Source organism: Falsiroseomonas sp. E2-1-a4 (assembly GCF_051433165.1).
Classification (GTDB): domain Bacteria; phylum Pseudomonadota; class Alphaproteobacteria; order Acetobacterales; family Acetobacteraceae; genus Falsiroseomonas.
In genome coordinates this window covers 1-108,534 of sequence record NZ_JBHMFS010000001.1, presented here as the reverse complement: position 1 = coordinate 108,534, position 108,534 = coordinate 1, and the positions used below count along the sequence as shown (strand labels likewise).

General features: G+C 69.8%; 112 protein-coding genes and 1 tRNA gene (1 of these 113 only partly in view). 83 read left to right on the top strand and 30 right to left on the bottom strand.

Annotation, left to right across the window (positions count from 1 at the left end):
- From sppA to ACFHNC_RS00520, 10 genes are all read left to right on the top strand, one after another.
- Window positions 1-152: the 3' end of a signal peptide peptidase SppA gene (gene sppA, locus ACFHNC_RS00565; protein ID WP_437167250.1), read on the top strand. The gene continues 775 nt to the left of window position 1, outside the view; the window shows 152 of its 927 coding nt (coding positions 776-927); the start codon falls outside the window, past its left edge; it ends in the stop codon at window positions 150-152.
- Between the two features lie 73 nt (window positions 153-225).
- On the top strand, window positions 226-561 hold the full coding sequence (gene ihfB / locus ACFHNC_RS00560; protein WP_437167249.1) for an integration host factor subunit beta: 336 nt from the start codon (window positions 226-228) through the stop codon (window positions 559-561).
- 170 nt (window positions 562-731) lie between these two features.
- Window positions 732-1,064, top strand: coding sequence for a lipopolysaccharide assembly protein LapA domain-containing protein (locus tag ACFHNC_RS00555; protein WP_437167248.1), 333 nt, complete (start codon window positions 732-734; stop codon window positions 1,062-1,064).
- 2 nt (window positions 1,065-1,066) lie between these two features.
- Window positions 1,067-1,762 (top strand): orotidine-5'-phosphate decarboxylase, encoded by a 696-nt coding sequence (gene pyrF / locus ACFHNC_RS00550; RefSeq protein ID WP_437167247.1) that lies wholly within the window; start codon window positions 1,067-1,069, stop codon window positions 1,760-1,762.
- Window positions 1,762-2,397 (top strand): phosphoribosylanthranilate isomerase, encoded by a 636-nt coding sequence (locus ACFHNC_RS00545; RefSeq protein WP_437167246.1) that lies wholly within the window; start codon window positions 1,762-1,764, stop codon window positions 2,395-2,397. Before pyrF ends, ACFHNC_RS00545 begins: the two co-directional genes overlap by 1 nt.
- 113 nt (window positions 2,398-2,510) lie before the next feature.
- Window positions 2,511-2,996 (top strand): N-acetyltransferase family protein, encoded by a 486-nt coding sequence (locus tag ACFHNC_RS00540; protein WP_437167245.1) that lies wholly within the window; start codon window positions 2,511-2,513, stop codon window positions 2,994-2,996.
- 71 nt (window positions 2,997-3,067) lie between these two features.
- Window positions 3,068-4,309: a tryptophan synthase subunit beta gene (trpB, locus tag ACFHNC_RS00535; RefSeq protein WP_437167244.1), complete on the top strand. Its 1,242-nt coding sequence runs from the start codon at window positions 3,068-3,070 to the stop codon at window positions 4,307-4,309.
- 1 nt (window position 4,310) lies between these two features.
- Window positions 4,311-5,129, top strand: coding sequence for a tryptophan synthase subunit alpha (gene trpA / locus ACFHNC_RS00530; protein WP_437167243.1), 819 nt, complete (start codon window positions 4,311-4,313; stop codon window positions 5,127-5,129).
- A gap of 19 nt (window positions 5,130-5,148) precedes the next feature.
- A complete protein-coding gene (gene gtdA / locus ACFHNC_RS00525) occupies window positions 5,149-6,201 on the top strand; it encodes a gentisate 1,2-dioxygenase (RefSeq protein WP_437167242.1) in 1,053 nt (350 codons plus the stop codon).
- Between the two features lie 58 nt (window positions 6,202-6,259).
- The gene (locus ACFHNC_RS00520; protein ID WP_437167241.1) at window positions 6,260-6,592 is read left to right on the top strand and encodes a hypothetical protein; all 333 of its coding nucleotides are present in this window, start codon (window positions 6,260-6,262) and stop codon (window positions 6,590-6,592) included.
- 18 nt (window positions 6,593-6,610) lie between these two features.
- Here ACFHNC_RS00520 and ACFHNC_RS00515 read toward each other — a convergent pair whose 3' ends face one another.
- The 5 genes from ACFHNC_RS00515 to hslV all read right to left on the bottom strand — a co-directional run bounded on the left by ACFHNC_RS00515 (window position 6,611) and on the right by hslV (window position 10,018).
- Complete coding sequence (locus ACFHNC_RS00515; protein WP_437167240.1) at window positions 6,611-7,432, bottom strand: EcsC family protein; 822 nt, start codon at window positions 7,430-7,432, stop codon at window positions 6,611-6,613.
- Window positions 7,433-7,450: 18 nt separating this feature from the next.
- Entirely contained in the window at window positions 7,451-7,843 is a 393-nt protein-coding gene (locus ACFHNC_RS00510) for a type II toxin-antitoxin system death-on-curing family toxin (RefSeq protein ID WP_437167239.1), read from the bottom strand.
- Window positions 7,840-8,064 (bottom strand): AbrB/MazE/SpoVT family DNA-binding domain-containing protein, encoded by a 225-nt coding sequence (locus ACFHNC_RS00505; RefSeq protein WP_437167238.1) that lies wholly within the window; start codon window positions 8,062-8,064, stop codon window positions 7,840-7,842. The genes ACFHNC_RS00510 and ACFHNC_RS00505 overlap by 4 nt, the downstream gene beginning before the upstream one ends.
- A gap of 62 nt (window positions 8,065-8,126) precedes the next feature.
- Window positions 8,127-9,443 carry an ATP-dependent protease ATPase subunit HslU gene (gene hslU / locus ACFHNC_RS00500; protein ID WP_437167237.1) on the bottom strand — a complete coding sequence of 439 codons (1,317 nt, stop codon included), beginning with the start codon at window positions 9,441-9,443 and terminating at the stop codon, window positions 8,127-8,129.
- Window positions 9,440-10,018 carry an ATP-dependent protease subunit HslV gene (gene hslV / locus ACFHNC_RS00495; RefSeq protein WP_437167236.1) on the bottom strand — a complete coding sequence of 193 codons (579 nt, stop codon included), beginning with the start codon at window positions 10,016-10,018 and terminating at the stop codon, window positions 9,440-9,442. Before hslV ends, hslU begins: the two co-directional genes overlap by 4 nt.
- A 113-nt stretch (window positions 10,019-10,131) precedes the next feature.
- On the opposite strand from hslV, the gene hisB reads away from it, so the two are divergent.
- From hisB to ACFHNC_RS00455, 8 genes are all read left to right on the top strand, one after another.
- Window positions 10,132-10,728: an imidazoleglycerol-phosphate dehydratase HisB gene (gene hisB / locus ACFHNC_RS00490; RefSeq protein WP_437167235.1), complete on the top strand. Its 597-nt coding sequence runs from the start codon at window positions 10,132-10,134 to the stop codon at window positions 10,726-10,728.
- Between the two features lies 1 nt (window position 10,729).
- A complete protein-coding gene (locus tag ACFHNC_RS00485; protein WP_437167234.1) occupies window positions 10,730-11,128 on the top strand; it encodes a DUF2628 domain-containing protein in 399 nt (132 codons plus the stop codon).
- The gene (gene hisH / locus ACFHNC_RS00480) at window positions 11,125-11,790 is read left to right on the top strand and encodes an imidazole glycerol phosphate synthase subunit HisH (protein WP_437167233.1); all 666 of its coding nucleotides are present in this window, start codon (window positions 11,125-11,127) and stop codon (window positions 11,788-11,790) included. The genes ACFHNC_RS00485 and hisH overlap by 4 nt, the downstream gene beginning before the upstream one ends.
- The gene (locus ACFHNC_RS00475; RefSeq protein ID WP_437167232.1) at window positions 11,787-12,368 is read left to right on the top strand and encodes an N-acetyltransferase family protein; all 582 of its coding nucleotides are present in this window, start codon (window positions 11,787-11,789) and stop codon (window positions 12,366-12,368) included. Before hisH ends, ACFHNC_RS00475 begins: the two co-directional genes overlap by 4 nt.
- 11 nt (window positions 12,369-12,379) lie before the next feature.
- Window positions 12,380-13,105, top strand: coding sequence for a 1-(5-phosphoribosyl)-5-[(5-phosphoribosylamino)methylideneamino]imidazole-4-carboxamide isomerase (hisA, locus tag ACFHNC_RS00470; protein WP_437167231.1), 726 nt, complete (start codon window positions 12,380-12,382; stop codon window positions 13,103-13,105).
- Window positions 13,106-13,108: 3 nt separating this feature from the next.
- Window positions 13,109-13,330: a hypothetical protein gene (locus ACFHNC_RS00465; protein WP_437167230.1), complete on the top strand. Its 222-nt coding sequence runs from the start codon at window positions 13,109-13,111 to the stop codon at window positions 13,328-13,330.
- Window positions 13,331-13,443: 113 nt separating this feature from the next.
- Window positions 13,444-14,214: an imidazole glycerol phosphate synthase subunit HisF gene (gene hisF, locus ACFHNC_RS00460; protein WP_437167229.1), complete on the top strand. Its 771-nt coding sequence runs from the start codon at window positions 13,444-13,446 to the stop codon at window positions 14,212-14,214.
- On the top strand, window positions 14,214-14,927 hold the full coding sequence (locus tag ACFHNC_RS00455; protein WP_437167228.1) for a phosphoribosyl-ATP diphosphatase: 714 nt from the start codon (window positions 14,214-14,216) through the stop codon (window positions 14,925-14,927). The genes hisF and ACFHNC_RS00455 overlap by 1 nt, the downstream gene beginning before the upstream one ends.
- 4 nt (window positions 14,928-14,931) lie before the next feature.
- On the opposite strand, the gene ACFHNC_RS00450 is transcribed toward ACFHNC_RS00455, so the two are convergent.
- The gene (locus ACFHNC_RS00450; RefSeq protein WP_437167227.1) at window positions 14,932-15,435 is read right to left on the bottom strand and encodes a hypothetical protein; all 504 of its coding nucleotides are present in this window, start codon (window positions 15,433-15,435) and stop codon (window positions 14,932-14,934) included.
- Between the two features lie 141 nt (window positions 15,436-15,576).
- Here ACFHNC_RS00450 and ACFHNC_RS00445 point away from each other — a divergent pair, with 141 nt between their 5' ends.
- Entirely contained in the window at window positions 15,577-15,957 is a 381-nt protein-coding gene (locus tag ACFHNC_RS00445; RefSeq protein ID WP_437167226.1) for a histidine triad nucleotide-binding protein, read from the top strand.
- 3 nt (window positions 15,958-15,960) lie between these two features.
- Entirely contained in the window at window positions 15,961-16,797 is an 837-nt protein-coding gene (locus tag ACFHNC_RS00440; RefSeq protein ID WP_437167225.1) for a SirB1 family protein, read from the top strand.
- Window positions 16,798-16,803: 6 nt separating this feature from the next.
- Here the strand turns inward: ACFHNC_RS00440 and ACFHNC_RS00435 are convergent, their stop codons facing one another.
- The 3 genes from ACFHNC_RS00435 to ACFHNC_RS00425 form a co-directional block, all read right to left on the bottom strand.
- A complete protein-coding gene (locus ACFHNC_RS00435) occupies window positions 16,804-17,193 on the bottom strand; it encodes a hypothetical protein (protein WP_437167224.1) in 390 nt (129 codons plus the stop codon).
- A gap of 174 nt (window positions 17,194-17,367) precedes the next feature.
- Window positions 17,368-18,852: a UdgX family uracil-DNA binding protein gene (locus tag ACFHNC_RS00430; RefSeq protein WP_437167223.1), complete on the bottom strand. Its 1,485-nt coding sequence runs from the start codon at window positions 18,850-18,852 to the stop codon at window positions 17,368-17,370.
- Complete coding sequence (locus ACFHNC_RS00425) at window positions 18,852-20,102, bottom strand: putative DNA modification/repair radical SAM protein (protein WP_437167222.1); 1,251 nt, start codon at window positions 20,100-20,102, stop codon at window positions 18,852-18,854. The genes ACFHNC_RS00430 and ACFHNC_RS00425 overlap by 1 nt, the downstream gene beginning before the upstream one ends.
- A gap of 151 nt (window positions 20,103-20,253) precedes the next feature.
- Here ACFHNC_RS00425 and ACFHNC_RS00420 point away from each other — a divergent pair, with 151 nt between their 5' ends.
- Window positions 20,254-20,469 carry a hypothetical protein gene (locus ACFHNC_RS00420; protein WP_437167221.1) on the top strand — a complete coding sequence of 72 codons (216 nt, stop codon included), beginning with the start codon at window positions 20,254-20,256 and terminating at the stop codon, window positions 20,467-20,469.
- On the opposite strand, the gene ACFHNC_RS00415 is transcribed toward ACFHNC_RS00420, so the two are convergent.
- The 3 genes from ACFHNC_RS00415 to ACFHNC_RS00405 form a co-directional block, all read right to left on the bottom strand.
- Complete coding sequence (locus tag ACFHNC_RS00415) at window positions 20,454-20,834, bottom strand: hypothetical protein (protein ID WP_437167220.1); 381 nt, start codon at window positions 20,832-20,834, stop codon at window positions 20,454-20,456. The two genes, ACFHNC_RS00420 and ACFHNC_RS00415, sit on opposite strands and share 16 nt — an antisense overlap.
- Before the next feature lie 3 nt (window positions 20,835-20,837).
- Window positions 20,838-21,626: a hypothetical protein gene (locus ACFHNC_RS00410; RefSeq protein ID WP_437167219.1), complete on the bottom strand. Its 789-nt coding sequence runs from the start codon at window positions 21,624-21,626 to the stop codon at window positions 20,838-20,840.
- A gap of 89 nt (window positions 21,627-21,715) precedes the next feature.
- The gene (locus ACFHNC_RS00405; protein ID WP_437167218.1) at window positions 21,716-22,018 is read right to left on the bottom strand and encodes a hypothetical protein; all 303 of its coding nucleotides are present in this window, start codon (window positions 22,016-22,018) and stop codon (window positions 21,716-21,718) included.
- Between the two features lie 161 nt (window positions 22,019-22,179).
- Here ACFHNC_RS00405 and ACFHNC_RS00400 point away from each other — a divergent pair, with 161 nt between their 5' ends.
- The 6 genes from ACFHNC_RS00400 (at window position 22,180) to ACFHNC_RS00375 (ending at window position 30,850) form a co-directional block, all read left to right on the top strand.
- Window positions 22,180-22,803: a LolA family protein gene (locus ACFHNC_RS00400; RefSeq protein WP_437167217.1), complete on the top strand. Its 624-nt coding sequence runs from the start codon at window positions 22,180-22,182 to the stop codon at window positions 22,801-22,803.
- A gap of 366 nt (window positions 22,804-23,169) precedes the next feature.
- Window positions 23,170-25,407: a polyribonucleotide nucleotidyltransferase gene (pnp, locus tag ACFHNC_RS00395; RefSeq protein WP_437167216.1), complete on the top strand. Its 2,238-nt coding sequence runs from the start codon at window positions 23,170-23,172 to the stop codon at window positions 25,405-25,407.
- Window positions 25,408-25,548: 141 nt separating this feature from the next.
- On the top strand, window positions 25,549-26,949 hold the full coding sequence (locus tag ACFHNC_RS00390; RefSeq protein WP_437167215.1) for an NAD(P)H-dependent flavin oxidoreductase: 1,401 nt from the start codon (window positions 25,549-25,551) through the stop codon (window positions 26,947-26,949).
- Window positions 26,950-27,039: 90 nt separating this feature from the next.
- Window positions 27,040-28,905 carry a hypothetical protein gene (locus ACFHNC_RS00385; RefSeq protein ID WP_437167214.1) on the top strand — a complete coding sequence of 622 codons (1,866 nt, stop codon included), beginning with the start codon at window positions 27,040-27,042 and terminating at the stop codon, window positions 28,903-28,905.
- Window positions 28,902-29,717, top strand: coding sequence for a DUF2272 domain-containing protein (locus ACFHNC_RS00380; protein ID WP_437167213.1), 816 nt, complete (start codon window positions 28,902-28,904; stop codon window positions 29,715-29,717). Before ACFHNC_RS00385 ends, ACFHNC_RS00380 begins: the two co-directional genes overlap by 4 nt.
- Before the next feature lie 17 nt (window positions 29,718-29,734).
- Window positions 29,735-30,850 (top strand): NADH:flavin oxidoreductase/NADH oxidase, encoded by a 1,116-nt coding sequence (locus ACFHNC_RS00375; protein ID WP_437167212.1) that lies wholly within the window; start codon window positions 29,735-29,737, stop codon window positions 30,848-30,850.
- A 60-nt stretch (window positions 30,851-30,910) separates the two neighbouring features.
- Here the strand turns inward: ACFHNC_RS00375 and ACFHNC_RS00370 are convergent, their stop codons facing one another.
- Window positions 30,911-32,059, bottom strand: coding sequence for a mandelate racemase/muconate lactonizing enzyme family protein (locus ACFHNC_RS00370; RefSeq protein WP_437167211.1), 1,149 nt, complete (start codon window positions 32,057-32,059; stop codon window positions 30,911-30,913).
- On the opposite strand from ACFHNC_RS00370, the gene ACFHNC_RS00365 reads away from it, so the two are divergent.
- Complete coding sequence (locus tag ACFHNC_RS00365; RefSeq protein WP_437167210.1) at window positions 32,043-32,168, top strand: hypothetical protein; 126 nt, start codon at window positions 32,043-32,045, stop codon at window positions 32,166-32,168. The genes ACFHNC_RS00370 and ACFHNC_RS00365 overlap by 17 nt on opposite strands.
- A gap of 15 nt (window positions 32,169-32,183) precedes the next feature.
- Here ACFHNC_RS00365 and ACFHNC_RS00360 read toward each other — a convergent pair whose 3' ends face one another.
- Window positions 32,184-32,891, bottom strand: a complete 708-nt coding sequence (locus ACFHNC_RS00360) for a ribonuclease activity regulator RraA (protein ID WP_437167209.1) — start codon at window positions 32,889-32,891, stop codon at window positions 32,184-32,186.
- Window positions 32,892-33,414: 523 nt separating this feature from the next.
- On the opposite strand from ACFHNC_RS00360, the gene ACFHNC_RS00355 reads away from it, so the two are divergent.
- From ACFHNC_RS00355 to ACFHNC_RS00335, 5 genes are all read left to right on the top strand, one after another.
- Window positions 33,415-36,855 (top strand): maltotransferase domain-containing protein, encoded by a 3,441-nt coding sequence (locus tag ACFHNC_RS00355; protein ID WP_437167208.1) that lies wholly within the window; start codon window positions 33,415-33,417, stop codon window positions 36,853-36,855.
- Entirely contained in the window at window positions 36,852-40,232 is a 3,381-nt protein-coding gene (gene treS, locus ACFHNC_RS00350) for a maltose alpha-D-glucosyltransferase (RefSeq protein ID WP_437167207.1), read from the top strand. Before ACFHNC_RS00355 ends, treS begins: the two co-directional genes overlap by 4 nt.
- Window positions 40,222-42,381 (top strand): 1,4-alpha-glucan branching protein GlgB, encoded by a 2,160-nt coding sequence (gene glgB / locus ACFHNC_RS00345; RefSeq protein ID WP_437167206.1) that lies wholly within the window; start codon window positions 40,222-40,224, stop codon window positions 42,379-42,381. The genes treS and glgB overlap by 11 nt, the downstream gene beginning before the upstream one ends.
- Before the next feature lie 5 nt (window positions 42,382-42,386).
- Complete coding sequence (glgX, locus tag ACFHNC_RS00340; RefSeq protein ID WP_437167205.1) at window positions 42,387-44,486, top strand: glycogen debranching protein GlgX; 2,100 nt, start codon at window positions 42,387-42,389, stop codon at window positions 44,484-44,486.
- Between the two features lie 73 nt (window positions 44,487-44,559).
- The gene (locus ACFHNC_RS00335; RefSeq protein WP_437167204.1) at window positions 44,560-44,823 is read left to right on the top strand and encodes a hypothetical protein; all 264 of its coding nucleotides are present in this window, start codon (window positions 44,560-44,562) and stop codon (window positions 44,821-44,823) included.
- Between the two features lie 2 nt (window positions 44,824-44,825).
- Here ACFHNC_RS00335 and ACFHNC_RS00330 read toward each other — a convergent pair whose 3' ends face one another.
- Window positions 44,826-45,734, bottom strand: a complete 909-nt coding sequence (locus tag ACFHNC_RS00330) for an ornithine cyclodeaminase family protein (RefSeq protein WP_437167203.1) — start codon at window positions 45,732-45,734, stop codon at window positions 44,826-44,828.
- A 253-nt stretch (window positions 45,735-45,987) separates the two neighbouring features.
- On the opposite strand from ACFHNC_RS00330, the gene ACFHNC_RS00325 reads away from it, so the two are divergent.
- The 6 genes from ACFHNC_RS00325 to ACFHNC_RS00300 all read left to right on the top strand — a co-directional run bounded on the left by ACFHNC_RS00325 (window position 45,988) and on the right by ACFHNC_RS00300 (window position 52,815).
- On the top strand, window positions 45,988-47,019 hold the full coding sequence (locus tag ACFHNC_RS00325) for an amino acid ABC transporter substrate-binding protein (RefSeq protein WP_437167202.1): 1,032 nt from the start codon (window positions 45,988-45,990) through the stop codon (window positions 47,017-47,019).
- Window positions 47,020-47,267: 248 nt separating this feature from the next.
- Window positions 47,268-48,473, top strand: coding sequence for an amino acid ABC transporter permease (locus ACFHNC_RS00320; RefSeq protein ID WP_437167201.1), 1,206 nt, complete (start codon window positions 47,268-47,270; stop codon window positions 48,471-48,473).
- A gap of 2 nt (window positions 48,474-48,475) precedes the next feature.
- Window positions 48,476-49,618, top strand: coding sequence for an amino acid ABC transporter permease (locus ACFHNC_RS00315; protein WP_437167200.1), 1,143 nt, complete (start codon window positions 48,476-48,478; stop codon window positions 49,616-49,618).
- 23 nt (window positions 49,619-49,641) lie between these two features.
- Window positions 49,642-50,436, top strand: a complete 795-nt coding sequence (locus tag ACFHNC_RS00310) for an amino acid ABC transporter ATP-binding protein (protein WP_437167199.1) — start codon at window positions 49,642-49,644, stop codon at window positions 50,434-50,436.
- Window positions 50,437-50,482: 46 nt separating this feature from the next.
- Window positions 50,483-52,387 carry a potassium transporter Kup gene (locus ACFHNC_RS00305; RefSeq protein WP_437167198.1) on the top strand — a complete coding sequence of 635 codons (1,905 nt, stop codon included), beginning with the start codon at window positions 50,483-50,485 and terminating at the stop codon, window positions 52,385-52,387.
- 83 nt (window positions 52,388-52,470) lie between these two features.
- The gene (locus tag ACFHNC_RS00300) at window positions 52,471-52,815 is read left to right on the top strand and encodes a hypothetical protein (RefSeq protein WP_437167197.1); all 345 of its coding nucleotides are present in this window, start codon (window positions 52,471-52,473) and stop codon (window positions 52,813-52,815) included.
- 55 nt (window positions 52,816-52,870) lie between these two features.
- Here ACFHNC_RS00300 and ACFHNC_RS00295 read toward each other — a convergent pair.
- Window positions 52,871-52,946: transfer RNA gene (locus tag ACFHNC_RS00295), tRNA-Ala, on the bottom strand.
- Between the two features lie 141 nt (window positions 52,947-53,087).
- On the opposite strand from ACFHNC_RS00295, the gene ACFHNC_RS00290 reads away from it, so the two are divergent.
- Together ACFHNC_RS00290 and ACFHNC_RS00285 are read left to right on the top strand one after the other, a co-directional pair.
- Window positions 53,088-53,819 carry a CoA transferase subunit A gene (locus ACFHNC_RS00290; RefSeq protein ID WP_437167196.1) on the top strand — a complete coding sequence of 244 codons (732 nt, stop codon included), beginning with the start codon at window positions 53,088-53,090 and terminating at the stop codon, window positions 53,817-53,819.
- A gap of 156 nt (window positions 53,820-53,975) precedes the next feature.
- Window positions 53,976-54,626 carry a CoA transferase subunit B gene (locus tag ACFHNC_RS00285; RefSeq protein WP_437167195.1) on the top strand — a complete coding sequence of 217 codons (651 nt, stop codon included), beginning with the start codon at window positions 53,976-53,978 and terminating at the stop codon, window positions 54,624-54,626.
- Window positions 54,627-54,662: 36 nt separating this feature from the next.
- On the opposite strand, the gene ACFHNC_RS00280 is transcribed toward ACFHNC_RS00285, so the two are convergent.
- Together ACFHNC_RS00280 and ACFHNC_RS00275 are read right to left on the bottom strand one after the other, a co-directional pair.
- Complete coding sequence (locus ACFHNC_RS00280; RefSeq protein WP_437167194.1) at window positions 54,663-55,169, bottom strand: hypothetical protein; 507 nt, start codon at window positions 55,167-55,169, stop codon at window positions 54,663-54,665.
- 114 nt (window positions 55,170-55,283) lie between these two features.
- Entirely contained in the window at window positions 55,284-55,709 is a 426-nt protein-coding gene (locus ACFHNC_RS00275) for a DUF1489 family protein (protein WP_437167193.1), read from the bottom strand.
- 127 nt (window positions 55,710-55,836) lie between these two features.
- Here ACFHNC_RS00275 and ACFHNC_RS00270 point away from each other — a divergent pair, with 127 nt between their 5' ends.
- From ACFHNC_RS00270 to ACFHNC_RS00260, 3 genes are all read left to right on the top strand, one after another.
- Entirely contained in the window at window positions 55,837-56,829 is a 993-nt protein-coding gene (locus ACFHNC_RS00270; protein WP_437167192.1) for a TAXI family TRAP transporter solute-binding subunit, read from the top strand.
- A 145-nt stretch (window positions 56,830-56,974) separates the two neighbouring features.
- A complete protein-coding gene (locus tag ACFHNC_RS00265; RefSeq protein ID WP_437167191.1) occupies window positions 56,975-59,293 on the top strand; it encodes a methyl-accepting chemotaxis protein in 2,319 nt (772 codons plus the stop codon).
- A 78-nt stretch (window positions 59,294-59,371) separates the two neighbouring features.
- On the top strand, window positions 59,372-60,394 hold the full coding sequence (locus tag ACFHNC_RS00260) for an aspartate-semialdehyde dehydrogenase (protein ID WP_437167190.1): 1,023 nt from the start codon (window positions 59,372-59,374) through the stop codon (window positions 60,392-60,394).
- Between the two features lie 259 nt (window positions 60,395-60,653).
- Here the strand turns inward: ACFHNC_RS00260 and ACFHNC_RS00255 are convergent, their stop codons facing one another.
- Together ACFHNC_RS00255 and ACFHNC_RS00250 are read right to left on the bottom strand one after the other, a co-directional pair.
- Entirely contained in the window at window positions 60,654-61,250 is a 597-nt protein-coding gene (locus ACFHNC_RS00255) for a YajG family lipoprotein (RefSeq protein WP_437167189.1), read from the bottom strand.
- 252 nt (window positions 61,251-61,502) lie between these two features.
- Window positions 61,503-61,679, bottom strand: a complete 177-nt coding sequence (locus tag ACFHNC_RS00250; RefSeq protein ID WP_437167188.1) for a hypothetical protein — start codon at window positions 61,677-61,679, stop codon at window positions 61,503-61,505.
- A 157-nt stretch (window positions 61,680-61,836) separates the two neighbouring features.
- On the opposite strand from ACFHNC_RS00250, the gene sdhC reads away from it, so the two are divergent.
- From sdhC to ACFHNC_RS00215, 7 genes are all read left to right on the top strand, one after another.
- Window positions 61,837-62,280 (top strand): succinate dehydrogenase, cytochrome b556 subunit, encoded by a 444-nt coding sequence (gene sdhC / locus ACFHNC_RS00245; protein WP_437167187.1) that lies wholly within the window; start codon window positions 61,837-61,839, stop codon window positions 62,278-62,280.
- Between the two features lie 11 nt (window positions 62,281-62,291).
- Window positions 62,292-62,684: a succinate dehydrogenase, hydrophobic membrane anchor protein gene (gene sdhD, locus ACFHNC_RS00240; protein ID WP_437167186.1), complete on the top strand. Its 393-nt coding sequence runs from the start codon at window positions 62,292-62,294 to the stop codon at window positions 62,682-62,684.
- Window positions 62,685-62,755: 71 nt separating this feature from the next.
- Entirely contained in the window at window positions 62,756-64,573 is a 1,818-nt protein-coding gene (gene sdhA / locus ACFHNC_RS00235; RefSeq protein ID WP_437167185.1) for a succinate dehydrogenase flavoprotein subunit, read from the top strand.
- Between the two features lie 17 nt (window positions 64,574-64,590).
- On the top strand, window positions 64,591-65,373 hold the full coding sequence (locus ACFHNC_RS00230) for a succinate dehydrogenase iron-sulfur subunit (RefSeq protein ID WP_437167184.1): 783 nt from the start codon (window positions 64,591-64,593) through the stop codon (window positions 65,371-65,373).
- A 149-nt stretch (window positions 65,374-65,522) separates the two neighbouring features.
- Complete coding sequence (locus ACFHNC_RS00225; RefSeq protein ID WP_437167183.1) at window positions 65,523-65,942, top strand: DUF4149 domain-containing protein; 420 nt, start codon at window positions 65,523-65,525, stop codon at window positions 65,940-65,942.
- 108 nt (window positions 65,943-66,050) lie between these two features.
- On the top strand, window positions 66,051-67,139 hold the full coding sequence (locus ACFHNC_RS00220) for a TRAP transporter substrate-binding protein (protein WP_437167182.1): 1,089 nt from the start codon (window positions 66,051-66,053) through the stop codon (window positions 67,137-67,139).
- 94 nt (window positions 67,140-67,233) lie between these two features.
- Window positions 67,234-68,037 (top strand): undecaprenyl-diphosphate phosphatase, encoded by an 804-nt coding sequence (locus tag ACFHNC_RS00215; RefSeq protein ID WP_437167181.1) that lies wholly within the window; start codon window positions 67,234-67,236, stop codon window positions 68,035-68,037.
- Between the two features lie 287 nt (window positions 68,038-68,324).
- On the opposite strand, the gene ACFHNC_RS00210 is transcribed toward ACFHNC_RS00215, so the two are convergent.
- A complete protein-coding gene (locus ACFHNC_RS00210; RefSeq protein WP_437167180.1) occupies window positions 68,325-68,999 on the bottom strand; it encodes a hypothetical protein in 675 nt (224 codons plus the stop codon).
- Here ACFHNC_RS00210 and ACFHNC_RS00205 point away from each other — a divergent pair.
- Genes ACFHNC_RS00205 through ACFHNC_RS00195 form a run of 3 tightly spaced genes read left to right on the top strand, consistent with a single transcriptional unit; the run spans window position 68,998 to window position 71,059 of the window.
- Window positions 68,998-69,825 carry an aldo/keto reductase gene (locus tag ACFHNC_RS00205; RefSeq protein ID WP_437167179.1) on the top strand — a complete coding sequence of 276 codons (828 nt, stop codon included), beginning with the start codon at window positions 68,998-69,000 and terminating at the stop codon, window positions 69,823-69,825. The two genes, ACFHNC_RS00210 and ACFHNC_RS00205, sit on opposite strands and share 2 nt — an antisense overlap.
- A gap of 60 nt (window positions 69,826-69,885) precedes the next feature.
- Entirely contained in the window at window positions 69,886-70,377 is a 492-nt protein-coding gene (locus tag ACFHNC_RS00200; RefSeq protein WP_437167178.1) for an antitoxin Xre/MbcA/ParS toxin-binding domain-containing protein, read from the top strand.
- 10 nt (window positions 70,378-70,387) lie between these two features.
- Window positions 70,388-71,059: an RES family NAD+ phosphorylase gene (locus ACFHNC_RS00195; RefSeq protein ID WP_437167177.1), complete on the top strand. Its 672-nt coding sequence runs from the start codon at window positions 70,388-70,390 to the stop codon at window positions 71,057-71,059.
- Here ACFHNC_RS00195 and ACFHNC_RS00190 read toward each other — a convergent pair.
- From ACFHNC_RS00190 to ACFHNC_RS00180, 3 genes are read right to left on the bottom strand one after another with little or no spacing between them, the layout of a single operon-like run.
- A complete protein-coding gene (locus ACFHNC_RS00190) occupies window positions 71,040-71,495 on the bottom strand; it encodes an SAM-dependent methyltransferase (protein ID WP_437167176.1) in 456 nt (151 codons plus the stop codon). The two genes, ACFHNC_RS00195 and ACFHNC_RS00190, sit on opposite strands and share 20 nt — an antisense overlap.
- Complete coding sequence (locus ACFHNC_RS00185) at window positions 71,492-72,907, bottom strand: TRAP transporter large permease (RefSeq protein WP_437167175.1); 1,416 nt, start codon at window positions 72,905-72,907, stop codon at window positions 71,492-71,494. Before ACFHNC_RS00185 ends, ACFHNC_RS00190 begins: the two co-directional genes overlap by 4 nt.
- Before the next feature lie 45 nt (window positions 72,908-72,952).
- Entirely contained in the window at window positions 72,953-73,513 is a 561-nt protein-coding gene (locus tag ACFHNC_RS00180; RefSeq protein ID WP_437167174.1) for a TRAP transporter small permease subunit, read from the bottom strand.
- Between the two features lie 242 nt (window positions 73,514-73,755).
- On the opposite strand from ACFHNC_RS00180, the gene ACFHNC_RS00175 reads away from it, so the two are divergent.
- The 7 genes from ACFHNC_RS00175 (at window position 73,756) to ACFHNC_RS00145 (ending at window position 81,567) form a co-directional block, all read left to right on the top strand.
- Window positions 73,756-75,762 (top strand): proton-conducting transporter transmembrane domain-containing protein, encoded by a 2,007-nt coding sequence (locus tag ACFHNC_RS00175; protein ID WP_437167173.1) that lies wholly within the window; start codon window positions 73,756-73,758, stop codon window positions 75,760-75,762.
- A gap of 1 nt (window position 75,763) precedes the next feature.
- Window positions 75,764-76,723 (top strand): respiratory chain complex I subunit 1 family protein, encoded by a 960-nt coding sequence (locus ACFHNC_RS00170; RefSeq protein WP_437167172.1) that lies wholly within the window; start codon window positions 75,764-75,766, stop codon window positions 76,721-76,723.
- A 166-nt stretch (window positions 76,724-76,889) separates the two neighbouring features.
- Entirely contained in the window at window positions 76,890-77,561 is a 672-nt protein-coding gene (locus ACFHNC_RS00165; protein WP_437167171.1) for a hydrogenase-4 component E, read from the top strand.
- Window positions 77,558-79,006, top strand: coding sequence for a proton-conducting transporter transmembrane domain-containing protein (locus tag ACFHNC_RS00160; protein ID WP_437167170.1), 1,449 nt, complete (start codon window positions 77,558-77,560; stop codon window positions 79,004-79,006). The genes ACFHNC_RS00165 and ACFHNC_RS00160 overlap by 4 nt, the downstream gene beginning before the upstream one ends.
- Window positions 79,003-80,511: a hydrogenase expression protein HypE gene (locus ACFHNC_RS00155; protein WP_437167169.1), complete on the top strand. Its 1,509-nt coding sequence runs from the start codon at window positions 79,003-79,005 to the stop codon at window positions 80,509-80,511. The genes ACFHNC_RS00160 and ACFHNC_RS00155 overlap by 4 nt, the downstream gene beginning before the upstream one ends.
- Window positions 80,512-80,803: 292 nt before the next feature.
- On the top strand, window positions 80,804-81,034 hold the full coding sequence (locus ACFHNC_RS00150; protein ID WP_168049058.1) for a hypothetical protein: 231 nt from the start codon (window positions 80,804-80,806) through the stop codon (window positions 81,032-81,034).
- Complete coding sequence (locus ACFHNC_RS00145; RefSeq protein WP_437167168.1) at window positions 81,031-81,567, top strand: NADH-quinone oxidoreductase subunit B family protein; 537 nt, start codon at window positions 81,031-81,033, stop codon at window positions 81,565-81,567. The genes ACFHNC_RS00150 and ACFHNC_RS00145 overlap by 4 nt, the downstream gene beginning before the upstream one ends.
- Before the next feature lies 1 nt (window position 81,568).
- Here ACFHNC_RS00145 and ACFHNC_RS00140 read toward each other — a convergent pair whose 3' ends face one another.
- On the bottom strand, window positions 81,569-82,504 hold the full coding sequence (locus ACFHNC_RS00140) for a serine/threonine dehydratase (protein WP_437167167.1): 936 nt from the start codon (window positions 82,502-82,504) through the stop codon (window positions 81,569-81,571).
- Between the two features lie 121 nt (window positions 82,505-82,625).
- Here ACFHNC_RS00140 and ACFHNC_RS00135 point away from each other — a divergent pair, with 121 nt between their 5' ends.
- From ACFHNC_RS00135 to ACFHNC_RS00110, 6 genes are all read left to right on the top strand, one after another.
- On the top strand, window positions 82,626-83,090 hold the full coding sequence (locus ACFHNC_RS00135; protein WP_437167166.1) for an HPr kinase/phosphorylase: 465 nt from the start codon (window positions 82,626-82,628) through the stop codon (window positions 83,088-83,090).
- Window positions 83,087-84,013 carry an RNase adapter RapZ gene (rapZ, locus tag ACFHNC_RS00130; protein WP_437167165.1) on the top strand — a complete coding sequence of 309 codons (927 nt, stop codon included), beginning with the start codon at window positions 83,087-83,089 and terminating at the stop codon, window positions 84,011-84,013. Before ACFHNC_RS00135 ends, rapZ begins: the two co-directional genes overlap by 4 nt.
- A complete protein-coding gene (locus tag ACFHNC_RS00125) occupies window positions 84,010-84,471 on the top strand; it encodes a PTS sugar transporter subunit IIA (protein WP_437167164.1) in 462 nt (153 codons plus the stop codon). The genes rapZ and ACFHNC_RS00125 overlap by 4 nt, the downstream gene beginning before the upstream one ends.
- 104 nt (window positions 84,472-84,575) lie before the next feature.
- Window positions 84,576-84,839 (top strand): HPr family phosphocarrier protein, encoded by a 264-nt coding sequence (locus ACFHNC_RS00120; RefSeq protein ID WP_437167680.1) that lies wholly within the window; start codon window positions 84,576-84,578, stop codon window positions 84,837-84,839.
- Between the two features lie 15 nt (window positions 84,840-84,854).
- Window positions 84,855-86,687: a phosphoenolpyruvate--protein phosphotransferase gene (gene ptsP / locus ACFHNC_RS00115; protein WP_437167163.1), complete on the top strand. Its 1,833-nt coding sequence runs from the start codon at window positions 84,855-84,857 to the stop codon at window positions 86,685-86,687.
- 124 nt (window positions 86,688-86,811) lie between these two features.
- Window positions 86,812-87,015 (top strand): hypothetical protein, encoded by a 204-nt coding sequence (locus ACFHNC_RS00110; protein ID WP_437167162.1) that lies wholly within the window; start codon window positions 86,812-86,814, stop codon window positions 87,013-87,015.
- Window positions 87,016-87,018: 3 nt separating this feature from the next.
- Here ACFHNC_RS00110 and ACFHNC_RS00105 read toward each other — a convergent pair whose 3' ends face one another.
- Window positions 87,019-87,624, bottom strand: a complete 606-nt coding sequence (locus ACFHNC_RS00105) for a DUF938 domain-containing protein (protein WP_437167161.1) — start codon at window positions 87,622-87,624, stop codon at window positions 87,019-87,021.
- Between the two features lie 143 nt (window positions 87,625-87,767).
- Between ACFHNC_RS00105 and ACFHNC_RS00100 the strand changes: the two genes are divergently transcribed.
- The 3 genes from ACFHNC_RS00100 to ACFHNC_RS00090 are packed head-to-tail and all read left to right on the top strand — an operon-like array spanning window position 87,768 to window position 90,884.
- Window positions 87,768-88,994 (top strand): PQQ-dependent sugar dehydrogenase, encoded by a 1,227-nt coding sequence (locus ACFHNC_RS00100; RefSeq protein WP_437167160.1) that lies wholly within the window; start codon window positions 87,768-87,770, stop codon window positions 88,992-88,994.
- Window positions 88,991-89,611 (top strand): c-type cytochrome, encoded by a 621-nt coding sequence (locus ACFHNC_RS00095; RefSeq protein WP_437167159.1) that lies wholly within the window; start codon window positions 88,991-88,993, stop codon window positions 89,609-89,611. Before ACFHNC_RS00100 ends, ACFHNC_RS00095 begins: the two co-directional genes overlap by 4 nt.
- A gap of 31 nt (window positions 89,612-89,642) precedes the next feature.
- Window positions 89,643-90,884, top strand: a complete 1,242-nt coding sequence (locus tag ACFHNC_RS00090) for an MgtC/SapB family protein (RefSeq protein WP_437167158.1) — start codon at window positions 89,643-89,645, stop codon at window positions 90,882-90,884.
- Here the strand turns inward: ACFHNC_RS00090 and ACFHNC_RS00085 are convergent.
- Window positions 90,881-92,434 carry a bifunctional metallophosphatase/5'-nucleotidase gene (locus tag ACFHNC_RS00085; RefSeq protein WP_437167157.1) on the bottom strand — a complete coding sequence of 518 codons (1,554 nt, stop codon included), beginning with the start codon at window positions 92,432-92,434 and terminating at the stop codon, window positions 90,881-90,883. The genes ACFHNC_RS00090 and ACFHNC_RS00085 overlap by 4 nt on opposite strands.
- A gap of 399 nt (window positions 92,435-92,833) precedes the next feature.
- Here ACFHNC_RS00085 and ACFHNC_RS00080 point away from each other — a divergent pair, with 399 nt between their 5' ends.
- From ACFHNC_RS00080 to ACFHNC_RS00060, 5 genes are all read left to right on the top strand, one after another.
- A complete protein-coding gene (locus tag ACFHNC_RS00080) occupies window positions 92,834-93,715 on the top strand; it encodes a sulfite exporter TauE/SafE family protein (RefSeq protein ID WP_437167156.1) in 882 nt (293 codons plus the stop codon).
- Window positions 93,712-94,479, top strand: coding sequence for a TIGR02186 family protein (locus tag ACFHNC_RS00075; RefSeq protein WP_437167155.1), 768 nt, complete (start codon window positions 93,712-93,714; stop codon window positions 94,477-94,479). The genes ACFHNC_RS00080 and ACFHNC_RS00075 overlap by 4 nt, the downstream gene beginning before the upstream one ends.
- A gap of 38 nt (window positions 94,480-94,517) precedes the next feature.
- The gene (locus tag ACFHNC_RS00070) at window positions 94,518-95,012 is read left to right on the top strand and encodes a universal stress protein (RefSeq protein ID WP_437167154.1); all 495 of its coding nucleotides are present in this window, start codon (window positions 94,518-94,520) and stop codon (window positions 95,010-95,012) included.
- A gap of 362 nt (window positions 95,013-95,374) precedes the next feature.
- On the top strand, window positions 95,375-95,941 hold the full coding sequence (locus ACFHNC_RS00065; RefSeq protein WP_437167153.1) for a NifU family protein: 567 nt from the start codon (window positions 95,375-95,377) through the stop codon (window positions 95,939-95,941).
- A 119-nt stretch (window positions 95,942-96,060) separates the two neighbouring features.
- Window positions 96,061-96,657: a malonic semialdehyde reductase gene (locus ACFHNC_RS00060; protein ID WP_437167152.1), complete on the top strand. Its 597-nt coding sequence runs from the start codon at window positions 96,061-96,063 to the stop codon at window positions 96,655-96,657.
- Between the two features lie 39 nt (window positions 96,658-96,696).
- Here ACFHNC_RS00060 and ACFHNC_RS00055 read toward each other — a convergent pair whose 3' ends face one another.
- Window positions 96,697-97,416, bottom strand: coding sequence for a response regulator transcription factor (locus ACFHNC_RS00055; protein WP_437167151.1), 720 nt, complete (start codon window positions 97,414-97,416; stop codon window positions 96,697-96,699).
- A gap of 306 nt (window positions 97,417-97,722) precedes the next feature.
- On the opposite strand from ACFHNC_RS00055, the gene ribA reads away from it, so the two are divergent.
- The 4 genes from ribA to ACFHNC_RS00035 all read left to right on the top strand — a co-directional run bounded on the left by ribA (window position 97,723) and on the right by ACFHNC_RS00035 (window position 100,571).
- Window positions 97,723-98,928 carry a GTP cyclohydrolase II RibA gene (ribA, locus tag ACFHNC_RS00050; RefSeq protein WP_437167150.1) on the top strand — a complete coding sequence of 402 codons (1,206 nt, stop codon included), beginning with the start codon at window positions 97,723-97,725 and terminating at the stop codon, window positions 98,926-98,928.
- 65 nt (window positions 98,929-98,993) lie between these two features.
- Window positions 98,994-99,332, top strand: coding sequence for a hypothetical protein (locus ACFHNC_RS00045; protein ID WP_437167149.1), 339 nt, complete (start codon window positions 98,994-98,996; stop codon window positions 99,330-99,332).
- Window positions 99,333-99,367: 35 nt separating this feature from the next.
- Window positions 99,368-99,883, top strand: a complete 516-nt coding sequence (locus tag ACFHNC_RS00040) for a L,D-transpeptidase family protein (protein WP_437167148.1) — start codon at window positions 99,368-99,370, stop codon at window positions 99,881-99,883.
- A gap of 64 nt (window positions 99,884-99,947) precedes the next feature.
- Window positions 99,948-100,571 carry a hypothetical protein gene (locus ACFHNC_RS00035; RefSeq protein WP_437167147.1) on the top strand — a complete coding sequence of 208 codons (624 nt, stop codon included), beginning with the start codon at window positions 99,948-99,950 and terminating at the stop codon, window positions 100,569-100,571.
- A 6-nt stretch (window positions 100,572-100,577) separates the two neighbouring features.
- Here the strand turns inward: ACFHNC_RS00035 and murJ are convergent, their stop codons facing one another.
- The gene (gene murJ / locus ACFHNC_RS00030; protein WP_437167146.1) at window positions 100,578-102,113 is read right to left on the bottom strand and encodes a murein biosynthesis integral membrane protein MurJ; all 1,536 of its coding nucleotides are present in this window, start codon (window positions 102,111-102,113) and stop codon (window positions 100,578-100,580) included.
- Between the two features lie 106 nt (window positions 102,114-102,219).
- On the opposite strand from murJ, the gene ACFHNC_RS00025 reads away from it, so the two are divergent.
- The 3 genes from ACFHNC_RS00025 (at window position 102,220) to ACFHNC_RS00015 (ending at window position 104,752) form a co-directional block, all read left to right on the top strand.
- Complete coding sequence (locus tag ACFHNC_RS00025; protein ID WP_437167145.1) at window positions 102,220-102,570, top strand: hypothetical protein; 351 nt, start codon at window positions 102,220-102,222, stop codon at window positions 102,568-102,570.
- Window positions 102,570-104,030 carry a methyl-accepting chemotaxis protein gene (locus ACFHNC_RS00020; RefSeq protein ID WP_437167144.1) on the top strand — a complete coding sequence of 487 codons (1,461 nt, stop codon included), beginning with the start codon at window positions 102,570-102,572 and terminating at the stop codon, window positions 104,028-104,030. Before ACFHNC_RS00025 ends, ACFHNC_RS00020 begins: the two co-directional genes overlap by 1 nt.
- A 152-nt stretch (window positions 104,031-104,182) precedes the next feature.
- The gene (locus tag ACFHNC_RS00015) at window positions 104,183-104,752 is read left to right on the top strand and encodes a nucleotide exchange factor GrpE (protein WP_437167143.1); all 570 of its coding nucleotides are present in this window, start codon (window positions 104,183-104,185) and stop codon (window positions 104,750-104,752) included.
- Between the two features lie 234 nt (window positions 104,753-104,986).
- Here the strand turns inward: ACFHNC_RS00015 and ACFHNC_RS00010 are convergent, their stop codons facing one another.
- Window positions 104,987-106,267 (bottom strand): DUF3422 family protein, encoded by a 1,281-nt coding sequence (locus ACFHNC_RS00010; RefSeq protein WP_437167679.1) that lies wholly within the window; start codon window positions 106,265-106,267, stop codon window positions 104,987-104,989.
- 243 nt (window positions 106,268-106,510) lie between these two features.
- On the opposite strand from ACFHNC_RS00010, the gene dnaK reads away from it, so the two are divergent.
- A complete protein-coding gene (gene dnaK, locus ACFHNC_RS00005; RefSeq protein WP_437167142.1) occupies window positions 106,511-108,436 on the top strand; it encodes a molecular chaperone DnaK in 1,926 nt (641 codons plus the stop codon).
- The last annotated feature ends 98 nt before the right edge of the window (window positions 108,437-108,534 follow it).

Here is a 108,534-nt window from a genome sequence, read left to right as displayed (position 1 = left end):
CTGTGCCGGAGACGCTGCCGGTGCGCGACATCGAAATTCGTGGCCTCGCGGAACGGACCTTTGGCGCCGCTGTAGGGTTCTTCACGAAAAGCATTGCGGATGAATGGGTTGGCGTTGACCGCGTGCGCGCGCTTTGGCAGCCTTCGCTCTAGAACCAGAACTTCCGGGCAGGCGCGATTCGGATGTGGACCGCAGCGCCCAGGGGGTGGGGGCGCCGAGGACAAGATGACCAGGTCGGAACTGATCGCGCAGCTCGCTGCGGCCAACCCGCATCTGCGGCAGCCGGATGTGGAGGTGATCGTCACCACCATCTTCGATGAAATCATCGGCGCCCTGGCGCGCGGGGACCGGGTGGAACTGCGCGGCTTCGGCGCCTTCTCCACCAAGCGCCGCGACCCACGCACCGGCCGCAACCCACGCACCGGCACGGCCGTGGCGGTGGATGGCAAGGCGGTGCCCTATTTCAAGCCGGGCAAGGAATTGCGGGAACGCGTCAATGGCGGCCCGTTGCAGGACCCGCCACGCCGGCCGCGCGCCACGGCGGCAGCGGCGAAAGCCTGATAGTCACGGCCGAGGCCGCGAATGCGGCCTGCCTGCGGTCAGGCGAGCCAAGGGCCCGGAGGGGCCGCCCGGCGCTTGAGGGCGTGATACAAGCGGGCGTGCGCCGCGAGGCGCTTCCGTTACCGTCTCGCGGCGGGTAGGACAGGATGCGACGATCGGAGAGGCTTCCCATGCGCTGGCTGTTGTTCCTGCCGCTGCTCATCCTCCTCGCGCTGTTCGCGCTGTCCAACATGCAGGAGGTGCAGCTGCGGCTGTGGCCCCTGGACCTGGCCTGGGCGGCGCCGCTCGGCGTGGCGGTGCTGGTGCTGTCCGGCTTCGGCTTCGTGCTCGGCGCCATCATCGCCTGGGCCGCCGCCCTGCCCGCCCGCCGCCGCGCGCGGGAGGTGACGCAGGCGGCCAAGCTGCTGGAGGCGGAACTTGCCGCGTTGAAGGCGCGCGAACTCCAGGCGCGGCATGAAGGCGCGCCGGCGCGGATGCAGATCACGCTGCCGGCTTCCCGCTGACCATGCGTCGCTGTGGGCTGTGCGTGGCGCTGGATGCGCCGGATCTCGCCATGGCCGAAGCCTGGGCCGGCGCCGTGGCGCCGCATGCCGGGCTGCTGAAGGTGGGGCTGGAATTGTTCTCGTCGGAGGGTGGCGCGGCGGTGCGGCGGATTGCGGCGCATCGGCCGGTCTTCCTCGATGTGAAGCTGCACGACATTCCCAACACGGTGGCCGGTGCCATTCGGTCCCTGGCGCCGCTTGGCCCGGCCTGGATCACGGTGCATGCGGCCGGCGGGGCGGCGATGGTGGCAGCGGCGCGCAAGGCGGCGGAGGATGCGGGCGGGGCGGCGCGGCCGCGCATCCTGGCCGTGACGGTGCTGACCAGCCTGGATGCCGCGGCGCTGTCCGCCACCGGGGTCGCGGGCGGCCCGGTGCAGCAGGTGCTGCGGCTGGCGCGGCTGGCCATGGCGGCGGGCGCCGATGGGCTGGTCTGCTCGCCGCGGGAAGTGCGGCCGATCCGCGATGCGTTGGGCGAATTGCCGGTTCTGGTGGTGCCTGGCGTGCGCCCCGCCGGCAGCGCGGCGGATGACCAGGCCCGCACCGCCACGCCGGAACAGGTGGCGCGGGATGGCGCGGACTGGATCGTGGTCGGCCGTCCGATCACCCAGGCGGCTGATCCCGCCGCGGCGGCGCAGGCCATCGCGCAGGCGCTGGGCTGATGCAGGTCAAGATCTGCGGCATCAGCGATGCGGCGGGGCTGGAAGCGGCGCGTGCCGCTGGGGCGGAGATGTGCGGGCTGGTGTTCTTCCCGCCCTCTCCCCGCGCGCTGACACCGGCGCAGGCGGCCGCGGTTTCGGCCGCGGTGCCGGGCGGGCCGCAGCGGGTCGGGCTGTTCGTGGACCCAACGGATGCGCTGCTGGAGAGCGTGCTGGCGGCGCTGCACCTCGACATGATCCAGCTTCACGGCGAGGAAACCTCGGCGCGCTGTGCCGAAATCCGCGGAAAATTCGGGCGGCCGGTGATGAAGGCGCTGGGCATCGCCAATGCCGCGGATCTGGATGCGGTGGCGGCCTATGCGCCTGCGGTGGATTATTTCCTGCTGGATGCCAAGGCGCCGCCCGGCGCGGCGCTGCCCGGCGGCAATGCGGCGCCCTTCGACTGGACGCTGACCGCCGGCCGGATCATCCCGCGACCCTGGCTGCTGGCGGGTGGGCTGACGCCCGGCAATGTGGCGCAGGCCGTCGCGGCCAGCGGCGCGCCGGGGGTTGATGTCTCCTCCGGCGTCGAGGCCTCGCGCGGGGTGAAGGACCCGGCGCGCATCGCGGCTTTTGTGGCTGCCGCGAAGGCGGCGTGATCCGGCCCACCGCCGGAGGCGGCAAAATCAGACCCGCCGCCGGAGGCGGCAAAATCAGACCCGCCGCCGGAGGCGGCAAAATCAGAGCCGCCACCCTGGCCGATGCACCCGCCATGGGCGACATGCACGCGCAATCCTGGACCGAGACCTATCCCGGCCTGGTGCCCGATGCCCTGCTGGCCGAGATGACGGACCCCACCCGCCGCCGCGCCGCCTGGGCGCGCAACCTGGCGGCACCTCGGCTGCAAGACGGCACGCTGGTGGCGGAGGAAGCGGGCGCGATTCTTGGTTTCGTCTCGGTCTGCCCGGCGCGGGATGCGGCGCTGGGCGCCTCCGGCGAGGTTTCCGGCCTGTATCTGCTGCGCGCGGCGCAGGGGCGCGGGCTGGGGCGGGCGCTGCTGGCGGCGGGCGCGCGGGTGCTGCTGGCGGCGGGGCATGGCTCCGGCGCGGCCTGGGCGCTGGATGCGAATGCACGCGCGCGTGGCTTCTACGCCGCCACCGGCGCCGTGCCGGGCACCAGCCAGGTTGGCTGGCATGGCGAGATCGCGGTGGCCGAGACAGCCTGGGTCTGGTCAGACCTGCGCCGCGTGACCAGTTGAGGCGACTGCGCTAGACCCTGTCGGCCCTTCCCCGCCGGGCCAAGACCATGCCAATTCCAGGACATCGCCCCGTGAACCAGCAGCCGCCCCCCAATTCCTTCCGCCAGGGCCCCGACGCCCGCGGCCGCTTCGGCACCTTCGGCGGCCGCTTCGTCGCCGAGACGCTGATGCCGCTGATCCTGGAAGTCGAGGCCGCCTATGAGGCCAGCAAGACGGACAAGGTCTTCCAGGATGAATGGCGCCGGCTGCTGAAGGATTACGTGGGCCGCCCCAGCCCGCTGTGGTTCGCCGAACGCTTCACCACGCATCTGCGGAAGAACGCCGCACCTGGCATGGGCGCCAAGGTCTATTTCAAGCGGGATGAGCTGAACCACACCGGCGCGCACAAGATCAACGCCGTGCTCGGCCAGATCCTGCTGGCGAAAAAGATGGGCAAGACCCGCATCATCGCGGAGACCGGCGCTGGCCAGCATGGCGTGGCGACGGCCACCGCCTGCGCGCTGATGGACCTGCCCTGCGTGGTCTATATGGGCGCGACCGATGTGGAGCGGCAGCAGCCCAACGTGTTCCGCATGAAGCTGCTGGGTGCGGAGGTGGTGCCCGTGACCTCCGGCGCCGCGACGCTGAAGGATGCGATGAACGAAGGCCTGCGGGACTGGGTCGCGAATGTCAGCGACACCTATTACTGCATCGGCACCGTGGCCGGCCCGCACCCTTACCCCGCCATGGTGCGCGACTTCCAATCCGTGATCGGCATCGAAGCGAAGGCCCAGATGGCGGAGGCCGAGGGGCGGCTGCCGGATGTGCTGGTGGCCGCGGTCGGCGGTGGCTCCAACGCCATGGGGCTGTTCTACCCGTTCCTGGACGATGCCGCTGTGGCGATGGTCGGCGTGGAAGCGGCCGGGCGGGGCCTCGATTCCGGTGAACATGCCGCGGCGCTGTCGCGCGGCCGCCCGGGCGTGCTGCATGGCAACCGGACCTACCTGCTGCAGGATGGCGACGGCCAGATCACGGAGGCGCATTCGATCTCCGCCGGCCTCGATTATCCGGGCGTCGGGCCGGAGCATTCCTGGCTGCATGAGCTCGGCCGCGTGCAGTATTCCGGCGTGACGGATGATGAGGCGCTGGAAGCCTTCCAGCTCTGCTCGCGGCTGGAAGGCATCATCCCAGCGCTGGAGCCGGCGCATGCGCTCGCCGAGGTGATGAAGATGGCGCCGAAAATGCCGGCGGACAAAATCATCCTGATGAATCTGTGCGGCCGTGGTGACAAGGACATCTTCACCGTCGCCAAGCACCTGGGCGAGAACATCTGACATGTCGCGGATTGCTACCAAGTTTGCGGCGCTGAAGGCGCAAGGCCGCGGCGCGCTCATCCCGTTCCTGGAGGCGTTCGATCCGGACCGCGAGACCGCCATGGCGATCCTGCGCGGCATGCCCGCGGCCGGCGCCGACCTGATCGAGATCGGCGTGCCCTTCACCGACCCGATGGCGGATGGCCCGACCGTGCAGAAGGCCGGCCAGCGCGGGCTGAAGGCCGGCGCGACGCTGGCCGGCACGCTCGGCATGGTGGCGGATTTTCGCGAGTCGGATGCGGAGACGCCGGTCATCCTGATGGGCTATTTCAACCCGATCCTGTCCTACGGCATCGCCAAGTTCTGCGTCGATGCAGCCAAGGCCGGCGTCGATGGGCTGATCGTGGTGGACGTGCCGCCCGAGGAGGCGGATGAGATTGCGCCGGATGCCACCGCCAATGGCCTCGACCTGATCCGGCTGGTGGCGCCGACCACCGGGGAGGACCGGCTGCCGAAGGTGCTCTCCGCCACCACCGGCTTCGTCTACTACGTGGCGATCACCGGCATCACCGGCACGCGCAGCGCCAGCGCGGATGACCTGGCCGCCGCCATTCCGCGCATCCGCAAATACACCGACCTGCCGATCGCCATCGGCTTCGGCGTGCGGTCTCCTCAGCAGGCGGGCGAGGCGTCCCGCATTGCCGATGGCGCGGTGGTGGCTTCCGCCCTGATCGAGGGCCTGGTCGCCAGCCTTGATGCCGAGGGCCGCGCCACGGCCGCGACGGTGCCGGCGGTGCTGGACCGGGTGCGGGAATTGGCGGAGGCTGTTCGCAAGGGGTAGCACCCCCGGGGGAAAGGCGATGGATGGCAACAACGACCCGAAGGCCCTGTTGCAGTCGCTCTATGCCGAAATGGCGCCGCAGCACCTGTTCCCGCTCTGGGAAGTGCTGCACGCGCTGGTGACGCCGACGCCCATCTCCCCCGTCCAGCCGCATCTCTGGCACTACGATACGGCGCGCGCCCATCTGCTGCGCGCCGGCGACCTGATCACCGCGGAACAGGCCGAACGCCGCGTGCTGATCCTAGAAAATCCCGGCTTGCCCGGCACCTCCTCCGTCACCACCAGCCTCTATGCCGGGTTGCAGTTGATCCTGCCCGGAGAGGTCGCGCCCTGCCATCGCCACACGCAATGCGCGCTGCGCTTCGTGATGGAGGGCGATGGCGCCTTTACCGCGCTGGATGGCGAAAAGGCGGTGATGCGGCCCTTCGACCTGGTGCTGACGCCGAACTGGCAATGGCATGACCACGGCAATGCCAGCGCCGCGCCGATGATCTGGCTGGATGGGCTGGATATCCCCACCGTGCGCCACTTTGCCGCGAGCTTCGCGGAGCGCCTGCCAGATGGCGCCATGGCCCATCCGGAGACCGCGCCGCCCGGCGACACCGCCGCGCGCTATGGCCGTAATCTTCGCCCCTATGGCAGCACGCTCGGCGCAAGGCGGCCGAAGGCGCTGCCGCTGTTCCACTACCCCTACACCGAATGGCGCGACAGCCTGGCCGCCATGACCCGCGCCGGGGAGCCGGACCCGCATCTGGGCCATGCGCTGGAATTCGTGAACCCGGCCGATGGCGGCCCCGTCATGCCCACCATCGCCGCCCATGTCCGCCTGCTGCCCGCCGGCTTCACCGCCCGCCCCCGCCACGCGACGGATGCGATGGTGCTGGTGGTGGTGGAAGGCACGGGCATTGCGACCGTCGCCGGCCGAAACTTCCCCCTGGCGCCGCGCGACCTGCTGGTGGTGCCGTCCTGGGCCGCGCTGACCCTGGCCGCCGAGACCGAGTTGGTGCTGTTCGGCTACTCCGACGCCGCCGCGCAGCAGAAGCTGGGCCTGTGGCGGGAGGCGCGGCTGTAGGACTGCAACCGCGCGCAACGGGGAGCGTTACGACGGCTCACAGAGGGGAGCCATTTTCATGCAAAACCACGGCAGCGGTCAGAAGCCCACCAACGACCACGAGCGCGGCGTGATGGACAGCTTCCCGGCCAGCGATGCGCTCTCCGACACCGCGACGCAGGGTCCGCGCGCCGTGCCGGCCGGAGGGGATCATCCCTCGAAGCATGTTCCCGATGCGGTGACCGTGTCGCGGCACTTCAAGGACCATGAATCCGCCAAGCTGGCGCTGGAGGAGCTGGTCCGCAGCGTGCCACTGGATCGCAGCGCGACGGAGCTGACCGGTGCCGAGCTGCGCCTCAGCGTGCCGCGCGACGATGCGCAGCGTATCGAGGCCATGCTGCAAGCGGTCTGACGGCACGCCGGTCCGGCATCAGGCCATGAAGCGGGCGTCGCGCTGCGTCGCCAGTTCCTGATAGGCGGCCCTTACCGCCACCGGGCCGTGCAGGCGTTCCAGCCGGCGGACGGTGAAATGGCCCTCCGCGATACCGCGGAAATGCTCCAGGAAGGCGAGGTTCACCGCCGCGCCCGCCGCCGCGCCGATCACCGGCGCGGCCTGGGCCGAGAGCTTGAGCGCCACCGGCCCGCCGAAGCGCGCCGCGATGCTGCCGAGGAAGCCCGGCAGCATGACACCGGCCAGGCCCTTGCCCACCGCGCCCTTCAACGCCTCCGCCAGCGCCAGGCGCACGGCGAAATAGCCGGATTCGGCCGCATCATCCTGCTTGTCCCGGCCGCCGAGGGCGAAGACCTTCAGGCATTCGGCTGCGATCAGCGGATCCCCCAGCGTTTCCCCATTCGCTTCGGCCACCGCGGCGATCTGGCGCAGCAGCAGGGTGGTGGAAACCGGCAGTTCCACCAGCGTGCCGGGCAGCCCGAAGGCACCGCCCGCCGCGCCGGCGGCCGCCGCCAGGCCGCGATGGAACCAGGCGGCCGGCAGCGGCGTGGGGTTGGCCGAGGGCTGCGCCCGCAACGCCGCCTGCATGGCGCTGGCCAGGGCGCGCTTCACCGCGCCATCCAGCAACACCTGTGCACTGCTCGGCAGCCGGTTCTTCAGCGCCTCGATCGGCATGCCGATGGTGGCGGCGAAGCGGGCGGCGAGTGAGACATCCTCAAGCTGCGCCACGGCGCGCGCCAGTTCGGCGCGGGCTTCGCCGGGCAGGATGTCGGGGGGCGGGGGAGCGAGGGTGATGGACATGGAAACGGATATGGGGTGTCAGGGGCGCAGTTCGGTATGGGCGCGCAGCCAGATTGCGAAATCGCCCTCGGACATGTCATCGGCCGCGAGGTCCAGCACCGCCACCGTGACCATCGGCGGCGGGGCGACAAGATCAAGCCCATTCGCCATGAGGAACACACCCGCCGCTGCCAGCGCTGCGCGCTTGTTGCCATCCATGAAAGGGTGGTTGCGCACGATGCCATGGGCATAGGCGGCGGCGAGCACGCACAGGTCGTACTCGCCGTCATAGGCGAAGCGGTTGACGGGGCGGGCGAGGGCGCTGTCCAGCAGCCCCTCATCGCGCAGCCCTTCGGCCCCGCCGAATTGTCGCAGCCCTTCCCTGTGCAGGTAGAGCAGCGCCGGCTTGTCCAGCCAGCGCGGCTCCGTCACTTGGCCAGCGCCGCGAAGGTCTCGCGATACTTCCGCATCAGCTCGCGGCCGAGTTCGAGCTGCGCCTCGGTCTCCTGCGGCATCGTGGTCAGCAGCAGGCCGTCGCCACTTTCCACCACCTGAACGGTGTCGCCCTCGGCCAGGTTCATCCGCGCCAGGATATCCTTCGGCAGGACCAGACCGACAGAATTGCCAACGGCGCGCAGCTTCAGGGTGGCCATGTCATATCCTCCGTGGATACGGTGGTTATAACAGAACACCCACCGCGTGTCCACGTCCGTGGCTACAGGATGAACCTCGACAGATCCGCATTCCCCGCCAGCGGCGCCACGCGGGTCCGCACGAGGTCCGCATCCACCGAAATGCTCTCCCCACCCCGATCCGAGGCGGTGAAGGAGATTTCGTCCAGCAGCCGCTCCATCACCGTCGCCAGCCGCCGCGCCCCGATATTCTCGACCGTCGCGTTGATCTCGGCGGCCAGATCGGCAATCGCATCCGTCGCGCCCTCGGTGATGTCGAGCGTCACGCCCTCCGTCCCCAGCAGCGCGATGTACTGCTTCACCAGCGAGTGCTCCGGCTCCGTCAGGATGCGGCGGAAATCGTCCCGGGTCAGGGCCGAAAGCTCGACGCGGATCGGCAGGCGGCCCTGCAATTCGGGCAGCAGGTCGCTGGGCTTCGCCTGATGGAAGGCGCCGGAGGTGATGAACAGGATGTGGTCCGTCTTCACCGGGCCATGCTTGGTGGTGACGGTGGTGCCCTCGATCAGCGGCAGCAGGTCCCGCTGCACGCCTTCACGGGACACATCGCCGCCGCGCACGCCGCCCTCGCCGGTGCGGGCACAGACCTTGTCGATCTCGTCGATGAAGACGATGCCGTTGTTCTCGGCGTTGGAGATCGCCTCGCGGTTCAGCGCCTCCTGGTCCAGCAGCTTGTCGGCCTCGTCCTTCACCAGATGCTGGCGCGCCTCGGCCACCTGCATCTTGCGCGGCTTGGTGCGGCCGCCGAACATCTTGCCAAGCATCTCCTGCATGTTGCCCATCTGCGGCGGCATGCCGGGCATGTCCATCATGCCGATGGGCGCGGCCTGCTCGGCCACCTGCACCTCGATTTCCCGCGTCTCCAGGGCGCCTTCGCGCAGCATGCGGCGGAATTTCTGGCGGGTTTCGCCGGCGGCGCCCTCACCCACCAGCGCCGTCACCAGCCGTTCCTCCGCATTCAGCTCCGCCTTGGCCTGAACGGCCTTGCGGGACTGGTCGCGGGTCTGGGTGATCGAAACCTCGATCAGATCGCGGATGATGCTTTCGACGTCGCGGCCGACATAGCCGACCTCGGTGAACTTCGTGGCCTCCACCTTCAGGAAGGGGGCGTTGGCGAGGCGGGCCAGGCGGCGGGCGATTTCGGTCTTGCCGCAGCCGGTCGGGCCGATCATCAGGATGTTCTTCGGCACTACTTCTTCCCGCAGCCCCGGCGGAAGTTGTTGCCGCCGCCAACGATTGCGGAGTGCGATGGCCACGGCGCGCTTGGCGTCGTTCTGGCCGACGATGTGGCGGTCCAGCTCGCTGACGATTTCGCGGGGGGACAGGTTGACCGTTTCCGTCACGATTCAATCATTTCAAGAACGATGTTGCCATTGGTGTAGACGCAGATGCCGGCCGCGATGGCCATGGACCGCCGCGCGATCTCCTCGGCGGACAGCCCATCCACCGGCAGCAGCGCGCGCGCCGAGGCCAGCGCGTAATTGCCGCCGGAGCCGATGCCGATGATGGCGTCCTCCGGCTCCAGCACATCGCCCTGGCCGGTCAGCAGCAGGCTGCGCTTGCCGTCCGCCACCGCCAGCAGCGCCTCCAGCCGCCGCAGGTAGCGGTCGGTGCGCCAATCCTTGGCGAGCTCGACGCAGGCGCGCTCGAGCTGGTCCGGGAAGCGTTCCAGCTTGGCTTCCAGGCGCTCCAGCAGCGTGAAGGCATCCGCCGTGGCGCCGGCGAAACCGGCCAGGACCTTGCCCTGGGCGATGCGGCGGACCTTGCGGGCATTGCCCTTGACCACGGTCTGGCCGAGCGAGACCTGGCCATCGCCGGCCATGGCGACTCGTCCGTCCTTGCGGACGCAGAGAATGGTGGTGCCGTGCCAGCCCAGCGGGTCGTGGGCGGCGGAAGGTGGTGCGTGTGTCGCGTGCATCACGCCCAGATGGCGCGGGCCGGGGCTTGCGGCAAGCGGGGGCGGCAAGCGGGGGCGGATCGACGCCGCTTGAACCGTGGACCCCGCACGCCCTATCGGCTAGTGCAGCGCCCATGACGCGCCAAGCCACAATCGCCCGCGCCACCTCGGAAACCGATATCCGCCTGACGCTGGACCTGGATGGCCGCGGCAGCGCCGATGTCGCGACCGGGGTCGGCTTCTTCGACCACATGCTGACCGCCCTCGCGCGCCATGCGCTTATGGACCTGGCGGTGGCGGCCAAGGGCGATCTGCATATCGACGACCACCATACGGTGGAGGATGTGGGCATCGTGCTCGGCCAGGCGCTGCGCCAGGCCTTGGGCGACAAGCGCGGCATCCGCCGCTTCGGTCAATGTCTGCTGCCGATGGACGAAGCGCTGGCCGAAGCCGCGATCGATATTTCGGGCCGCCCCTTCCTGGCCTGGGACGTCGCGTTCCAGCGCCCCAAGATCGGCACCTTCGACACCGAACTGGTCGAAGAATTTTTTCGTGCATTTGCCTTTAATGCCGGCATTACCCTGCATGTGACGTTGAAAGCCGGCAGCAACGCGCACCATGTCGCAGAGGCCTGTTTCAAGGCCGTGGCACGCGCGCTGCGGATGGCGGTGGAGATGGACCCTCGCACCGCTGGGGAGATTCCCTCCACCAAGGGTTCGCTGGAGGGCTGAGATGAAGCTCTACACCGTCCATGCCGAAGCCCCCCCGCCCCCGGGCCCGGAGGGCTGGCCTGAGCCCAAGGCGCGCCCGCCAGTCCTGGTGCGGGAGGGTTTTTCGTTCTGGGCCGCCGTGCTCGGCCCCTTCTGGTTCGCCTGGAATCGCCTGTGGTGGGAAGCCCTCGGCTTCCTGGTGCTGACGGTTGCCGCCGGCCTGCTGCTGCCCGAAGCGCTGGCCTCCATCGCCGTGCCCGCCTTGCATGTGCTGGCCGGCTTCGAGGCGCGGGACCGGCTGCGCGCGCGCCTGGCCCGCCGCGGCCAGCCCATGGCCGGCGTGGTGGCGGCGCCCGATATGGAGATTGCCTGGTTCCGCCTGATGCAGCAGCGGCCGGATCTGGTGCGGACGGCACCATGAGGATCGCGATCATCGACCCCGGCTCGGGCAACCTTGCCTCGGTTCTGCGGGCGCTGGAGCGGGTTGTGGCCGAATCCGGCCGGCCGGCGCAGGTCGCCGTCACAACGGAGGCCGCGGAGGTCCGTGCGGCGGATCGCATCGTGCTGCCCGGCCAGGGCGCCTTCGCCGCCTGCCGGCGGGGCCTGGATGCGCTGCCGGGCATGGTGGATGCGTTGCAGGATTCGGTGCTCGGCGCGAAAAAGCCCTTCCTCGGCATCTGCGTCGGCATGCAGCTGATGGCGGAGCGCGGGCTGGAACACGGCACCACGCCCGGCCTCGGCTGGATTGCCGGGGAGATTGCCCCGATGGACCCGCGCGGGCCGGATGGTTCGGCGCTGCCATTGCCGCAGATGGGCTGGAATGGGCTGGACCTGGCGCAGCCTTCGCATCCGCTGCTGGCCGGCGTCAGCCCCGGCGCCCACGCCTATTTCGTGCATTCCTACGCGCTGTCGGGCGGCGATCCGGCGCAGCTTTTGGCCAGCACCGGCTATGGCGGCCCCGTTGCGGCCATCGTCGGGCGGGACAATCTGGCCGGCACGCAATTCCATGTGGAAAAAAGCAGCCTGGTCGGCCTGCGCATCCTGGCCAACTTCCTGAGCTGGACGCCGGAGGTTGCCGCATGAGCACGCTGCGCGCCGGCAAGCACGAGATGGCGGTGGAGGTGGCAACCGCGCTGACCCCGCATGACCTGGCCGATCTGTGCGAGGCGACGAACGCCGCGATCATCGAGGGTGGTGGCTTCGGCTGGGTCAGCAGCCAGGACCGCGCCGCGCTGGCGCGGCATTTCCGCGGCGTGCTGCTGGTGCCGGACCGCACCCTGTTCATCGCGCGCCTCGACGGCAACGTGGTCGGCAGCGCGCAGCTTGTCCGCCCGCCGCGCAACAACGAGGCGCAGGCCTTCGCCGCCCAGCTCACCCACGCCTACATTGCCCCCTATGCGCGCGGCTTCGGCCTGGCGCGCATGCTGGTGGACCGGGTGGAGGAACAGGCCGCCGCCACCGGGCTGCGCGTGCTGAACCTGGACGTGCGGGAGACGCAGGAAAGCGCCATCGCGCTGTTCGAGGCGCTCGGCTACACGCGCTGGGGCACCCACCCTGCCTATGCCCGTGTGGAAGGCCGCACCGTCGCCGGGCATTTCTACCACAAGCTGCTGGAACCCGGCCGCGGCCGGACCACGGACAGCCTGATCGGCGCGCGCTGAAGGACCACACCATGGCATTGACCTTGTACCCGGCCATCGACCTGAAGGCCGGCCAGGTGGTGCGGCTGAAGCGCGGCGACATGGCGCAGGCCACCATCTACAACGCGGACCCCGCGGCGCAGGCCGCGGATTTCGCCCGCGCCGGCTTCGCCTGGGTGCATGTGGTGGACCTCGACGGCGCCTTCGCCGGCAAGCCGGCCAATGCGGCGGCGGTCACCGCCATCATCGCCGCAGTGCCGGGGCTTTCGGTGCAGTTGGGCGGCGGCATCCGGGACATGGCGACGGCGGAGGCCTGGCTCGCCGCCGGCGTCACCCGCATCATCCTGGGCTCGGCGGCAGTGAAGGACCCGGATTTCGCCCGTGCCGCCTGCCGCGCCTTCCCCGGGCGCGTGGCGCTCGGCATCGATGCGCGGGATGGGTTCGTGGCGACGGAAGGCTGGGCCGAGACCAGCAGCACCACCGCCACCGACCTCGCCACCAGCTTCGCCGATAGCGGTGCCTGCGCCATCATCTACACGGACATCGCCCGCGACGGCATGCTGACCGGCGTGAATGTGACGGCGACGGCGGCCCTGGCCCGCGCCGTGCCGATCCCGGTGATCGCCTCGGGCGGCGTCGCTTCCACCGATGACATCGTGGCGCTGAAGGCGGATGGCGTGGTGGCCGGCGCCATTCTCGGGCGCGCGCTGTATGATGGCCGCGTGGACCCGGCGGCGGCGCTGCAACTGGCGGCTTAGCCCGTGCTGGTCACGGCGCTGGAGCTGGCCTGGGCGGCCTGCGCGGTGCTCTCCGCCTGGTTCGGCATTCGCCTCGGCCTGCGGCTGCTGCGGCGGCAGGCGCCCTGGACGGGCGATGCGGGGCCGTCGGCACTGCTGCGGAACCGCGACATGCAGGGCCTGATCGGCTTCGGCCTGGCGGCCTGGCTGCTGGCCGAGGCGCTGCACCGCATCAAGGTGACTTGACCGCAACGCCCTCCCGCCGCAATCAGCCCCCTCGCGCCGCGCATCCTGCTGGGCCGGTGCGGCTAGCGACATGTCGGGATTTTGTCCCCCGTCCCCCCTCCGGAGTTGTGCCGGTGCTGGCCCTGCGTGTGATCCCCTGCCTGGACGTGAAGGACGGCCGTGTCGTCAAGGGCGTCAATTTCCTCGAACTGCGCGATGCGGGCGACCCCGTGGAGCAGGCGCGGATCTATGACCGGGAAGGTGCCGATGAGGTCACCTTCCTCGATATCGGCGCCTCGCATGAGGGGCGGGATACCATCCTCGACGTCGTCTCCCGCACCGCGGCGCAGGTCTTCATCCCGCTGACCGTCGGCGGCGGCGTCCGCAGCGTGGAAGATATGCGCCGCCTGCTTCTGGCCGGTGCCGACAAGATCTCCATCAATTCCTCCGCCGTCGCGGACCCGGCGCTGGTCACCCGCGGTGCGGAGGCCTTCGGCAGCCAGGCGATCGTCGTCGCCGTCGATGCGCGCGGTGACGGCAAGGGCGGCTGGGAGGTCTTCACCCATGGCGGCCGCCGCGGCACCGGCATCGATGCGGTGGCCTGGTGCCAGCAGGCGGAAGCGCGCGGCGCGGGGGAGATCCTGCTGACCTCGATGGACCGTGACGGCACCCGCGCGGGCTTCGACCTGACACTGCTGCGCGCGGTGCGGGCCGCCATCAGGCTGCCCATCGTCGCTTCCGGCGGGGTGGGGGAGGCGCAGCATTTCGTCGATGGCGCAGAGGCCGGGGCAACCGGCCTGCTGGCAGCCAGCGTGTTCCATTACGGCCAGATGCGGATTGGCGAGGCAAAGGCGGCACTGGAAGCCGCCGGCCTGCCGGTGCGCCCGCTGGCGGAGTCCATCTGATGGCCAAGACAGTGAAGCGGCAGCCGTCGCGACCCGCGCCGAAGGGCGTCAAGAAGCCCGCGCCGAAGGGCGCCGGGAAGTCCACCCCGAAAGGCGCCAAGAAGCCCGCGCCGAAGGGCGCCGGGAAGCCCACGCCGAAAGGCGCCAAGCCGAAGGATGCCGAGGCCAAGCTCGCGAAGCTGAAGGTGGCCAAGGTCAAGCCGGCGCCGAAGGCGGAGAAGGCGCGGCGCAAATCCGACCGGCTTGCCGCCAGCCTGCCGCTGCCTGGTTCCATCCCCGCGCCGCAGATGCTGGCCAAGCCCCGCGCATTGGCCGCCGGCGCCGGCGCGATGGAGCCATTCCGGGTGGCGGGCGCCGAGGCTGCTATCCTCGATGCGCTGTGGCGGACGGTGGAGGCCCGCCGCGCCGCCGGTGATATCGCCATCTCCCACTCCGCCCGGCTGCTGGCGCGCGGCACCGCCAAGGTGGCGCAGAAGCTGGGGGAGGAGGCGGTGGAATGCGTCATCGAGGCGACGCTGGGCAACCGCGCCGCCACCGTGCTGGAAAGCGCCGACCTGCTGTATCACCTGGTCGTCGTCTGGGTGGATGCGGGCATCGCGCCGGAGGAAGTCTGGGCCGAGCTCGCCCGCCGCCAGGGCATTTCCGGCATCGCGGAGAAGGCGGCGCGGCCGAAGGCGCTGGTCCGCGCGGCGAACACCACCAAGCTGCCCTGAGCCGCTACCGCACCAGCTCGCGGATATCGTTGTCGCGCCAGGCCGCGGGCAGGCTGCGTTGGGGGCAGAAGCGGGCGGCACGGACCTGGCCGTCCGGGCTGGTCCGGCGGAAGCTGGTGCGGCTGGTGACCTCATAGATCACCGTCTCGGCCTCATCCTCCCCACCGCGGCCCAATTCGCGGCAAGCCTGGGTGACGCTGTAGCGGTCCGGGCCAGCGGCGGTGACGGTGCGGAATTCGCAGAAATCGCGCGCCCCGCCGATGCCGTTGCGCCGCAGCAGCAAGAGCGTGGCGTTGGAAGCGCGGCCGCAGGCCGTCTCGGCGCTGACATAGAAGCCGCGCTGCAGCGGCAGGCCGCCGGCAGGTGCCGGGGCCGGGGCCTGCGACTGTCCCTGCGACTGTCCCTGCGACCGGGCCTTGTCGCCGCCTTCGGTGACGGCCGGCTTGCCCTGCGCGAGGGCGGCGGGGGCTGCGAGCAAGGCAATGCCCAAAATGATCCATCGCGACATGGCGGCAGCCTTCGGAAGGGTAGACGCAACCTATCCGGTGGCGGCACCGCACCGCACCTCACGTCCTGGCGCGCGAGCCGCTTGCGCCCGCGCCCGCGCCTCGCCAGAACAGGGCAAACGCGCCTCGGGAGCCTGACGGAAATGCCTGTGACCGGCCTGCCGCCCTACGACCCCGCCAACATCTTCGCCCGCATCCTGCGCCGGGAAATCCCGGCCAAGCTGGTGCATGAGGATGACTTCGCGCTGGCTTTCCACGACATCAACCCGCAGGCGCCGGTACATGTGCTGGTGATCCCGAAGGGCGCTTATGTCAGCCAGGCGGATTTCGCCTCCCAGGCCAGCGACGCCGAGATTGCCGGCTTCTGGCGTGCCGTCGCCACGGTGGCCAAGGCGTTGGGGCTGGAGGCGCCCGGCTATCGCACCTTGTCCAACATGGGCCGGGATGCCGGGCAGGAGGTGCCGCATTTCCATGTGCATATCTTCGGCGGCAAGCCGCTCGGCCGCATGGTCGTGGTGGACTGAGGCATGAGCGAGGAGGCTCGGGCGGCACTGGCCGCGGTCGGCAGCTTGCCCGAGGCGGAAATCGATATCGCCGCCGCGGCGCTGCAACTCGCCCGGATCGACGCGCCGGAGCTCGACTGGCGGGCCGGCGCCGAACACCTGACGGCCCTGGCGCGGGAGGCGGTGCAGGCGGCGGCGGCGGACCGCAAGGCCGATGCCGGCGATGCCGCCCGTCGCCGTGCCGTGCTGGCGGAGGTGATCCACGGCCGCTTCGGCTACGGCGGCGATGGCGAGACCTATGACGATTTGGCCAATGCCAATCTGCTGCGGGTGATGGAACGCCGCCGCGGCCTGCCCGTGGCACTCGGCATCCTGTGGCTGCACGCGGCGGAAGCGGCGGGGTGGGAGGCGCATGGCGTGGATTTCCCCGGCCATTTCCTGGTGGCGCTGGCCGGGCGCGGCAAGGTGGTGGTGGATGTCTTCGTCGGCGGCCAGGCGATGGAGGCGCGGGAGCTGCGCGCCACGCTGAAACGCTTCGCAGGCGACCAGGCCGAGCTCGGCCCGGCCACATTGGCGCCGATGGACAAGCGCGCGGTGCTGCTGCGGCTACAGAACAACATCAAGGTGCGCCGCCTGCGCGACGGCGACCTGGCCGGCGCGGTGGCGTGCACGGAGGACATGCTCCGCATCGCACCCGATGCCGCGCCACTGTGGCGGGAGGCCGGGCTGATGCACCAGCGCCTGGACCGCATCGGCGCCGCCATCACGGCGCTGGAGCGCTTCCTGGTGCTGGCGCCGGAGGGCCTGCAGGCCATCCGCGTGCGCGGGCTGCTGGAGGAGCTGCGCCAGCGGCTGAACTGAATCGCGTCAGTTGGTGGCGGGGGCGCAGCTGGTGAACTGGACGCGCAGCGTCGTGTTGTCCCGGGTGGAGCCGCCCGGCGTCATGGTCTGGATCGAGGCCTGCGCGCCAGCCGGGATCACGCCGGAGCTGATCGTGGTGGATTTCCGGCTGTTGTTGCCGGACAGCTCCACATTGGCGGTGATGCGCACCGGGGCCTGGCCCTCATTGCGGACGGTCAGGAAGATATTGTTGAGCCCCAGGCTGCCGGTATGCGTCGCCATCGGGGTCCGCAGGCGGCAGCCATTCATGGTGTTGCCGGAGGACAGCAGGGTCGGACCCTGCCAGGTATAGGCCTGGGCCTGGGCCATCTGCGGGGCCAGGGTGGCGAAGCTGCCGAACACCAGGGCGGTCATCATCGACTTGCACATCGTCTGCTCTCTCTTTCGGCGTTGTCAGGGGTGGTTTGGCTGCACAACATGTCCCGGAACGATGCGGCAGTCGACGTAGCCGTTTCAATGCCGACGATAGGCGGTGCCTTGGCCGCCGCCGGCCCGGGAAGGCCGAAGGGCGCTTCCGCGCAGATGCGGGGTTCAGGCCTGGTCGTGGGCGGCCCGCAGATCGGCCACGAAGGCGGCAAAACCATCCGCCTGGGCCTGCGGGTCCGGCAACCGCAGCAGGTAGCTGGGATGGATGGTGGCGAAGACCGGCTGGCCGCCGAGTGCCGACACCACCTGCCCGCGGGTCTTCAGCACCGGCAGCTTCTTCCCTGTCAGCGCGGTGAGTGCGGAGGCGCCCAGCGAGACCACCAGGCGCGGCGCGACCGCCGCGACCTCCCGCGCCAGGAAGGGGCGGTAATAGGTGATGTCGCCGGCATCGGGCGACTGGTGGATGCGGCGCTTGCCGGTGGGGGTGAATTTGAAGTGCTTCACTGCATTGGTCAGATAGGCCTCGCGCCGATCGACCCCCGCCTGCGCCAGGGCGCGGTCCAGCAGCCTTCCGGCGGGGCCGACGAAGGGGCGGCCGGCGATATCCTCCTCATCCCCCGGCTGTTCGCCGACGAACATCAGGCGGGCGCCCAGCGGGCCTTCGCCGAAGACGGGCTGAGTCGCGCGGGCGGCGAAATCCGGCAGGTCGGGGCGGGAGAGCAACTCGTCCCGCAGCGCAGCCAGGGCCAAAGCGGGATCGGCGGGGGGGGCGATCGGTGCCGGCATGTCCCGGGCAATCTGGGGCGGCGCCGAAAGATGCCGGGGGGATTGCGGGCGCGGGTTGGGCGCGGCGGCGGCGCGTTCCATCATCTCCGCAACCCGGCGCGGGGCCTCGGCCATCAGGCGCGAAATCTCCGCCGCTTCGGGCAGGTTGCGCCAGTATTTGCGCGGCATTTCGGCCCGCATGGCACCGGGCTTAAGGCGGGCGGGGTTGAAGATGCTGGCGTAGTAGGCGCGCCAGAGGGGTTCCATCGCATCATCCGGCGGCACATCGGCCCGGCGCCCGCCAGGGCCGAATTCCAGCGCCGTGCCGTCCCAGGCCACGGAGCGCCGCGGCGTGACGATGGACCAGCGCAGCGCGGCGAAGCGGCGGACGAAGAAATCGGCCTCCGCTTCCTCGATGTGGTGGTCCGGTTCGAACCAGGCGATGTGGCGTGGGCCGTCCTCCGCCTGCACCTCCCGGAACCGGACGAAGGCGTGCATCTTGTGCGCGTCGCGCCGGACCGCCTTGGCCAGGGCGGACAGACGGATCACCGCCGGGTCCGTCGCCGCCTGCATCAAATGGCGCTCGCCATGGACCAGGCGCCAGAGCAGGCCATACAGCAGGGCGAACCGTTCCGGGTCGCTGTGGCGGATGGCGATCTCCGCCTGGTCGAGGAAGGCGCGCGGCACGCTGAAGGGGGCTGTTGAGGGCGGCGGTGCGGGCGCTTCTGCCAGCAGCCCGGGCAACTCGCCGGCCACCACCCATTCGGCCTGTTCCGGGCGGATATCCGCGGCCACCAGCCCGCGTGCTGCCTGCCGCCAGGCGGTGAAATCGGCAGGGCCGGGCAGCGTCACCGCCACCCCCTGCCGCGGGGCCAGGGCCGGCATCAGAACAGCGACATCTGGATGGACCGCGCTGCGGCTGCGAAGGCTGTGGCGGGCAGCAGCTTGTGGCGCAGCGCCGTCCCATCCAGCCCACGCGGCACATGGTCCGCCAGCACCACGAAGGGCAGCACCTTCGCCAGGCTGACGCGCAACCGGGCCAGGTCCGCCGCCCGCAGCCTGGTGTGGCGCCGCGCCGCGATCAGCCGGTCCACCGTCTTCGCGCCCAGGCCGGGCACGCGCAGCAGCGCCTCCCTGGGCGCGGTGTTCAGGTCCACCGGGAAATCCTGGCGCGATTGCAGCGCCCAGGCGGTTTTCGGGTCCAGTTCGAGGTCCAGCATGCCGCCCTGGCCGCCGGCCATGATCTCCGCCTGCGAGAAGCCGTAGAAGCGCAGCAGCCAATCCGCCTGGTACAGCCGGTGTTCCCGCACCAGCGGCGGCGCCACCGGCGGCAACAGGCGGGAGGCTTCGGGAATCGGCGAATAGGCGGAGTAATAGACCCGCCGCATCCGGTAGCCGGCGTAGAGGTCCGTCGCCGTGCCGAGGATGGCGCCATCATCCGCGCCATCGGCACCGACGATCATCTGAGTGCTCTGCCCCGCCGGTGCAAATTTCTGCGGCCTGGCGCGCCGGGCGGTCTTCGCCTCATCCTGTGCGCCCTCGATCCGCATCCGCAGCCCGGCCATGGCGTGGCGAATCCGTCGGAAATCCTTCTCGGGGGCGAGGGATTCCAGGCCGGCGACGGTGGGCAGTTCCATGTTGATGGACAGCCGGTCGGCATAGAGCCCGGCTTCCGCCAGCAATTCCGGCGCCGCGTCCGGGATGGTCTTCAGGTGGATATAGCCGCGAAACCCGTGCTCCAGCCGCAGCACGCGCGCCACCCGCACCACCTGTTCCATCGTGTAGTCCGGCGACCGGATGATGCCGGAGGACAGGAACAGCCCCTCGATCGTGTTGCGCCGGTAGAAGCCGAGGGTGAGCTGCACCACCTCCTCCACCGTGAAGCGGGCGCGCGGCGTGTTGGAGGAAGCGCGATTGATGCAATAGGCGCAGTCGAAGACGCAGGCATTGGTCAGCAGCAGCTTGAGCAGGGAGATGCAGCGCCCATCCGGCGCATAGGCATGGCAGATGCCGCTGCCCTCCGTGCTGCCCAGCCCGCCCTTCAGGCTGTTGCGCTTGGAGGTCCCGGAGGAGGCGCAGGAGGCATCGTACTTCGCCGCATCGGCCAGGATCTCAAGCTTGCGGAGCAACTCCATCGGGCGGGGTATCCTGATCAGATAGGGTTCATGTTATGTTCCCCACCGCAATCCGCAAGCCCTGGCTACATCGCGGGTTTGTGATGCCGCGACGGGGAACTGTGGGAGGGTTACGCTGTCCGCCCGGCGCGGCAGGCGCCAATATCCGGAAATGTCTCACCCTCCGGATCGCCCCGAGGTCGAAGCTGTGCCGCGGTCGGGTGGTGCGCGCAACCTCGCCTCCATCCTGACGGCGCTGCGGCACCTGGCGGTGGAGGCGCTGGATTCCGGCCATCCGCTGGCGGCCGCGCAGATCGCCGGCACGGCGGACCGGCTGGAAGCCCAGGCCTGGCCGCTGCCGCCGCGGCCCGATTATGTGGCGCGCTGAGTCTCGGCAGCCGCCGCACTGATGCGCTGCTGCATCGCCAGCAAGGGGCGGTTATCCGCCAGGCTGTAGAGGAAGGCGTTTTCGGCGAAGGCATCGCGCAGATAATGCCCGCTCGGGTGCGGGCAGCCGGCATAGGTCAGCCGCAGGAACTGCACCAGCAGCAGCGACCGCACCATATGCACGCCCACCAGGTTCCGCAGCAGGATGGTCGATTCCATCTCCCGCTCCAGATGCGTCATCAGGTTCACGGCGGTGAACCAGGGGCCATGGCGCAGCAGGCGGATGCGGTCCGGGTACAGCAGCAGATGCCCGCCCATGCCATGCAGCCGGGCGAGCGGTGCCGCCTCGCCCGGCGCCTCCGTCATGCCTCAGCTCCCGAGCGGCGCGACCTGGCAGGCCAGGCTGCCGCGCCCGGCCCATTCGCCGACCAGCAGGCCGCCGGCGGCAGGCACCGGCAGCATGCCGGTCTGGCTGCCGAGCGTGATGACCTCCCCGGCCCGGGGCAGATGGCCGATGGCGAGGCAGCGGTCGCGCCAGGCGGCCAGCAGCTCGGCCAGTGGCACGGCGCCATGCGGGCCGGCATGGCGCGCGACCTCGATGCCGTCCACGGTCAGGCGCATTTCCAGGGTCTCGATATCCGCCCAGCTCCAGGCGCCGGTGGCGGGGCCGAAGGCGCTGCTGCCGTTGGTGACGCAGTCGGCCAGCTTGTCCAGGTCACTGGCCTGGCGGTGGTCGATGAAGCGGCTTTCGCAGAATTCAAACAGGATGACGGCATCGGCCATCGCCGGCAGGTCCGCCGGTTGCAGCGCCGCCAGCTGGCTGGCGTCCAGCCCCTGGCGCAGTTGCAGCGCCACTTCCAGCTCCATCGCGCAGCCGACCGGCAGATGCAGCGTGGCGTCGGTGGCGGGCGCAACCGTGGCGCCGGGCAGCGGGCACGCGATGGCCTGGCCGCGGGTGCGGCCCACCTTCCAGCCGGCGATGGTCCAGCCCAGTGCCGCATAGGTGGCGAGCTGCATCGCCTCCGCTTCCGCGATGCTGGTGGGGGCGAGGCCTTCCGGCAGGCCTGGGCAGGGTTCGCGGCGACCACGGCGGATATCCGCCAGCAGCGCGGCGGCGCCGGTGATGCGGGAATCGGGGTTGGCGTCGGTCTGGAACATCCTGGCTCTCCTGCCCCGCGGCGTGGTCGCGGACGATGGGGCGGAGGGTAGAGCCAGGCGGGCTGTCCTGCCCATATGCCGAAGGTCAACTAGACCGGGCTGCCGTTCCACACCGGGAAACTGCCGCTGGCGACCGGCAGGCCGGGGCGGCGCCAGGCGGCGCGCCAGGCGACCTGGTCGAAGACCATGCCCATATGGACGAACTGCCCGGCCTCGGTCACCTCGATCTCGGCGACCGCGGCGCGCAGGGCCGGGGCGATCTGCTCCATCGCATGCGCGACCAGGTCTTCCCGCGGCACGCCGAGGATGCTGCCGGCCTCGATCGGCAGCGGGCCGAAGGGGAACGTGCCCAGCGGGACATGGCCGGAGGGGACGGCGAAATCGAAGGGCATGGGAAGGCTCCTCTGGGTTCGGGAAGCCGCTGGCCCCTTCTGGGGCGGAGGGTGGCGGTTCTGGCCACTGGCTCGGCCTCCATTAAGCGCACCGAGGATTGAGACGAGGTTAATGCCGGCAGGCCTTTCCGCGTCCCCCTCGATGGGCCATCTGCAAGGGCATGAAACGTCGCCTCATCCTTTCCGCCGGCCTCGCCGCGCCCTTCCTGGCCGTGGGCAGCGCGCATGCCCAATCCACCGACCGCGCGGCGGTGCAGCGGGTGGAGGCCTATCTCAACAGCCTGCGGACCCTGCGGGCGCGCTTCCTGCAGGTGGCGCAGAATGGCGCCTCGGCCCAGGGCACGGCGCTGATCAGTCGGCCGGGCCGCATGCGGTTCGACTACGACCCGCCCGAGCCGCTGCTGCTGGTCGCCTCCGGCGGGCAGGTGCTGATGTATGACCGGGAATTGCGCCAGCCTACCGCGGTGCCGGCCTCCTCCACCCCGCTCGGCCTGCTGCTGACCCCGGAAATCCGGCTGTCCGGCGACATCACCGTGGTCGGCACGGAGCGCACCGGCGGCTTCCTGCGCATCGGCCTGCACCGGACGGGCGCGCGGGCGGAGGGGGTTCTGACACTCGCTTTCGCCGAACAGCCGATGGAATTGCGGCAATGGACCGTGCTGGACGCGCAGGCGCGGGAAACGCGGGTGACGCTGTATGAGGTGGAAACCGGGATCGCGCTGGCCAACCGCCTGTTCGACTTCAACGATCCGCGCTTCCTGGAGGCGGAGAGCACAAGGCGCTGAGCAGGTTTCCGCTGGCCTTTCGACGGGCGGCATGCCATAGGGCCGCCCGGGTCTGCCCGGAGTTCGGGATGACCTTCGCTGCGATGGCAGCGGATGCTTTCGCGGACCAGCCGCGCCCGGATGGGGCGATGACGGCGCCTCCGGCCACATGGGCGGCCCTATTCGCGCCGTCCCCATCGCGCCGTGCCCCTCGGGGACAGGTCGCGGTGGGACCCATGCCGCCCGAGTCGCCGCGCATCCCCGGGGGCCCGGCTACTCTCAGTCCCTTGGGCATCCGCCTTCGTCGCGTTCCGGGCACCCGCGCGTTCCGCGCCGGGTGGCCATTCGCTGTGGCCCTGCATCCGGCAGGGTCAAGAAGGACGATCCATGTTCGACAAGTATTTCCGCAAGGACATCTCCTGGGGCGGCCAGCTTCTGACGCTGGAGACCGGCAAGATCGCCCGGCAGGCGGATGGCGCGGTGATGGCGCGCCTCGGCGACACCATCGTGCTCTGCACCGTGGTCGGCGCCCGCAGCGCCAAGCCGGGCCAGGACTTCTTCCCGCTGACGGTGAACTACCAGGAAAAGGCCTTCGCCGCCGGCAAGATCCCGGGCGGCTTCTTCAAGCGTGAAGGCCGGCCGAACGAGAATGAGACCCTGGTCTCCCGCCTGATCGACCGGCCGATCCGCCCGCTGTTCCCGGACGGCTTCCGCAATGAGGTCCAGGTGGTCGCGACCGTGCTGTCGCACGACATGGAGAATAACCCGGACATCGTGGCGCTGGTTGGCTGCTCCGCCGCGCTGACGCTGTCCGGCATTCCCTTCTTCGGCCCGATCGCCGGCGCGCGCGTGGCCTGGATCGATGGCGGCTACGTGCTGAACCCGACGCTGGCCCAGGTGCAGCAGAGCCAGCTCGACCTGGTCGTCGCCGGCACCGCCGAGGGCGTGCTGATGGTGGAATCGGAAGCGCATGAGCTGTCCGAGGAAATCATGCTCGGCGCCGTGGAATTCGGCCACAAGTCGTTCCAGGCGGTGATCCAGGGGATCATCGAGCTGGCCGAGGTGGCCGCCAAGGAGCCCTGGCCGCTGTCCGAGGAATCGGATGCCCAGAAGACGCTGAAGGCCCGCATCGCGGAGCTCGGCCGGGCGCCGATGGCCGAAGCCTACAAGACCATGGAGAAGCAGGCGCGCCAGAGCCAGGTCGGCGCGGTGAAGAAGAACGTGGTCGCGGCGCTGGAGGCCGAGGGGCTGGATGTGGGCGCCGCCAAGGGCCTGCTGAAGGAGCTGGAGGCGGATGTGGTCCGCAACTCCATCCTCGACACCGGCCTGCGCATCGATGGCCGCGACACCAAGACCGTGCGGCCCATCGTGGCCGAGGTCGGCGTGCTCCCGCGCGCGCATGGTTCCTCCCTGTTCACCCGCGGCGAGACCCAGGCGCTGTGCGTGGCCACGCTCGGCACCGGCCAGGATGAGCAGATCATCGACGCGCTGGCGGGCGAATCCCGCGAGAACTTCATGCTGCACTACAACTTCCCCCCCTACAGCGTCGGCGAGACCGGCCGCATGGGCTCCCCCGGCCGCCGCGAGATCGGCCATGGCAAGCTCGCCTGGCGCGCCTTGCATCCGCTGCTGCCGGAGAAGGAGAAGTTCCCCTACACGATGCGCGTGGTCTCCGAGATCACGGAGTCCAACGGCTCCTCCTCCATGGCCACCGTCTGCGGCACCTCGCTCGCGCTGATGGATGCGGGCGCGCCGCTGAAGCGCCCCTGCGCCGGCATCGCCATGGGTCTGATCAAGGAAGACCGCGGCTTCGCCGTGCTGTCCGACATCCTGGGCGACGAGGATTTCCTCGGCGACATGGACTTCAAGGTGGCCGGGTCCGAGCTGGGCATCACCGCCCTGCAGATGGACATCAAGATCACCTCCATCACCTTCGACATCATGAAGCAGGCCCTCGCCCAGGCGAAGGACGGCCGCATGCATATCCTGGGTGAGATGGCGAAGGGCCTGTCCGGCGCCCGCGGCGATGTCGCGGCCTCCGCACCGCGCATCACCGTCATCAACATCAACAAGGACAAGATCCGCGACGTGATCGGCTCCGGCGGCAAGGTGATCCGCGAGATCACGGAGCAGACCGGCACCAAGATCGACATCGACGATGACGGCACCATCAAGGTGGCGGCGACGACGGTGGAGGCGGCCCAGAAGGCCATCGACCGGATCATGGGCATCGTCGCGGAGCCGGAGATCGGCAAGATCTACAACGGCAAGGTGGTGAAGACGGCCGAATTCGGCGCCTTCGTGAACTTCCTCGGCGCCAAGGACGGCCTGGTCCACATCTCCGAACTGCAGAATGAGCGCGTCCAGAAGACCAGCGACGTGGTCAAGGACGGCGATGCGGTGAAGGTGAAGGTCATCGGCTTCGACGATCGCGGCAAGGTCAAGCTCTCGATGCGCGTGGTCGACCAGGCGACCGGCGCCGACATCTCCGAACAGGTCGGCGCCCGCCGGCCGCGTGAGGATGGTGAAGGCGGTGGTGGCGGTGGCGAGCGCGCACCGCGCGGTGACCGTCCGCCGCGCCGCGACGGCGAGCGCAGCTTCCGCCCGCGGCGCGAGGAGGGCTGACCCTCGCGCTGCGAGGAAGCCTGAACTCCAAGTAATCCGCAGGGGGACCCCTCCCCCTGCGGCAATTTACACGCCATATCGCGATCACGCGCGCATCCAGGCGTGCGGGACGAACCTAGAAATTGCCCGGAGCCTGAATCCTTGAAGGCCATCAATCCGATCCGCATGGGTGGCGTGGACGTTCTTCCGCTGGTGGAAGGCGGCAAGGGCGTTGCCGTCTCGAATGGTGCGACCTGTGGCGGCTGGGCCTCCGGCGGCGGCGTCGGCACCTTCTCTGCCGTGAACGCCGACAGCTACGACCAGGATGGCAACCTCATCCGCCAGACCTATTCCGGCCGCACCCGCCGCGAGCGGCATGAGGAGCTGGTCGCCTACGGCATCGCCGGCGGCATCGCCCAGGCGAAGGAAGCGCATGAACGCTCCGGCGGCGTCGGCCGCATCCACGCCAACATCCTGTGGGAGATGGGCGGGGCGGAGCGTGTGGCGCGGGGCATGCTGGAAGGCGCCAAGGGCCTGATCCACGGCATCACCTGCGGCGCCGGCATGCCCTATCGCCTGGCGGATATCGCCCGCGATTACGGGGTGCACTACTACCCCATCATTTCCTCCTCCCGCGCCTTCTCCGCGCTGTGGAAGCGCGCCTATTCCAAGACACGGGAATGGCTGGGCGGCGTGGTGTATGAGGACCCCTGGCTGGCCGGCGGCCATAACGGCCTGTCCAATTCCGAGGACCCGAAGAAGCCGGAGGATCCCTTCCCCCGCGTGCTGAAGCTGCGCCAGCAGATGCGCGAATTCGGCCTGGGCGACGTGCCGATCATCATGGCCGGTGGCGTCTGGTGGCTGGAGGAGTGGGAGGACTGGATCGACAATCCCGATCTCGGCCCGATCGCCTTCCAGTTCGGCACCCGCCCGCTGCTGACCCAGGAAAGCCCGATTAGCGAGGCCTGGAAGCAGCGCCTGATGACGCTGCAGCCGGGCGATGTCTCGCTGCAGCCCTTCTCCCCCACCGGCTTCTATTCCAGCGCCATCCGCAATGAATTCCTGCGCGAGCTGGAAGACCGGAATGAACGCCAGGTGGCCTTCACCGGCGAACCGGTGGGCGACCATGTCGCCGATTATGGCGTCGGCCCGCGCAAGCGGCTGGTCTACCTGACCGCGCATGACCGTACTCGGGTGCAGGGCTGGGAAGCGGCCGGCTTCACCGAAGCCATGCGCACCCCGGACAACACGCTGATCTTCGTGACGCCTGAGAATGCGCGGGAGATCCTGAAGGACCAGATCGACTGCATGGGCTGTCTCAGCCATTGCCGCTTCTCGAACTGGACGCATACGGAGCCGGATTTCTCCACCGGCAAGAAGGCGGACCCGCGCAGCTTCTGCATCCAGAAGACGCTGCAGGACGTGGCACATGACGGCGCGCTGCATCGCAACCTGATGTTCGCCGGCCACAACGCCTATCGCTTCGGCAGCGACCCCTTCTATTCGAACGGCTTCGTGCCGACGGCGAAGCAGCTGGTCGAACGGATCATGACCGGACGCTGAAACCCGCAGGGCGCGTGCGTTGCGCGCCCTTCACGTGCCGCCCCTGACGACGGTATCCTGCCGCAAGTTTCGGGAAGGCTATCCCTCGTCATGCGAAACCTGCTGCATGCCACCGATCGAGATCGGCTGATCGCCCATCTCCGCAGCACCCTGCTGCGGGAGGTGACGGTGGGTGGGCGCCGCTTCATGGCGCTGGCGGAAGGCGCCGGGGCGGACGGGGGCGCCTTCTGTGCCATGCCGGCCAATGCCCAGGCCGCGGAATTGCTGGCCCAGCCGGAAATCCGGGACGCCGACCCGGCCTTTGCCGATGGTGTGCTGGACTTCGTAATGGCCATGGCCGATGCGCCGCTGCCGTGCCGCCGGGCCACCGTGGGTGGCATCGAGTTGCTGCGCGACGATCCCCGCGATTTCGAGATCCTGACCCCGTTCCACCGCTTCACCGGCGACCTGTCGGCCGGGCTGGTGCGCCAGCAACCGCGCGGCGATGCCAGCGCCCCGCTGCTGCACACCGGCAACCTGGCCGAATTCCGCCTCGGCCGGTACCGCAACGGCGTGGATGTGGAGGACAGCATCCAGGATTGCGCCATTCTCCGGCGCGGCGGCAGTCTGGTGCTGCGCCATGAAAGCCGCATCACCGGCAAGGCCGGTTGGCTGCGCCCGCGCCAGGTGGAAGCCGGCACGCTGCGCTACGACTATGAGATCATCGCCGGATCGCCGGTGCTGCGGCTGACCGTGACCTTCACGGCCGCGGCCGGCCAGCGCCTGTCCCGCCTGCGCATCAGCACCGCGGTGGATCAGCTCGGCACGGCGGGGCTGGAGATGGCGGAAGGCCGCCTGGGCAGCCCCGCGGCCTGGCGCGACTTCGCCGCGCCGCAGGCCGCCGGCCTGTCCCTGTGGGCGGAGGCCACGCCGGTGCCGCATGTCGCGATCGGCCTGGCCGGCTGGCCGCAGGGCGCGCCGGCTCTGCATATCCGCCCGCAGGCGCCGGAGCGGGTGATGAGCGTGAAGGCCATCGCCGCGCGCCCGGCGGCCCTGCATTGGCTGATCCTGCGCCACGGCCCGGCCACCCTGGCGCCCGGCGCGACGCTGGTGGTGCGGGAGGACCGGCTGCTGGCCGCCGGCATGGTGGCGGAGGATGCCGCGCGGATGATGGGCGCCGTGGCCGAATCCGTCTCGGGGCTGGACCTGGACCCGTTGCCGCCGCAGGGCGTCGCGCTGAACGCGGTGGCGACCCACCTTCTGTTCGCCGCGCGCCGATCCTACAACGTGATTTTGCCGGCGGAGCGGCAGGCGGCGCTGGAGAACTGGTTCGACCGCCAGATGGCCGCGCTGTTGGCCGGGGCACCAAGCGTGGCGGATCTGGCCTGGGCCATTCTGGCGGCCGATACGCGGCTGCGCGCCGGCGCCGCGGCGCCGGTCGAGGCGCTGGTGCCCCGCCTGCTGGCCTTGCAGGGTGCGCAGGGCGCCTTCCCCGGCGACCTCGCCGGCCATGCCATGGCGCTGCTGGCCCTGGCGCGGGCACTGGCGAAAGGCGACCCGCTGCTGCTGGCCGGCCCGATCGGCAGGGCCTTGGCGGCGGTGAAGCCCGGCCCGGCGGAGCTGCGCGAGGCCGGGCGGATGGTGGTGGTGGAGGGGCTGGTGCTGCAGGGCGGCACCCCCGGTCTGTTGCGCGGCCATGCGGAGGCGTTGAGCCTGGTGGCGCGCGCCGCCGGCACCCTGGCGCTGGTGGCGGAACAGCGGCCGGAGGCGCTGCCGGCGGAGGTGGCGGAGCAGGCCCGGACGCTGCACCGCCAGGCGGTGGCGCTGCTCCGCACCCTGGTGCGCCCGCGCGGCGCGGCGCTGGAGGTGGTGCCCTCCCCGCTCGGCGGCGCGACCCATCCGGCGGCGCAGGCCGCGGTGGCGTTGGCGCTGATGGCGCCGGATACGACGATCCTGCGGCTGCCGGTTCGGGCATGAGGGCTGCCGCCTTTGTCCTGGCCGCGCTGCTGGCGCTGGCGGGCTGCGCCGCGCCGGTCCGGCCCGCGCCGCCGCTGTCCCAGCCCCTGGTCTATCCGCCCGCAGCGGCAGACCGCGTGGTGCGGCTGGCGCTGGGCGAATGGCATGACTGGGGCAGCGTGGTGCGGGATGCCTGGCCGGATGCGCCGGACAATGCAGCGGAGGCCGCGCCGGCCGAGTCCCATCCGGCGAATTTCCCGCGCGTGCTGGCCTACTGGCGCGCAGTGGAGAATGACGAGGGCGCCATCCGCGCCAACCGCCCGATCTACGCCGCGGCGCTGTCCGGCATGACCAGCACATCCCTATGGTCGGAACCCGCTTGGTCGGCGGCCTTCATCTCCTGGGTGTTCCGCTCGGCCGGGGTGGATGCGCGGGAGTTTCCGCCGAACGCCACGCATTCCCTGTACCTGGATGCGCTGATCGCCGATGCCGACGCCTTCCCCGCCACCGCGCCCTTCCGGCCGCATGCGCCGGGCGATTACGCGCCGCGCACGGGCGACCTGGTGTGCTTCGACCGCAGCCGCGCCAGGCTGGCCCATTGGTCCGAACGGCGGGCCGAGGCCGGCATCGCGCGGCCGATGCATTGCGACATCGTCACCGGCGTGGCACCCGGGGCAGTGGAGGTGGTCGGCGGCAATGTCGGCGATACCGTGATGCTCACCCGCTACCCGGCCGATGCCGCCGGGCGTCTGGCCGAGGCCCCGCCGGGCCGGGCGCCCATCCTGATGGTCCTGGAAAGCCGCCTTGGCCGCCTGCCGCCTTTCGCACCCTGAACGGGATTTTTGCCAAGATGACTGATCTGTTCTCCCCGCTGACCATCCGTGGCGTGACGCTTGCCAACCGCATCGGCATTTCGCCGATGTGCCAGTATTGCTGCGACGATGATGGCCGCCCGACCGACTGGCACATGGCGCATCTGCTGCAACGCGCCCTCGGCGGCGCCGGGATGGTGATGGTGGAGGCCACCGCCGTGCTGCCGGAGGGCCGCATCACCCCCGGCGATGTCGGGCTGTGGGAGGATGCGCAGATCCCGTCCCATGCGCGCCTGGCCGCCGCCATCGCCCATGCCGGCTCGGTGCCCGCGATCCAGATCGGCCATGCCGGCCGCAAGGCCAGCCGCGCCCCGGCCTGGGTGGATGAGCCGGCAAGCCCGGGCTGGGAGATCGTCTCCGCCAGCAACCTGCCGATGGGCCATTTCGCCGCGCCGCGCCCGATGAGCGAGGCCGAGATCCTGGACCTGCCCGCCGCCTTCGCCGCCACCGCGAAGCGCGCGATCGCCGCCGGCTACAAGCTGATCGAGCTGCATGGCGCGCATGGCTACCTCCTGCACCAGTTCCTCTCGCCCATCAGCAACACCCGCAACGACCGCTGGGGCGGCGATTTCGAGGGCCGCACCCGGCTGCCGCTGGCCATCGCCCAGGCGGTGCGTGAAGCGGTGGGGGAGGAGGTGCCGCTGTTCCTCCGCATCTCCCACACCGACTGGATCGAGGGCGGCTGGACCACGGCGGAAAGCATCGAGTTGTCGAAGCGCATGTCGGCACTCGGCATCGACGTGATCGACGTCTCCTCCGGCGGCATCGACCCGGCGCAGAAGATCGTGCTCGGCCCGGGCTACCAGGTGCCGGGGGCAGAGGCGGTGAAGCAGGGCGCCGGCGTGATGGTGGCGGCCGTCGGCCTGATCACGGAGCCGGAGCAGGCGCAGGCGATCATCACGGAGGGCCGCGCGGACCTGGTGCTGCTGGCGCGCGCCACGCTGCGTGACCCCTATTGGCCGATGCGCGCCGCGGTGGCGCTGGGCCGGGTGGATGCCATCCGCACCCCGCCGCAATACGACCGCGCCTGGGGCAGCATCGCACGCATGGCGATGCGGGTGGAAACCGGTGCCCCGATGCCCCCGCTGGGCTGACCGACCCTCCCCCGCTTGCCGGGACGGTCTGGTGGGGCGGCGGCGGATGCGCGCCCCCTTTCAGGCGCTGCCCAGGCTCCAGCTTTCGGTCAGCCAGGGCGCCAGGCGTTCCGGGTCCAGCTCCAGCCCGATGCCCGGCCCTTCCGGCAGTGCGATCATCCCCGCCGCATCCAGCTCTGGCGAGCCGAGCAGCGTCAGCAGCGGGTTGGGCGTGGCGTCGTATTCGATGAAGGGGTAGGGCGCCGGGCCGCCGCCGCGCCGGGTGGGTAGCAACGCGGCCATCTGCAGGGCGGCATGGTAGTTCACCAGCGTGCCGAAGACATGCGGCATCACCGGCAGGTCATAGGCATCGGCCAGCGCGGCGACGCGGCGGAGGCCGGTGAAGCCGCCACAGACCGTCAGGTCCGGTTGCAGGACGGAGAAGGTGCGGGCGGCGAGGAAATCCCGGAAGGCGGCGAGGCTGGCCAGCGCCTCCCCACCCGCGATGGCGCAGGGCACGGCGCGGGCGACGGTCTGGTAGCCGGGGATATCTTCCGGCTGCAGCGGCTCCTCGATCCAGAGCAGCCCGGCTTCCTCCATCCGCCGCGCGGATTCGATGGCCGAGCCGACGCCGTAGCCCTGGTTGATGTCCACCATCAGCGCGACATCCTCTCCCACCTGCCGGCGCATCGCCTTCGTCATCACGCCGTCGGCGCGCGGGTCGAAGCCGGCGCGGGGCTTGAGGGCGCGGAAGCCGCGGCGCAGCAGGGCGTCCACCTGTTCCGGGTAGGCGCCGTAGGGCGCGGGGCCCTCGGCGATGAAGGGGCCGCTGGCATAGGCCAGCAGCCGCGTCCGCAGCGCACCGCCCAACATCTGCGCCACGCTGATGCCCTGCACGCGCGCAGCCGCATCATGCAGCGCCATGTCGAGCGCGGAGGCCGCCATCATCGCCGGGCCGCGCCGGTCATAGCCCAGCGTGCCGAGCATGGCGTGATACAGCCGCCCATAATCCTGCACGTTCTGGCCCAGCACCAGCGGCGCCAGCTTGGTCTTGATGAGCGCCGCCGCGGCGAAGGGGGAGGCGAAGACCTCGCCCCAGCCGACCACGCCGGACTCCGTCACCACGCGCAGCAGCAGGAAGTCGCGCCGGCGGATGAAGGTGGAGGCGTTGCCGATGGCGGGCGTCGGGCTGAAGCCCGCGTGGAAGCCCTGGATGCTGGCGATCTTCATGCGTTTCCCCGGCGTATTCTGCGGTGTCGCGCCGGGGCCGAAGGCTACGTCAGCGGGCGCCATCGCGATGCTGGATGGGCGGGTGGCGGAGGAGGGGCGCGCGGGGTGACGCGCGCCCAGGACTTTACGCCCGGCCGGCGGCCTTGTCGGCCTCGTAGCGGGCCTTGGTCTCGGCATTCGCCGGATACAGGCCGGGCAATGCCACGCCCTTGCCGACTTCGATCATGATCCAGGCCTCCAGCCGTTCCTGCTCCACCGCCGCCTCCACCACGGCATCCAGCAGCGCGGCCGGGATCACCACGGCGCCGTCCTGGTCCGCCACCACGATATCGCCGGGCACCACCGTCACGCCGCCGCAGCCGATGGTTTCCTGCCAGCCGACGAAGTTCAGCGCGGAGACCGAGGCCGGCGCGACATAGCCCTGGCAGAACACCGGCAGCCCGGTGCCGATGACGCCAGCGCCGTCGCGCACCATGCCATCGGTCACCAGCCCGGCGACGCCCTTCTTGGCCATGCGGGCGCACAGGATGTCGCCGAAGATGCCGGCGGCGGTATTGCCCATGGCATCCGCCACGGCAACGGCGCCTTCCGGCATCGCCTCGATCGCGGCGCGGGTGGAGGTGGGGGAGGCCCAGCTATCCACCGTGGCCAGATCCTCCCGCGTCGGGGTGAAGCGCAGGGTGAAGGCGGGGCCGACGATGCGCTGGGTGGGGCCAGGCACCAGCGGGCGGCTGCCGGCGATGTAGCAGAAGCGCACGCCCTTCTTCAGCAGCACGGTGGTGAGGGTGGCCGTGGTGACGCCCATCAGGGCGTCCTTCACCGCTTGGTCCATTGGGCGCCTGCTCCGTTCGCGTGTTCCACCACGGTTCAAGCGCAGCCGGTGCGTTGCGTCCAGATCATGCGGCGGGATGAGCGAGGACACGGAACGAAATCCGCTGCCAGCCGTTCGCCCTGTCGGGTGAGTGTTTGAGCACCGTGGGACCGACCCGCCGGTGTTTTCAAACTGTCATTGAGGCCGCCGCGCCGAAAGCATGGATAACAAGGGCTGATGCATGCCGGGACAGACATGAAGAGGCGTATTTCGTAAGGATTATTGCCTTTTGACAAATCGTCCCGATTTCCGTAGAAATGAGCCGACCAATGATAACGGCAAGTGCTGAAACCAGACAGATTCTGGGGTGCACTCATCGCGATCTGCGAGCCGATCACGCAATTATCATTATTCCCGTCTGCATCTGGTCGAGATTGAAGGGATCAATTCCATGGGCAACCTGTCCGCATACCCGATTCTTGGGCGTTCCTGGACGGTTTACCGTACCGGCTCGGTAATCCGTTCCTATGGGGGATCCGTTTAATTGGCCGCCCAGCGTCCGGCACAGCCTGCCGCCAAGCCGCCGCGCGCCACGAAGCGCGCCCCGGCCCCGACCAGCACGGCATCCGGCAGCACGGCCACCCCGCCCCGTTCCTCCGCGGGCGAGGCGCCCGGGACCCTGGCTGCGCAGAACGCGGCCCGGGCGATCTACTATGCCTCCCCACTCCTGCTCGGCGGGGCGGAGGTCTGCGAGGCGCATCTGAAGCGCATCGCGGCGCTGGGCTTCGACACCCTGCTGATCGCCCCGCCGAGCCGGCCGGGGCTGAGCGGGAACCTGTTCGACATTGCCGAGCCTGACCGCCTGCACCCGCTGCTGGGCGACGGCCCGGTGGATGGCTACCTGGCGGATCTGGCCCGCGCCGCCGCGGCGCAGGGGCTGGCGCTGTTCGTGGATCTGGTGACCGACCATCTGGCGGCCGAATCTCCGGCGGCGGCGGCCAATCCGGACCTGTTCCACCAGGGTGGCGCCACCGATGGCCTGCCGCCCGACCCGCGCCGCCCGCTGGCACGCCCCGATGCGGCCTTCGCGCGCTTCGATTCGCCGGCCGCCGAGCAGCAGGCGCTTGCCCTGTTCGGACCGATGCTGCGCCGCTGGGCGGCCGCCGGCGTCACCGGCTTTCGCGCCCTGGCGCCGCATCGCATGCCCGGCGCCCTGTGGCAGACCCTGCTGGCCGATCTGCGCGCCGCCCATCCCGGCTTCACCGCCATTGCCTGGACCCCCGGCCTGGCCTCCGAGGATGTCGCCGCGCTTGGCGCCGCGGGCTTCGACCGCAGCGTCGCCAGCACCCCGTGGTGGGATTGGCACGCAAGCTGGCTGGCCCGCGAATATGAGGATCGACGCTGCACCCTGCCGACGATCGGCCTGGTCGAGGACCCTGCCGGGCCGCGCCTGCGGGTCCAGGGTGCCGATGCCGGGGCGTCCCGGCGCGCGCTGCGCCGGGCTCTGGCGCTGGCCGTGGCCAGCGGCGCCGGCATCCTGATGCCGATGGGCGCGGAACGTGGCGCAAGGCGGCCGATGGATTTCACCGCCGACCGCCCCGCCGACTGGGATTGGCGGGAGGATCCGGATTCGGCGCTGCTCGCCCGCGATGTCGCCGAAGCCATTGCGCTGCTGCGCGCCTGCGGGCCGCTGCGCGTGCCGGGCCAGATGCTGCCGCTGTCCGGGCCGGGCGCCCCGGTGGTGGCCTTCGCCCGGGCCGCAGGTGGCGATCTGCGCATGGCGGAGGAGGCGGCGGTTGTGCTGGCCACCGTCAGCCCGGATGCCGGCGCGACGATCCTGCCGGACCGCATGCTGGCCGCCTGCGACGGCCGCTTCCCGGCTCTGCGCCAGGTCTTCCCGGCCGGTGCGCCGGCTGATGCGGTGCTGGTGCCCGGCCGGCCGGTGACCCTCGCCGCCGGGGAGCTGCGCATCTATGCCGGCCGTGCCGTTGCCGCGCCGAAGGTGGCGCTGCCGGCGCTGACGGAGGATGCGGCCCGTGCACTGGCGCGCGTCGCGATCGAACGCGTGGCGCCGGCAGTGGATGACGGCCGCTTCGCCGTGAAGCGGCTGGCCGGCGAGACGGTGGAAGTGGAAGCCGATATCTACGCCGATGGCCATGACAAGCTGGCGGCCGTGGTCGCCTGGCAGGTGCCCGGCTCCGACGATTGGCACGAGGCGCCGATGCTGCGCGGCGTGAACGACCGCTGGACCGGCAGCGTGCCGCTGACCGCGCTCGGCACCCACCGCTTCGTCATCGAGGCCTGGCGCGACCTGTATGCAAGCTGGCGCGACGAGGTGGAGAAGAAGCACGCGGCGGGCATTTCCGTCTCGCTGGAACTGCGCGAGGGCATCGCGCTGGTGCAGCACGCCGCCAGCCACGCCAAGGGTGCCGCCGCGGAGCGCTTCAAGGCGCTGCTGGCGCGGCTGGAGGCGGGCGCCGATGGCGACCGGCTGCATGACATGCTGTCCGAGGAAGCCGTCAGCCTGATGGGCATCGGGGCGGAACGCACCCAGGCAGTGCGGACCCAAGCCTACCCGGTCATGGCGGACCGCCGCGCCGCGGCCTTCGCCAGCTGGTACGAGATGTTCCCCCGCTCCGCCGCCGACGACACCAGCCGCCACGGCACCTTCGACGATGTGGTGAAGCACCTGCCGCGGGTGCGCGGCATGGGCTTCGACGTGCTGTACTTCACGCCGATCCACCCGATCGGCAAGGCCAACCGCAAGGGCCGCAACAACACGCTGACGCCGGGGCCGAACGATCCCGGCAGCCCCTACGCCATCGGCGCCGCCGAGGGTGGGCACGACGCGCTGCACCCGGAGCTTGGCGGGCGGGAGGCGTTCCAACGGCTGATCCATGCGGCGCGCGCGCAGGGTATCGAGATCGCGCTGGACTTCGCCATCCAGTGCAGCCCGGACCACCCGTGGCTGAAGGAGCATCCCGGCTGGTTCGCCTGGCGGCCCGATGGCAGCATGCGCTACGCCGAGAATCCGCCGAAGAAGTACGAGGACATCGTCAACGTCGAGTTTTATGCGCCGGACGCCGTGCCGTCGCTGTGGCTGGCGCTGCGCGACGTGATCCTGCACTGGGCGGAAGAAGGCGTCCGCACCTTCCGTGTGGACAACCCGCACACCAAGCCGCTGCCCTTCTGGGAGTGGATGATCGCCGAGGTGCAGGCGCAATTCCCCGACGCGCTGTTCCTGTCCGAGGCCTTCACCCGGCCGAAGATGATGAAGCGCCTGGCCAAGCTCGGCTTCACGCAGAGCTACACCTACTTCACCTGGCGCAACACCAAGGCGGAGATGGTCGAGTACCTGACGGAGCTGACGCAAACGGAGGCCGCCGATTTCTACCGGCCGCATTTCTTCGTCAACACGCCGGACATCAACCCGGTCTTCCTGCAGACCTCCGGCCGCGCCGGCCACCAGATTCGTGCCGCGCTGGCGGCGACGCTGTCGGGCCTGTGGGGCGTCTATAACGGCTTCGAGCTGTGCCAGGCGACGCCGATGCCGGGCAAGGAGGACTATCTCGACTCCGAGAAGTACGAGCTCCGCGCCTGGGACTGGAATCGCCCGGGCAACATCATCGCCGAGGTCACCGCGCTGAACCGCATCCGCCGGGAGAATCCGGCGCTGCAGACGCATCTCGGCCTCGCCTTCCTGAACTGCTGGAACGACCAGGTGCTGGCCTACCGCAAGATGACGGCGGATCGCAGCAACATGGTGATCGCCGCTGTCAGCATGGACCCGCACAAGGCGCAGGAAGCGAGCTTCGAAGTGCCGCTGTGGGAATTCGGCCTGCCGGACGATGCCGAGGTCCAGGTTGAGGATCTCATGGATGGCCGCGTCTTCACCTGGCGCGGCAAGGTGCAGCATCTGCGCCTCGATCCGGGCATTCGTCCTTTCGCGCTCTGGCGCATCATCCCGTCGGGGAGCCACGCATGACCATCGCTGCCGAGAACGCCAACATCGTCACCACCATCCCGACCGGAGGCGCCTCCGACGCCGCCATCGGCGCTTCGGCCAAGGCGGATCCGCAGTGGTACAAGGACGCCATCATCTACCAGGTGCATGTGAAATCGTTCTTTGATTCGAACGATGACGGCATCGGCGACTTCGAGGGGCTGATCCGCAAGCTGGACTACATCGCCGGCCTCGGCGTGAACGTGGTCTGGCTGCTGCCCTTCTACCCATCCCCGCGCCGCGACGACGGCTACGACATCGCCGACTACCGCGGCATCCACACGGACTACGGCACGATGCGCGACTTCAAGCGCTTCGTGGCGGAGGCGCATCGGCGCGGCCTGCGGGTCATCACGGAACTCGTGGTGAACCACACCTCGGACCAGCATGAATGGTTCCAGCGTGCGCGGACCGCCAAGAAGGGCAGCTGGCAGCGCGACTTCTACGTCTGGCGCGACGATGACAAGGGCTTCGCCGACACGCGGATCATCTTCGTCGACTCGGAAAAATCCAACTGGGCGTGGGACGATGTGGCGAAGGCCTATTACTGGCACCGCTTCTACAGCCACCAGCCGGACCTGAACTTCGACAATCCGCGCGTGCTGCGCGCCATCCTCGACGTCATGCATATGTGGCTGAAGATGGGCGTGGACGGGCTGCGGCTCGATGCCGTGCCCTACCTGATCGAGCGTGAGGGTACCAACAACGAGAACCTGCCGGAGACGCACGAAATCATCAAGAAGGTGCGCGCGGAAATGCAGGCGCACTACCCGGACCGCATGCTGCTGGCGGAAGCCAACCAGTGGCCGGAGGATGTGAAGGACTACTTCGGCGACGGTGACGAATGCCACATGGCGTTCCACTTCCCGCTGATGCCGCGCATGTACATGGCGATCGCGCAGGAAGACCGTTACCCGATCACGGACATCCTGCGGCAGACGCCGGCGATCCCGGACAACTGCCAGTGGGCGATCTTCCTGCGCAACCATGACGAGTTGACGCTGGAGATGGTGACCGATTCCGAGCGCGACTATCTGTGGAACACCTACGCCACCGACCGCCGCGCCCGCATCAACCTCGGCATCCGCCGCCGGCTGGCGCCGCTGCTGGAACATGACCGCCGGCGCATCGAGCTGATGAACGCGCTGCTGCTGTCGATGCCGGGCACGCCCGTCATCTACTACGGCGACGAGATCGGCATGGGCGACAACATCTTCCTCGGCGACCGCGACGGCGTGCGGACACCGATGCAGTGGTCGCCCGACCGCAATGGCGGCTTCAGCCGCTGCGATTTCGCACGCCTGGTGCTGCCGCCGGTGATGGACCCGATCTACGGCTTCCAGGCCGTGAATGTGGAGGCACAGCGGCAGGACCCGCACAGCCTGCTGAACTGGACGCGCCGGATGATCACGGTGCGCCAGACCCACGCCGCCACCTTTGGCCGCGGCACCTACCGCTTCCTGTATCCAGGCAACCGCAAGATCCTGGCCTATATGCGCGAGCATGAGGGGGATGTGATCCTCTGCGTCGCCAACCTCTCGCGCTCGCCGCAGGCGGTGGAGCTCGACCTGGCGCAGTGGCATGGCCGCGTGCCGGTGGAGATGCTGGGCCGCACGCCGTTCCCGCCGATCGGCGACCTGACCTACCTGCTGACGCTGCCGCCCTACGGCTTCTTCTGGTTCATGCTGGCCGAGCAGGCGGCGCTGCCGGATTGGCACACGCCGCCGCCGCAGGTGATGCCGGAACTGGTGACCTTCGTGTTGCGTGAAGGGCTGCGCACCGCCTTCGGCGATGCGGACCGCAAGACCTTCGAGCAACAGGTGCTGCCAGCCTACCTGCCGCTGCGTCGCTGGTTCCATGGCAAAGGCACCAAGCTGACCGAAGCCAAGGTGCTGGAAGCCGTCCCGATGAAGACCTCGGAAGGCGAGATGATCCTGCTCGAGGTCGCGGCCTCGCCGGGCAGCTCGGACCGCTATTTCCTGCCGCTGGCGGTGGTGTTTGAGGACCAGGAGCGTCTGTCGGCGCTGACCGTGCAGTTGGCGCTGGCCCGTGCCCGCCGCGTCCGTCGCGTCGGCCTGGTGACGGATGCGATCGCCCGCGATGGCTTCGTTCGCGCCATGGTGTCCAACCTGGCGGCCGGCGCGGTGCTGCCCGCCAACAAGGGCGAGATCCGCTTCCGCCCCTCAGCCAAGCTAGGCACGATGGAACTGGATCTCGAGGCCGAGGTGACGCGCTTCGGTGGTGAGCAATCCAACAGCACCGTCATGATGGGCGACGTCGTGCTGAAGGTGGTGCGCCGGACCTTCGAAGGTCTGCACCCGGAGGCCGAGATGGGCCGCTATCTGACAGGGCCGGGCGGCTTCGATGGCACGCCCGCCTTCCTTGGCGATGTGGTGCATGTCGCGCCGGATGGCACGGAGCGCATGCTCGCCGTGGCGCAGTCCTTCGTCCGCAACCAGGGCGATGCCTGGGTCTGGACCCTCGGCCAGTTGAACCGGATGCTGGACGACGCGGTGGTGCAGGACGGCATGGGCGAGGACGCCGCGCATGGCGCCGAGCGGGACGAGCCGATCGAGGCGCTGGCGCCGTTCCTCACCACGCTCGGCCGCCGGGTGGCGGAGATGCACCTGGCGCTCGCGCGCGAAACGGACGATCCGGCCTTCGCGCCGGAGCCGATGCAGGCGGCCGACATCACCGGCTGGACCAAGATGGCGGTGAAGGAAACCGAGGCGGCGCTCGACCAGCTTTCTCGCCGCATCGGCGACCTGCCGGCCGACACGGCGCTGCCGGCCAATACGCTGCTGCAGTCGCGCGACGCGCTGATCAAGGCGATCCGCGCGCTGGAGCGGCCGATGCAGGGCGGCTTCCGCACGCGCATCCATGGCGACCTGCATCTCGGCCAGGTGCTGGTCGCGGCCGGCGATGCGGTGATCGTGGACTTCGAGGGCGAGCCGCTGCGGCCGCTGGAGGAGCGGCGGGCCAAGGGTCCGCCGGCCCGCGATGTCGCCGGCATCCTGCGCAGCCTGGATTATGCTGCCGAGGCGGCGCTGCGCGGCTTGGCGCCGCAACCGCCCGGCGCCCCGGACGTGCGGGAGGCGATGGTCGAACGCTGGCGCGTCGGCGCGCGGGAGGCCTTTATGGCCGCCTATGCCGAGGCGATCGGCGAGGCACCCGCCTGGCCGCAGGCGGAGGCCGACCGGCAGGCGCTGGTGGATCTCTTCGTCGCTGCCAAGGCCGCCTATGAACTGACCTACGAACTCGCGAACCGTCCCGCATGGGCGGGCATCCCGATCGCCGCGCTGCTCGCGCTGGCCGGCGTCGCGGTGCCGCAGCAGGGAGATGACTCAGATGGCGCATGACATGCAGGCGGCCATGACAGCCGTGGCGGAAGGCCGCCACGGCGACCCCTTCGCCCTGCTGGGCCCGCATGAGGACGGCAAGGTGGTGCGCGCCTTCCTGCCCGGTGCGGCGGCGGTGGAGGTGATCGGCGCCGATGGTGCCTCCCGCGGCAATCTGCCGAAGCGGCATGACTCCGGCTTCTTCGCGGGGCCAGCCTCGGGCAGCGGCCCCTACCGCCTGCGTATCCGCTGGCCATCCGGCGATCAGGAGACGGAGGATGCCTACGCCTTCCCGCCGCTGCTCGGGCCGCTCGACCTGCATCTGATCGCGGAAGGCCGGCACCGTGAACTCGGCCGCGTGCTGGGCGCGCATGCCCTCACGGTGCAGGACGTGCCCGGGGTGCGTTTCGCCGTCTGGGCGCCGAATGCGCAGCGTGTCTCGGTGGTGGGCGATTTCAACGGCTGGGACGGCCGGCGCAACCCGATGCGCCGCCGCGTCGAGGCCGGGGTGTGGGAGATCTTTATCCCCCGCATCGGCCCCGGCAGCCGCTACAAGTATGAGATCGTCGGCGCCGATGGCGCCACCCTGCCGCTGAAGGCGGACCCCTGTGGCGGCCAGGCGGAACATCCGCCGGCGACCTCCTCCATCGTGCCGGAACCGCCGCCGCCGCGGCACCGCGAGGGGCATGGCCCGTCGCACGCCCCGGATGCGCCGGTGATCATCTATGAGGCACATGCCGGGTCCTGGATGCGGCACGAGGATGGCCGGCCGCTGAGCTGGGACGAAATGGCCGACCGGATGATTCCCTATGTCGCAGGCATGGGCTTCACCCATATCGAGCTGATGCCGATCACCGAGCATCCCTTCGACGGAAGCTGGGGCTACCAGCCGGTCGGCATGTTTGCGCCAACCTCCCGCTTCGGGCCGCCGGACGGTTTCCGCCGCTTCGTGGACCGCGCGCATGCCGCGGGTATCGGCGTGATCCTGGACTGGGTGCCGGCGCATTTCCCGACCGATCCGCACGGGCTGGGTCAGTTCGACGGCTCCGCGCTGTACGAGCATGCGGACCCGCGGGAGGGGTTCCACAAGGACTGGTCCACGCTGATCTACAATTTCGGCCGGCATGAGGTGCGGGGCTACCTGATCGCCTCCGCCCTGCACTGGCTGCGCGAATTCGGCTGCGATGGCCTGCGCGTCGATGCCGTGGCCTCCATGCTGTATCGCGACTATTCGCGCGAGGCCGGCGAATGGCTGCCCAATGCGCAGGGCGGGCGGGAGAATCTGGAAGCCATCGCCTTCCTGCGGGAGCTGAACGAGGCGGTGGCCGAACACGCGCCCTGGGCCACCGTGATCGCCGAGGAATCGACATCCTTCCCGAAGGTGTCGGCGCCGGTGGCGGAAGGCGGGTTGGGCTTCGGCTACAAGTGGAACATGGGCTGGATGAACGACACGCTGCACTACATGCAGCGCGACCCGGTGCATCGCGGCTTCCACCACGACGCCATGACCTTCGGCATGATGTACGCCTTCAGCGAACGCTTCCTGCTGCCGCTGTCCCATGACGAGGTGGTGCACGGCAAGCGCAGCCTGGTTGGCAAGATGCCGGGCGACCGCTGGCAGCAATTCGCCAATCTGCGCGCCTATCTCGGCTTCATGTGGGGGCACCCTGGCAAGAAGCTGCTGTTCATGGGCGACGAGCTGGCGCAGGAGCGGGAGTGGGACCATGACGGCCAGGTGGATTGGGAGTCGCTGAGCGACCCGATGCATCTCGGCATGCAGCGGCTGGTGCGGGACATGAACGTCCTGGTCGGCGCCACGCCGGCGCTGCACCGCTACGATTCGGACCCGAAGGGCTTCTCCTGGCTGGTGGCGGATGACCGGCAGAACAGCGCCTATGCCTTCCTGCGCCACGGCACCGCCGCCGAACCCTCCGTGCTGGTCGCCTGCAACTTCACGCCGTTGCCGCGCCAGGGCTACCGCGTCGGCGTGCCGCGTGCCGGGCATTGGGCGGAGCGGCTGAACAGCGATGCGGCGGCATATGGCGGCTCCGGCCAGGGCAATGGCGGCGTGGTGCGGGCGGAGCCGGTGCCGATGCACGGCCACGCCCATTCCGTGGTGCTGACGCTGCCGCCGCTGGCGACGTTGATGCTCATGCCGATGGATGGCTGACGCCGTTGCCCCGGTTTCCAGAGCGTCTCGACACCGGGCGGCCCTATCCGCTCGGTGCCACCTATGACGGGTCCGGCGCCAATTTCGCGCTGTTCTCGGAACATGCCGAACGGGTCGTGCTGTGCCTGTTCGACCGCCAGGGCAAGCGCGAGTCCGACCGCTTCGAACTGCCGGAATGCACTGATGGTGTCTGGCACGGCTACCTGCCCGGCATCGCGCCAGGCCGGCCCTATGGCTACCGCGTCCACGGCCCCTACCGGCCGCAGGAGGGGCATCGCTTCAACCCGAACAAGCTGCTGCTGGACCCCTACGCCAAGGCGCTGATCGGCGAGCTGCGCTGGTCGGACGCGCTGTATGGCTACCGCATCGGGGCACAGCGCGCCGATCTGTCCTTCGACCGCCGGGACAGCGCGCCCGGCGTACCGAAGGCGCTGCTGGTGGCGCCCCGCGCGCCGGATACGCGGCCGCGGCTGCACCGCCCCTGGCGCGAGACGGTGATCTATGAGGCGCATGTGAAGGGCCTGACCGCGACGCTGCCGGAGGCCGCGCCGCATGAGCGCGGCACCTTCGCCGCGCTGGCCGACCCGCGCGTGATCGAGCATCTGGTGCGGATCGGCGTGACGGCGGTGGAATTGCTGCCGATCCACGCCTTCGTCGATGACCGCTTCCTGGTGCAGAAGGGCCTGCGCAACTACTGGGGCTACAGCACGCTCGGCTTCTTCGCGCCGGAGCCGCGCTTCCTGTCGCGCCGCGATCCGGAGGAAGCCCGCATCGCCATCCACCGGCTGCAGGATGCCGGGATCGAGGTGATCCTGGACGTGGTCTACAACCACACCGCGGAGGGCAACGAGATGGGTCCGACGCTGTCCTTCCGCGGCATCGACAATGCCAGCTATTACCGACTGCTGCCGCAGCATGAGCGCTACCACATCAACGATACCGGGACCGGCAACACCTTCAACCTGTCGCACCCCCGCGTCATCCAGCTTGTCATGGACAGCCTGCGGCATTGGGTCACCGAATACGGCGTCGATGGCTTCCGCTTCGACCTGTGCTCCAACCTCGGGCGGGAGCCGACCGGCTTCGACCCGGGCGCCGGCTTCTTCGACGCGCTGCGGCAGGACCCGCTGCTGGCGCAGGTGAAGCTGATCGCGGAACCCTGGGACCTCGGCCCCGGTGGCTACCAGCTCGGCAATCATCCGCCGGGCTTCGCCGAATGGAACGACCGATTCCGCGACACCGTCCGCCGCTTCTGGCGCGGCGATGAGGGGCTGCGGCCCGAAATGGCCGGCCGCATGGCGGGGTCCGCCGATTTGTTCGACCACGGCCGCCGCCTGGCCTGGGCCAGCGTGAACTTCGTCGCGGCGCATGATGGCTTCACCCTGCGCGACGTCGTCAGCTACGCCGAGCGCCACAATGAGGCGAATGGCGAAGGCAACAAGGACGGCCATTCCGACAACCACAGCGCCAATTGGGGGGAGGAGGGCGAGACGGAGGATGAGAGCATCCGCGCCCGCCGCGGCTGCCTCGCACGCGCCATGCTGGCCACGGTCTTCCTGTCTCATGGCACGCCGATGCTGCTGATGGGCGATGAGGCCTGGCGCAGCCAGGGCGGCAACAACAACGCCTATTGCCAGGACACGCCGATCGGCTGGATGGATTGGGAGACCGCGGAATCGGGCGTCGGTGCCGCCATGGTGGCCTTCACCGCCCGGCTCGCCGCGTTGCGCCGCGACTTCCCGGTCCTGCGGTCGGACCTGTTCCTGCACGGGACGGAAGTGCGACCGGGCGTGCCGGACATCGCCTGGTTCGATCCGGAGGGGGACGTGATCTCCGATGAAAGCTGGCACGCCCCGGCGCAGCGGGCCTTCGCGCTGCAGCTTGCGGGTGCCGCCGCGTCCGGCCAGGGCCTCGACGTCATCCGCGTCCTGCTGAACGCGAATGACGCCCCGGTGGCTTTCGTACTGCCGGAGGATGTGCCGGGTGGCTGGCACATGCTGCTGGATTCGTCCCTGCCCGAAACCATCGCTCACGGCCTCAACGGCGGCGTGACGGTGGAGGCCGGGGCGCTGGTGGTGGTTGCGGCGCGGCTGCCCGGGGGCTGAGGGCTGTGGGCTGAGGCAGCAACCGGACCCGGCACCGTGGCGTTGGTCTGGCGCCTGCGATGGAGGGTCGGACATGGATGACAAGGACAGGGTCGGAGAGGCCAAGGGGTCCGAGGACGCGCTGCGCCCCACCCTGCCGGGCGGCGAGCGGGTGCGGGAGGGTGAGACCGGCACCGGGTCGCCCGAGGGTGCCTCCGGCACCCGGCCTGAAGATGCCGGCGGCACCGTCGACAACCCGATCCAGCCCGGGGAGACGCAGCCGGGCGAAACCATGGAACAGGCGCAGCTTCGCGGCGGCCCGGTCGATATCTCCCCCGCCCGCCCCCGCCGGGGCTGAGTTTAGGTGGTGGCGAGCACGGCGGCGGCCAGATCCTCGCCGGCCCAGCCGACCGATTTGAACACGGTGATCTCCTCCGCGCTGCGGCGCCCGGGGTGGGTGCCGCGACACAGGTCGAACAGGTCGGCGGCGACATGGGCCGCCGTGATCGCGCCTTCTTCGATGGCCTGCACCACATCCCCGGCCTCGGCCAGCCCGCCGGCGCGCGTGTCCAGCACCAGGGTGGCGCGGGCCAGCAGGGCCCCGTCGGATTCGCGCATGGTCGGCCGGAAGGCGCCCACCAGATCGACGTGGGTGCCGGGCGAGACTTCCGCGCCCAGCACCAGCGGCACCTCGGACAGGGTGGCGGCGGAGACGATGTCGAAGCCGGCCGGCTTCGGGCTGGCGGCGGCCACCGCCGGCAGGCCATGCGCCACCAGCCGCGCGGCCAGCGCCTCCGCCTGCGCCGGCTTGCGCGCCCAGATCGCGACCTGGGAGATCGGGAAGCGGTCGCACCAGGCCTCCGCCAGGGCGGCGGCGACGCGTCCGGCGCCGAGCACCAACAGGCGGCGGCTATCCGGCCGTGCCAGGAAACGCCCGGCCAGCGTGCTGGCGGCGGCGGTGCGGCGGTCCGTCAGCTCCCCGCCATCCAGCAGCGCGAGGGGTTGGCCGGTTACGGCATCGGACAGCAGGTACACCGCCTGCACCGCCGGCAGGCCGCGGGCGCCGTTGCCGGGCAGCACATGCACGGTCTTCACCCCGCTGTGACGGGCGGTCCAGGCCGGCATCAGCAGCAGCATGCCGGATTCGGGCAGGGCGTGGCGGTGCCGCAGCGGGGCTTCGCAGCCGTCGCGGAACATCGCCTCCAGCGCCGCCTCCAGCCCGGCCCAGGGCAGGGCGTGCCGCAGTTGCTCCGCCGTCATCATCCGCATCGTGGCAAATCCTTTCCCTTCCGGCGGGGGTGGCACACGGTTGCACACCCTGCCGGCGGGGCAAAATGGCAGGAAGATGGACCGTTTGACATGCGCGGATGCGCCGCCTAGCGAAGCGTCGTGGCGCGCAGATTCGCGCGTTGCTCACCGCCCGGCGCTGGCGCAGCATGAACCCTGGGGCCACCACAGGGACCGTGCCGTCGGAAGAACCGGGCGGCCCAAGGCTTCGCAACGAGATAAGGGAGTTGACGGTATGAAGGCACTCCGCCTGACTTTGGCCGCCGCGATCGGTGGTGCCGCGATGATGGTCGCCCCGGCGATGGCCCAGGCCCCCACCGGCGCCGCCACCCTGGACGCGATCCGCGCCCGCGGCACGCTGATCTGTGGCGTGAACACCGGCCTTGCCGGCTTCGCGCAGCCGGACAGCCAGGGCGTCTGGCGCGGCTTCGACGTGGATTATTGCCGCGCCGTGGCCGTGGCGCTGTGGAACGACCCGACCAAGGTCCGCTACGTGCCGACCACGGCGCAGAACCGCTTCACCGCGCTGCAGTCCGGCGAAGTGGACATGCTGGCCCGGAACACGACCTGGACCCTGTCCCGCGATACCTCGCTGGGCTTCGACTTCACCGGCATCAATTTCTATGACGGCCAGGGCTTCATGGTGAAGACCTCCGCCGGTGTGCGCACCGCGCGGGACCTGAACGGCGCCACCATCTGCGTGCAGCCGGGCACCACCACGGAACAGAACCTGACCGACTGGGCGCGCGCCAACCGCATCCGCTTCACCCCGGTGGTGATCGAGCGGCTTGAGGAAGTGGTAGGGGCCTACGTCTCCGGCCGCTGCGATGCCTACACCACGGACGTCTCGGGCCTCGCCTCCACCCGTTCGGCGCAGCCGCGCCCGGCGGACCACATGATTCTGCCGGACGTGATCAGCAAGGAGCCGCTTGGCCCGGCAGTCCGCCATGGTGACCAGCGCTTCGCCGACCTGGTGCGCTGGATCCATTTCGGCCTGGTGGGTGCCGAAGAACTGGGCATCACGGCGGCGAATGTGCAGCAGGCGGCGCAATCCGATGCGCGGCCGGACGTGCAGCGCATGCTCGGCCGCAGCGGCGATCTCGGGCAGATGCTCACCGTCGACAATCTGTGGATGGTGAACATCATCCGCACGCTGGGCAATTACGGCGAGATGTTCGAGCGCAACCTGGGCCCGATCGGCCTGCAGCGCGGCCCGAACGCGCTGTGGACCAATGGCGGCCTGCAATACGCGCCGCCGTTGCGCTGAGCCCCGATCACCCGGCCTCGGCCGGGTGAAGCCCAACCCGGGCGGCCCGCGTGCCGCCCGGCCTCGACGACAGGCGATCCTGCCCGCAGCCCCGGGATTGCGCGCCAGTGGCCCAGCTCTTGCAAGGACCATGGCCCCGAAGCCCCTGTTGCCCCGGCAGACCCCTGGCTGCGTCACGTTTTTCGATGCGACTCAACAGCGCCAGCAGGAGCCAACCTGCGGGAGCCACTCCGCAACAGGGATGCCGCATGTCTTCCTCGACCGCCGATCCGCGCCTCGCCAAGGCCGGGCCGCCCCGCCGACCGATTCGCCTGTCCTGGTCCGATGAACGCCTGCGCGGCATCGTCTGGCAGGTGCTGGTGGTCGGCGTGGTCGCGGCCATCTTCTACTGGTTGTGGTCCAACACGGTCCACAATCTGGAGGTGCGCCGGATCGCCACCGGCTTCGGCTTCCTGGACCGTGAGGCCGGACTGCCGATCGGCGAAAGCCTGATCTCCTACGAGCCCACCGACACCTACCGCCGCGCGCTGATGGTGGGCGTGCTGAACACGCTGAAGGTGGCGATGGTGGGCGTGGTGCTGGCCACCATCCTCGGCACGCTGGTCGGCATCGCCAGGCTGTCCAGGAACTGGCTGCTGTCCAAGGTCGCGGGCCTGTATGTGGAGGTGATCCGCGACCTGCCGCTGCTGCTGCAATTGCTGTTCTGGTACACCATCCTGCAGAGCCTGCCGGGGCCGCGCCAGGCGCTGAACCCGGTGGATGGCGTGTTCCTGTCCAATCGCGGGCTTCTGCTGCCCTTCATTGAATGGATGCCAGCGCATTGGTGGGCGCTTCTGGCCCTGGTGGCGGGCGTCATCGGTACGCTGCTGTTCTCCAGGGCGATGCGCGCGCGGCAATATGCCGATGGCCAGCCCCGCAAGGTGTGGCCGGCGGCCGTGGTGCTGATGGTCGGGCTGCCGCTGCTGGTCTGGATGTTACTCGGCGCGCCCTTCACGCCGGATATCCCGGCGCTGCGCGGCTTCAACTTCCAGGGCGGCATCACCATGACGCCGGAGTATTTCGCGTTGCTGCTCGGCCTGGTGACCTACACCGCCGGCTTCATCGCGGAGATCGTCCGCGCCGGCATCCAGGCGGTGAACCAGGGGCAATGGGAAGCCGCGCAGGCGCTCGGCATGCGCCGCGGCGACATCCTGAAGCGCATCGTGCTGCCACAGGCGCTGCGAGTCATCATTCCGCCGATGACCAGCCAGTACCTGAACCTGACCAAGAACAGCTCGCTCGCCGTGGCCATCGGCTACCAGGACATCGTCAGCATCGCCAACACCACGCTGAACCAGACCGGCCAGGCGATCGAGGGCATTGCCATCATCATGCTGGTCTACCTGACCATCAGCCTGTCGATCAGCTTCTTCATGAACTGGTATAATGCGCGCATCGCGCTGGTGGAGCGCTGAGCATGAGCGACGTGACGCTGAATGCCGCCACCGCCAATCCGGAAGCCGCGCCGCGCTCCGCGCCGGTGGTCAGCACGGGGGCTGTGGCCTGGCTGCGGACCAACCTTTTCTCCTCCTGGATCAACACCGCCGTATCCCTGGCGCTGGCCTATCTGCTGGTGCGCTGGACCATCGGCTTCATCGACTGGGCCTTCATCAACGCCATCTGGACGGTGCCCATGCAGGGCAACGTGCCGCAGACCCAGGCCTGCCGGGACCTGGAAGGCGCCGGCGCCTGCTGGGCCGTGATCGGGGAGAAGCATCGCTTCATCCTGTTCGGCACCTACCCCTACGATGAACATTGGCGGCCGCTGCTGGTCTGCGCGCTGTTCATCGGCCTGTACATCGTCTCCGCCATGCGGCGCTTCTGGTCCTGGGTGCTGATACCGATCTGGATCGGCACGCTGACGCTGATCGGCGTGCTGATGTGGGGCGGCATCTTCGGCCTGTCCTATGTGCCCCAGGAACGCTGGGGCGGGCTGCCCATCACGCTGATCCTGTCCACCTTCGGCCTGGCCTTCGCCTTCCCGCTGGCGATCCTGGTGGCGCTTGGGCGGCGCTCGAAGCTACCGGCCATCAAGATGCTATGCGTGCTGTATGTGGAGCTGGTGCGCGGCGTGCCGCTGATCAGCCTGCTGTTCATGGCCAGCGTGATGTTCCCGCTGTTCCTGCCGGAGGGCATGAACATCGACAAGCTGCTGCGCGCGCAGGTCGCCATCACCCTGTTCGCCGGCGCCTATCTGGCGGAGGTGGTGCGCGCGGGGCTGCAGACCCTGCCGCGCGGCCAGTATGAGGCGGCGGATGCGCTCGGCCTGCCCTATTGGTACAAGACCGGCTTCATCATCCTGCCGCAGGCGCTGCGGCTGGTGATTCCGCCGCTGGTGAACACCTTCATCGGCTTCTTCAAGGACACGTCCCTGGTGCTGATCATCGGCATCTTCGACCTGCTGACCGCCGGCAAGACCGCGATCGTGGAGCCTGCCTGGCAGGGCTTCGGGATCGAGGTCTATGTCTTCGTCGGTGCCATCTACCTGGTGTTCTGCTTCGCCATGTCGAAGTACAGCCAGGATCTGGAACGCGACCTCAACCAACATCGCAGCCGCTGAAGCGGAGCACAGGGAAGCTGAATATGGGTCAGACCATCGAAACCGAGGGCCGCTTCGCCTCCGCCATGCGGACCGATGCGCCGCCGGCCATCGTGCTGGAAGACGTGAACAAGTGGTTCGGCACGCTGCATGTGCTGCGCGACATCAACCTGAACGTGGCGACCGGCGAACGCGTGGTGGTGTGCGGGCCGTCCGGTTCCGGCAAATCCACCATGATCCGCTGCATCAACCGGCTGGAACAGCACCAGCAGGGCAAGATCATGGTGGACGGCATCGAGCTGTCGGACGACCTCCGCAGCCTGGATGCGATCCGCCGCGAAGTCGGCATGGTGTTCCAGTCCTTCAACCTGTTCCCCCACCTGACGGTGCTGGAGAACTGCACCCTGGCGCCGATCTGGGTGCGCCGGATGCCGAAGAAGGAAGCGGAAGACCTGGCGATGGAATACCTGGAACGGGTCCGCATCCCGGAACAGGCGAAGAAATACCCCGGCCAGCTTTCCGGCGGCCAGCAGCAGCGAGTCGCCATCGCCCGCGCGCTGTGCATGAAGCCCAAGATCATGCTGTTCGACGAGCCGACCTCGGCGCTCGACCCGGAAATGATCAAGGAGGTGCTGGATACCATGGTGATGCTGGCGGAGACCGGCATGACCATGATCTGCGTGACCCACGAGATGGGCTTCGCCCGCCAGGTGGCCGACCGCGTGGTGTTCATGGACCAGGGCGAGATCGTCGAAAGCGGGGAGCCGGAGGCGCTGTTCAGCGCCCCCAAGACCGACCGCCTGCGCCTGTTCCTGAGCCAGATCCTGCGCGGGCACTGAGCCCGGCCAGACCCGGCGCGCTTGCGGTGGGTGGCGGCGCGGGCCTATGCCTGCGCCCGTTCCGCATCTGGAGCTCACCTTGAGCCATCCCGCCGCCCGCCCCGCCTCGCTGGCCGCCGTCATCGGTGTTCTCGGCATCGTCTATGGCGATATCGGCACCAGCCCGCTTTATGCGATGCGCGCCTCGCTGCTGCTGTTCGCGGATGACGGCATCTCACCCTTCGAGATTCTCGGCATCCTCAGCCTGATCTTCTGGTCGCTGATCATCGTCGTCACGGTGAAATATGTCGGCTTCATCCTGCGCGCCGACAATCGCGGGGAGGGCGGCATCATGGCGCTCACCGCCTTGGCGCAGAATGCGATGCCACCGGGCAGCCGGGCCCGCCGCCTGGTGATGGTGGTGGGCATCGCCGGGGCCGGTCTGTTCTTCAGCGATGGCATGGTGACGCCGGCGATCTCCGTGCTCTCGGCGGTGGAGGGGCTGAAGGTGGTCTCGCCCGTCATGGAGCCGGCGGTGATCCCGGTGTCGCTCGCGGTGCTGATCGGGCTGTTCCTGGTGCAGTATCGCGGCACCGGGTCCATGGGCGCGATCTTCGGGCCGATCACCGCGGTCTGGTTCCTGGTGCTCGCGCTGCTCGGCCTGGCGCAGATCGTGCAGAACCCGCTGGTGCTGTCGGCGCTTTCGCCGCACCACGCCATTGCCTTCAGCATGGAATACCGCATCGCCGCCTTCGTCTCGCTCGGCGCCGTCGTGCTGGCGGTGACGGGGGGGGAGGCGCTGTATGCCGATATGGGGCATTTCGGCGCAAAGCCGATCCGCTTCGCCTGGATGTTCATCGTGCTGCCGGCGCTGGTGCTGAACTATTTCGGCCAGGGCGCACTGCTGCTGTCGCAGCCGGAGGCGCTGGAAAGCCCCTTCTTCCTGCTGGCGCCGGAGGCGCTGCGCCTGCCTCTGGTGCTGCTGGCCACGGCGGCCACCATCATCGCCAGCCAGGCGATGATCTCGGGCGCCTTCTCCGTCGCGCGGCAGGCCATGCAACTCGGCCTTCTGCCGCGCATGACGGTCCGCCATACGAGTGAGACGGAGCAGGGCCAGATCTACATGCCGCAGGTGAATTTCATGCTGCTGTTCGGCGTGATCATCCTGGTGCTGGAATTCCGCTCCTCCGACGCGCTGGCCGCGGCCTATGGGCTGGCGGTGACCGGCACCTTCGTCTGCACCAGCCTGTTGGCCGGCGTGGTGTTCTGGCGCCGCTTCGGCTGGCCACTGTGGCTGGCGCTGCCGGTCTTCGGCACCTTCCTGCTGATCGACGTGCTGTATTTCGCCGCCAACCTGCTCAAGGTGCCGGATGGGGGCTACTTCCCGCTGCTGCTGGGCATCGCGCTGTTCACCCTGATGCGGACCTGGCGGCGCGGCCGGGAATTGCTGTTCGCCCGCTTCCGGCAGGACAGCCTGCCGCTGAAATCCTTCCTCGCCCGGCTGCCGCAATCCCGCACCTTGCGGGTGCCGGGGATTGCCGTGTTCATGACCAGCCAGGCGGATTTCGTGCCCGGCGCGCTGCTGCACAATCTGAAGCACAACAAGGTGCTGCATCAGCGGGTGCTGTTCGTGACCGTGCTGAACGAGGACATCCCCCGCGTCGAGGATCGGCGGGAGGTGACGGAGCTGGCGCCCGACATCCACCGCGTGCTGCTGCGTTATGGCTTCCTGGAAAGCCCTAATCTGCCGAAGGAGCTGGAGGCGCTGCGCGACATCGGCATTCCGTTCGAGCCGATGCAGGCCAGCTACTTCCTGGGGCGAGAGACGGTGGTGGCCGCCGTGGTGCCGAAAATGCCGCGCTGGCGCCAATGGCTGTTCACGCTGATGAGCCGCAATGCGCAGCCCGCCACGGAATTCTTCCGCATCCCGTCGGATCGGGTGGTGGAGCTTGGCGTACGGGTGGCCATCTGAAACGTACGTCCTTCTGCCGCGTTGCAGAATGTTGGCGAGGGAGGGTGCAGGTGGTCGCGTCGAGATTGGTTGAGGTGACGCTGGTGCGAACCTGGAGCCCGGCGGACCCGCAGGGTGATGCGAACCATCGCATCGTCTTCGCCATGGCGTTGGACGCGCAGGGCTCGCCGGATGAGCAGGCATGGGTGGACGACCCGAACCCCTGGCCGGCGCTGCTGGAGGCGCCAGACGCTCCTGCCGTGCCTGGCGATGTGGCTCATGATGAGGAAGGCTGGTCGCTTCGCTTTTCGGAGCACGACGCTTCGCTGGACGAGGCGCCGCTGCATCGCATCCTGGGCGCCGGCGGCTGGCTGCGCCCGGGGGAGGTGGTGACGATCCGCATGCCGGATGGCGCCGCGGCCGCCTGGCGCGTCGTGGCGGTAGGCTGAACACGCCCCATGAAAAAGGGCGCCCACCCTGCGGTGGACGCCCTTTCCGAAAATCTGGTGGAGCCATGGGGAGTCGAACCCCAGACCTCTTGAATGCCATTCAAGCGCTCTACCAACTGAGCTATGGCCCCGCACACAGTCGCGAGGCGGGCCGTATAGCCGCCGGTCGGGGGGCGCGCAAGCCACCCCCAGGCGGGTTTCGCAACCCCCTTCCGTCGCGCGCCGGACCCGAATAGGGTCCGGAACATCAAGGCTGGAGGGCACGGGCGGCGATGGGCAAGATCTACGGGGATGCGAAAGCGGCACTCGCCGGGCTGTTGCGGGACGGCATGACCATCATGTCCGGCGGCTTCGGCATCAGTGGCATTCCCTCCGTCCTGATCGAGGCGATCCGGGAATCCGGCGTGAAGGACCTGACGGTCATCTCCAACAATGCGGGCATTGATGATGCCGGGCTCGGCCTGCTGCTGCACACGCGGCAGATCCGCAAGATGATCAGTTCCTACGTGGGCGAAAACGCGACCTTCGCGAAGCAGTACCTGGCCGGCGAATTGGAGATCGAGTTCAACCCGCAGGGCACGCTGGCGGAGCGTATCCGCGCCGGCGGCGCCGGAATCCCGGCCTTTTTCACCAAGACCGGCTACGGCACGGCGGTGGCGGAGGGCAAGGAGGTTCGGGAATTCGACGGCGAGCATTACGTGATGGAACGCAGCCTGTTCGCCGACCTCGCCATCATTCACGCTTGGATGGCGGACCATGAAGGCAACGTGGTCTATCGGAAGACGGCGCGGAACTTCAACCCGATGATGGCGACCGCGGCGAAGGTCACGGTGGCGCAGGTGGAACACATCGTCCGCAACGGCGAGATCGATGCGGACCACATCCACACCCCCGGGATCTTCGTGAAGCGCATGATCGCGCTGCCGCCGGATTTCGAGAAGCGGATCGAACAGCGCACCATCCGCAAGCACCCGGCGCCGGCTGGCGCCGGTGGCGATATTTGATGCCCTCAGACGCCGGGCGGGCGCTCCGCGCCCTTGGCTTCGCGCAAGCCACTGTGGCTCCCCGCCGCATTGTTGGTCTGTGCGCGGGCCGCATTCGCGGCCTCGGCCCGCGCGAAGCGGCGCGTGCCGTCCTAGCCTTTTCCTGGAGATAACGGAATGCCCTGGACCCGCGACGAAATGGCGGCGCGCGCGGCGCGCGAGCTGCAGGACGGCTTCTACGTGAATCTCGGCATCGGCATCCCGACGCTGGTGGCGAACCACGTGCCGCCCGGCATGACGGTGCAGCTGCAATCCGAGAACGGCATGCTCGGCCTCGGCCCCTTCCCCTATGAGGGGGAGGAGGATCCGGACCTGATCAATGCCGGCAAGCAGACCATCACCCAGCTCCCCTCCAGCAGCTTCTTCGACAGCGCCCAGTCCTTCGGCATGATCCGCGGCGGGCATATCGACCTGTCCATCCTGGGCGCGCTGCAGGTGGCGCAGAATGGCGACCTGGCCAACTGGATGATCCCCGGCAAGATGGTGAAGGGGATGGGTGGCGCCATGGATCTGGTGGCGGGTGTCAAGCGCGTGATCGTGCTGATGGAGCACACCGCCGGCGGCAAGCCGAAGCTGCTGCGCGACTGCAACCTGCCGCTGACCGGCCGGCGCGTGGTGGATGTGGTGGTGACGGAATTGGGCGTCTTCGCCATCGACAAGAAGGGCGATGGCCCGATGCGCCTGCTGGAGACGGCGCCCGGCGTGACCGAGGCCGAGATCCGCGACAAGACCGAGGCCGATTTCAGCACCGCCCTGGTGAATGCCTGAACCGATGGGGCGCCGCCAAGGCGCCCCTGTTCGGGCCTACTGAAGCTGCGGCTGGCGGACCTGCTGGTAGCGCAGGCGGTCATCCTCCAGGATCCGGCGCAGCCGCTCCAGCTCCCGCTCACGCTCCGCAAGGGAACGCTCCCAGTCGCCACCGGCAGCCGGGGGGGTTGCGCGGGTGGCCGTCACCGGCGCGATCTGGCGTACCGGCTGGGACGCGGGTGCGCGGCGCACGGTGCGGCGCGGCGGGCTGCTGCGCCGCGCGGCCGGGGCGGCGGCGGGGACCGGCGGAGGCGGCACCCAGTCCAGCAGCGGAATCGGCCCGCGTTCCGGCGCCTGGGCCGCCGCGACGCCGGGCGTGAAGGATGTGCCGGGGGTGAAGCCAGGGGCGGCCGGGGTACGTTCCCGGAAGGCCTCGAAATCCGTCACGGTGGAGCTGAGCAGGTCGCGCCCGGGCCCGGCATCGTTCCAGTGTTGCGCCTGGGCAGGCCGGTCCAGGATCAGGGTCAGGGCGGCGGGCAGGATCAGAAGGGCGAAGCGACGCATCGGGCGAAATCCCAGTTTGGCTCGGTGGCCGGGCGACGCGGGGGCGCCTGCCAGGGGGGAAGATGGACTCCGCTGCGGCGCCGCACAAGCGATGAAACCTTACCGCAAATGAAGCTACAACAGGCAGAGCGCCTCCAGCTCCCGCCGCAGGGCCGGCGGCAGGGCGGCCAGCCCGGTGGCGGCGGCGCTGCCGCGCGGTGCATCCGGTGGCGCCGCGGCGGCTTCCAGATAGCGCCAGCCCTGGAAGGGCTTTTGCGGTCGTGGCTCCAGCAGCACCAGCTCCGGGTCCAGCACCAGGCCGGCGCAGCCGCTGCCATCGTCCCAGCGCTCATCCCGCACCTCCAGGATGCGCTGGCGCACCCGGATGGCACCGGACAGCACCCAGTAGAGCGACCCGCCCTCCACCAGCTCCGCCGCACGCTTCGGCATCATCCGCGTCTGGTGGCGCAGCGGTGGGTCCAGGGCGGCGCGGCGCGCCTGGCCGGCCGCCAGCTCCGCCACTTCCTTCGGTCCGACGCAGAGTTTCAGCAGGTGCAGCATGCGGCAATGCATGTGGCGAATCGCCGAGTCCGCGCAAGGCCCGCCGCACCCGGAGGCCGCTAAAGCTTGCCCCGCCGCGCAATCCCGGGTTAATCGGAGGCAACGAAATTTCCAAGGGAGACGATTTATGCTTCGCCGCAACCTTCTGGGCGCGACCATCCTCGGCGCTACCGCGCCCGCACTCTTCACCCCTGCCATCGCGCAGCCGCGCAACGCATCCTGGCCGCGCGCCCTCAACATGGGCACCGCCGCACCGGGCGGCACCTATGCGCTGTATGGGCCGGCCTGGGGCCAGATCGCGCAGGAAGCCACCGGGGTGCAGATCTCCTACCGCACCACGCAGGGCCCGAACCAGAACATCATCCTCGTGAACCGCAAGGAGATCGAGCTGGGCATGGCCACCATGGGCGTGGCGCTGCAGGCCTGGAATGGCGTTGGCGCCTGGACCCAGGGCAACCGCTTCCGCGACATCCGCGCGCTGTTCCCGATGTATGACACGCCGTTCCACGGCATCGCGCTGAAGCGCACCGGCATCACCAAGCATGCCGACCTGAACGGCAAGAGCGTCGGCGTCGGACCGCGCGGCGGCACGCCGGGCACCTACTACCCGCAGATCCTGACGGAGCTGGGCATCACCCCCTCCGCCGTCCGCTACGGCTCCGCCTCCGACCTGGTGGGGCAGATCCAGGACGGGCTGCTGGACGCCTTCCTGTTCGCCTCTGGCGTGCCGGTACCGGCCTTTTCCGAGATCGAGGTGCAGGCCGAGGTGAACTTCCTGGACTTCACGCAGGACGAAATCGCCAAGCTGACCGCGAAGTACCCGGAACTGGCCGCCGGCTCGCTGCCCATGGGCACCTACCGCACCCAGCAGAAGCCGCTCGGCATCGTCGGCATGTACAACTTCGCGATCGTCCACAAGTCGATCCCCGACGACCTGGCCTATGAGATCACCAAGTCGGTACTCTCTCAGAACGACCGGCTGAAGGCCGCGATCGCCACGGCGTCGGAGACGGTTGCGGCGAACTGGACCAAGAACACCTTCCTGCCCTTCCACCCCGGCGCGGCCCGCTACCTGCGCGAGGTTGGCCAGCAGGTGCCGGACAACCTCGTCCAGGCCTGAGGCGAAAAGGGCGGGGCGGAGCGGGCGGCAGGGGTGCTGCTAACGGTTCCGTGATCGCGCCACGAAACTTGCCAGCGTGGCATTCACGCGCTGGCAAGACGGTGCAGGCACTCTGCGGGCTCAGTCGTCTCGTGGAGCCTGCACTATGCGTTTTCTCCTCGACCTTTCGGTCGGCCGCAAACTGGCCGCCTCCGCTGCGCTCACCCTGCTTCTGCTGTCGGGACTTGTCGTACTGGTCTGGCAGGAGACTTCGGGGATCACCACCGCGCAGGTGGATTCCGCCCGCATGCAGGGCGCCATGGACCGGATGGACAACAATGCCGACCAGCTCCGCGAGGTGGCGGTTCTGGAACGTGACCTGCTGCTGACCCATGACGAGGCCAGCCAGGCGCCGGCCTGGGCCGCGGTGGAGAATACGATCCGAGCCAGCGTCACCGGGGCGCAGGAGGCGGCACGGGCCTCCGGGTCCCCCCGTGTGGCCGGGGCCGCGACGGCGCTGACCCAGGCGGCGGAGAGCTACCGCGCGGCGCTTGAGGTGGTGGCGCAGCTTCGCCTGCAGATGATCCAGGCGCGCGACAAGGAACTGTTCCCGCTTTCCGCCGAATACGATTCGCTGTTCGAGGCGGTCTCCGCCAGCTTCGGCTTCGACCTGCCGGCCGAGCAGCAGGATGATGCGCGCCACCGGCTGCTGACGGTGCATGGCGCGGTGAATGATGTGCGGATCGGCGTGCAGCGGCTGCTGGCGACAGGCGACGAGGCGCAGCTGCGCCGCGTGCGGCGCGGCATCGCCCAGGCCCGCGTGCATAGCCGCGGCCTGACGGCCATCGAGGCGCCGGCCCGGCTGCAGGACGATGTGAACCGCCTGGCGGAGCGGGCGCAGGGCATCGGCGTGGCGGCGGCCAAGATCCTGGATGCCGGCGAGGCCATTGAAAAGGCACGCCGCGAGGGTGTGGCTACGGCGCGGGCGGGCCTGGACGATGCCATCCGCGCCCTGGTCACGGCCGGTGAGGAAGTGGCCACCACGCAGCGCGAATATGTCATGCAGCGTGCCGAGACCGTGCGCGACGCCGTGATCTGGGCGGGCGGCGCGATCGGCCTGGTGCTGCTGCTGTCCTCCCTCGCCATGGCGCGCGGCGTCGGCGCGCCGATGCGCCGCCTGTCCGCCGTGATGGCACGCATCGCCGCCGGCGAAGCCGCGGTGGCGGTGCCCGACCGTGGCCGCCGCGACGAGATCGGCCAGATGGCGGAGGCGCTGGAAGGCCTGCGCGCCACCGTCAATCGCGCCTTCGCCCAGGGCCAGATGATCGAGCAGCTTCCGGCGGCGGTGATGAGCGCCGACCCGAACGACAATTTCCGCATGACCTACATGAATGCGGCAACGACGCGCCTGTTGGACACCATTCGCCAGCACCTGCCCTGCGGGCCTGAGGAGATGCTCGGGCAGAGCATCGACATCTTCCACAAGAACGCGGCGCACCAGCGCGCCATCCTGTCCGACCCGTCGCGCCTGCCGCACACGGCCCGCATCAACCTGGGCAAGGACGTACTGGAACTTCGCGTCTCCGCCATCCGCGACGCGGGCGGCACCTACACGGCCACCATGCTGACCTGGAGCGTGGTGACCGAACAGGTGCGCCTGGCGGACACCTTCGAGACGGAAGTGGGCGCGGTGGTGGCGGCGGTGGCCGAGTCCGCGGCGCGGCTGCAGCAATCCGCCATCTCGCTCTCCGGCACCGCCGCGACCTCCGGCGAGGAAGCGGCGGCGGTGGCGGCGGCCGGCGGCCAGGCGCAGGGCGATGTGCAGGCGGTGGCCGCGGCGGCGGAGGAAATGGCCAGTTCGGTCAGCGAAATCTCCCGTCAGGTGGGCGAAGCCGCGCAGGTCGCCAGCCGGGCCGTGGCCGAGACCCGCGCCACGGATGCCACCGTGCAGGGCCTGTCCGAGGCCGCGGCGCGCATCGGCGACGTGGTCCGGCTGATCGGCGACATCGCCGGCCAGACCAACCTTCTCGCCCTGAATGCCACCATCGAGGCAGCCCGCGCCGGGGAGGCCGGGAAGGGCTTCGCGGTGGTGGCGAGCGAAGTGAAGTCCCTCGCCGGCCAGACCGCCAAGGCGACGGAGGAGATCGCAGCCCAGATCGGCCAGATGCAGCAGGCCACCAGCCAGGCGGTGGCCGCCATCCGCGGCATCGGCGCGACGGTGGAGCGCACCAGCGAAATCGCCACTGCCATCGCCGCGGCGGTGGAGGAACAGGGCGCCGCGACGCAGGAAATTGCCCGCAGCGCCAGCCAGGTGGCGGATGCGACGCAGACGGTGGCGCAGCGGATCGAGGGTGTGCGCGGCGCCGCCCAGGCCACCGGCACGGCGGCCAGCGCCATGCGCGACGACAGCGGCGCGTTGGCCAACCAGGCCACCCAACTGCGCCAGAAGACCGACAGCTTCCTGCGCGCCGTGCGGGCCATCTAGCGGCGCGCCCAGCGGGAAACTTGCCGATGCCGGGGGGGAGCGCCTAAGCCCACCCCCGGAAAAGGCAGGAGCGGCAGCATGGGCTACAGGATGGCCGTGGTCGGCGCCACCGGGGCGGTGGGGCGGGAGATCCTCAAGACCCTGGCGGAACGCGCCTTTCCGGTGGACCGCATGGTGGCGCTCGGCTCCGGCCGGTCCGCCGGGCAGCAGGTCTCCTTCGGGGATGACCAGGTGCTGACGGTGCAGTCGCTGGACAGCTTCGACTTCAAGGGTACCGACCTGGCGCTGTTCTCGCCCGGCGCCGCCATCAGTGCGATCCATGCGCCGCGCGCGGCGGCGGCCGGCTGCGTGGTGATCGACACGACCGGCCAGTTCCGCATGGACCCCGACGTGCCGCTGGTGGTGCCGGAGGTGAATCCGCAGGCGCTGGCTCGATTCAAGAAGCGCCGCATCATCGCCAACCCGAACGGATCCACCATCCAGATGGTGGTGGCGCTGAAGCCGCTGCACGACCTGGCGCGGGTGAAGCGGGTGGTTGTCTCCACCTACCAGGCCGTCTCCGACGCGGGGCGGGAGGCGATGGACGAGCTGTGGTCGCAGACCCGTGGCGTCTATGTGAACGAAACCCCGCCATCGGAGCAGTTCACCAAGCAGATCGCCTTCAACTGCATCCCGCATATCGACAATTTCCTCGGCGACGGTTCGACGCGGGAGGAGAAGAAGATGGCGGAGGAGACCCGGAAGATTCTCGGCCCCGACATCGCCGTGATGGCCACCTGCGTCCGCGTGCCCGTCTTCATCGGCCATGCCGAGGCGGTGCATGTGGAGTTCGAGGAGCCGATCACGGAACAACAGGCCTGGGAGGCGCTGCGCGAGGCGCCGGGAATCATCGTGCTCGATCGCCGGGAGGATGGCGGCTACGCGACGCCGGCCGAGATCGCCGGCGAGGATTCCGTCTATGTCAGCCGCCTGCGCCGCGACCTGACGGTACCGCACGGCCTGGCCTTCTGGTGTGTCTGCGACAATCTGCGCAAGGGCGCGGCGCTGAACGCGGTGCAGATCGCGGAGGAACTGGTGGCGCAGGGGTTGTTGGGGGCGTAGCGGGGCGGCTTGCCGTTTCAACGACAGCGATCAGGCGAACGTAAGTACCGCCGTTGTGGCACGGGCAGCGCCCACGTTGCCTGGAGGCGCAGAACCGATGCCCGCTTGTTCCGCCGCGCATCGGCGCTGGGTCGAAGGTGGCATGGAGCCTTGGTGACCTTGCGTTGCGTCACAATCACGGGCGCGACTCCACACAAGGTCATGGCCGCGCCTCACACCAGACGCCGAAATCACGGCATTGATATCGGCCGGCTTTGATCTAGCTGACTGGTCGCTCAGAGGGTGCAGTCCGCAGAAGGGCTTGAGCCAGCTCAACATCGTCCCCGATCATCCGGATCAGTTTTCGCAGCCCATCTTCAAGCGCCAAACGCGCATTGGCACCGGTCGCCAGTTGCAGGCTTGGAACAATTCCCTCCGCGGTGAAGGTCTTTGCGAGGATCAGGCGGCCAAGCTGGTCGGTCAGGCGCACATTGACTGACAGGTCAGCATTCGCCGATCCAGCGAAGAACCCGGTGCGGAACTGGCTGTAGAAGCGTAAAACCTCGACATCAAGGCGAGCGTCGTTTCCGCCAATTCTGAAGCCCCTAAATGTCAGCTCTTCAACGACAGCACGCTGAGTTTCGGCGACTACATCGTTGGTCGAGACAATTGGGGCCATCTCCATCCCGTAGCCATTAATTTTGTTGCTAACTCTGTCTCTGATTGTGCGGCCGTCTCGAGCCTCGACCGTGACGCCGACATTGCTGGCACCCTGAATAGCTTGAATTCCAGGCGCCGCGACATGCCGAACCTCGATGTAGTCACGCTCAAGGGCGCACCCGCTAACCAGCAGGCACGCAAAAAGTAGGCGCAGCATACCGATTCCTCCGGAATGGATCGAATCCATACCAAACTTACCGAGTGATGTGTAGCCTGCTCAGGCGCCGCCAACCTTCTCGGGATGAATGGTTGGTATGCTGCTGTTGTCCGCGATGAACAGGAGCCGCGGGTTCCCATGACCATGAAGTCTCTGGTCGATAGCGGGAATTAGGATGAGCCTCGCCGAATTCCGCCTTCGCTGAACTTCCCACAGAATTTTTTGCTGTACAGCGCTCCGATTAATATTCCTTCAGAACAACACCCGCAATATCGTCGCCAGCGCGGCACCGGCCGTCAGCAGCTTGTGCAGCACGTCGAGCAGCGCGCGCGTCCAGCCCGGGCGGGCGCCTCCGCAAGGGTCGCGCCCCGGCGCGGGACGCCGGCGGGCGAAGCGGGGCAGGCGGGTTGGCGGGTCCGTGTGGCGCATGCGGGTAAGGATATCATTCCTAATTACCCGCCGTCTTCACGATTTGTTCTCCTATTTCCGCCAGCCTAAGTTGACGCTATGGCGCGGTGCACCATAAAACCCTGTCAACACTATGCGCGCGCCCGAGGGCTGGCGCGCCATGAGGAGCGGGCACCGCATGTCATCCACCCAGGACGCCAACGACGCGACCATGCTCGGTCGCCGGACCGATGGCACGCAGGTGCGCCGGCCACTTTCGCCGCATCTGCAGGTCTACGACATGATGCAGATGACCAGCGCGCTCTCCATCACCCACCGCGCCACGGGCATCGCCTGGACCTTCGGCGCGGTGCTGATGGTGTGGTGGCTGGTGGCGGCGGCATCGGGGCCGGCGGCGTTTGACTGGGTGCAGTGGTTCCTGGGTTCGGTCCTCGGCATCCTGGCGCTGATGGGCCTGACGGCCGCGGCCTGGTTTCACACGCTGGCCGGCGTGCGCCACCTGTTCTGGGATGCCGGCTATGGCTACGACATCCCGACCACCTACAAATCCGGCCGCGCCGTGCTGATCGGCACCGCGGTGCTGACGGCGCTGACCTGGCTCGCGCTGCTGATTTCCTGGTGAGGAACGAGACCATGGAATCCCCCCGCCAGACCAGCCTCCGCACCCCGCTCGGCCGCGTCCGCGGCTCCGGCTCCGCCAAATCCGGCACGCATCACTGGTGGATGCAGCGCGTCACCTCGCTCGCGCTGCTGCCGCTGACCATCTGGTTCATCGCGTCGCTCGCGACGTCCGCCGGCATGACGCATCTGGAGGCGATGGCCTGGATCGGGCACCCGGTGAACGCGGTACTGCTGCTGGCCCTCATCGGCCTGACCTTCCACCACACCGCGTCGGGGCTGCAGGTGGTGCTGGAAGACTATGCCAAGCCGGAATGGGTGAAGATCACCTCCGTCCTGGCCGTGAAGGCAATTTGTGCATTGTTGGCGCTGGCGGCTGCCCTGGCCGTTTTGCGCCTTGCGGTCTGAGGGTTCAGACCAAACTCGGGACCAATCGGCGTGGGCCATTTCGCCCCGCCACACGGATGGACGGCAGACAGATGAACGCCATCTCCAAGCCCGCAATCGGCGGCGGAGCCTATCGGATCGTTGACCACACCTATGACGTGGTCGTGGTGGGCGCGGGCGGTGCGGGGCTGCGCGCCACCTTCGGCATGGGGGCCTCCGGCCTCAAGACCGCCTGCATCACCAAGGTCTTCCCAACCCGCAGCCACACCGTCGCCGCCCAGGGCGGCGTTGGCGCCGCGCTCGGCAATATGGGCGAGGATGACTGGCGCTGGCACATGTACGACACCGTGAAGGGGTCGGACTGGCTGGGTGACCAGGACGCCATCGAATACATGTGCCGCGAGGCGATTCCGGCGATCATCGAGCTGGAACATTACGGCGTTCCGTTCAGCCGCACCGAGGATGGCAAGATCTACCAGCGCCCCTTCGGCGGGCACATGCAGGATTACGGCAAGACGCCGGCGATGCGCGCCTGCGCGGCTGCGGACCGCACCGGCCACGCCATCCTGCACACCCTGTACCAGCAGGCGCTGAAGGCCAATTGCGAGTTCTTTGTCGAATACATCGCGCTCGACCTCATCATGGATGATGAGGGCGTCTGCCGCGGCGTCACCGCCTGGAACCTCGAAGACGGCAGCCTGCATCGCTTCCGCGCGCAGCAGGTGGTGATGGCGACCGGCGGCTATGGCCGCGCCTATTTCTCCTGCACCTCCGCCCATACCTGCACCGGCGATGGCGGCGGCATGATCCTGCGCGCTGGCCTGCCGCTGCAGGATAACGAATTCGTGCAGTTCCACCCGACCGGCATCTATGGCTCGGGCTGCCTGGTGACCGAGGGTGCGCGCGGCGAAGGCGGCTACCTGACGAATTCCGAGGGCGAGCGCTTCATGGAGCGCTATGCGCCGACGGCGAAGGATCTGGCGTCCCGCGACGTCGTCTCCCGCGCCATGTCAGTGGAAATCCGCGAGGGCCGCGGCGTCGGCCCGATGAAGGACCACATCCACCTGCACCTGGAACACCTGGGCGCGGACCTGCTGCATGAGCGCCTGCCGGGCATCTCCGAGACCGCGAAGATTTTCGCGGGCGTGGATGTGACGAAGGAGCCGATCCCGATGCTGCCGACCGTCCATTACAACATGGGCGGCATTCCGACGAACATTCACACCGAGGTCCTGAACCCCACCTCCAAGGACCAGGACCGGGTGGTGCGCGGGCTGATGGCGGTGGGTGAGGCCGCCTGCGTGTCCGTCCACGGCGCCAACCGCCTCGGCACCAATTCGCTGCTCGACCTGGTCGTGTTCGGCCGCGCTGCGGCGCATCGCGCGGCGGAGACCATCAAGCCGGGTGCCAGCCAGGCGCCGCTGCCGCCGGGTGCGGGCGAGTCCAGCTGGGCGCGCTTCGACAAGGTCCGCAATTCGAAGGGCACCTCCACCGTCTCCGACGTCCGCCTGCAGATGCAGCGCACGATGCAGGAGCACGCCGCCGTGTTCCGCACCAGCGAGCTGCTGCGTGAGGGCGTGGCGAAGATGAGCAAGGTCGCCGCCGGCTATGACGACATCAAGATCGCCGACCGCAGCCTGATCTGGAACAGCGACCTGGTCGAGGCGCTGGAACTGGACAACCTGATCGGCAATGCGCTGACCACGATCCATGGCGCGGAAGCGCGCAAGGAAAGCCGCGGCGCCCACGCGCATGAGGATTTCCCGGATCGCGACGATGCGAACTGGATGAAGCACACCCTCGCCTGGGTGGATGACAACCGGAACGTGAAGCTGGACTATCGCGACGTGAAGATGCGCACCCTCACCAACGAGGTCCAGGTCTTCCCGCCCAAGGCGCGCGTGTACTAGGGATCGGATCGAAGACCATGGCCACCTTCACGCTGCCGAAGAACTCGACCATCACGAAGGGCAAGCACTTTCCCGCGCCGGCAGGCGCGACGAAGGTGCGGTCCTTCAAGATCTATCGCTGGGATCCGGATACGGGCGAAAACCCGCGCACGGACACCTTCGACATCGACCTGGACCAGTGCGGGCCGATGGTCCTGGATGCGCTGATCAAGATCAAGAACGAGGTCGACACCACGCTGACCTTCCGGCGTTCGTGCCGGGAGGGCATCTGCGGCTCCTGCGCGATGAACATCGACGGGCTGAACACGCTGGCCTGCCTGAAGCCGATCGAGGATGTGAAGGCCGAGGTCCGCATCCACCCGCTGCCGCATATGCCGGTGGTGAAGGATCTCGTCCCCGACCTGTCCCAGGTCTACGCGCAGTTGCGCAGCGTGGAGCCCTGGCTGAAGGCCGATACCCCTCCGCCGCCGGATGGCGAGCGCCTTCAGTCGAAGGAGGAACGCGCCAAGCTCGACGGGCTGTGGGAATGCATCCTTTGCTTCTGCTGCTCCACCGCCTGCCCGTCCTATTGGTGGAATGGCGACCGCTACCTCGGCCCTGCCGTGCTGCTGCAGGCCTATCGCTGGATCGCGGATAGCCGCGATGAGCACACGGGCGACCGGCTGGATGCGCTGGAAGATCCGTTCAAGCTGTATCGCTGCCACACCATCATGAACTGCACCCGGACCTGCCCGAAGGGGCTGAACCCGGCCCAGGCGATCGGCGACATCAAGAAGATGCTCGCCGAGCGCGTGGTGTGATGCTGACCTTCAATCGCCAGGCGCGCGCTCCGCGCGCAGGGCTCGCCGCATGAGCGGCGGCGGCCCTTCGGCCGCTCGCCCGCCCGTGGCGGGCGCAGGCCAGCCAGATCGGCCGCCGGTGTGACGCCTTTGGCCGCAGCCGCCGCACCATGACCGCCCTGCTTGTCATCGCGCTGTTCTCCACGGCGCTGCTGTTCGGCGGCATGGCTTTCTTCGCTGCGCTGATCGCCCCCATCGTCTTCCGCGTGCTGCCGGGCGAGATGGCTGGGCGCTTCATCCGCAGCGTCTTCCCGCCCTACTATCTGTGGGTGCTCGCCACCTCCGCCGCGGCCTGCGTGGCGCTGTTCCCCCTCTCGAAGACCGACGCCGGCATCATGGCCGCCATTGCGGGCCTGACCGTCTTCCTCCGCCAGGTGCTGATGCCGCGCATCAACGCCCTGTCGGACCAGTTGAAGGCGGGCGATGCCAGTGCCCAGCGCGGCTTTGACACCGGGCACCGCCTTTCCGTCGCGGCCAACCTGCTGCAACTCATCGCTGCGGGAGTCGTGCTCGCGGGTTTCGTCTTCTGAGCCTGCCGCCGCAATAATCCGCACCTTTTCCGCGGCTGCAGGATAGATTAATCCTGGGGTCAGAAGCGGGCCACTCGCCCGCGCGCGCCTACCCCGGGAGGAAGTTCCATGAACCGCCGTGCCATGCTGGGCGCCGCCGCCGCGGCCGCGCCCCTCGCCCTCGCCACGCCCGCCCTTGCCCAGGCCAATCCGGAGGTGCGCTGGCGCGCCGCCTCCTCCTTCCCCCGCGTCTTCGACGTGCTGTACGGCACCTTCGAGAAGATCACCGCCCGCGTTGCCCAGCTGACCGACGGCAAGTTCCGCATACAGACCTTCCCGGCCGGCGAGATCGTCGGCGGCCTGCAGGTGCTCGACGCCGTGCAGGCCGGCACCATCGAGGCCGGGCACACCGCCTCCTACTATTACATCGGCAAGGAACCGGGCTTCGCGCCCTTCACCGCCATGGCCTTCGGCCTGAACACGCGGCAGATGACGTCCTGGTTCCGCTACGGCGGCGGCAACCAGCTCGCGGCGGAATTGTTCAACGAATATAATATCCACGGCATCACGGCGGGCGACACCGGCGCGCAGATGGGCGGCTGGTTCCGCAACGAGATCACCTCCGTCGACCAGCTCCGCGGCCTGAAGTTCCGCATCACCGGCCTGGCCGGGCAGTTGTTCACCCGCCTCGGCGCCGCCCCCACGCTCATTGCCCCCGCCGACATTTATCCCTCGCTGGAGCGCGGCGTGATCGACGCGGCGGAATTCGTCGGCCCGCATGACGATGAGCGTGCCAACTACGTCCGCGTCGCCCGCTTCTACTACGCCCCGGGCTTCTGGGAGCCGGGTGCGCGGCTGCACTTCATGTCCAACATGCGCGCCTGGAACGCCCTGCCGGACCTGTACAAGCACGCCCTGGAAGTGGCCTGCGCCGAGGCGGATGCCGACATGGTCGCGCGCTACGATTTCCTGAACCCTCAGGCGCTGCGCCGCCTGGTCGCTGCCGGCGCACAGCTGCGCTTCTGGCCGCGCCCGGTGCTCGAAGCCGCCTGGAAGGCGAATGAGGAGATGAACGCAGACCTCGCCCGCGGCAACCCACGCTTCGCCAAGATCATGGAAAGCTACGGCCGCTTCCGCACCGAGCAGTTCCAGTGGTTCCGCATCGCCGAGAACAGCTACGACAACTTCGCCTTCTCGGCCGCGCAAACCGTTCGCTGAGGCGATAAAATCCGGGCCATCCCGGGCGGCGCGCCATCGCGGCGCGCCGCCGCCTGCCGTATAGCCAGCGCACACCGACACGGATGATGCGCTGATGGACCTCGGTACGCTGCTGTCTGCCCTGGCCATGGGCGTGGTCGAGGGCGCGACCGAGTTCCTGCCGATCTCCTCCACCGGCCACATGATCCTGCTCGGCGAGCTCATCGGCTTCCAAGGCCCGCCCGGCAAGACTTTCGAAATCAGCATCCAGCTCGGCGCCGTGCTCGCCGTCGTCCTGCTGTTCCGCCACACCCTGTGGCGCCTGGCCACGCTGGCCTGGAAACCCGGGCCGGAACGCTTCTACGCGACCAACCTCATCCTGGCCTTCATCCCCGCGGCCATCCTCGGCGCCACCTTCCACAGCACCATCACCGGCCTGCTGTTCAGCCCCTGGGTGGTCTGCTTCGCGCTGATCATCGGCGGCTTCGCCATCATCGCCATCGAACGTTGGCGGCCCGCACCCAGCATCCACACCGTTCCCCAAATGGGCCCCCTCGCCGCCCTGCTGATCGGCTTCGGCCAGGCCCTGGCGATGATCCCCGGCACCTCCCGCTCCGGCGCCACCATCATCACCGCCCTTCTCGTCGGGGTCGAACGCCGGACGGCTGCCGAATTCAGCTTCGTCCTCGCCATCCCCACCATGTTCGCGGCCACCGCCTACAGCCTCTACAAGGTGCGCGCCGACCTCGACATCGCCGACCTCGGCCAGATCAGCATCGGCTTCATCACCGCCTTCTTCGTCGCCCTGGTGGTGGTGCGCTGGCTGATGAGCGTGATCACCCGCATCGGCTTCACCCCCTTCGGCTACTACCGCATCGCCCTCGGCACCCTCATGCTCGCGTTCCTGATCCTGCGCTGAGAACGGCGCGGTCGGGGGACGGCGCGCTGGTGATTTGCAGGAGGGGCGCTGCCCCTCCCGCACCCTCCCCGCCAGGAGGCAGTGGCCTCCTGGACCTCAGGACCTTTGAGTAGGAAGGGAGAGGGGGCTGGCGGTTGCGTGGATCACGCGGTCGCTCCGGCCCCCTCTCCCTTCCTACTCATGATTCAAGGGTTACAAGGGGCCACTGCCCCTTGGCAGGGGGTGCAGGGGGACAGCGTCCCCCTGCAAACAACCCGCGCCGCCCCCCCAACCACGCCGTCTCGGCGTCAGTTTCCGAACAGGCGTTGCAGGCGGTTGGTTATGTCGGGGAGGGTGAGGCCGGAGGAGGGTGGCGGGGTGCTGCCTTCGGGGACGCGGCTGCGGAAGCGGGTCAGGGCCTCCTGGGTTTGGGTCAGGCGCAGTTCGGCGGGGTCGGCGCGGTCGGATCCGGCGCCGAGGCCGATCATGCGGACCAGGGCGGTGGGGGCGGTGGGCAGTTCGGCGGCGGCGCGGGCGGCGTCTTCGGGTCGGGGGGCGCAGACCAGGCTTCGGCCTTCCAGGGTGCAGGGCAGTTCGAAGTGGCGGTTGGGCGGGAAGCGGAGTTGCGCGGTGCCGGTCATGGCCAGCAGCCCGCGGCCGGCGGATTCAAGGGAAAGGTCGCGCGCGGCGACCACGGGCACCAGGTGTCCGCCGCGGTCCTGCACTTCGAGGACGAGGGAGGATCCGGTGGCGCTTTGCGCCGGTTCCACGGGTTCGCGGTGGCGCAGCAGGCAGTCGGCGCGGTCCGTCATGCGGTCGGCCAGGCAGGACAGGCGCCAGGAGCCGATTTCCTCCGGCACCTGGCCCTGCACGTTCTGCGCGGGTTGCGCGTTGGCGAGGGCGGCGGCGGCCATGAAGGCCGCGAGAGGCAGTGCGATGCGGGTCATGTCGGGCAGATGGGATGAGGGAGGCGGCGGTTCCATGGATCAGGTGCGGTTTCATGATGGCGTGATGGTGCCGGCGCTCGGCCAGGGGACTTGGCGGATGGGTGAGGGCGGGGACCGGCGGGCGGAGGCGGATGCGCTGCGCCTGGGCCTCGATCTCGGCCTGACGCTGGTCGACACGGCGGAGATGTATGGCGATGGCGGGTCGGAGGAGGTGGTGGGCGATGCCATCGCCGGCCGGCGGGATGAGGTTTTCCTGGTCTCCAAGGTCTATCCGCACAATGCGTCCGCCAAGAAGCTGCCGGTGGCGCTGGCGGCAAGCCTGAAGCGGCTGCGGGTGGAGCGGCTGGACCTGTATCTGTTGCACTGGCGCGGCGGGGTGCCGCTGGCGGAGACGGTGCAGGCGATGGAGGCGGCGCGGGCCCGCGGACAGATCGCGCGCTGGGGCGTCTCGAACCTGGATGTGGCGGATTTGCGGGAGTTGGGACCGGCGCTGGCGGATTGCGCGACGGACCAGGTGCTATGGAACCTGGAGGCGCGCGGTGTGGAATTCGACCTGCTGCCCTTCTGCGCGGAGCGGTCGATGCCGGTGATGGCCTATTCCCCAATCGGCCAGGGTGGGGCGCTGCTGCGGCACAGGGCCTTGCGGGCGGTGGCGGCGCGGCACGGCGTGGCGCCGGCGCAGGTGGCGCTGGCCTTCGTGCTGGCGCGGCCCGGGGTGATCGCAATTCCGAAGGCTTCGGACCCCGCGCATCTGCGCGCCAACGTGGCGGCGCGGGATCTGCGGCTGACGGCGGAGGATATTTCGGAATTGAACGCAGCCTTCCCACCGCCGACGCGGAAACAGGGGCTGGAGATGCTCTGAGGATTTTGCTGGTAATGTCCAAATCCGCACATTAAGTTTGGTTTTGGACAGGAGATCGCCATGCGCCTCGCGTCGGCCACGCTCACCGCAGACCGCTTCGCACCCGCCACGCGGCGCCACCTGGGCGCGCCGGGGCTGCGTGCCTTCCTGCACATTGCAGGGCTATGGAAGCTGAGTGAGGTGGAGCGGCTGCGCATTCTCGGCCTGCCGCCGCGCTCGACCTATCATGGCTGGGTACGGGTCGCGGAGGCGGGAGGTGACCTGTCGCTGCCGGTGGATACGCTGACGCGCATTTCCGCGGTGCTCGGCATCCACAAGGCGCTCCGCATCCTGTTCGAGACGGAGGCCGAGGCACTGGCTTGGCTGCGCGGCCCACATGCGGCGTTGCCGTTTGCGGGACAGGCGCCGATGGCGCTGGCGGCCAGCGGCACGCAGGACGGGTTGATGCTGGTGCGGCGCTTCCTGGATGCGGCCCGCGGCGGCCTTTACATACCGCCCAACGAAGCCGATGCAGCCGAGCCCTGGGCAGACGAGGACATCGTTATTGCCTGAGCGACCGGCCGTGAGCGATCGGCCGAGGGTTTCGCCGCCGCGCCCCTGCCACCGCCTCATCCCCTCCCGCTTCCCGCCGGTGCAGGCCTTCGATTTCTGCCGCTCGGCGGAGGATCTGGCGGCGGTGATCGAGCTGGAGGGCTGGACCAACGACCGGCTGGTGGCGGAACGCCTGGCGCGGCTGCCACGGGCGCAATGGGTGTTCGGATCGCCCAACGCCAGCGTCGTGATGGCCGCTTTCCTGCACGCCGTGCCCGGTGGCACGCGCTTCGCGGGACCGGAACTCGGCGCCTGGTACGCCAGCGCCGCCCTGCCCACCGCCATTGCGGAGGTTGCCCACCATCTGCGGCGGGAGGCCGTGGCGACCGGCCGCGCCCTGATGCGCCGCACCTATCGCGCCTACCAGACCACCCTGGCCGGGGACGACTACGTCCGTCTGGAGACGGATCCGGCGCTGCTCGACCCCACCAGCTTCACCGCAGGGCAGGCGTTCGGGGAGGTGCTGCGCGCGGCGGGCGGGGCGGGGATTGTCTATCCCAGCCTGCGGCATCTGGGCGGCACCAATGTCGTGGCCTATCGCCCGCGGGATATCGGCGCGGTGGTCCAGGCGGCGCATTTCGAGGTGACGGCACCGGTCACCGGCCGGGTGGTGGCGCGGCGGCTTACCAGTACCCCGCCATGATCTCCCGCGCCCAATCCGGTTCGCGGATTTCGCCGCGCGGATCGAAGCCGGTCATGTGCGGCTTGATGTCGAAGACCGGGCTGCCCGCGATCGCATCCAGCCCGCGCACCCGCAGCACCAGGCCCTGGGCTGCCAGCAGCGTGCAGGTGGTGACGCCGAGGCGGTTCGGCCGTGGGGCGCCGCGCTGGGCCAGGATGCCCATGCGCGGCCAGTCGGCCCGGCCACGCGGGTGGCGGGCGTTGGCCTCCACCGCGGCGGGGTCCAGCCGGTGGAAGCCGAACACCACCACCACATGGCTGAACTGATCCAGCCCCAGCGCCGCATCCGGGCCCACCACGGAAGCGTCCAGCCGGATCTCGGCCTCCACGCTGTCCCAGGCATCATCCAGCGGTTCCGCCCGGCCGCCATGGACCGTGCCGATCAGGGTCAGCTTCATTGGAAGATCGGCACGGCGGGAATGTCGGGCGTCGGCATCGGGGGCGGCAGGTCGATGATGACGGTGCTCGGGTCGGCGCGCGGGCCGCGGTCCAGCCAGTAGGTCACGGATTGCGGCCAGAAGATCACGATGGCGACCAGCAGAAGCTGCAGGCACAGCCACGGGATGGCGCCCAGGTAGATGTCCCGCGTCAGCACCGATTTCGGCGCCACGCCGCGCAGGTAGAACAGGGCGAAGCCGAAGGGCGGGTGCATGAAGGCGGTCTGCATGTTGATGCAGATCAGCACGCCGAACCAGACCAGGTCGATGCCGAGGTTCTTCGCGACCGGCGCCAGCAGCGGGATGACGATGAAGGCGATCTCGAAAAAGTCGAGGAAGAAGGCCAGGAAGAAGATGAAGATGTTGACGAAGATCAGGAAGCCGGTCTGACCACCCGGCAGCAGCGCCAGCAGATGCTCGATCCAGATGCCGCCATCCACGCCCTGGAACACCAGGGTGAAGATGGTGGCGCCGATCAGGATGAAGATGACCATGCTGGTGATGCGCATGGTGTTGCCCATCGCCTGGCGGATCAGCGGCCAGGTCAGTCGCCGGTTCGCCGCCGCCAGCAGTACGGCGCCGACCACGCCCATGGCGCCGGCCTCGGTGGGGGTTGCCAGGCCGAGGAAGATGGTGCCCAGCACCATGAAGATCAGGCCCATGGACGGGACCATGCCCTTCAGCACCCGCCACCACAGCCGCCAGTCCCGCGGTGCCAGCGCCTCCGGCGGCAGCGGCGGGACCTTGTGCGGCTGGAAGATGGAGACCATCCAGATGAACAGCAGGAACAGGCTGATCTGCATCAGGGACGGGCCGATCGCCCCCGCATACATCTCACCCACCGACTGCCCGAGCTGGTCGGATAGCACGATCAGCACGAGGGAGGGCGGGATCACCTGGGTGATGGTGCCGGATGCGGCGATCACGCCGGTCGCGATCCGCATGTCGTAGCCGTAGCGCATCATGATCGGCAGGCTGATCATGCCCATCGAGATCACGCTGGCCGCCACCGTGCCGGTGATGGCACCCAGGATGGCGCCGACAATGATGACGGCATAGGCCAGCCCGCCCGGCACCTTGCCGAACAGCTGCCCGGTGCCTTCCAGCAGATCCTCCGCCAGCCCGCAGCGTTCCAGCACCGCGCCCATCAGCGTGAAGAACGGAATCGCCAGAAGCAGGTCGTTGGACAGGATGCCGAAGACGCGCAGCGGCAGGTTGAACATCCAGGCTTCCGGGAAGAAGCCAAGCTCGATGGAGATGAAGCCGAAGAACAGCCCGACCGCGGCCAGGGAGAACGCCGCGGGGAAGCCGATCAGCAGGAACACCACCAGCCCGCCGAACATCAGCGGCGGCATGATATCCTCGTGGAGCATCTTTTTCTCAGGCCCTGGATTCTGGTGCGGGAAGGCCGCGGTGCATCACTGATCGGGCCGCGCGTAGGTCGCGAAAAGCTGGCCGCGTGGCAGCTCGATGCCCCGCAGCACGGCCACGCGCTTCACGATCTCCGAAAGCCCCTGCGCGCACATCAGTGCGAAGCCCAGCGGCAGCAGCAGCTTGACCGGCCAGCGGATCAACCCGCCGGGTGAGGACGAAATTTCGTTCCGCACCCAGGCCTCGACGAAGAAGGGCCAGGTCATCCAGGCGAGCAGCGCCATGGCCGGCATCAGGAAGAAGGTCAGGCCAAGGATATCCACCCAGATCCGCCCGCGCTGCCCCAGCGCGCCATAGACCAGATCCACCCGCACATGCTCGTTACGGCGCAGCGTGTAGCTGGCGCCGAGCATGACGATGCCGGCGAAGCAGTACCACTGCACCTCCAGCCAGGCGTTGGAGCCGGCATTCAAGCCGTAGCGCAGGAAGGCATTGCCGGCGCTGACGGTGCAGGCGATCAGGACCAGGTAGTCGGCGATGCGCCCGAAGCCGGTGTTCAGGGCATCGACGCCGCGGCTGAAGGCGAGCAACGGGCCCAAAGGACGCATCCCCACAAGGCTTCGGGTTGTTTCACCCGGTCTCACGGCGCCGAGCCATACCGGGCGCGACGCCGACACACGCCGGTCGCGTTGCTGTAGCGCCGGCGGCAAGGCTTGGAAAGCGCCGGCTTCAGAAGCGGCGAAAATCCGCGCCGCTGCAAGACTTGATGGCCCCACAGCGGGCGAGCCCCTTCTGCCGGCGGGGCCGGGCTTCTAAGGTTCCGGTCAGTGATCCGCTTCCTTCCCCTGCCGTGCTGACGGCGCTCATCCTCACGCTGGCGGGCCTCGGGCTGCTGGCCGCGCTCGCCGTGCCGCTGGCGCGCTTCGCCTGGGCCGGGCTGGCGGTGCATGGCGGCTGCCTGTTGGCCTCCGTCATGCTGGCGGGCAGCGGGCTGGCGGTGCTGCTTTCGGGCGCCCTGCCGGTGCACACGCTGCCGATCGGTGTGCCGGCGCTGGTGGCGGTGGATGCGCTGTCCGCCTGGTTCCTGCTGCTGCTCGGGCTGGCGGGTGCCTGTTCCGCCCTGTTCGGGCTTTCCCACCCCCTGATGGCGCCGCGCCTGCTGGCCGCCTATCCGCTGTTCCTGGCCGGCATGGCGCTGACACTGATGGCGGCCGATGGCTTCACCCTGGTGCTGGGGTTCGAGGCGATGTCCGTCGCCTCCTGGATCCTGGTCGCTGCCGACCATGCGGAGGCGGAGAATCGCCGCGCGGCGCGGCGCTATCTGGCCTTCGCCCTGCTGGGCGGCATCTGCCTGGTGCCGGCGATTGGCCTGCTGGGCGGCGTGGCCGGCGACCTGTCCTTTGCCGGCATCCGCGCCGCGCCGCCGCAGGGCTGGGTGGCGATGGCGGTGCTGGCGCTGGTGGTGGTGGGCGCCGGGGCCAAGGCCGGGCTGGTGCCGCTGCACAATTGGCTGCCGCTCGCCCACCCCGCGGCGCCGAGCCATGTCTCCGCCCTGATGTCGGCCGCCATGACCAAGGTCGCGGTCTATGTGCTGGCCCGGCTGCTGCTGGACCTGTCCGGCCCGGCGCAGCCCTTGTGGTGGGGCGTGCCGCTGCTGGTGCTGGGCGCGGCGTCTGCCGTGCTCGGCGCGCTGCGCGCCAATCTGGAGGAGGACGGCAAGACCCTGCTGGCCTGCTCCACCATCGAGAATATCGGCCTGGTCTGCATTGGCCTCGGCCTGGCTGCCTGTTTCCGCGCGGCCGATCTCGGCGTGCTGGCGGGGCTGGCGGCGGGGGCGGCGCTGCTGCACGCGCTGAACCACGCGATGTTCAAGTCGCTGCTGTTCCTCGGCATGGGGGAGGTGGCGCATGGCGCGGCGTCCCGCAGCCTGGACCGGCTGGGTGGGCTGATCCACGCCATGCCTTGGACCGCCGGCGCGGTGCTGGTGGGGGCCGCGGCGGCGGCCAGCCTGCCGCCGCTGTCGGGCTTCGCCAGCGAATGGCTGCTGTTGCAGGCGCTGCTGGCGGCCTGGCGGGTGGGCGACCTGGCGTTCCAGGTTCTGGGCGTGGCGGTGGTGGCGGCTGCTGCCTTGGCGGCGGCGCTGGCGGCGGCGGCGATGGTGCGGCTGTTCGGCCTGGTCTTCCTCGGCCGGCCGCGCACACCGCGCGCCGCCGGGGCGGTGGATGGGCCGCTGCCGGCGCGGCTGGCGCTGCTGCTGCCGGCCGGGCTGACCATCCTGTTCGGATTGCTGCCGGGAACCTTGCTCGGGCTGGCGGAGGGTGCGGTGCAGGTGCTGGTGCCCTTCGGCGTGGCGGAGCGCAGCGGCTTCGCCATGATGCGCGTGGGCGATGGCGGGGCGCGCTACTGGCCGCTGGCGCTGACCTTGCTGCTGGCGGTGTCGGGGGGTGCCATCTGGTGGCTGGTGCGGCGCCGCGCGCCTGCCGGTGTGGCGCGCGGCCCGGCCTGGGATTGCGGCTTCATGGCCCCGCCGCAGCACCTGCCCTTCGGCGACCCGGTGACCCAGCCCTCCGCCGCCGGCTTCGGCCAGCCGTTGCGGCGCATGCTGGGCGGATCGCTGCTGGCGGCGCGTGAATCCGTGCAGATGGCGCGTCCGGGCGATCCCGGCCCGGCGCGGCTGGAGCACGGCTATGCCGACCCTTCCGAGGCCTGGCTGCTGGCGCCGCTGGCGCGCTGGCGGGATGCGCTGGCGGTGCGGGCCGAGAAGCTGCGCGACCTGCCGCTGACGGCCACGCTGATGCTGCCCTTCGGCACGCTGGTGGCGCTGCTGGCGCTGGCCGCCTGGCTGGAGGCGGGCTGAGATGGAATGGCTCACCGCCAGCCTCACCCAGATCCTGCACCTGGCCCTGGTGCTGGCCGCCGCGCCCTTGGTGGTGGGTGGCATCCGCTGGCTGAAGGCACGGATGCAGGGCCGCATCGGCGCCTCCCCGCTGCAACCGCTGCGAGATTTCTTCAAGCTGCTGCGGAAGCGGCCGGTGCTGGCCGACAATGCAAGCTGGATCAGCCAGGCCGCGCCCTATGCCGGGGCCACTGTCGCATTTGCCGCGCTGGCGCTGGTGCCGAGCTTCGCGCGCGGCATGGCCTTCGCCCCGCTGGCGGATCTGGTGGTGATCGCGGGGCTGCTGGCGGCCGGGCGGGTGGTGCTGGCGCTGGCGGGGATGGATGTCGGCACGGCCTTTGGCGGGCTGGGCGCATCTCGCGAAATGTCCTTCGCGGCGCTGGCCGAACCGGCGCTGCTGCTGGTGGCGCTGGTGCTGGCGATGCTGGCCGGCAGTACCGGGCTGGAGACGATCGGGGCGCTGTTCCAGGAGGGGTCGCTCGGCCTGCGCGTTTCGCTCGGGTTGGCGCTGGTGGCGCTGCTGGCGGTGGCGGTGGCGGAGAATGCGCGGATCCCGGTGGACAATCCCGCCACCCACCTGGAACTGACCATGGTGCATGAGGCGATGATCCTCGAAGCCTCCGGCCGGCATCTGGCGCTGTGGGAGGCCGCGTCGGCGCTGCGGCTGACGCTGTGGCTGGCGCTGATCGCTGCCATCTTCTTCCCCTTCGGCACCGCGCCGGTGGGCTTCGCGCCGCTCGGGTGGGTGGTGGGTCTCGGCGCCTGGGTGGCGAAGATCGCGCTGCTCTGCCTGGCGCTGGCGGCCTTCGAGAGTGCGATCGCCAAGATGCGGGTGTTCCGCGTGCCGGAGTTTCTGGGCGCGGCGCTGCTGCTCGGGTTGCTGGCGGCGCTTCTGCTGTTCCTGTCCACGAGACTCGCGTGATGCGCGACCAGACTGGCTCTAGGCCGCGCCAGCGGCCCGCGCACAGCCCGGCCTCCCCACCGGCACGGCAGCGCGTCGGCGCGAAGGCAAGCGCGCGGAGCGCGCGCCCGCCGTTTGAGGGTCTGAAAAAATCTCATGATGCAGCGCGCCGAAGGCGCTCGGCATCATGACCTTCAGCGATACCGGCTACGACATCGCGCATCTGCTCGGCGGCGGCATCCTGCTGCTGTCCTTCGTGCTGCTGTACCAGCGGCGGCTGGAGGGGGTAATCACGGCCTTTGCCATCCAGGGCGGGCTGCTGGCCGCCGCCGCAGCCTGGCAGGGCTGGGTGCAGGATGAGCCGGGCCTGTATGTCACGGCGCTGCTCGCCTTCGGCGCCAAGGCGCTGCTGATCCCGCTGGCACTGCGGCTGCTGCTGCGCCGGTTGGGGCTGCATCGCACGGTGGAGCCGGCGCTGGGCATCGGGCCTTCGCTGCTGGCGGCCGCCGCGCTGGTCGGGCTTTCGGTGATGGTGGTGCTGCCCGTCACCGCCGGCCAGGCCCAGGCTTTGACACGCGAAAACCTCGCGCTGGCATTGTCGGTCGTACTGCTCGGCATGCTGATGATGATCGGGCGGCGCAACGCCATCAGCCAGGTGATCGGTCTGCTGAGCCTGGAGAACGGCCTGATCCTGGCCGCCATCGGCGTGCGCGGCATGCCGCTGGTGGTGGAGCTTTCCACCGCCGCGCTGGTGCTGATGCTGGCGCTGGTCGCCGGCATCGTGGTGTTCCTGCTGCGCGACCAGCTTTCCACGCTGGATACGCATGTGCTGCACCGGCAGCGGGGCGAGCAGCCATGACCCTGCACCTGGCCTGGATCATCGTGTTCTTCCCCTGGGCCGGGGCCGTGCTGCTGGCCGCGCTGGCGCCGCGTGGTCGCTGGCCCGCGATGGTCAATCTCGGCGTCTCGGGCGTGAGCTGCGCGCTCGCGCTGGCGGTGCTGGCCGCGCCGGAGGGGGTGCAGGGCTGGACGCGGGTGGATGCGGTGAACCAGCCGCTGGTGGCGTTGGCCGGCATCATCGGCCTGGCCGCCGCCGTATTCTCCGCCGCCACGGTGGATGCCGAGCGCTTCGATGGGCTGCGCGCGCGCGCCTATCACGCGGCCTTCCAACTGTTCATGGGCGCGCAATTCCTGGCGCTGCTGTCCGACAATCTCGGCGTCATGTGGGTGGCGATCGAGATCGCGACGCTCGCCTCCGTGCTCATTGTCGCCGTGCACGGCACGCCGGCGGCGATCGAGGCGGCGTGGAAGTTCTTCATGCTCTGCGGGGTCGGCATCGCCCTGGCGCTGTTCGGCACCATCCTGCTGTATCTGGCGGCGCAGCCGGTGGTGGGGCAGGGCGATCCGGGGCTGTCCTGGGGCGCGTTGCGGGCGGTGGCGCAGCAATGCGATCCGGGCCTGCTTTCGCTGGCCTTCGTCTTCCTGATGGTGGGCTATGGCACCAAGGCCGGGCTGGTGCCGCTGCATGCCTGGCTGCCGGATGCCGAGGCCGAGGGGCCGCTGCCGATCACCGCCGTTTTGTCCGGGCTGCTGCTGAATGCGGCGCTGGTCGCGGTGCTGCGAGCCAAGGCGATTGTCGACCTCAATCCGGGGGTGCTGGCGCCGGGGCCGTTGCTGGTTGGCTTCGGCCTGGCCTCCCTGCTGTTGGCTTCCCTCGCGCTGTGGCGGCGGCGGGATGCGCGGCGGTTCTTCGCCTGGAGCAGCATCGAGCATATGGGCCTGTCCGCCATCGCCTTCGGGCTCGGCGCCAACCTTGCGGGCATGCTGCATCTGATGGGGCACACGCTGGTGAAAAGCGCGGTGTTCTTCGGCATAGGCGCCGCGGCGCAGATCAAGGGCAGCCAGAAAATGGCCGATATCGGCGGGCTGGCCACCAGCCATCCGGCGTTGGGCTGGGCGCTGGCGCTCGGCATCGCCGGGCTGGCCGGGCTGCCGCCCTTCTCGCTGTTCGTCTCGGAATTCCGGCTGGGGGCTGCGGCGGCCGCGCTGCAACCCTGGCTGGTGCTGCCGATCGGCATCGGGCTGCTGGTGGCGGGCACGGCGCTGGTGCGGGCGATGCAGGCGCTGTGCCTCGGCCCGCCCACCCCGGATGCGCCCGTGCCGGGGGCGTTTACCCTGCCCGGCGGGTTGTGGTGGGCGGCGGGCCCAGCCTGGGCGCTGCTGGCGCTGGCCGTGATCCTCGGCTTCGCCCTGCCGGCCTGGTTCAACGCCCTGCTCGGCGATGCGGTGAGGCTGCTCGGATGAGCGCCGCCGAGCTGATCCGCCGCGGCCAAAAACTGCCCTGCCGCCCGGTGCCGCGCCACCTGCTGGCGCCGGAGGATTTCGCGCGGCTGCCGGCGGCACTGGTGATGCAGCCCTCCATGGCGCTGCTCTCGCTGTGGGCGGAGCCGGCGATGCTGCACGCGGCCTTCCTGGATGAGGCCGACGGCACGCTGCTACTGGCCAGCACCCCCGCCGGTTCCGGCCACTACCCCGCCTTGTCCACCGCCCGGCCGGGCGCGGTGCGATTCGAGCGGATGATCCGCGACCTCTGGGGGCTGGAGGCTGTCGGGGGGCTGGACCTGCGCGCGTGGCTCGACCATGGCCGCTGGCCGCTGACCCTGCCGATGGCCGCCCGCCCCACCCGCAACGGCGCCCGCCCGGAGCAACCCGATTTCCTGGCCGTCGAGGGCGAGGGCTGGCACCAGATTCCGGTCGGTCCGGTGCATGCCGGCATCATCGAGCCCGGCCATTTCCGCTTCACCGTGCAGGGGGAGCTGGTGGTGCGGCTGGAACAGCGGCTGGGCTACACCCACAAGGGCACGCTCGGCCTGATGTTGGGCAAATCGCCGCGCACCGCGGCGCGTTTCGCCGCACGCATCTCCGGCGACAGCACCGTGGCGCATTCGCTTGCCTTCGCCGAAGCCGCGGAGGCCGCCAGCGGTGCCGCCCCGCCACCCCGCGCCTTGTGGCTGCGGGCGGCGATGCTGGAGCTGGAGCGGCTGGCCAACCACCTGAACGACTGGGGCGCCATCTGCAACGACGCCAGCTTCGCCTGGCTGCACGCGCAATGCGGCCTGCTGCGGGAGGGGCTGTTGCGGGCGCATCTGGACGCCTTCGGCCACCGTCTGATGATGGACCGGGTGATCCCCGGCGGGCTGGCGACGGAACCGCAACCCTCCGGTATCGCCGCCATCCTCGCCGCGCTGGCGGCGGTGGAGTCGGCGCTGCCCGGCCTGGCCTCGATCTATGAGGAGCATGCAAGTCTGCAGGACCGCATGGTCGGCACCGGCGTGCTGGCGCCGGCGCTGGCGGCGGGATTCGGGGTGGGCGGCGTGGTGGGTCGTGCTTCCGGCCGCGATTTTGATGCGCGCGTGGCCTTCCCGAATGGCCCCTTTGCCGGCGGCCCGCCGACCGTGGCTGTGCGGCAGGAAGGCGATGTGGATGCGCGCGTCCGGGTGCGAATGACGGAAATTCCCGAAAGCATCCGCCTGATTCGCCGCATCCTGGCCACCCTGCCCCCCGGCGAGATCCACGCGCCTTTGCCGCAGCGGGGCGGAGAAGGGCTCGCGCTGGTCGAGGGGTTTAGGGGCGAGATCGTCACCTGGATGGCGCTGGACGATGGCGGCCTGATCCGCGCCGTCTTCCCGCGCGACCCGTCCTGGCTGCAATGGCCGTTGCTGGAGGCGGCGATGGAGGGCAACATCGTTGCGGATTTCCCCCTGTGCAACAAGAGCTTCAACTGTTCGTACAGCGGGGTCGATTTGTGATGCACAGCCCGCCGACCCAAGCGCGACACGGCTTCGGCACATGGCGCTGGCGGCCAACGGCCGAGGCCGCGAATGCGGCCCGCGCCCAGACCGACATTGCGGCCGGGCGCACCAGTGCACCGGCGCGAAGGCAAGCCGGCGGATGCCGGCGCCTGCCGTTTGAGGGCACTGTGGATCCCCAGGCCGCGAATGCGGCCCGCGCCCAGACCGTCATCGCGGCCGGGCGCAGCAGCGCACCGGCGCGAAGGCAAGCCGGCGGATGCCGGCGCCCGCCGCTTGAGGGCCTTGAACCATGAGCGGGCGCCATGGCGCCCGCGCGGATCAGGGCGCCACGGGCCTTTTCACCATCACCCTCATCAAGCCCGGCCCCGGCCGCGGCGTGATGGAACACTGGGCCTATGACGACCGCGCCCATGCGCTGGATGAGATCGGCTGGCTCGCGGAACGCGTGGCGCCGGGCACCGAGCTCGTGGTGCGGGACCCGGAGGGCAACGATCTGTTCCGCGTGGCCCGCACCGCATGACCCGCCCCGGCAAGATGCTGTGGCCGAAACTGGCCCGCAACCTGTTCGCCCGCCCGCTGACGGAGCCAGTGCAGGCGCCGCCGGAGGAGGTGGTGCTGGCGCTCGCCCAGAAGCTGGAGGCGACATCCCGCGCCCGGCTCGGCCGCAGCCTGGCGATCCGCCAGGTGGATGCCGGGTCCTGCAATGGCTGCGAGCTGGAAATCCACGCCATGTCCGGCGTGCTGTATGATCTGGAACGGCTCGGCCTGCGCTTCGTCGCCTCCCCCCGCCATGCCGATGTGCTGTTGGTGACCGGCCCGGTCACCCGCAACATGCGGGAGGCGCTGGAGCGCACCCGCGCCGCCGCGGCGGAGCCTTGCTGGGTGGTGGCGGCCGGCGATTGCGCGGTGGATGGCGGCGTCTTCAAGGGTAGCTATGCGGTGGAGGGTGGCGTGGCGCAGGTGCTGCCGGTGGACCTGCTGATCCCCGGCTGCCCGCCCAGCCCGGCGCAGATGCTGGAGGGGCTGCTGGCGCTGATGCAGGCGCAGGGCTGAATCAGGTCACCTTCGCCGGGTCGGTATTCGACCCGCACAGCACCACCGCCACCCGCGCCCCGGCGGGTGGAATGAAGGCGCCGCTGATCAGCGCGGCCAGCGCTGCGGCGCCGCCCGGTTCCGCCACCAGCCGCAGCGCGGACCATAGGCGGCGCTGCGCCTCCGCAATCGCCGCATCCGGCACCAGCACCGCCTGCGCCACATGGTCCCGCGCCACGGCGAAGGACAGTGCGCCGATCTGCTTCGCCCCCAGGCTATCCGCCGCCAAGCCGCCGACCGGGGCCGGCAGCGGGTGGCCGGCGGCCAGCGCGTGGTGCAAAGCGGGGCAGCCCTCCGGCTCCACGCTGATCACCTGCGCGCCTTTATCGGCATACCAGGCGGCAATGCCGCCGATCAGCCCGCCGCCGCCGGTCGCCACCAGCACATGCGTCGCCTCCGGCGCATCCTGCCAAAGCTCCAGCCCGACCGTGCCCTGGCCGGCCAGGATTTCGGGCTGGTCATAGGCATGCACCAGCAGCGCGCCGGTCTCCGCCGCGCGGGCCTCGCTGGCGATGCGGGCTTCGTCATAGGCGCTCCCGATCCGGTGCAGGGTGGCGCCGTAGCTTTCGATGCGGTCGGTCTTGGCGGCGGGGGTGGCCACCGGGCAGAACACCTCCGCCCGATGCCCCAGGGCACGGGCGGCATAGGCCACCGCGGCGCCGTGGTTGCCGCCGGAGGCCGTGACCACGCCCGCTTCCGGCACCGCCACCGACAGCAGGCGGTTGAAGGCGCCGCGCGGCTTGAAGGACCCGGTGGCCTGCAGCAGTTCCAGCTTCAGGATCAGCGGGATCGACAGCCCGAGGTCGGCGCCCTCAAGCCGCATTACCGGGGTGCGGCGGACATAAGGGGCGATGCGGGCGGCGGCGGCCTCGATGGCGGCTTGGCTGGGGTCTGGCATGGGCGGCAGGCTGGCAGCGGGCACCCCGGCTGGCAACCTGGGCGCGCTGAACGGGAGTCCCCTTTTACCCTCGCCACCTTTCTGCCATGGTCCGGCGCCCTGGCAAGGTGAAGTGTCTGTCATGTCACTGCACGGGTCCTGCGTGGCCCTGGATGAGGAAGGCGTTCTGATCCTGGGACCATCAGGCAGCGGCAAATCCGATCTGGTTCTGCGCTTGCTCGGCCGAGGCTGGGCGCTGGTGGCGGATGACCAGGTGGAGCTGGTGGCGGAAGGCGGCACGCTGCGCGCCAGCGCACCGGCGCCGCTGCGCGGCATGCTGGAAATCCGTGGCCTCGGCCTGATGCAGGATTTGCCGGTGGCGGGGCCGGTGCGGCTGCGACTGGCGGTGCGTTTGCTGCCGCCGGAGGCGCCCCTGCCCAGGCTGCCGGAGCCGCAATGCTACAATGCACTCGGCCTGACGGTGCCGCAGATCTCGCTGCGCGGGCTGGAAGCCTCGGCGCCGGACAAGCTGGGTTTCGCACTTGCCATCGCCTGCGGCCGGGCCCGCATGGCGGCCGGGTCCTTGCAGGGCCAGTCCCCGCCATGAGATGCGGCCCCCGCCCGGTGTTGCTGGTGACCGGCCTGTCCGGCGCCGGCAAGGCCAGCATCCTTCGCACGCTGGAGGATCTGGGCTTCGAGACGGTGGACAACCCGCCGTTGCAGATCCTGCCGGAGCTGGTGGCGGATGGCGATGAGCCGCTGGCGATCGGGGTGGACACCCGCTCCCGCGGCTTCGATGCCTCCACCCTGCTGGAGCAGCTGGCCCGGCTGCGCGCGGATCCGGGCATCGCCGCCAATCTGGTTTTCGTCACGGCGGAGGAGCCGGTGCTGCTGCGCCGCTTTTCCGAAACCCGCCGGCGCCATCCGCTGGCGCCCGGTGGCGCGCTGGGCAGCCGGGTGACGGAAGGGATCGCGCGCGAAGCCGCGTTGCTGGCGCCGCTGCGGGATGCGGCGGATTGGGTGGTGGATACCTCCGAGCTGCCGCTGCCGGAGCTGCGCCGGATGATCGAGCGGCGCTTCCAGCCGGAGAATGCGGCGGGGCTGGCGATTGGCATCATCTCCTTCGGCTTCCCCAAGGGGTTGCCGCGGGAGGCTGATCTGGTCTGGGATGTGCGCTTCCTGCGCAACCCGCATTACGACCCGGCGCTGCGGCCGATGACCGGGCGCGATACGCCGATCGCGGACTTTGTCGAGTCCGATCCCACCTTCGCCCCATTCTGGGACCGCATGACCGGGATGATGGAGCTGCTGTTGCCCCGCTATGCGGCAGAGGGGAAGAAGTATTTAACGGTGGCCATCGGCTGCACCGGCGGGCGGCACCGCTCCGTCCTTGTGGCGGAGCGTCTGGCATCCCATCTCGCGTCTCTTGGCTGGCGTGTGGACCTGATCCACCGCGAATTGGCCACCCCCCCTACATCACCGGGAGGGGCATTGGTTGCGGGGCGGGAGGCCCTGTCGCACACATCATGATTGGTCTTGTGCTTGTCACCCACGGCCGTCTCGCCGAGGAATTGCGCCTCGCCATGGAGCATGTGGTGGGTCCGCAGGGCGCCGTCGCGACGGTCTGCATCTATCCCGAGGACAAGCTGGAAGCGCGGCGGGAGGATATTCGCCACTGCATCGCCCGCGTCGACCAGGGCGATGGCGTGGTGGTGCTGACGGATATCCTGGGCGGCACCCCCTCCAACCTGGCCTTCCAGCTGTGCGACCGCCGCACGGTGGAGGTGATTGCCGGGGTGAACCTGCCGCTGCTGGTGAAGCTCGCCAAGATCCGGGGCAGTGAGCCCTTGCCCGAAGCCGTCGCCCATGCCACCGCGGCCGGGCGGAAATACATCGCCAGCGCGGCGGATATGTCGGAGGGCGGGCGGACCATGCCCACCAACGGCTACGCAACGCCCGATGCAGGCCCCAAAAGGGACGATCCATGAACGAATGGCCCGACGAAGCCGGTGAGTCCAAGGCAGGCGCCCAGCCCACCCCTGTTGCGGTGGAGCCCGGCCCCTGTGGCTGCGATGCCTCCGGCGGGCTGGCGATGCGGAAGACGGTCAAGATCGTCAACAGCCGCGGCCTGCACGCCAGGGCGGCGGCCAAGCTGGTGACGGTGGCCGAACGCTTCTCCGCCTGTGTCAACGTCTCCCGCCACGGGCAGTCGGTGCCGGCGTGTTCCATCATGGGGTTGATGATGCTGGGCGCCGGGCAGGGCAGCGACGTGGTGGTGGAAGCCGAGGGCTGGGATGCCAAGGAAGCGCTGGAGGCGATCGTGGGCCTGATGGAGGCCGGCTTCCATGAGGACTAGGATCCGGGGCGTCCAATGAAGGCGGAAAAGCCCGAAGCCCCGAAGCGCGCGCCGCGCCGCATCAAGGAAACCGTGATCCGGGGGATCCCGGTGTCGCAGGGCATCGCCATCGGCGCGGTGTTCGACACCACGGAGCCGCCGGCCGAAGCCCCCCGCCGCAGCATCGCCGAAGCCGCGGTGGACACCGAAAAGCAGCGCCTGGCGGCGGCCGTCACCGCCTCCCGCAAGCAGGTGGCGAAGCTGAAGATGCGCCTCGGCGTGCTGCCGGAGGAAGCGCAGGAAGAACTCGAACCGCTGCTCGACGCCTATGCCATGATGCTGGGCGACAGCCGCCTGATCCGCGGCGCCCGCAAGCGCATCGAATCCGGCCTGCTGGCGGCCGAGACGGCGGTGGCGGATGAGGCGGATGCGATCGCGGACATCATCCTGTCCGCCAAGGATGACGACAAGGCCGGGCTGCGCCGCCGCGCCGGCGAGGTGCGGGAGATCGCCCGCCGCCTGACCCGCAACCTGACCCAGAACCCGTTCCGCAGCTTCAAGGACGTGCCGGAAGGCGCGATCCTGGTGGCGGAGGAAGTGACGCCCGCCGATGCCGCCCTGCTCGACCCCGCCCGCATCGCCGGCGTGGCGACGGAGGAAGGCGGCGCCGATGGCCACACCGCCATCATGCTGCGGGCCTTGGGGATTCCGGCGGTGCTCGGCGTGCATGGGCTGACGGAAGCGGCACGGCGCGGCGACCAGATGGTGCTAGACGGCGCGGCCGGGACCGTCGCGCTGCACCCGACCGCCGCCACCCTGGCCGCGGCCAAGGACCAGGTCGCCGGCTACGCCCGCGAACGCACGCGGCTTGCCAAGCTGCGCCGACTGCCTGCCGTGACCACGGATGGCGAGGCGGTGGAGCTGCTCGCCAACATGGAAATTCCGGCGGAGCTGCCGCTGATCGCCCAGGCCGGCGCCCAGGGCATCGGCCTGTTGCGGACCGAATTCCTGTTCATGAACCGCGAGGATCTGCCGGACGAGGAGGCCCAGATGGCCACCTACGCCCCGATCGTCGAGGCCATGGCCGGCGACCCCGTGACCATCCGCGTGCTCGATTGGGGCGGGGAGAAGGACATGCAGGCGCTGGCGGCGGGGATCGAGCCGCTGCATTCCAGCCCCAACCCGGCGCTCGGCCTGCGCGGCATCCGCATGCTGCTGAAGCGGCCGGAACTGCTGGAGGCGCAATTCGCCGCCATCCTGCGGGTGGCCGGCGCCGCGCCGGACAGCGTGGTGCGGGTGCTGCTGCCGATGGTGACCATCCCCGCCGAGGTGAAGCAGGCGCGCGAAATCTACGAACGCGTCGCCCGCCGCCTGCGCCGGCGCGGGGAGAAGCTGCCGGAAAAGCTGCCCGACCTCGGCGCGATGATCGAGACGCCGGGCGCGGCGCTGGCGGCGGATGCCATCGCGCTCGAGGCCGATTTCTTCGCCATCGGCACCAATGATTTGGCGATGTACACGCTGGCCGTGGATCGCGGCGATGCCGAGGTCAGCCATCTGTACGACCCGCTCCACCCGGCCGTGCTGCGGCTGATGCAGTTCGCCACGGAAGCGGCGCTGCGGCTGCGCATGCCGGTTTCGGTCTGCGGCGAGATGGGCGGCAATCCGCGGCTGGTGCCGCTGCTGCTGGGGCTCGGCATCCGCTGCCTGTCGATGAATGCCAGCGCAATTCCCCGCGTGAAGCAGGCGGTGCGGGCGCTGGATATCGGCGACTGTGCACGGTTCGCCCGGCGCGTCATGGAACAGTCGGATCCCGCCCGGATCCGGGAACTGGTGGACGGGTTTGCCACAGGGGTGACGGAACGCGGCTGAGGACCATGCGCCGGCACCTCACCGCGCCGTGATCGGTCGGCCGCTTTCCTGCCACAGCCGCGCCACCTATCTGCCCCGGCACGCCGGCGGAATGAGCGGGCACCAGGGTTGAAGGACCTGCCGCATGCGCACCATCCGCCGCGCCGCCGTCACCGGCCTCATGGCCGCCTGGCTCGCCCCGCTTTCGGCCTTCGCGGACCCCGGCTGCGCCAGGCCCCGCAGCGTCGAGACCGTGCTGGAGGACCAGCGCGGCCAGCCGGCGAACACGGCCTCGCCGCAGGATGAATTGCGCGAGGCGCGCCGCCGCCTGCTGCGTCGCGACGTCTGAACCCTACCCTCGCCGGAACGCCACCAGCAGGTTGTTCGCCGGCATCGGCATGACCGCCGGGGCGCCGAAGCCCGCCGCTGCCGCGACCTCCGCCACATCCTGCAGCCGCCGCAGGCCCCAGGACGGGTCGCGGGCGCGCAGGCTGGCGTCGAAATCGAGGTTGCTCGGCGCCGTCTCCACCCCCGCCTGGATGTAGGGGCCGTACAGCACCAGCGGGGCGCCGCTGGGCAGGATGCGGGCGGCGCCGTGCAGCAGGCCGAGCGTCGCGGCCCAGGGGGCGATGTGGATCATGTTGATGCACAGCACGGCATCCGCCCGGTCCAGCGGCCAGTGGGCCGCGGCGGCATCCAGTGCCAGGGCGGGCCGGATGTTGGACTGGCCGGCGCACCAGGCATCGATGCTGGCGCGGGCATCGGCTTCCGGGTCGCTCGGCTGCAAGACCAGGCCCGGCAGCGCCTGCGCGAAATGCAGCCCATGCTCGCCGCTGCCGCTGGCCACTTCCAGCACCAGTCCTTCGGGCGGCAGCAGCGGGCGCAGCGCGGCCAGGATCGGGTCCCGGTTACGGGCGGCGGCGGGGGCGAAGCGGCGTGGGTCGCCATCAGGGTTCATCGGGGCCGTTTCCGCCGTGCTGGCGAAGACGTCAACCGGCCCATGTCGCAAACGGTTGCAGCACGTCTTGATATGCCGCGCGCGCAGGTTGCATCCTGTACCCCGAAGCGGGTCGCCAAGACCCGCATGGAGGGGACACAGACATGGTTCGAACCCGTATCGCCGCGGCCGGGATGCTCGCGGCGCTCCTGATCGCGCCGGCCGCCTATGCCCAGCAGGCCCCAGCCGCCGCTCCTGCTCCCGCCTGGGCCAGTGGCCGGGAAGGCAGCGGCATGGCGCCCAACCTGGCGCCGCACGCCCCGCGCCTGACCGTGACGCCGCAGGACCAGCTTCCACTATCCTCCATCCGCCTGCCGCAGGGCTTCACGGCGGAGGTCTATGCCCATGGCATCCCCGGCGCGCGGATGATGGCGGAGGGTCCGAACGGCACCATCTTCGCCGGCAGCCGCACCATCGGCCGGGTCTACGCCATCAGCCGCAATGCGGACGGCACCACCCGCACCCGCACGCTGCTGCAGGGGTTGAGGCAGCCGAACGGGATCGCGGTGCTGGATGGCAATCTGTATGTCGTCGCCATCAACCGGGTGCTGCGCTTCGACAATATCGAGCAGAACCTGGACAATCCCGGCAGTGGCACCGACCTGACCGCCGCCTTCGCCCTGCCGACCGAGGAACATCACGGCTGGAAATTCGTCGCCCCCGGGCCGGATGGGCGGCTGTATATGAATGTCGGCGTGCCGTGCAACGTCTGCGACTTCAACCGCGACACCCACGCCATCTTGGTCTCCTTCAAGCCGGATGGCAGCGATCGCCGGATCGAGGCGCGCGGCATCCGCAACAGCGTCGGCATGGCGCTGCACCCGCAGACGCGGGAGTTGTGGGCCACCAACAATGGCCGCGACTGGGCCGGCAATGACGTGCCGGAGGATTCGCTGCACCGCATCCGCCGCAGCGGCGAGGATCATGGCTTTCCGTTCTGCGTCGGTGACTGGGCCGATCCGGGTGCGCCGGCACAGCGCAATTGCGCCGAATTCGTACAGCCCGCAGCTCTGCTCGGCCCGCATACCGCCGCGCTCGGCATGCGTTTCTACACGGGCACCATGTTCCCCGAGGCCTATCGGAACCAGATCTTCATCGCCCGCCGCGGGTCCTGGAACCGGGAAAGGCTGAGTGGCTTCGACGTGGTCGTGGCGAAGCTGGATGGCGAAGGCCGCGTCACGGCGGTCGAGCCGTTCCTGCAAGGCCTGCGCGATGATGCGAACCAGCGCTTCCTCGGCCGCCCCGTCGATGTGCATGTGATGCGCGACGGGTCGCTGCTGGTGGCCGAAGAACAATATGGCGCGATCTACCGGATTACCTACCGCCAGTGAGTCTTCCCCGCTTCGCCCTGCTGGCGGCCACCCTGGCCGCCAGCGCCTTCACCCCCGCCATTGCCCCCGCCGTCGCACAGGATGCGGCGCGGGGGGGCGCCCTCGCCGAGCAACGTGGTTGCGCAACGTGCCACGGCGCCGCCGGGGTCAGCGAACAGGCACAGATCCCCTCGCTCGCCGGGCAACCGGCGGAGTTCATCACCCTGCAGATGATCCTGTTCCGCGAAAATCTGCGTCAGGCGGAGCCGATGAACGAGCTGTCCCAGGGTCTGGAAGACCAGGCGGTGGAGGATCTGGCCGCGCATTACGCCAGCCTGCCCGCGGCGCCACCCCCAGACCTGGGGACGCGCGATGCGGCGCTGGCGGAGCGTGGGCGGCAGCTTTCGGCACGGCTGAACTGCGGCGTCTGCCACCTGCCGGATTACAGCGGTCGCAACCAGATCCCCCGCATCGCCGGGCAGCGGGAGGATTTCCTGCGCCACACTTTGGCCCAGTACCGGGACGACCAGCGTCGTGGCACCGACACCAACATGAATGCGGTGATGTATGGCGTGTCCAACGACGCCATCGCCGCGCTGGCGCACCATCTGGCGCACCAGCCGGTGCGGCCCGAGTAGCGTGCCGACGCGCGCTGCGGCATGAGGGGGCATGGATGACCTGATCCTCCGCTTCGGCGTCGCGCTGGCCATCGGCCTGCTGGTTGGGCTGGAGCGGGGCTGGCGGGAGCGGGAGGAGGCGGATGGCCGCCGCACCGCCGGCATCCGCACCTATGCCATCTCGGCGCTGCTGGGCGCCGTCTTCGCCGCGTTGGCGGCCAGCCTGGGCTCGGCACTGATCCTGGCCGTCGGCTTCCTCGGCTTCGCCCTGGTCTTCGGCTGGTTCCAGGCGCGGGAGGCGGTGGCGGAAAACAGCCTGAGTGCCACCAGCGCCATCGTCGGCCTGTGCACCTTCGCCCTCGGCGCCCTGGCCGTGGCGGGCGACCAGGGCGCGGCGGCGGCGGGCGGCGCCGCGCTGGCCGCGGTGCTGGCGAGCCGGGAGATGCTGCACCGGGCGGTGAAGCGGCTGTCCTGGGTGGAACTGCGATCGGCGCTGATGCTGGCGGTGATGACCATGATCATCCTGCCGCTGTTGCCGGACCGCACCATCGACCCCTGGGGTGGCCTTAACCCGCGCGAGATCTGGCTCTTCACCGTTCTGACCGCGACCATCTCCTATGTCGCCTACATTGCCGCCCGGATCCTGGGGCCGCGGCGGGGGGTGCTGGCGGGCGGGCTGCTGGGGGCGGTGGTGTCCTCCACCGCCGTCACCGTGGCCCTGGCCCGCAGCGCGGCGGCGGGGGCGGCGAGCCAGCCCTTGGCCGGGGCCGCGGCGCTGGCGGCCATGGTGTCCGTGCTGCGGGTGGTGGGGCTGGTGCTGATCCTGAACCCCGCCGTGCTGCCCGCCATGGCGCCGGCGGCAATCGCTGCGGCGCTGACCTTCGCGATCTGTGGGGGGCTGCTGATCTGGCGCGGCGGCGGCGCTGCGGATGCGGCGGGCCTGGCCCGCAATCCCTTCGACCTGGTGCCCCTGCTGATATTCGCCGCCGGCTTCGCCGTGGTCTCCACCGCCAGCGCCGCGCTGGTCGGCCAATTCGGCGCCGGCAGCCTGCTGGGCAGTTCGGCGTTGTCGGCGGTGTTCGATGTGGATGTCGCGGTGCTGAGCGCGCTGCGGCTGGGGGATTCGATTCCACGGGCCGCCATTGGCCAGGCGGTGCTGGCGGCGTTGGCGGCGAATGCGCTGGGGCGGCTGCTGCTGGCCACCGTCGCCGGGCCGCGCGATTTCGCGCTGCCCCTGGCGGGCGCCACGCTTGCGGCGCTGGTTGCGGGCGGCGCGGCCTTCCTCTTGGTCTAGCGCAGCGCGATGCGGCCCTCCAGCCGAGGCGCCACCTGGCCGAGCGAGCGCAGATGTGCGGCGAAGGCATCCTCCAGCGGCGGGCCTTCGTCATAGGCCTCCAGCGCCTGGTCGCGCAGCATGGCGTAGCCATCGCCGCCGCGACGGATGAAATTGTTGGTGGCCAGCAAATAGTCGGCTTCCGGGTCGATCGGGCCGGGGCGGCGGGCGGTGGTGATGCGGACCTCCCCGATGCGCTGCCCGGCCGGCGCCAGCGGGTTCCAGGTGAAGGCCAGCCCTGCCACCTGCGGAAACCGCCCGCTGCCGGGGGTGGAGACGCCATTCTCCAACGCCGCCAGCAGATCCCGCCCGCGCAGCCGGACGGTGGCCAGCGTGTTGGAAAAGGGCAGCGTGGTCAGCACATCGCCCAGCGTGATGGCGCCGCTGGGCAGGCCGGTGCGGATGCCGCCGGCATTGGTCAGCGCCAGATCCGCCTGGGGCACGGCGCGCAGCAGCGCATCGGCCAGCAGATTGCCCACGGCGCATTCGCCCAGACGGCAGGTGGTGTTCTCCAACCCGCCGGCCGATTGCGCCACGAATTCGGCCCGCATGGCGTGCAGCGGCGCGGCGAATTCCGCCACCACGGCGGCCGTGGCCGGGTCCTCGGGCATCGCCGCCGTGATTTCCTCCGCCCCGCCGCCATGCGCCGCGACGCGACCATCGGCGGCGAGGTCGAGGTCGAGCCGCCCGCGCCAGCGGCCCAGCGCCCCGGCCTGCACGATCCGCACCGAGCGGTCCGCGCCCGCCATCAGCAGTGGCGGGCTGACCAGCGTGTGGGAATGGCCGCCTACGATCACATCGATGCCTGGCACCGCCGCCGCCAGGGCGCGATCCGCCTCCACCCCGCGATGCGACAGCACCACGATGGTGGCGGGGCCGCCGGCGCGGATTTCGGCGATCGCCCGCGCGGCGGCTTCCTCGGCGGCGGTGAAGCGCAGATGGGGGCCGGGAGAGGAGATCTGCGGAATAGTCTCCAGCGTCAGCCCGACCACGCCGATCCGCGCGCGGCCCACCGTGAAGACGGCAAAGGGCGCCACCAGCCCGGCCAGCGACGGCTCCCGCGCCACATCCATGTTGGCTGCCAGCAGCGGCGCGCCGAGGGCGCGGGCGAAACCGGCCAGCGTCGCTGGCCCGCCGTTGAAATCATGGTTGCCGGGCGCCATTGCCTGCACGCCCCATTGCCGCTGCACCGCGGCCTCGGCCAGCCCCTTGTGCCGGGTGTAGAACAGGCTGCCGAGGAACTGGTCCCCCGCATCCAGCGCCAGCACCCCGCGCCCTTCCGCCACCGCCGCGGCGCGCGCCGCGTGAAAACCGGCGACCAGCCTTGCCGCGCCGCCACCACAGGGCGCGCCCGTGCGGCAGGCGGCGCCGGAGGCCTGCGTGCCCTCATGCCGGCTGTGGAAATCATTCAGGTGCAGCAGCGTGACCCGTGCGGTCGCCTGCGCCGCTGGCGCGCGCAGAGCGGGCGCGGCGAGGGCCAAGCTGGTGAGAAGCTGACGGCGGCGGAGCATCGGCTTGTCCCCCCTGTGCAGGACGCGCGCTTAGTGACCGTTTGAAAACACCGGCGGGTCGGTCCCACGGTGCTTTTCCGCCCCTGCTGTGTTGCCGAATTTGCCGATGCAACCAGCATCGGCTGCATCCGGCGCCTTGCAGGGACGAAAAATCACCTGCGGGTCCTCAGCCGCCGGCATTCTCAAACGGTCACGTAGCGGATCGGTCGGCTGCCGTCATGCGGTGTCACGCAGGTATCACGTTACAGGCGGCGCACGGCGATCTGACCGCAACGATCACATTGTTTCGCCCTGTTCGGGTTGCGGGCATGGACGCGGAGGTTGATATCCGCCCTCTTGTTGCCACGCCGCCAGTCGAGACTCCGCCTCGAAATGCAGGTTTATCTCCCGATTGCCGAAATGTCGGTCGATGCCCTGCTGTTGCTGGGCATTGGCTTTGGCGTGGGCTGGCTTTCGGGCCTGTTCGGCGTCGGTGGCGGCTTCCTGCTGACGCCGCTGCTGATCCTCATCGGCATCCCCTCCACTGTCGCGGTCGGCTCCGGTGCCAACCAGACGCTGGGCGCCTCCGTCTCCGGCCTGATTGCGCAATGGCGGCGGGGCAATGTCGATTTCCGGATGGGCGCGGTGCTCATCATCGGTGGATTCTTCGGGTCACTGATCGGCGTGCAATTATTCGCCTGGCTGCGCCGCGCCGGGCAGGTCGATCTGGCGGTGGCCATCTTCTATGTGGTGGTGCTCGGCAGCGTCGGCGCGCTGATGGTGCGCGAGAGCCTGGCCGCCATCCTGCGGCGCAAGCGGGCGCGCCCGGCGCGGCTGCATGAGCATCTCTGGATGCACGGGCTGCCGTTCAAGATGCGGTTCCGCAAGTCGCGGCTCTACATCTCCGTCATCCCGCCGCTCGGCATCGGCTTCGCCATCGGCGTGCTGTCCGCCATCATGGGCGTCGGCGGCGGCTTCATGCTGGTGCCGGCGATGATCTACCTGCTCGGCATGCCGACTGCGGTGGTCATCGGCACATCGCTGTTCCAGGTGGTCTTCGTCACCGCCAACGTCACCTTCCTCCAGGCCATCCAGGTCGGCAGCGTCGATATCGTGCTGACTTTGCTGCTGCTGGCCGGCGGTGTGTCCGGCGCGCAATTTGGCGCGGCCATGGGCACCAAGCTGCGCGGGGAGGAGATGCGCGCGCTGCTCGGCGCGCTGGTGCTGGCCGTGGCACTGTCCCTGCTGTGGGATCTGCTGCGGGTGCCGGAGGCGCTGTTCGTGATCGGCCCGGTTCCATGAAGGGGCTTTGGCTGGCCCTGCTGCTGGCGCTGGCGCCTATTGCTGCGACGCCAGACGCCGCGGCGCAGGATGCCGCGCTGGTGCCGCCCTCCCTGGCCGCCGAGCTTTCGGTCAACCGCGTCGAGGTCACCACCGCCTTCTCCGGCTCCGAGATCCTGGTCTTCGGCGCCACCGAACGCCTGATCGGGCCGGAGGGGGATGAGGTGGTGGTGCTGGTCATCGGGCCCGAAACCGCCGCCATCGTGCGCCAGAAGGTCAGCGTCATGGGCTTCTGGGTGAACGGCGCCTCCGCCCGTTTCAACCGGGTGCCGAGCTATTGGGCGCTCGCCTCCACCCGCCCGGTGCCGGCCATGCTGGACCGGGTGGAACGGGCCGAGCTGCGCCTGGGGCTGGACCAATTGCCGCTGGTGCAGCTTGGCGCGCAGGGGCCGACCTTTCGCCTGGCGCTGGCGGATCTGCAGCAGGAGGCCGGGCTCTGGGTGGACCGGGACCGGCCGATCCAGGTCTCCGGCGGCCGCCTGTTCCACGCCCGGCTGCCGCTGCCGGCGACCGTGGCGCATGGCATCTACCAGGTGCAGGTGATGCTGGTACGCGACCGCCGCGTGGTGGCCCGCCAGGAATTGCGGCTGGACGTGGTCCGCACCGGCACCGCCGCCTGGATCGCCGACATCGCGCGGGAACAGCCGGTGCTGTATGGCATCGCCTGCATTGTCCTGGCGGGCTTGGCCGGCTGGATCGGCAGCGTCGTGTTCCGGCGCGGCTGACCCACCGCGCCCCCGCCGGAGCTTGGGGGAACTGAAGCATGGGTGAGACGGCCGAAGCCGCGCAGGCGCGGCGGGACCGGGTCTTCCTGGTGGTGGTGGATGACAGCGCGGAACGCAGCGTGGCGCTGCGCTACGCGGCGCTGCGCGTGCGCAAATCCGGCGGCCGCATGGCCCTGCTGCGGGTGATCGAGCCCGCGGGCCAGGTGGAATGGGCCGGCGTCGGCGCCATGCTGGCCGAGGAACGGCGGGAGGAGGCGGAGCGTCTGCTCTCCGGCCTGGCGGCGGAGGTGAACGAACTCACCGGCGGCCTGCCGATCCTGCTGATCCGGGAGGGCGATCCGCGGGACGAGCTTCTGGCCCTGCTGGCCGAGGACCCGCGCATTTCCATCCTGGTGCTGGCCAGCGCCACCGGCGGGTCCGGTCCCGGCCCGCTGATCCAAGCGCTGACCGGCCGCTACGCCACCAAGCTGCTGGTGCCGATGACCATCGTGCCCGGCGGCATGACCGACCCCGAGCTGGATCGAGTAACCTAGTCGGTGCCCTCAGACGGCGGGCGCGCGCTTCGCGCGCTTGCCTTCGCGGCATAGGCCGCGGGCGCCGTTTGGCGCCGCGGCCCGCCAAGTGGCGGGCCGCGTTTTCCCCGGCCCCCAGACGCCGGGCGGCCGCGCCGCGGCCCGCTGAAGTGGCGGGCCGCGGTTTCCGGGTCCTCAGACGCCGGGCGACCGCACCGCGACCTTGGCTTGCGGCATAGGCCGCGGGCGCCATTCATCGCGTCGGCCCGCCAGGTTGGCGGGCCGCCTTGGGTGAGGATGCCAAAGAACGGTGCGCAGGTTGCAGCGGCCCCTAAAACGGACCACATAGGTCGGGTATCGCCAGCACCGCGAAAGCGACAAAGATGTTCATCGAGACTGAAGCCACGCCGAACCCCGCCACCTTGAAATTCCTTCCCGGGCGGGATGTCACGGGCAGCCGCGGCACCGCCGACTTCACGGCGGCCGAGGACGCCGTCGGCCGCAGCCCGCTCGCCGCCCGGATCTTCGCCGTCGGCAACGTTGCACGCGTCTTCCTCGGCCAGGATTTCGTCACCGTGACCAAGACGGACGACACCGAATGGCAGATGCTGCGCCCTCGCGTCCTTGGTGCCGTCATGGAGCACTACCTGGCCGGACTGCCGGTGATGGAAGGCGAGGACGCCGCCGCCGAGGATGAGGATTTCGACGCCGAGCACGGCGAGATCGTTGCCCAGATCAAGGAATTGCTCGACACCCGCGTGCGCCCGGCCGTGGCCGGCGATGGCGGCGACATCGTCTTTCGCGGCTTCCGCGAGGGCGTGGTCCGCTTGCACATGCAGGGCGCCTGCGCCGGCTGCCCCTCCTCCCGCGCCACGCTCAAGCACGGGGTGGAGACGATGCTGCGCCACTACGTGCCGGAAGTGCTGCGCGTGGAGCAGGTGGAGGCCTGACGCCCCTCCGTAGCCCGGGCGGTCATTCCGGGCGGCGATGACGACTATCGCGGCGGAGGATTGGCCCGCCGCCGCGCGCTGCCCTATCTCCGCCCCGGCAACAGCCTGACGGAGACACCATGACCGAACGCGTGACGCTCGACGACCAGGCCCTCGACACGCTGTTCCGGGAAGCCCGGACGCAGAATTCGTGGCAGGACCGGCCGGTGCCGGACAGCAAGCTGGAGGAGATGTACAACCTCCTCAAATTCGCACCGACCTCGGCCAATGCGTCCCCGGCCCGCTTCGTGTTCATCCGCACGGATGACGGCAAGGCCCGGTTGAAGCAGGCGCTGTCCCCCGGCAATGTCGAGAAGACCATGACCGCGCCGGTCATCGCCATCGTCGCCCACGACACCGCCTTCTACGACAAGCTGCCCTTCCTGTTCCCGCATGCCGATGCGCGGTCCTGGTTCGCCGGCAACCCGGCCCTGGCGGAGACCACCGCCTTCCGCAACGGCACGCTCCAGGGTGCCTACCTTATCCTGGCCGCGCGCGCGGTGGGCCTCGATGCCGGCCCGATGAGCGGCTTCGACAACGCGAAGGTGGATGAGCTGTTCTTCGCCGGTACGACCTGGAAGTCCAACTTCCTGGTCAATCTCGGCCATGGCGACCCGGCCGGGCTGTTCCCGCGCAGCCCGCGCCTGAGCTTCGACGAGGCAGCCCGCCTCGAGTAGGCGGCATTGGGGCGCCGGTCAGGGCCGGCGCCCTTTGCTTCAGGCCGCCTGGGCGCGGCCGGCGGTCGGGTCCAGCCGGTAGCCGCCGCCCTCCGTCACCAGAAGACGGGCATTGCTCGGGTCCGGCTCGATCTTTTGGCGCAGGCGGTAGATGTGGGTCTCCAGCGTGTGCGTGGTGACGGCGCTGTTGTAGCCCCACACCTCGTTCAGCAGGATCTGCCGCCCAACCGGCCGGCCGCTGGCGCGGTACAGGTATTTCAGGATGGCCGCTTCCTTCTCCGTCAGCCGGATCTTCCGGTTGCGCGCCGCGTCCAGCAGCATCTTGGCGGACGGACGGAAGGTATAGGGGCCGACGCTGAAGACCGCATCCTCGGAATTGTCGAACACCCGCAGTTGCGCACGCAGCCGGGCCATGAGCTCGGAGACGCGGAACGGCTTCGCGATGTAGTCATTGGCGCCGGAATCGAGGCCGCGCACGATATCCTGTTCGCCATCCGCGCCGGTCAGCATCAGGATCGGCATGCGGAGGCCCTGCTTGCGCAGCCGCGCGCAGAGCTCACGGCCATCGCCATCCGGCAGGCCGATATCCAGCACGACGGCGTCGAAGCGCGCATCCTCGGCCGAAAGCCGGGCCAGGGCGTCCGCCGCGGTCCCTGCTTCGGTCGCGGAGAATTCACCGTCATGGGCCAATTGCTCGACCAGCGTCTGCCGCAGGGCATCGTCGTCGTCCACGACGAGGATTGGACGTGGACCGGACATGGTAGCTCCCGTATCTGTGATGCCCCGTGACAACGGACATGGGGCGGATCGGTTTCACGTCTGCGTGCCGTGCCACCAGATTTAGATGGCGGAACGGACCGGTGCCGGCAAGCGACTTTGCACTGGCGAAGGCGTGATCAGCAAGTGTCACGATGTTTGGCCCGGCATTTGTGCTGGTCGGCGCTTGCCCGCCGCTGTTCTGCCGGCGCGATTCGTTTTTCTTGTGGCAGCCCCCCCTTTCAAACGCCTTTGGCGCGCCACATTCGAAACCATCAATGGGCGGCATATGGAACGCCAAAAAATCACATGAGCAGCATGGCACCGATCGTTTCCCAGCGCCCCCAAGGCGCGAATGAAGCCGCCTCGCCCGATGCCCGGGTCTTCGCCCTGCGCGCCGTCCACCGCGCCGCCAGTGAGCTTCGCCGGGGCACGCCGATCCTGCTGAGCGGGCCGGAAGGCACGCTGGTGGTCGCCGCGGCGGAGACCGTCTCGGCACGCGGCCTAAGCGAATTGGCCGCCGCCGCGCGTGGCCCGGCCGTGCTGTTGCTGGCGCCGGTGCGGGCCGCGGCGGTGCTGAACCGCCCGGTGCCGCAGGCGCTCGGCGCGCCGGCGGTCGGCACGGCGTCGGAGATGGGCGTGGTGGCGCTGCGCCTGCCGCCAAGCCTGCTCGACCCGGCCGCGCTGCGGTCCCTGGCCGACCCGACGGCGGAGCGTCTGCTGCCGGAACAGCCGGAACGCACCACAACCCCGCCTCAGGCGCTGCCCGCCATCGCTCTGGCCAAGCTGGCCCGGCTGCTGCCCGCGCTGGTGGTGGCCCCGGCCGCGGAATCCGCCGCGGCGCGGCTGGACCTGCTCTCGGTGCGGGCCGCCGATGTCAGCGGCTACCCCATCGATGCCCCGGCCAGCCTGGCCCGCGTGGCGGAAGCCCGCGTGCCGCTGGAGGATGCGCCGGAGGCCCGGATCATCGCCTTCCGCGCCGCCGATGGCGGGATCGAGCATCTGGCGATCCTGGTCGACAGCACGGCCCCCGGCCCCGCTGGAGACACAGCGGGCGCGCCGCTGGTGCGGGTGCATTCGGAATGCTTCACCGGGGACCTGCTGGGCAGCCTGCGCTGCGATTGCGGCCCGCAGCTTCGTGGCGCCATCCAGCGCATGGCGGCGGACCCGGCGGGTGGCGTGCTGGTGTATCTGGCGCAGGAAGGCCGCGGCATCGGGCTGGTCAACAAGCTGCGCGCCTACACGCTGCAGGACCAGGGGCTCGATACGCTCGATGCCAACCGGGCGCTGGGCTACGGCGCGGATGAGCGGAATTTCTGGGTGGCGGCCGAGATGCTGCGCGCCATCGGCGTGAAGCGCGTGCGGCTGTTGACCAACAACCCGGACAAGCTGGCCGGCCTCGCCGCCTGTGGCATCGAGGTGGAGGGCCGCGAAGCCCATCAGTTCGAGGGCAATGGCGTGAATGACGGCTACCTTGAGACCAAGGCCCGCCGCATGGGCCACATGCTGACCTGATCGGCCGGCCCTGATCCTGGCATGCCGGTTGCTCCACCCGGCACGGATAGCCAGGAGCCGGATGCATGGAAACCGCCGCGACACGCGCCACAGCCGAGATCCTGCCTCGCCTGGGGCCCGACGAGCATGTGCCGACCCCCGGCACGCTCAGCTTCGATGAGGTGCTGCGCGCCCTGAACCCGCTGCATCATCTGCCGGTGGTGGGCAGCATCTACCGGGCGGCGACCGGGGAGACTCTCAGCCCGGCCCTGCGTGTGCTGGGGGCGGCGGCCCTCGGCGGGCCGATCGGCATGCTCTCCACCGCCATCTTCGCCGCCATCGAGGAATTCACCGCGCCGCCCGCCGCCACGCCTGGAACCGCGTTGGCCCGCCGCCGCGACGGGTCGCGGGGGCCGGCGGCTTAGGGCATCCTAGCCGCTTGCCGGGCGGGGATACGGGAATGGATGATACGGGCTGGGCCTTGGCGACGGCGGATGGCCAGTTCCGCTACCAGGGGCGGATCCTGCGCTGCGCCCTCGGCAAGGGCGGCGTGGTGCCGCCGGTGCGCAAGCAGGAAGGCGATGCCGCCACCCCGGCCGCCCGCATGCCGTTGCGCCGCCTGCTGTACCGCGCCGACCGCGGCCCGCCGCCCGCCTGCGCCGTGCCGGTGGAGCCGCTGGCGCCGCAGGATGGCTGGTGCGACGACACGGGCGACCGCGCCTATAACCGCCCTGTCCGCCTGCCCTTCGACGGTCGGCATGAAGTGCTGTGGCGCAGTGATGCGGTGTACGACCTGATCGGCATCCTCGGCTGGAACGATGCGCCGGTGGAGCGCGGTCGCGGCAGTGCCATCTTCCTGCATCTGGCCCGCCCGGACTACGCGCCGACCGAGGGCTGCGTGGCGCTGTCCCTGCCGGATCTGCGCCAGGTGCTGGCGGCGGGGCTGCGCGGGGTGGAGGTTCGGCCGGCAGTCTGACGATGGACGGCAACGAACGGCGCCGCTGCGCTTTGTGTAGGGGAAACCCACCACGGAGATCTGCATGCGGCGCTTGTCGATGATCGGAGCGGCGGCGCTGGGCGCCTGCGGGCTGGCGCTGCCGGCCGTCGCGGAGTCCCCCTCGCGGGACCGAAGCTGGTTCGCCACCGCCTATCATGGCCAGTGGATGAAGCCGCGCGGCTTCATCGGCGGCGGCTTCGAGCCCGAGGACAGCCAGTTCACCTCCCTCGCGCTGAGCCGGGTGCTGGTGCCGGAGCTGCGGATGGACCTGCCGGTGGTCGGCCGGCTGCTGGATGGCGCCTCAATCGAGCTGGAAGGACAGTTCGGCTGGCATACGGGCCTGCAGCGTCATGGCGAGGCGACCCTGGCGCTGGCCCTGCGGTCCCGCGAGATCACCCTCGCCGGGCCGTGGCGGATGAATCTGGCGGTGGCGGAGGGCCTGTCCTACGCCCTGTCCCGCCCGACCTATGAGGGGGTGGTGAACAACCAGCAGCCGCGCAAATTCATGAACTACCTGGCTTTCGAGGCGGAGTTCAGCCACGCGGCTCTGCCGCAGCTGACCCTGGTGCCGCGGCTGCACCACCGCTCCGGCATCTTCGGCGTCATCGCGCCGCAGGGAAGCGGTTCGGACTTCTTCGGCCTCGGGCTGCGCCTGGCGCTGCAGTAGCCCGTATCAGCCGGAGCGGCGCCGCATCAGCCGCACCGTCTCGCGCAGATCCAGCCCGCGCAGGATCTGCGCGGCGCCGAAATAGGTCACCAGCCCCGCCGCGACCAAGCCGGCCAGCGCCAGGAAGCGCGCCAGCGTGCCGGTCTGCGGGAACAGCGCCAGGTTCAGCACCAGCAGCACGCCGCCCATTACCAGCGCGGCCGCCAGCAGCCGAGGCACCCGCCGGCGCAGGCGGCGATCCAGCACGAGCTGCCGGCGGCGGATCAGCAACACACCCAGCACCGCCACATTCACCCAGGCCGCGATGGAGGTCGCCAGCGCGATGCCGACATGCGCCAGGACCGGAATCAGCGCCAGGTTCAGCGCCAGGTTCAGCGCGACGATACCGATGCCCACCTTCACCGGCGTGGCCGTGTCGCCGCGTGCGAAAAAACCCGGGGTCAGCGCCTTCACCAGCACGAAGGCCGGCAGGCCGAAGGCGCCGGCCACCAGGGCGGCCGCCGTGGCATCCGTCGCGCGGCTGTCGAACAACCCGCGCTCGAACAGGGTGGCGATGATCGGCCAGGCGGTGACGGCGATGGCAACCGCCGCCGGCAGGGCCAGGGCCAGCGACAATTCCAGCGCGCGGTTCTGGCTCTGGTGTGCCGCCAGCCGCCGCCCGGTGCGAAGCTGCCGCGCCAGCAGCGGCAGCAGCGCCGTGCCGATCGCCGCGCCGATCACGCCAAGAGGCAATTGTGCCACCCGGTCCGCATAATACAGGTAGCTGACCGCCCCTGCCGGCAGCAGGGAGGCCAGCACCACATCGATCGCCAGGTTGAGCTGCGTGACCCCGGCGCCGAACAGCCCCGGCACCATCCGCTTCAGAACCGCCTTCACATCCGGCGTCATGCGCGGACGCGACAGCGGATTGATCACCATGCCCGCCATCCGCACCGCCACCAGCAGCAGCGCCAACTGCGCGATGCCGGACGCCGCGACACCCCAGGCCAGCGCATGCCCCGGCGTCGCCACATAGGGCGTCAGCCCCAGCAGCGCCGCCATGGCGATCACGTTGAACAGCACCGGCGCGGCGGCCGCGGCGGCAAACCGGTTCATCCCGTTCAGCACGCCGGAGACCAGGGCGGCCAGGCAGATGAACAGCAGATAAGGGAAGGTGATCCGCGTCAGCTCGATGGCCAGCGCCAGCCTTTCCCCGGAAAACCCCGGCGCCAGCACGAACAGGACCTGCGGCATGAAGACGATGCCGAGGATCACCAGACAGGCCAGCCAGATGGACATCAGCCCGGCCAGCGAATTGGCCAGGGCGCGCGCCTTGGCCGGGCCATCCAGGGCGAAACTGCCGGCGAAGGCCGGCACGAAGGCGGCGTTGAAGGCGCCCTCGCCGAACAGCCGGCGGAACAGGTTGGGCAGCTTCAGCGCGATTAAGAAGGCATCCGCCACGGGCCCGGCGCCGAGGCGGGCGGCGATCAGCATATCCCGGGCGAAGCCGAGGATGCGGCTCGCCATGGTCCAGCCGCCGACTGTGAAGACGCTACGTAGCATTCACCCTGTGTAGGCCGGAACCGGGCGCGCGGAAATCAGGCGACAGGGCTGCCGTGCCGTGGCGGCTTAAGACAATTTTTGCGCAGCGCTGCGAAGATGCGCGGAGATGTCCAATAAACCTTCCGATCGACCCAGGGCTCCCCTGCTTCCGGTGCTGCTGCTGGGGCTGGCGACGGCCGGCCTCGGCCTGGCGCAGGCCCAGCCGCGGGCCGGCCAGCCGCTCGCGCTGGTGTTCGGCCACGGCGTGGCGGAAGGCGCCGCGCTGCTGCGGGTGCTGGCGGAACCCGGCTGGGACCCGATCACGATCCGTCGGCTCGGCCCGCTGACCGTGGCGCTGGTCGCGCCCAACACCATTCCCGCCAGCACCGAATCCGGCGCCTGGCTGGTCGTGCCCGCCTATGGCCGCGCGCCCTGCACCGGCGCGGGCCCTTTTGTCCTCCCTGGAAAATCAAACTGATGAACCTGGATCATATCCGCCGCAGCAGTGGACGGGCCCTGCTGGCGCTTCTCATCGGACTCGCCGCCATCGCCGCGCCGGTGGCCTGGCTCTCGGGCGGCGAAAGCCTCGAGATCTGGGGCGGCTGCGGGCTCGCCACGCTGGCGGCGCTCGCGGCGCTTGGCGTCGGGCTGCGCGATGTGGCGGCGCCGGTGGCCCGGCAGATGATCGCGGTGGCGCTGATGGTGCAGGTCTCCGTGCTGGTCTGGGCGGTGGCACCCTGGCTGCGGACCGACATGCATATGGCCTATTTCGCGGGCCTGGCCGTGCTGACCGGGTTGGTGGATCGCCGCGCGATCGTGCTGGCCGCCGTCACCGTCGCGCTGCACCACACCGTGCTGAATGAACTGGCCCCGATGGCGGTCTTCGGCGGCGAGGGCACGCTGGGCCGCGTGGCGCTGCATACCGGCATCCTGGTGGCGGAAGCGGCGGCGCTACTGATGCTGCTGACCCATCTGGAACGCGCCGCCGCCGCCGCCTCCGCCGCCCAGGCCGAGACCGAGGCCGCCCGGCAGCGGGAGGAAGCGGAACGGGCGCGGAAGGAGGCCGAGAAAGCCGCCTCCGCCCGCCTGGCGCAGGACGGGCGCATCGCCCTGGCCGGCCAGGTGGAGGGTGAGATCGGTGGCTGCAGCAGCCAGCTCACCCTCGCCGCGCGCGACCTCGGCACGGCGGCGGACAGCCTGACCCAGGCCGCCCGCACCGGCACGGAAGCGGCCCAGGCCGCGGCCTCCGCCACCACCGAAGCGGCGATGGATGTGCAGACCGTGGCCTCGGCGGCGGAGGAGTTGGCCGCCTCGGTGCAGGAAGTGACGCGCCAGGTGGCCAGCGCCGCCGGCGTGGCCCGCGCCGCGGCGGACCGCGCCCGCAACACGGACCGCATCGTCACGGGCCTGTCGGAAGGCGCCGGCCGCATTCGGGAGGTGGTGCGCCTGATCGGCGCCATCGCAAGCCAGACCAACCTGCTGGCGCTGAACGCCACGATCGAGGCGGCCCGCGCCGGGGAGGCCGGGAAGGGCTTCGCGGTGGTGGCAGGCGAGGTGAAGGCGCTGGCCGCCCAGACTGCCCAGGCGACCGAGGAAATCGGCCGCCAGGCCGGCGGCATCGAGACGGCGACGGGGGAGGCGGTCAACGCCATCCGCGGCATCGTGGAGGTGGTGGCGGAGCTGGAGAATGTGTCCACCGCCATGGCCGCCGCGGTCGAGGAACAGGGCAGCGCCACCCAGGAAATCGCCCGCACCGCGCAGCGCGTGGCGCAAAGCACCGAACGCGCCTCGGGCGCTGTCGGCCATGCGGAAAGCGCCATCGGCGCCACGGCCAAGGCGGTCGAACAACTCGAATCCACCGCCCGCACGCTGGATTCCAGCGCCGATTCCCTGCGCAACTCGCTCCAGGCCACGGTGGCGGGGCTGCGGGCCGCCTGAACGGCGCCGGACGGCGCGGCCCGGACGGCGCGGCCCGGACGGAGCGGCCCGGACGGAGCGGCTGGGGCTTCAAGTCCTTGCCGCGCCCCATCGGGGCGCTTAGGTGAAGGTCAGCACGCCGACCCCACTCTGCGAGTCAGAACACCCGATCCATGAGCGATACCCAGGACACGCCGAATCCCGCCGATACCGGCGCGACCGAAGCCCATGCCGAGCCGAGCAGCCCCGAAACCGCGACAGCGCCGACCGACGCGGAACGCATCGCCGCGCTGGAAGCCGAACTCGGCCAGATGCGCGACAAATGGCTGCGCGCGGAAGCGGATATGCAGAACCTGCGTACCCGCACCAAGCGCGAGATCGAGGATGCGCGCCTCTACGCCGTGCAGAAATTCGCGCGCGACGTGGTGGAAACCGCCGAGAACCTGCGCCGCGGCGTGGATAGCCTTCCGCCGGCCGCCGAGGATGAGGCCGAAATTCTCGGCAAGCTCCGCGGCGGCTTCGAAGGCGTCGAACGCGCCTTCGTGACCATGCTGGAACGCCACGGCATCGCCAAGCTGGACCCCCAGGGCAAAGCCTTCGACCCGGAACTGCACCAGGCCATGGCCGAACAACCGGCCCCCGAAGGCACCGAACCCGGCACCGTCATCCAGGCCTGGACCCCGGCCTGGACCCTGCACGGCCGGCTTCTGAAGCCGGCGATGGTGGTGGTGGCGGGGAAGTAGGCGGCGCTGTTGCGCGGCTGATTCACGAGGGGCGTTGCCCCTCGCGCTCCCCGCCAGCTGGCTCGCCCTCTGGACATCCTTGAAGGGACAGGTTGGAGGAGGGGCATGCGGTCCCGCTCCATCCGCGGTCGCGCCGGCCCCTCCTCCAACCTGTCCCTTCAAGGCATGGGTTCAAAGGGCCAAAGCCCTTTGTGGGGGGTGCCGGGGGGCAAAGCCCCCTGGCAATCACAGGCGCTACTTCGCCTGCTTCCGCCGCCGCCGCCGCATCCGGATCCAGACCAGGCCGGCGACCACGGGGACCAGGGCAGCCAGGATGATGTCGAGGCGCAGTGTGCCCCAGGGCAGGGGTTTCAGCGCGTAGCCGGCGAGTGACAGCACGTAGTAGCTGATGCCGGCGACGGAGAGGCCTTCGACGGTTTCCTGCAGGCGGAGCTGGGCGCGGCCGGTCTCCGCCATGGCGGCGAGCAGTTTCTGGGTCTGTGCTTCCTGCGCCACGGCGACGCGGGCGCGCAGCAGGTCCACGGCGCGGCCGCAGCGGACGGACAGGGCGGAGATGCGGGCGCCGGTGGCCTGGATGGTGGCCAGCGCCGGGTCCAGCCGGCGTTCCAGGTATTCGGTGAGGGTGGGCAGGCCGTGCAACCGTTCCTCCCGCAGCACCTGAAGGCGGCGGCCGACCAGGGCGTGGTAGGCGTTGGCGGCGGAAAAGCGGTCCGCCGTGGCATTGGCGATCTGTTCGATGCCGGTCGCGAGTTCGGAGAGTTCCTCCAGCGCCGCCCGTTCCGCCTCCAACTCGGCGAGGCCGGTCAGGCGTTCGGACAGCGTGGCCAGGCGGTCCGAGGCGCGGGCGAGTTCGCCCGAGGCGGCGCGGGCGGGCGGCAGGGCCAGCAGGGCGAACAGCCGGTAGGTCTCGATCTCCCACAGCGCCTGGGCCAGGCGGCCGGCGAGTGCGGGGGTCAGGCCGTGGTCCTGCAACAGGATGCGGGTGAAGCCGTCTGGGCCGAGGCGGAAATCGGTCCAGGCGGTGGCGGTGGCGCCGGAGAGGCTGGCGCCGGCCAGGCCATCGGGCGCGAAGCAGCCCGGGGGCGGGGCTTCATCCTCGCCGGCGGTGGGGAGCACGGCGATATGCGCGGCGACCAGGGTGTGGCCGGGCAGGGCGGCCAGCCAGTCCGTCGGCACCGCGGCGATGGCGGTGAAGGCGAAGGGGTCTTCCGGGTGGTCGGACAGGCCGGGGCGCAGGAAGGTCCAGCCATCGAATTCGGTATGGCGTTCGTAGCGCACGCGGAAGGCGCCGAAATCCGCCATGACGAAATCCGACCCTGGCGCCGGCGGGGTCACGCCATAGCGGCGGCAGAGCGCGGCGAGATGCGCCACCCCGGCGCCGCGTTCGCCGCCGGCCTCCCCGGACAGGGCCAGTCGGCTGATCGCCACCGGCGTCTGCAACGGCAGCGGCGGGCGGGCATGGAGTTCGCCCGTCAGCACGTCGCGCTGCGGGTGGGGGGGGAGGTGCTGGATCATCTCGTCCACGAAGCTTACCGGTGCGACGCCGCCACGAATACGGGAATTGCGAGTCTTTCCAAGGCCCGGGCAATGCGCGGGTCTTGTCCATGCCGCCCTGCCTGAATACATGACGGTCACGCGGCGAGGCAGGGCGTCCCTGTCACCGCCGCCTTTTCACCCACCCCGCATCCGTTACGGATCAGGGGGCGGGAACGGTGCCGCAAGGGCCGTACCCGTCCGCCGCACAGGAGAGACACTCGGATGAGCAAGGTCATCGGCATCGACCTCGGCACCACCAATTCCTGCGTCGCCATCATGGAAGGCAAGGACGTCAGGGTTATTGAGAATGCGGAGGGCGCGCGTACCACCCCCTCCATGGTCGCCTTCACCAAGAATGGCGAGCGTCTGGTCGGCCAATCCGCCAAGCGCCAGGCGGTCACCAACCCGACCAACACGCTGTATGCCGTGAAGCGCCTGATCGGCCGTCGCTTCGACGACCCGATGGTGAACAAGGACAAGGGCCTGGTGCCCTACACCATCACCCGCGCCGCCAATGGCGATGCCTGGGTCGAGGCCGACGGCAAGTCCTACGCGCCGCAGCAGATCAGCGCGAACATCCTCACCAAGATGAAGGAAACCGCCGAGGCCTATCTCGGTGAGAAGGTCACGCAGGCGGTCATCACCGTCCCGGCCTACTTCAACGACGCCCAGCGCCAGGCGACCAAGGAAGCCGGCGCGATTGCCGGCCTCGAAGTGCTGCGCATCATCAACGAGCCGACGGCCGCGGCGCTGGCCTATGGCATGGACCAGAAGAAGGGCGGCACCATCGCGGTGTACGACCTCGGCGGCGGCACCTTCGACGTCTCGATCCTCGAGATCGGCGACGGCGTGTTCGAGGTGAAGTCCACCAACGGCGACACCTTCCTGGGCGGCGAGGACTTTGACGCGCGGGTGATCGACTACCTGGCGGATGAGTTCAAGAAGGAGCAGGGCATCGACCTGCGCGGCGACAAGCTCGCCCTGCAGCGCCTGAAGGAAGCCGCCGAGAAGGCAAAGATCGAGCTGTCCAGCTCGAAGCAAACCGAGGTGAACCTGCCCTTCATCACCGCCGACGCCTCCGGGCCGAAGCACCTGGTGATGCAGCTCAGCCGCGCGAAGCTGGAAGCGCTGGTCGATGACCTGATCACCAAGACCTTGGAGCCCTGCAAGCAGGCGCTGAAGGATGCGCAGGTCACCGCGGGCGAAATTGACGAAGTCATTCTCGTCGGCGGCATGACGCGCATGCCGAAGGTCATCGAATTGGTGAAGCAGTTCTTCGGCAAGGAGCCCGCGCGCAACGTCAACCCGGATGAGGTCGTCGCCATCGGCGCCGCGATCCAGGGCGGCGTGCTGAAGGGCGACGTCAAGGACGTGCTGCTGCTGGACGTGACGCCGCTGTCGCTCGGCATCGAGACGCTGGGTGGCGTGTTCACCCGCCTGATCGACCGCAACACGACGATCCCGACCAAGAAGAGCCAGGTCTTCTCGACGGCCGATGACAACCAGTCCGCGGTCACCATCAAGGTGTTCCAGGGTGAGCGCGAGATGGCGTCGGACAACAAGCTGCTTGGCCAGTTCGACCTGACCGGGCTGCCGCCGGCCCCGCGTGGCGTGCCGCAGGTGGAGGTGACCTTCGACATCGACGCCAACGGCATCGTCAGTGTCTCCGCCAAGGATAAGGCGACGGGCAAGGAGCAGCAGGTCCGCATCCAGGCCAAGTCCGGCCTGTCGGATGCCGACATCGAGCGGATGGTGCGGGACGCCGAGGCGAATGCCGAGGCCGACAAGCAGCGGCGCGCGGCGGTCGAGGCCCGCAACGGCCTGGATGCGCTGGTGCATTCCACCGAGAAGACGATCCGCGAAAACGGCGAGAAGATCCCGGCCGCCGAGAAGGCCGAGGTCGAATCCGCCATCGCCGCGGCGCGCACCGCGATGGAAGGCCAGGATGTCGAGGCCATCACCAAGGCCAATGAGACCCTGTCCCAGGCCGCGATGAAGATGGGCGAGTCGCTGTACAAGGCGCAGGCAGCGGAAGCCGGCGCCGCGGAAGGTGGCGCACCGGGTGGCAATCCGGGCGGCAACCCCGACGACAAGGTGGTGGACGCCGAGTTCGAGGAAGTCGACCCGACCAAGAAAAAGCCCTCCTGATACGGGCTTTTTCCGGCTCTGACTGAGCGGCGGGGGGGGGGGGGGGGAAGAGGGGGGGGGGGGGGGGGTGAAAAAAAAACAACAAAAAAAAAAAACGA

What these genes read in the sequence shown, in the direction of transcription:
- ACFHNC_RS00110 (WP_437167162.1), top strand. Translation starts at nt 86,812, where the DNA reads ATGCGCACCATCCGCCGCGCCGCCGTCACCGGCCTCATGGCCGCCTGG.
- ACFHNC_RS00045 (WP_437167149.1), top strand. Translation starts at nt 98,994, where the DNA reads ATGGAAACCGCCGCGACACGCGCCACAGCCGAGATCCTGCCTCGCCTG.
- sdhC (WP_437167187.1), top strand. Translation starts at nt 61,837, where the DNA reads ATGTCATCCACCCAGGACGCCAACGACGCGACCATGCTCGGTCGCCGG.
- ACFHNC_RS00065 (WP_437167153.1), top strand. Translation starts at nt 95,375, where the DNA reads ATGTTCATCGAGACTGAAGCCACGCCGAACCCCGCCACCTTGAAATTC.
- ACFHNC_RS00105 (WP_437167161.1), bottom strand. Translation starts at nt 87,624, where the DNA reads ATGAACCCTGATGGCGACCCACGCCGCTTCGCCCCCGCCGCCGCCCGT.
- ACFHNC_RS00180 (WP_437167174.1), bottom strand. Translation starts at nt 73,513, where the DNA reads ATGCGTCCTTTGGGCCCGTTGCTCGCCTTCAGCCGCGGCGTCGATGCC.
- ACFHNC_RS00205 (WP_437167179.1), top strand. Translation starts at nt 68,998, where the DNA reads ATGGATCAGGTGCGGTTTCATGATGGCGTGATGGTGCCGGCGCTCGGC.
- ACFHNC_RS00435 (WP_437167224.1), bottom strand. Translation starts at nt 17,193, where the DNA reads ATGATGACCGCCCTGGTGTTCGGCAGCTTCGCCACCCTGGCCCCGCAG.
- ACFHNC_RS00440 (WP_437167225.1), top strand. Translation starts at nt 15,961, where the DNA reads ATGAGCGAGGAGGCTCGGGCGGCACTGGCCGCGGTCGGCAGCTTGCCC.
- ACFHNC_RS00075 (WP_437167155.1), top strand. Translation starts at nt 93,712, where the DNA reads ATGAAGGGGCTTTGGCTGGCCCTGCTGCTGGCGCTGGCGCCTATTGCT.
- ACFHNC_RS00100 (WP_437167160.1), top strand. Translation starts at nt 87,768, where the DNA reads ATGGTTCGAACCCGTATCGCCGCGGCCGGGATGCTCGCGGCGCTCCTG.
- ribA (WP_437167150.1), top strand. Translation starts at nt 97,723, where the DNA reads ATGAGCAGCATGGCACCGATCGTTTCCCAGCGCCCCCAAGGCGCGAAT.
- ACFHNC_RS00055 (WP_437167151.1), bottom strand. Translation starts at nt 97,416, where the DNA reads ATGTCCGGTCCACGTCCAATCCTCGTCGTGGACGACGACGATGCCCTG.
- hisH (WP_437167233.1), top strand. Translation starts at nt 11,125, where the DNA reads ATGAGGATCGCGATCATCGACCCCGGCTCGGGCAACCTTGCCTCGGTT.
- ACFHNC_RS00515 (WP_437167240.1), bottom strand. Translation starts at nt 7,432, where the DNA reads ATGTCCATCACCCTCGCTCCCCCGCCCCCCGACATCCTGCCCGGCGAA.
- gtdA (WP_437167242.1), top strand. Translation starts at nt 5,149, where the DNA reads ATGGATGGCAACAACGACCCGAAGGCCCTGTTGCAGTCGCTCTATGCC.
- ACFHNC_RS00475 (WP_437167232.1), top strand. Translation starts at nt 11,787, where the DNA reads ATGAGCACGCTGCGCGCCGGCAAGCACGAGATGGCGGTGGAGGTGGCA.
- treS (WP_437167207.1), top strand. Translation starts at nt 36,852, where the DNA reads ATGACCATCGCTGCCGAGAACGCCAACATCGTCACCACCATCCCGACC.
- ACFHNC_RS00255 (WP_437167189.1), bottom strand. Translation starts at nt 61,250, where the DNA reads ATGCTGCGCCTACTTTTTGCGTGCCTGCTGGTTAGCGGGTGCGCCCTT.
- ACFHNC_RS00250 (WP_437167188.1), bottom strand. Translation starts at nt 61,679, where the DNA reads ATGCGCCACACGGACCCGCCAACCCGCCTGCCCCGCTTCGCCCGCCGG.
- sdhA (WP_437167185.1), top strand. Translation starts at nt 62,756, where the DNA reads ATGAACGCCATCTCCAAGCCCGCAATCGGCGGCGGAGCCTATCGGATC.
- ACFHNC_RS00170 (WP_437167172.1), top strand. Translation starts at nt 75,764, where the DNA reads ATGGAATGGCTCACCGCCAGCCTCACCCAGATCCTGCACCTGGCCCTG.
- ACFHNC_RS00185 (WP_437167175.1), bottom strand. Translation starts at nt 72,907, where the DNA reads ATGCTCCACGAGGATATCATGCCGCCGCTGATGTTCGGCGGGCTGGTG.
- ACFHNC_RS00060 (WP_437167152.1), top strand. Translation starts at nt 96,061, where the DNA reads ATGACCGAACGCGTGACGCTCGACGACCAGGCCCTCGACACGCTGTTC.
- ACFHNC_RS00010 (WP_437167679.1), bottom strand. Translation starts at nt 106,267, where the DNA reads ATGATCCAGCACCTCCCCCCCCACCCGCAGCGCGACGTGCTGACGGGC.
- ACFHNC_RS00280 (WP_437167194.1), bottom strand. Translation starts at nt 55,169, where the DNA reads ATGCGTCGCTTCGCCCTTCTGATCCTGCCCGCCGCCCTGACCCTGATC.
- ACFHNC_RS00025 (WP_437167145.1), top strand. Translation starts at nt 102,220, where the DNA reads ATGTCCAATAAACCTTCCGATCGACCCAGGGCTCCCCTGCTTCCGGTG.
- ACFHNC_RS00405 (WP_437167218.1), bottom strand. Translation starts at nt 22,018, where the DNA reads ATGCCCTTCGATTTCGCCGTCCCCTCCGGCCATGTCCCGCTGGGCACG.
- ACFHNC_RS00265 (WP_437167191.1), top strand. Translation starts at nt 56,975, where the DNA reads ATGCGTTTTCTCCTCGACCTTTCGGTCGGCCGCAAACTGGCCGCCTCC.
- ACFHNC_RS00070 (WP_437167154.1), top strand. Translation starts at nt 94,518, where the DNA reads ATGGGTGAGACGGCCGAAGCCGCGCAGGCGCGGCGGGACCGGGTCTTC.
- ACFHNC_RS00310 (WP_437167199.1), top strand. Translation starts at nt 49,642, where the DNA reads ATGGGTCAGACCATCGAAACCGAGGGCCGCTTCGCCTCCGCCATGCGG.
- ACFHNC_RS00315 (WP_437167200.1), top strand. Translation starts at nt 48,476, where the DNA reads ATGAGCGACGTGACGCTGAATGCCGCCACCGCCAATCCGGAAGCCGCG.
- ACFHNC_RS00015 (WP_437167143.1), top strand. Translation starts at nt 104,183, where the DNA reads ATGAGCGATACCCAGGACACGCCGAATCCCGCCGATACCGGCGCGACC.
- ACFHNC_RS00230 (WP_437167184.1), top strand. Translation starts at nt 64,591, where the DNA reads ATGGCCACCTTCACGCTGCCGAAGAACTCGACCATCACGAAGGGCAAG.
- sdhD (WP_437167186.1), top strand. Translation starts at nt 62,292, where the DNA reads ATGGAATCCCCCCGCCAGACCAGCCTCCGCACCCCGCTCGGCCGCGTC.
- ACFHNC_RS00325 (WP_437167202.1), top strand. Translation starts at nt 45,988, where the DNA reads ATGAAGGCACTCCGCCTGACTTTGGCCGCCGCGATCGGTGGTGCCGCG.
- ACFHNC_RS00400 (WP_437167217.1), top strand. Translation starts at nt 22,180, where the DNA reads ATGAAACGTCGCCTCATCCTTTCCGCCGGCCTCGCCGCGCCCTTCCTG.
- ACFHNC_RS00320 (WP_437167201.1), top strand. Translation starts at nt 47,268, where the DNA reads ATGTCTTCCTCGACCGCCGATCCGCGCCTCGCCAAGGCCGGGCCGCCC.
- ACFHNC_RS00425 (WP_437167222.1), bottom strand. Translation starts at nt 20,102, where the DNA reads ATGGAGTTGCTCCGCAAGCTTGAGATCCTGGCCGATGCGGCGAAGTAC.
- ACFHNC_RS00375 (WP_437167212.1), top strand. Translation starts at nt 29,735, where the DNA reads ATGACTGATCTGTTCTCCCCGCTGACCATCCGTGGCGTGACGCTTGCC.
- ACFHNC_RS00145 (WP_437167168.1), top strand. Translation starts at nt 81,031, where the DNA reads ATGACCCGCCCCGGCAAGATGCTGTGGCCGAAACTGGCCCGCAACCTG.
- ACFHNC_RS00290 (WP_437167196.1), top strand. Translation starts at nt 53,088, where the DNA reads ATGGGCAAGATCTACGGGGATGCGAAAGCGGCACTCGCCGGGCTGTTG.
- ACFHNC_RS00165 (WP_437167171.1), top strand. Translation starts at nt 76,890, where the DNA reads ATGACCTTCAGCGATACCGGCTACGACATCGCGCATCTGCTCGGCGGC.
- ACFHNC_RS00020 (WP_437167144.1), top strand. Translation starts at nt 102,570, where the DNA reads ATGAACCTGGATCATATCCGCCGCAGCAGTGGACGGGCCCTGCTGGCG.
- ACFHNC_RS00520 (WP_437167241.1), top strand. Translation starts at nt 6,260, where the DNA reads ATGCAAAACCACGGCAGCGGTCAGAAGCCCACCAACGACCACGAGCGC.
- ACFHNC_RS00155 (WP_437167169.1), top strand. Translation starts at nt 79,003, where the DNA reads ATGAGCGCCGCCGAGCTGATCCGCCGCGGCCAAAAACTGCCCTGCCGC.
- ACFHNC_RS00370 (WP_437167211.1), bottom strand. Translation starts at nt 32,059, where the DNA reads ATGAAGATCGCCAGCATCCAGGGCTTCCACGCGGGCTTCAGCCCGACG.
- hisB (WP_437167235.1), top strand. Translation starts at nt 10,132, where the DNA reads ATGACGCGCCAAGCCACAATCGCCCGCGCCACCTCGGAAACCGATATC.
- ACFHNC_RS00135 (WP_437167166.1), top strand. Translation starts at nt 82,626, where the DNA reads ATGTCACTGCACGGGTCCTGCGTGGCCCTGGATGAGGAAGGCGTTCTG.
- ACFHNC_RS00150 (WP_168049058.1), top strand. Translation starts at nt 80,804, where the DNA reads ATGAGCGGGCGCCATGGCGCCCGCGCGGATCAGGGCGCCACGGGCCTT.
- ACFHNC_RS00445 (WP_437167226.1), top strand. Translation starts at nt 15,577, where the DNA reads ATGCCTGTGACCGGCCTGCCGCCCTACGACCCCGCCAACATCTTCGCC.
- ACFHNC_RS00160 (WP_437167170.1), top strand. Translation starts at nt 77,558, where the DNA reads ATGACCCTGCACCTGGCCTGGATCATCGTGTTCTTCCCCTGGGCCGGG.
- ACFHNC_RS00335 (WP_437167204.1), top strand. Translation starts at nt 44,560, where the DNA reads ATGGATGACAAGGACAGGGTCGGAGAGGCCAAGGGGTCCGAGGACGCG.
- ACFHNC_RS00385 (WP_437167214.1), top strand. Translation starts at nt 27,040, where the DNA reads ATGCGAAACCTGCTGCATGCCACCGATCGAGATCGGCTGATCGCCCAT.
- ACFHNC_RS00415 (WP_437167220.1), bottom strand. Translation starts at nt 20,834, where the DNA reads ATGACGGAGGCGCCGGGCGAGGCGGCACCGCTCGCCCGGCTGCATGGC.
- ptsP (WP_437167163.1), top strand. Translation starts at nt 84,855, where the DNA reads ATGAAGGCGGAAAAGCCCGAAGCCCCGAAGCGCGCGCCGCGCCGCATC.
- ACFHNC_RS00225 (WP_437167183.1), top strand. Translation starts at nt 65,523, where the DNA reads ATGACCGCCCTGCTTGTCATCGCGCTGTTCTCCACGGCGCTGCTGTTC.
- ACFHNC_RS00140 (WP_437167167.1), bottom strand. Translation starts at nt 82,504, where the DNA reads ATGCCAGACCCCAGCCAAGCCGCCATCGAGGCCGCCGCCGCCCGCATC.
- ACFHNC_RS00450 (WP_437167227.1), bottom strand. Translation starts at nt 15,435, where the DNA reads ATGTCGCGATGGATCATTTTGGGCATTGCCTTGCTCGCAGCCCCCGCC.
- rapZ (WP_437167165.1), top strand. Translation starts at nt 83,087, where the DNA reads ATGAGATGCGGCCCCCGCCCGGTGTTGCTGGTGACCGGCCTGTCCGGC.
- trpA (WP_437167243.1), top strand. Translation starts at nt 4,311, where the DNA reads ATGTCGCGGATTGCTACCAAGTTTGCGGCGCTGAAGGCGCAAGGCCGC.
- ACFHNC_RS00360 (WP_437167209.1), bottom strand. Translation starts at nt 32,891, where the DNA reads ATGGACCAAGCGGTGAAGGACGCCCTGATGGGCGTCACCACGGCCACC.
- ACFHNC_RS00430 (WP_437167223.1), bottom strand. Translation starts at nt 18,852, where the DNA reads ATGCCGGCCCTGGCCCCGCGGCAGGGGGTGGCGGTGACGCTGCCCGGC.
- ACFHNC_RS00420 (WP_437167221.1), top strand. Translation starts at nt 20,254, where the DNA reads ATGTCTCACCCTCCGGATCGCCCCGAGGTCGAAGCTGTGCCGCGGTCG.
- glgB (WP_437167206.1), top strand. Translation starts at nt 40,222, where the DNA reads ATGGCGCATGACATGCAGGCGGCCATGACAGCCGTGGCGGAAGGCCGC.
- ACFHNC_RS00540 (WP_437167245.1), top strand. Translation starts at nt 2,511, where the DNA reads ATGGGCGACATGCACGCGCAATCCTGGACCGAGACCTATCCCGGCCTG.
- murJ (WP_437167146.1), bottom strand. Translation starts at nt 102,113, where the DNA reads ATGCTACGTAGCGTCTTCACAGTCGGCGGCTGGACCATGGCGAGCCGC.
- ACFHNC_RS00260 (WP_437167190.1), top strand. Translation starts at nt 59,372, where the DNA reads ATGGGCTACAGGATGGCCGTGGTCGGCGCCACCGGGGCGGTGGGGCGG.
- pnp (WP_437167216.1), top strand. Translation starts at nt 23,170, where the DNA reads ATGTTCGACAAGTATTTCCGCAAGGACATCTCCTGGGGCGGCCAGCTT.
- hslV (WP_437167236.1), bottom strand. Translation starts at nt 10,018, where the DNA reads ATGCACGCGACACACGCACCACCTTCCGCCGCCCACGACCCGCTGGGC.
- ACFHNC_RS00380 (WP_437167213.1), top strand. Translation starts at nt 28,902, where the DNA reads ATGAGGGCTGCCGCCTTTGTCCTGGCCGCGCTGCTGGCGCTGGCGGGC.
- pyrF (WP_437167247.1), top strand. Translation starts at nt 1,067, where the DNA reads ATGCGTCGCTGTGGGCTGTGCGTGGCGCTGGATGCGCCGGATCTCGCC.
- ACFHNC_RS00120 (WP_437167680.1), top strand. Translation starts at nt 84,576, where the DNA reads ATGCGGAAGACGGTCAAGATCGTCAACAGCCGCGGCCTGCACGCCAGG.
- ACFHNC_RS00215 (WP_437167181.1), top strand. Translation starts at nt 67,234, where the DNA reads ATGGACCTCGGTACGCTGCTGTCTGCCCTGGCCATGGGCGTGGTCGAG.
- ACFHNC_RS00545 (WP_437167246.1), top strand. Translation starts at nt 1,762, where the DNA reads ATGCAGGTCAAGATCTGCGGCATCAGCGATGCGGCGGGGCTGGAAGCG.
- hisA (WP_437167231.1), top strand. Translation starts at nt 12,380, where the DNA reads ATGGCATTGACCTTGTACCCGGCCATCGACCTGAAGGCCGGCCAGGTG.
- ACFHNC_RS00080 (WP_437167156.1), top strand. Translation starts at nt 92,834, where the DNA reads ATGTCGGTCGATGCCCTGCTGTTGCTGGGCATTGGCTTTGGCGTGGGC.
- ACFHNC_RS00190 (WP_437167176.1), bottom strand. Translation starts at nt 71,495, where the DNA reads ATGAAGCTGACCCTGATCGGCACGGTCCATGGCGGCCGGGCGGAACCG.
- dnaK (WP_437167142.1), top strand. Translation starts at nt 106,511, where the DNA reads ATGAGCAAGGTCATCGGCATCGACCTCGGCACCACCAATTCCTGCGTC.
- ACFHNC_RS00485 (WP_437167234.1), top strand. Translation starts at nt 10,730, where the DNA reads ATGAAGCTCTACACCGTCCATGCCGAAGCCCCCCCGCCCCCGGGCCCG.
- ACFHNC_RS00200 (WP_437167178.1), top strand. Translation starts at nt 69,886, where the DNA reads ATGCGCCTCGCGTCGGCCACGCTCACCGCAGACCGCTTCGCACCCGCC.
- ACFHNC_RS00555 (WP_437167248.1), top strand. Translation starts at nt 732, where the DNA reads ATGCGCTGGCTGTTGTTCCTGCCGCTGCTCATCCTCCTCGCGCTGTTC.
- ACFHNC_RS00330 (WP_437167203.1), bottom strand. Translation starts at nt 45,734, where the DNA reads ATGCGGATGATGACGGCGGAGCAACTGCGGCACGCCCTGCCCTGGGCC.
- ACFHNC_RS00085 (WP_437167157.1), bottom strand. Translation starts at nt 92,434, where the DNA reads ATGCTCCGCCGCCGTCAGCTTCTCACCAGCTTGGCCCTCGCCGCGCCC.
- ACFHNC_RS00410 (WP_437167219.1), bottom strand. Translation starts at nt 21,626, where the DNA reads ATGTTCCAGACCGACGCCAACCCCGATTCCCGCATCACCGGCGCCGCC.
- ACFHNC_RS00305 (WP_437167198.1), top strand. Translation starts at nt 50,483, where the DNA reads ATGCCTGCGCCCGTTCCGCATCTGGAGCTCACCTTGAGCCATCCCGCC.
- ACFHNC_RS00210 (WP_437167180.1), bottom strand. Translation starts at nt 68,999, where the DNA reads ATGGAACCGCCGCCTCCCTCATCCCATCTGCCCGACATGACCCGCATC.
- ACFHNC_RS00285 (WP_437167195.1), top strand. Translation starts at nt 53,976, where the DNA reads ATGCCCTGGACCCGCGACGAAATGGCGGCGCGCGCGGCGCGCGAGCTG.
- ACFHNC_RS00365 (WP_437167210.1), top strand. Translation starts at nt 32,043, where the DNA reads ATGCTGGCGATCTTCATGCGTTTCCCCGGCGTATTCTGCGGTGTCGCG.
- ACFHNC_RS00270 (WP_437167192.1), top strand. Translation starts at nt 55,837, where the DNA reads ATGCTTCGCCGCAACCTTCTGGGCGCGACCATCCTCGGCGCTACCGCG.
- ACFHNC_RS00090 (WP_437167158.1), top strand. Translation starts at nt 89,643, where the DNA reads ATGGATGACCTGATCCTCCGCTTCGGCGTCGCGCTGGCCATCGGCCTG.
- ACFHNC_RS00455 (WP_437167228.1), top strand. Translation starts at nt 14,214, where the DNA reads ATGGCCAAGACAGTGAAGCGGCAGCCGTCGCGACCCGCGCCGAAGGGC.
- ACFHNC_RS00220 (WP_437167182.1), top strand. Translation starts at nt 66,051, where the DNA reads ATGAACCGCCGTGCCATGCTGGGCGCCGCCGCCGCGGCCGCGCCCCTC.
- ACFHNC_RS00125 (WP_437167164.1), top strand. Translation starts at nt 84,010, where the DNA reads ATGATTGGTCTTGTGCTTGTCACCCACGGCCGTCTCGCCGAGGAATTG.
- ihfB (WP_437167249.1), top strand. Translation starts at nt 226, where the DNA reads ATGACCAGGTCGGAACTGATCGCGCAGCTCGCTGCGGCCAACCCGCAT.
- ACFHNC_RS00035 (WP_437167147.1), top strand. Translation starts at nt 99,948, where the DNA reads ATGCGGCGCTTGTCGATGATCGGAGCGGCGGCGCTGGGCGCCTGCGGG.
- ACFHNC_RS00275 (WP_437167193.1), bottom strand. Translation starts at nt 55,709, where the DNA reads ATGCTGCACCTGCTGAAACTCTGCGTCGGACCGAAGGAAGTGGCGGAG.
- ACFHNC_RS00505 (WP_437167238.1), bottom strand. Translation starts at nt 8,064, where the DNA reads ATGGCCACCCTGAAGCTGCGCGCCGTTGGCAATTCTGTCGGTCTGGTC.
- ACFHNC_RS00040 (WP_437167148.1), top strand. Translation starts at nt 99,368, where the DNA reads ATGGATGATACGGGCTGGGCCTTGGCGACGGCGGATGGCCAGTTCCGC.